This is a genomic window from Neobacillus drentensis, from assembly GCF_021560175.1.
Taxonomy (GTDB): Bacteria; Bacillota; Bacilli; order Bacillales; family Cytobacillaceae; genus Neobacillus; species Neobacillus drentensis_A.
Window position 1 is genome coordinate 2,858,127 of record NZ_CP091110.1, and the last position, 115,343, is coordinate 2,973,469.

Annotated in this window: 122 protein-coding genes and 4 pseudogenes (2 of these 126 cut by a window edge); 88 read left to right on the forward strand and 38 right to left on the reverse strand. The window is 36.6% G+C overall.

Annotation, left to right across the window (positions count from 1 at the left end; genetic code table 11):
* The 5 genes from L1999_RS13300 to L1999_RS29860 all read left to right on the forward strand — a co-directional run.
* Nucleotides 1-394, forward strand: the 3' portion of a protein-coding gene (locus tag L1999_RS13300) for a MaoC family dehydratase (RefSeq protein WP_235743980.1). The gene continues 32 nt to the left of window position 1, outside the view; the window shows 394 of its 426 coding nt (coding positions 33-426); its start codon lies beyond the left edge, outside the window; the stop codon is at nt 392-394.
* A 327-nt stretch (nt 395-721) separates the two neighbouring features.
* Entirely contained in the window at nt 722-1,207 is a 486-nt protein-coding gene (locus L1999_RS13305; protein ID WP_235743981.1) for a DinB family protein, read from the forward strand.
* A gap of 221 nt (nt 1,208-1,428) precedes the next feature.
* Entirely contained in the window at nt 1,429-1,641 is a 213-nt protein-coding gene (locus L1999_RS13310; RefSeq protein ID WP_235743982.1) for a DUF5316 family protein, read from the forward strand.
* A 311-nt stretch (nt 1,642-1,952) separates the two neighbouring features.
* Entirely contained in the window at nt 1,953-2,174 is a 222-nt protein-coding gene (locus L1999_RS13315; protein WP_235743983.1) for a hypothetical protein, read from the forward strand.
* Between the two features lie 588 nt (nt 2,175-2,762).
* Nucleotides 2,763-3,173 (forward strand): CBO0543 family protein, encoded by a 411-nt coding sequence (locus tag L1999_RS29860; RefSeq protein WP_430540020.1) that lies wholly within the window; start codon nt 2,763-2,765, stop codon nt 3,171-3,173.
* A gap of 305 nt (nt 3,174-3,478) precedes the next feature.
* Here L1999_RS29860 and L1999_RS13320 read toward each other — a convergent pair whose 3' ends face one another.
* Entirely contained in the window at nt 3,479-3,871 is a 393-nt protein-coding gene (locus L1999_RS13320) for a CotD family spore coat protein (RefSeq protein WP_235743984.1), read from the reverse strand.
* A 792-nt stretch (nt 3,872-4,663) separates the two neighbouring features.
* On the opposite strand from L1999_RS13320, the gene L1999_RS13325 reads away from it, so the two are divergent.
* Genes L1999_RS13325 through L1999_RS13335 form a run of 3 tightly spaced genes read left to right on the forward strand, consistent with a single transcriptional unit; the run spans nt 4,664 to nt 6,667 of the window.
* Nucleotides 4,664-5,146 (forward strand): DUF2975 domain-containing protein, encoded by a 483-nt coding sequence (locus tag L1999_RS13325; protein ID WP_235743985.1) that lies wholly within the window; start codon nt 4,664-4,666, stop codon nt 5,144-5,146.
* A gap of 11 nt (nt 5,147-5,157) precedes the next feature.
* The gene (locus tag L1999_RS13330) at nt 5,158-5,373 is read left to right on the forward strand and encodes a helix-turn-helix domain-containing protein (protein ID WP_057989683.1); all 216 of its coding nucleotides are present in this window, start codon (nt 5,158-5,160) and stop codon (nt 5,371-5,373) included.
* A gap of 46 nt (nt 5,374-5,419) precedes the next feature.
* Nucleotides 5,420-6,667 carry a DUF4153 domain-containing protein gene (locus tag L1999_RS13335; protein ID WP_235743986.1) on the forward strand — a complete coding sequence of 416 codons (1,248 nt, stop codon included), beginning with the start codon at nt 5,420-5,422 and terminating at the stop codon, nt 6,665-6,667.
* A 280-nt stretch (nt 6,668-6,947) separates the two neighbouring features.
* On the opposite strand, the gene L1999_RS13340 is transcribed toward L1999_RS13335, so the two are convergent.
* Nucleotides 6,948-7,925: a M20/M25/M40 family metallo-hydrolase gene (locus L1999_RS13340; protein ID WP_235743987.1), complete on the reverse strand. Its 978-nt coding sequence runs from the start codon at nt 7,923-7,925 to the stop codon at nt 6,948-6,950.
* A gap of 355 nt (nt 7,926-8,280) precedes the next feature.
* On the opposite strand from L1999_RS13340, the gene L1999_RS29610 reads away from it, so the two are divergent.
* From L1999_RS29610 to L1999_RS13385, 10 genes are all read left to right on the forward strand, one after another.
* Complete coding sequence (locus L1999_RS29610) at nt 8,281-8,409, forward strand: hypothetical protein (RefSeq protein ID WP_275677620.1); 129 nt, start codon at nt 8,281-8,283, stop codon at nt 8,407-8,409.
* Nucleotides 8,410-8,748: 339 nt separating this feature from the next.
* Nucleotides 8,749-10,440 carry a glycoside hydrolase family 13 protein gene (locus L1999_RS13345; RefSeq protein ID WP_235743988.1) on the forward strand — a complete coding sequence of 564 codons (1,692 nt, stop codon included), beginning with the start codon at nt 8,749-8,751 and terminating at the stop codon, nt 10,438-10,440.
* A 153-nt stretch (nt 10,441-10,593) separates the two neighbouring features.
* Nucleotides 10,594-11,445 carry an NAD(P)-dependent oxidoreductase gene (locus L1999_RS13350; RefSeq protein WP_235743989.1) on the forward strand — a complete coding sequence of 284 codons (852 nt, stop codon included), beginning with the start codon at nt 10,594-10,596 and terminating at the stop codon, nt 11,443-11,445.
* 153 nt (nt 11,446-11,598) lie between these two features.
* Nucleotides 11,599-11,772, forward strand: a complete 174-nt coding sequence (locus L1999_RS13355; protein ID WP_215042416.1) for a hypothetical protein — start codon at nt 11,599-11,601, stop codon at nt 11,770-11,772.
* Between the two features lie 191 nt (nt 11,773-11,963).
* Nucleotides 11,964-13,742: a DNA/RNA non-specific endonuclease gene (locus L1999_RS13360; protein ID WP_235743990.1), complete on the forward strand. Its 1,779-nt coding sequence runs from the start codon at nt 11,964-11,966 to the stop codon at nt 13,740-13,742.
* Between the two features lie 227 nt (nt 13,743-13,969).
* A complete protein-coding gene (locus L1999_RS13365) occupies nt 13,970-14,215 on the forward strand; it encodes a hypothetical protein (protein WP_235743991.1) in 246 nt (81 codons plus the stop codon).
* 1,061 nt (nt 14,216-15,276) lie between these two features.
* Entirely contained in the window at nt 15,277-15,759 is a 483-nt protein-coding gene (locus tag L1999_RS13370) for a GNAT family N-acetyltransferase (RefSeq protein WP_235744341.1), read from the forward strand.
* A gap of 62 nt (nt 15,760-15,821) precedes the next feature.
* A complete protein-coding gene (locus L1999_RS13375) occupies nt 15,822-16,130 on the forward strand; it encodes a lipid II flippase family protein (protein ID WP_345790896.1) in 309 nt (102 codons plus the stop codon).
* A gap of 11 nt (nt 16,131-16,141) precedes the next feature.
* Nucleotides 16,142-16,693, forward strand: coding sequence for a GNAT family N-acetyltransferase (locus L1999_RS13380; RefSeq protein ID WP_235743992.1), 552 nt, complete (start codon nt 16,142-16,144; stop codon nt 16,691-16,693).
* A 97-nt stretch (nt 16,694-16,790) separates the two neighbouring features.
* Nucleotides 16,791-17,447: a DUF3885 domain-containing protein gene (locus L1999_RS13385; RefSeq protein WP_235743993.1), complete on the forward strand. Its 657-nt coding sequence runs from the start codon at nt 16,791-16,793 to the stop codon at nt 17,445-17,447.
* 79 nt (nt 17,448-17,526) lie between these two features.
* On the opposite strand, the gene L1999_RS13390 is transcribed toward L1999_RS13385, so the two are convergent.
* The gene (locus L1999_RS13390; RefSeq protein WP_235743994.1) at nt 17,527-18,417 is read right to left on the reverse strand and encodes an AraC family transcriptional regulator; all 891 of its coding nucleotides are present in this window, start codon (nt 18,415-18,417) and stop codon (nt 17,527-17,529) included.
* A gap of 313 nt (nt 18,418-18,730) precedes the next feature.
* Between L1999_RS13390 and L1999_RS29615 the strand changes: the two genes are divergently transcribed.
* Genes L1999_RS29615 through L1999_RS13410 form a run of 3 tightly spaced genes read left to right on the forward strand, consistent with a single transcriptional unit; the run spans nt 18,731 to nt 21,483 of the window.
* Nucleotides 18,731-19,351, forward strand: coding sequence for a sugar O-acetyltransferase (locus L1999_RS29615; protein WP_275677623.1), 621 nt, complete (start codon nt 18,731-18,733; stop codon nt 19,349-19,351).
* Nucleotides 19,352-19,396: 45 nt separating this feature from the next.
* A complete protein-coding gene (locus L1999_RS13405) occupies nt 19,397-20,203 on the forward strand; it encodes an HAD family hydrolase (RefSeq protein ID WP_235743995.1) in 807 nt (268 codons plus the stop codon).
* A 59-nt stretch (nt 20,204-20,262) separates the two neighbouring features.
* Nucleotides 20,263-21,483: an MFS transporter gene (locus tag L1999_RS13410; protein ID WP_235743996.1), complete on the forward strand. Its 1,221-nt coding sequence runs from the start codon at nt 20,263-20,265 to the stop codon at nt 21,481-21,483.
* Between the two features lie 74 nt (nt 21,484-21,557).
* On the opposite strand, the gene L1999_RS29620 is transcribed toward L1999_RS13410, so the two are convergent.
* Entirely contained in the window at nt 21,558-21,686 is a 129-nt protein-coding gene (locus L1999_RS29620; RefSeq protein ID WP_275677624.1) for a hypothetical protein, read from the reverse strand.
* Between the two features lie 144 nt (nt 21,687-21,830).
* Between L1999_RS29620 and L1999_RS13415 the strand changes: the two genes are divergently transcribed.
* The 5 genes from L1999_RS13415 (at nt 21,831) to ppsA (ending at nt 27,702) form a co-directional block, all read left to right on the forward strand.
* On the forward strand, nt 21,831-22,001 hold the full coding sequence (locus L1999_RS13415) for a serine kinase (protein WP_235743997.1): 171 nt from the start codon (nt 21,831-21,833) through the stop codon (nt 21,999-22,001).
* Between the two features lie 442 nt (nt 22,002-22,443).
* Nucleotides 22,444-23,448, forward strand: a complete 1,005-nt coding sequence (locus L1999_RS13425) for a DUF3231 family protein (RefSeq protein ID WP_235743998.1) — start codon at nt 22,444-22,446, stop codon at nt 23,446-23,448.
* A gap of 233 nt (nt 23,449-23,681) precedes the next feature.
* Complete coding sequence (locus tag L1999_RS13430) at nt 23,682-23,942, forward strand: hypothetical protein (RefSeq protein ID WP_235743999.1); 261 nt, start codon at nt 23,682-23,684, stop codon at nt 23,940-23,942.
* A gap of 172 nt (nt 23,943-24,114) precedes the next feature.
* Nucleotides 24,115-24,966 carry a hypothetical protein gene (locus L1999_RS13435; RefSeq protein ID WP_235744000.1) on the forward strand — a complete coding sequence of 284 codons (852 nt, stop codon included), beginning with the start codon at nt 24,115-24,117 and terminating at the stop codon, nt 24,964-24,966.
* 135 nt (nt 24,967-25,101) lie between these two features.
* Nucleotides 25,102-27,702, forward strand: coding sequence for a phosphoenolpyruvate synthase (gene ppsA, locus L1999_RS13440; RefSeq protein WP_235744001.1), 2,601 nt, complete (start codon nt 25,102-25,104; stop codon nt 27,700-27,702).
* A gap of 177 nt (nt 27,703-27,879) precedes the next feature.
* Here ppsA and L1999_RS13445 read toward each other — a convergent pair.
* Nucleotides 27,880-28,008, reverse strand: a pseudogene (locus L1999_RS13445) (YitT family protein); the annotation flags it as partial.
* Between the two features lie 230 nt (nt 28,009-28,238).
* On the opposite strand from L1999_RS13445, the gene L1999_RS13450 reads away from it, so the two are divergent.
* A complete protein-coding gene (locus L1999_RS13450) occupies nt 28,239-28,724 on the forward strand; it encodes a DUF3291 domain-containing protein (protein WP_235744002.1) in 486 nt (161 codons plus the stop codon).
* A gap of 382 nt (nt 28,725-29,106) precedes the next feature.
* Here L1999_RS13450 and L1999_RS13455 read toward each other — a convergent pair whose 3' ends face one another.
* From L1999_RS13455 to L1999_RS13465, 3 genes are all read right to left on the reverse strand, one after another.
* Nucleotides 29,107-29,580, reverse strand: coding sequence for a hypothetical protein (locus L1999_RS13455; RefSeq protein ID WP_235744003.1), 474 nt, complete (start codon nt 29,578-29,580; stop codon nt 29,107-29,109).
* A 435-nt stretch (nt 29,581-30,015) separates the two neighbouring features.
* Complete coding sequence (locus L1999_RS13460) at nt 30,016-30,219, reverse strand: hypothetical protein (RefSeq protein WP_235744004.1); 204 nt, start codon at nt 30,217-30,219, stop codon at nt 30,016-30,018.
* Between the two features lie 281 nt (nt 30,220-30,500).
* Nucleotides 30,501-31,424, reverse strand: a complete 924-nt coding sequence (locus L1999_RS13465) for an AEC family transporter (protein WP_235744005.1) — start codon at nt 31,422-31,424, stop codon at nt 30,501-30,503.
* A 139-nt stretch (nt 31,425-31,563) separates the two neighbouring features.
* On the opposite strand from L1999_RS13465, the gene L1999_RS13470 reads away from it, so the two are divergent.
* Nucleotides 31,564-32,439: a LysR family transcriptional regulator gene (locus tag L1999_RS13470; protein ID WP_235744006.1), complete on the forward strand. Its 876-nt coding sequence runs from the start codon at nt 31,564-31,566 to the stop codon at nt 32,437-32,439.
* A gap of 124 nt (nt 32,440-32,563) precedes the next feature.
* Nucleotides 32,564-32,734, forward strand: a complete 171-nt coding sequence (locus L1999_RS13475) for a hypothetical protein (RefSeq protein ID WP_215042430.1) — start codon at nt 32,564-32,566, stop codon at nt 32,732-32,734.
* A 49-nt stretch (nt 32,735-32,783) separates the two neighbouring features.
* Here L1999_RS13475 and L1999_RS13480 read toward each other — a convergent pair whose 3' ends face one another.
* Complete coding sequence (locus L1999_RS13480; RefSeq protein ID WP_235744007.1) at nt 32,784-33,515, reverse strand: YoaK family protein; 732 nt, start codon at nt 33,513-33,515, stop codon at nt 32,784-32,786.
* Nucleotides 33,516-33,700: 185 nt separating this feature from the next.
* On the opposite strand from L1999_RS13480, the gene L1999_RS13485 reads away from it, so the two are divergent.
* From L1999_RS13485 to L1999_RS13520, 8 genes are all read left to right on the forward strand, one after another.
* Nucleotides 33,701-33,997, forward strand: coding sequence for a hypothetical protein (locus tag L1999_RS13485; RefSeq protein WP_235744008.1), 297 nt, complete (start codon nt 33,701-33,703; stop codon nt 33,995-33,997).
* Between the two features lie 134 nt (nt 33,998-34,131).
* A complete protein-coding gene (locus L1999_RS13490) occupies nt 34,132-35,148 on the forward strand; it encodes an SDR family oxidoreductase (protein WP_235744009.1) in 1,017 nt (338 codons plus the stop codon).
* 361 nt (nt 35,149-35,509) lie between these two features.
* Complete coding sequence (locus tag L1999_RS13495) at nt 35,510-35,749, forward strand: hypothetical protein (RefSeq protein ID WP_235744010.1); 240 nt, start codon at nt 35,510-35,512, stop codon at nt 35,747-35,749.
* A 430-nt stretch (nt 35,750-36,179) separates the two neighbouring features.
* A complete protein-coding gene (locus L1999_RS13500; RefSeq protein ID WP_235744011.1) occupies nt 36,180-37,010 on the forward strand; it encodes a basic amino acid ABC transporter substrate-binding protein in 831 nt (276 codons plus the stop codon).
* Nucleotides 37,011-37,074: 64 nt separating this feature from the next.
* A complete protein-coding gene (locus L1999_RS13505; protein WP_235744012.1) occupies nt 37,075-37,737 on the forward strand; it encodes an amino acid ABC transporter permease in 663 nt (220 codons plus the stop codon).
* Nucleotides 37,734-38,456, forward strand: coding sequence for an amino acid ABC transporter ATP-binding protein (locus L1999_RS13510; RefSeq protein ID WP_235744013.1), 723 nt, complete (start codon nt 37,734-37,736; stop codon nt 38,454-38,456). The genes L1999_RS13505 and L1999_RS13510 overlap by 4 nt, the downstream gene beginning before the upstream one ends.
* A 13-nt stretch (nt 38,457-38,469) precedes the next feature.
* The gene (locus L1999_RS13515) at nt 38,470-39,666 is read left to right on the forward strand and encodes a M20 metallopeptidase family protein (RefSeq protein WP_235744014.1); all 1,197 of its coding nucleotides are present in this window, start codon (nt 38,470-38,472) and stop codon (nt 39,664-39,666) included.
* Nucleotides 39,667-39,799: 133 nt separating this feature from the next.
* Complete coding sequence (locus tag L1999_RS13520) at nt 39,800-41,077, forward strand: Zn-dependent hydrolase (RefSeq protein ID WP_235744015.1); 1,278 nt, start codon at nt 39,800-39,802, stop codon at nt 41,075-41,077.
* 66 nt (nt 41,078-41,143) lie between these two features.
* Here the strand turns inward: L1999_RS13520 and L1999_RS13525 are convergent, their stop codons facing one another.
* Nucleotides 41,144-41,407 carry a hypothetical protein gene (locus L1999_RS13525; RefSeq protein WP_235744510.1) on the reverse strand — a complete coding sequence of 88 codons (264 nt, stop codon included), beginning with the start codon at nt 41,405-41,407 and terminating at the stop codon, nt 41,144-41,146.
* A 453-nt stretch (nt 41,408-41,860) separates the two neighbouring features.
* On the opposite strand from L1999_RS13525, the gene L1999_RS13530 reads away from it, so the two are divergent.
* The 5 genes from L1999_RS13530 to L1999_RS29625 all read left to right on the forward strand — a co-directional run bounded on the left by L1999_RS13530 (nt 41,861) and on the right by L1999_RS29625 (nt 45,154).
* Nucleotides 41,861-42,322: a hypothetical protein gene (locus L1999_RS13530; RefSeq protein ID WP_235744016.1), complete on the forward strand. Its 462-nt coding sequence runs from the start codon at nt 41,861-41,863 to the stop codon at nt 42,320-42,322.
* Nucleotides 42,323-42,569: 247 nt separating this feature from the next.
* Nucleotides 42,570-43,274: a class I SAM-dependent methyltransferase gene (locus tag L1999_RS13535; protein ID WP_235744017.1), complete on the forward strand. Its 705-nt coding sequence runs from the start codon at nt 42,570-42,572 to the stop codon at nt 43,272-43,274.
* A 160-nt stretch (nt 43,275-43,434) separates the two neighbouring features.
* Complete coding sequence (locus tag L1999_RS13540) at nt 43,435-43,866, forward strand: DUF4275 family protein (RefSeq protein WP_235744018.1); 432 nt, start codon at nt 43,435-43,437, stop codon at nt 43,864-43,866.
* A gap of 170 nt (nt 43,867-44,036) precedes the next feature.
* Nucleotides 44,037-44,624 (forward strand): hypothetical protein, encoded by a 588-nt coding sequence (locus L1999_RS13545; RefSeq protein WP_235744019.1) that lies wholly within the window; start codon nt 44,037-44,039, stop codon nt 44,622-44,624.
* A gap of 407 nt (nt 44,625-45,031) precedes the next feature.
* Nucleotides 45,032-45,154, forward strand: a complete 123-nt coding sequence (locus tag L1999_RS29625) for a hypothetical protein (protein WP_275677630.1) — start codon at nt 45,032-45,034, stop codon at nt 45,152-45,154.
* A 19-nt stretch (nt 45,155-45,173) separates the two neighbouring features.
* On the opposite strand, the gene L1999_RS13550 is transcribed toward L1999_RS29625, so the two are convergent.
* Entirely contained in the window at nt 45,174-45,665 is a 492-nt protein-coding gene (locus tag L1999_RS13550) for an RrF2 family transcriptional regulator (RefSeq protein WP_235744020.1), read from the reverse strand.
* A 205-nt stretch (nt 45,666-45,870) separates the two neighbouring features.
* Between L1999_RS13550 and L1999_RS13555 the strand changes: the two genes are divergently transcribed.
* Together L1999_RS13555 and L1999_RS13560 are read left to right on the forward strand one after the other, a co-directional pair.
* Nucleotides 45,871-46,524, forward strand: a complete 654-nt coding sequence (locus tag L1999_RS13555; RefSeq protein ID WP_235744021.1) for an FMN-dependent NADH-azoreductase — start codon at nt 45,871-45,873, stop codon at nt 46,522-46,524.
* A 38-nt stretch (nt 46,525-46,562) separates the two neighbouring features.
* Nucleotides 46,563-47,009 (forward strand): carboxymuconolactone decarboxylase family protein, encoded by a 447-nt coding sequence (locus L1999_RS13560; protein ID WP_235744022.1) that lies wholly within the window; start codon nt 46,563-46,565, stop codon nt 47,007-47,009.
* A gap of 344 nt (nt 47,010-47,353) precedes the next feature.
* Here the strand turns inward: L1999_RS13560 and L1999_RS13565 are convergent, their stop codons facing one another.
* Complete coding sequence (locus L1999_RS13565) at nt 47,354-47,917, reverse strand: uridine kinase family protein (RefSeq protein WP_235744342.1); 564 nt, start codon at nt 47,915-47,917, stop codon at nt 47,354-47,356.
* A gap of 780 nt (nt 47,918-48,697) precedes the next feature.
* Between L1999_RS13565 and L1999_RS13570 the strand changes: the two genes are divergently transcribed.
* The 8 genes from L1999_RS13570 to L1999_RS13605 all read left to right on the forward strand — a co-directional run bounded on the left by L1999_RS13570 (nt 48,698) and on the right by L1999_RS13605 (nt 53,566).
* Nucleotides 48,698-49,246, forward strand: a complete 549-nt coding sequence (locus L1999_RS13570; protein WP_235744023.1) for a DUF4367 domain-containing protein — start codon at nt 48,698-48,700, stop codon at nt 49,244-49,246.
* A 316-nt stretch (nt 49,247-49,562) separates the two neighbouring features.
* Nucleotides 49,563-49,940, forward strand: coding sequence for a hypothetical protein (locus L1999_RS13575; protein ID WP_235744024.1), 378 nt, complete (start codon nt 49,563-49,565; stop codon nt 49,938-49,940).
* A 181-nt stretch (nt 49,941-50,121) separates the two neighbouring features.
* A complete protein-coding gene (locus tag L1999_RS13580; protein ID WP_235744025.1) occupies nt 50,122-50,607 on the forward strand; it encodes a tetratricopeptide repeat protein in 486 nt (161 codons plus the stop codon).
* A gap of 27 nt (nt 50,608-50,634) precedes the next feature.
* Nucleotides 50,635-51,642, forward strand: a complete 1,008-nt coding sequence (locus L1999_RS13585) for a hypothetical protein (RefSeq protein ID WP_235744026.1) — start codon at nt 50,635-50,637, stop codon at nt 51,640-51,642.
* 94 nt (nt 51,643-51,736) lie between these two features.
* Nucleotides 51,737-51,964, forward strand: a complete 228-nt coding sequence (locus tag L1999_RS13590) for a hypothetical protein (RefSeq protein WP_235744027.1) — start codon at nt 51,737-51,739, stop codon at nt 51,962-51,964.
* A gap of 90 nt (nt 51,965-52,054) precedes the next feature.
* Complete coding sequence (locus tag L1999_RS13595) at nt 52,055-52,204, forward strand: DUF4083 family protein (protein WP_235744028.1); 150 nt, start codon at nt 52,055-52,057, stop codon at nt 52,202-52,204.
* Between the two features lie 84 nt (nt 52,205-52,288).
* The gene (locus L1999_RS13600; RefSeq protein ID WP_235744029.1) at nt 52,289-52,825 is read left to right on the forward strand and encodes a CBO0543 family protein; all 537 of its coding nucleotides are present in this window, start codon (nt 52,289-52,291) and stop codon (nt 52,823-52,825) included.
* 243 nt (nt 52,826-53,068) lie between these two features.
* Entirely contained in the window at nt 53,069-53,566 is a 498-nt protein-coding gene (locus L1999_RS13605) for a P-loop nucleotide/nucleoside kinase family protein (protein ID WP_235744030.1), read from the forward strand.
* Between the two features lie 232 nt (nt 53,567-53,798).
* On the opposite strand, the gene L1999_RS13610 is transcribed toward L1999_RS13605, so the two are convergent.
* Nucleotides 53,799-55,037: an IS110 family RNA-guided transposase gene (locus L1999_RS13610; protein WP_235742807.1), complete on the reverse strand. Its 1,239-nt coding sequence runs from the start codon at nt 55,035-55,037 to the stop codon at nt 53,799-53,801.
* Nucleotides 55,038-55,460: 423 nt separating this feature from the next.
* On the opposite strand from L1999_RS13610, the gene L1999_RS13615 reads away from it, so the two are divergent.
* A complete protein-coding gene (locus tag L1999_RS13615) occupies nt 55,461-55,769 on the forward strand; it encodes a hypothetical protein (RefSeq protein WP_235744031.1) in 309 nt (102 codons plus the stop codon).
* A 367-nt stretch (nt 55,770-56,136) separates the two neighbouring features.
* Nucleotides 56,137-56,328, forward strand: a complete 192-nt coding sequence (locus tag L1999_RS13620; RefSeq protein ID WP_235744032.1) for an amino acid transporter — start codon at nt 56,137-56,139, stop codon at nt 56,326-56,328.
* Between the two features lie 710 nt (nt 56,329-57,038).
* On the opposite strand, the gene L1999_RS13625 is transcribed toward L1999_RS13620, so the two are convergent.
* The 3 genes from L1999_RS13625 to L1999_RS13635 form a co-directional block, all read right to left on the reverse strand.
* Nucleotides 57,039-57,890 (reverse strand): alpha/beta hydrolase, encoded by an 852-nt coding sequence (locus L1999_RS13625; protein ID WP_235744033.1) that lies wholly within the window; start codon nt 57,888-57,890, stop codon nt 57,039-57,041.
* 133 nt (nt 57,891-58,023) lie between these two features.
* Nucleotides 58,024-59,097 (reverse strand): endo-1,4-beta-xylanase, encoded by a 1,074-nt coding sequence (locus L1999_RS13630; RefSeq protein WP_235744034.1) that lies wholly within the window; start codon nt 59,095-59,097, stop codon nt 58,024-58,026.
* Between the two features lie 39 nt (nt 59,098-59,136).
* Nucleotides 59,137-59,301, reverse strand: coding sequence for an Ig-like domain-containing protein (locus L1999_RS13635; RefSeq protein WP_235744035.1), 165 nt, complete (start codon nt 59,299-59,301; stop codon nt 59,137-59,139).
* 360 nt (nt 59,302-59,661) lie between these two features.
* Between L1999_RS13635 and L1999_RS13640 the strand changes: the two genes are divergently transcribed.
* The 3 genes from L1999_RS13640 (at nt 59,662) to L1999_RS13650 (ending at nt 63,659) form a co-directional block, all read left to right on the forward strand.
* The gene (locus tag L1999_RS13640) at nt 59,662-60,675 is read left to right on the forward strand and encodes an aldo/keto reductase (RefSeq protein WP_235744036.1); all 1,014 of its coding nucleotides are present in this window, start codon (nt 59,662-59,664) and stop codon (nt 60,673-60,675) included.
* Between the two features lie 76 nt (nt 60,676-60,751).
* Entirely contained in the window at nt 60,752-61,726 is a 975-nt protein-coding gene (locus L1999_RS13645) for an aldo/keto reductase family protein (protein ID WP_235744037.1), read from the forward strand.
* A 361-nt stretch (nt 61,727-62,087) separates the two neighbouring features.
* The gene (locus L1999_RS13650) at nt 62,088-63,659 is read left to right on the forward strand and encodes a flavin monoamine oxidase family protein (RefSeq protein ID WP_235744038.1); all 1,572 of its coding nucleotides are present in this window, start codon (nt 62,088-62,090) and stop codon (nt 63,657-63,659) included.
* A 158-nt stretch (nt 63,660-63,817) separates the two neighbouring features.
* Here the strand turns inward: L1999_RS13650 and L1999_RS13655 are convergent, their stop codons facing one another.
* Nucleotides 63,818-65,317: an MFS transporter gene (locus L1999_RS13655; RefSeq protein ID WP_235744039.1), complete on the reverse strand. Its 1,500-nt coding sequence runs from the start codon at nt 65,315-65,317 to the stop codon at nt 63,818-63,820.
* Between the two features lie 610 nt (nt 65,318-65,927).
* On the opposite strand from L1999_RS13655, the gene L1999_RS13660 reads away from it, so the two are divergent.
* Nucleotides 65,928-67,097 carry an ROK family protein gene (locus L1999_RS13660; RefSeq protein WP_235744040.1) on the forward strand — a complete coding sequence of 390 codons (1,170 nt, stop codon included), beginning with the start codon at nt 65,928-65,930 and terminating at the stop codon, nt 67,095-67,097.
* A 171-nt stretch (nt 67,098-67,268) separates the two neighbouring features.
* Here L1999_RS13660 and L1999_RS13665 read toward each other — a convergent pair whose 3' ends face one another.
* Together L1999_RS13665 and L1999_RS13670 are read right to left on the reverse strand one after the other, a co-directional pair.
* Nucleotides 67,269-68,258 (reverse strand): glycoside hydrolase family 43 protein, encoded by a 990-nt coding sequence (locus L1999_RS13665; protein WP_235744041.1) that lies wholly within the window; start codon nt 68,256-68,258, stop codon nt 67,269-67,271.
* A gap of 42 nt (nt 68,259-68,300) precedes the next feature.
* A complete protein-coding gene (locus L1999_RS13670) occupies nt 68,301-69,569 on the reverse strand; it encodes an FAD-binding protein (protein WP_235744042.1) in 1,269 nt (422 codons plus the stop codon).
* Between the two features lie 402 nt (nt 69,570-69,971).
* Between L1999_RS13670 and L1999_RS13675 the strand changes: the two genes are divergently transcribed.
* From L1999_RS13675 to L1999_RS13715, 9 genes are all read left to right on the forward strand, one after another.
* Nucleotides 69,972-70,274, forward strand: a complete 303-nt coding sequence (locus L1999_RS13675; RefSeq protein ID WP_235744043.1) for an urease subunit gamma — start codon at nt 69,972-69,974, stop codon at nt 70,272-70,274.
* Between the two features lie 21 nt (nt 70,275-70,295).
* A complete protein-coding gene (gene ureB / locus L1999_RS13680) occupies nt 70,296-70,622 on the forward strand; it encodes an urease subunit beta (protein WP_235744044.1) in 327 nt (108 codons plus the stop codon).
* Nucleotides 70,622-72,334 carry an urease subunit alpha gene (ureC, locus tag L1999_RS13685; protein WP_235744045.1) on the forward strand — a complete coding sequence of 571 codons (1,713 nt, stop codon included), beginning with the start codon at nt 70,622-70,624 and terminating at the stop codon, nt 72,332-72,334. Before ureB ends, ureC begins: the two co-directional genes overlap by 1 nt.
* A gap of 11 nt (nt 72,335-72,345) precedes the next feature.
* Complete coding sequence (gene ureE / locus L1999_RS13690; RefSeq protein ID WP_235744046.1) at nt 72,346-72,801, forward strand: urease accessory protein UreE; 456 nt, start codon at nt 72,346-72,348, stop codon at nt 72,799-72,801.
* The gene (locus L1999_RS13695) at nt 72,794-73,480 is read left to right on the forward strand and encodes an urease accessory protein UreF (protein ID WP_235744343.1); all 687 of its coding nucleotides are present in this window, start codon (nt 72,794-72,796) and stop codon (nt 73,478-73,480) included. Before ureE ends, L1999_RS13695 begins: the two co-directional genes overlap by 8 nt.
* Before the next feature lie 22 nt (nt 73,481-73,502).
* Entirely contained in the window at nt 73,503-74,114 is a 612-nt protein-coding gene (gene ureG, locus L1999_RS13700) for an urease accessory protein UreG (RefSeq protein ID WP_235744047.1), read from the forward strand.
* 1 nt (nt 74,115) lies between these two features.
* Nucleotides 74,116-74,940, forward strand: coding sequence for an urease accessory protein UreD (locus tag L1999_RS13705; protein ID WP_235744048.1), 825 nt, complete (start codon nt 74,116-74,118; stop codon nt 74,938-74,940).
* A 75-nt stretch (nt 74,941-75,015) separates the two neighbouring features.
* Entirely contained in the window at nt 75,016-75,696 is a 681-nt protein-coding gene (locus L1999_RS13710; protein ID WP_235744049.1) for an urease accessory protein UreH domain-containing protein, read from the forward strand.
* 60 nt (nt 75,697-75,756) lie between these two features.
* Nucleotides 75,757-75,975, forward strand: a complete 219-nt coding sequence (locus L1999_RS13715) for a hypothetical protein (protein WP_235744050.1) — start codon at nt 75,757-75,759, stop codon at nt 75,973-75,975.
* Between the two features lie 34 nt (nt 75,976-76,009).
* On the opposite strand, the gene L1999_RS13720 is transcribed toward L1999_RS13715, so the two are convergent.
* A complete protein-coding gene (locus L1999_RS13720; protein ID WP_235744051.1) occupies nt 76,010-76,933 on the reverse strand; it encodes an urea transporter in 924 nt (307 codons plus the stop codon).
* A gap of 309 nt (nt 76,934-77,242) precedes the next feature.
* On the opposite strand from L1999_RS13720, the gene L1999_RS13725 reads away from it, so the two are divergent.
* From L1999_RS13725 to L1999_RS13735, 3 genes and pseudogenes are all read left to right on the forward strand, one after another.
* Entirely contained in the window at nt 77,243-79,231 is a 1,989-nt protein-coding gene (locus L1999_RS13725; RefSeq protein ID WP_235744052.1) for a galactosyltransferase-related protein, read from the forward strand.
* Nucleotides 79,232-79,565: 334 nt separating this feature from the next.
* A pseudogene (locus tag L1999_RS13730) lies at nt 79,566-79,976 on the forward strand (thiamine pyrophosphate-dependent enzyme); the annotation flags it as partial.
* Nucleotides 79,977-80,237: 261 nt separating this feature from the next.
* Nucleotides 80,238-80,669, forward strand: a complete 432-nt coding sequence (locus L1999_RS13735; RefSeq protein WP_235744053.1) for a hypothetical protein — start codon at nt 80,238-80,240, stop codon at nt 80,667-80,669.
* Between the two features lie 435 nt (nt 80,670-81,104).
* Here L1999_RS13735 and L1999_RS13740 read toward each other — a convergent pair whose 3' ends face one another.
* The 3 genes from L1999_RS13740 to frlD form a co-directional block, all read right to left on the reverse strand.
* Complete coding sequence (locus tag L1999_RS13740; RefSeq protein ID WP_235744054.1) at nt 81,105-81,842, reverse strand: HAD family hydrolase; 738 nt, start codon at nt 81,840-81,842, stop codon at nt 81,105-81,107.
* Between the two features lie 185 nt (nt 81,843-82,027).
* Nucleotides 82,028-82,483: a DinB family protein gene (locus L1999_RS13745; protein WP_235744055.1), complete on the reverse strand. Its 456-nt coding sequence runs from the start codon at nt 82,481-82,483 to the stop codon at nt 82,028-82,030.
* A 426-nt stretch (nt 82,484-82,909) separates the two neighbouring features.
* Nucleotides 82,910-83,695: a fructoselysine 6-kinase gene (frlD, locus tag L1999_RS13750; protein ID WP_235744056.1), complete on the reverse strand. Its 786-nt coding sequence runs from the start codon at nt 83,693-83,695 to the stop codon at nt 82,910-82,912.
* Nucleotides 83,696-84,181: 486 nt separating this feature from the next.
* Here frlD and L1999_RS13755 point away from each other — a divergent pair, with 486 nt between their 5' ends.
* The 8 genes from L1999_RS13755 to L1999_RS13790 all read left to right on the forward strand — a co-directional run bounded on the left by L1999_RS13755 (nt 84,182) and on the right by L1999_RS13790 (nt 91,907).
* Entirely contained in the window at nt 84,182-84,907 is a 726-nt protein-coding gene (locus L1999_RS13755) for a GntR family transcriptional regulator (RefSeq protein WP_235744057.1), read from the forward strand.
* 591 nt (nt 84,908-85,498) lie between these two features.
* Nucleotides 85,499-86,329, forward strand: a complete 831-nt coding sequence (locus L1999_RS13760) for a sugar phosphate isomerase/epimerase family protein (protein ID WP_235744058.1) — start codon at nt 85,499-85,501, stop codon at nt 86,327-86,329.
* 45 nt (nt 86,330-86,374) lie between these two features.
* Entirely contained in the window at nt 86,375-87,352 is a 978-nt protein-coding gene (locus L1999_RS13765; RefSeq protein WP_235744059.1) for an SIS domain-containing protein, read from the forward strand.
* A 144-nt stretch (nt 87,353-87,496) separates the two neighbouring features.
* A complete protein-coding gene (locus tag L1999_RS13770) occupies nt 87,497-88,741 on the forward strand; it encodes an ABC transporter substrate-binding protein (RefSeq protein WP_235744060.1) in 1,245 nt (414 codons plus the stop codon).
* A gap of 103 nt (nt 88,742-88,844) precedes the next feature.
* The gene (locus L1999_RS13775; protein WP_235744061.1) at nt 88,845-89,738 is read left to right on the forward strand and encodes a carbohydrate ABC transporter permease; all 894 of its coding nucleotides are present in this window, start codon (nt 88,845-88,847) and stop codon (nt 89,736-89,738) included.
* A complete protein-coding gene (locus L1999_RS13780) occupies nt 89,739-90,596 on the forward strand; it encodes a carbohydrate ABC transporter permease (RefSeq protein WP_235744062.1) in 858 nt (285 codons plus the stop codon).
* 26 nt (nt 90,597-90,622) lie between these two features.
* On the forward strand, nt 90,623-91,474 hold the full coding sequence (locus tag L1999_RS13785) for an amidohydrolase family protein (RefSeq protein WP_235744063.1): 852 nt from the start codon (nt 90,623-90,625) through the stop codon (nt 91,472-91,474).
* Nucleotides 91,475-91,478: 4 nt separating this feature from the next.
* A complete protein-coding gene (locus tag L1999_RS13790) occupies nt 91,479-91,907 on the forward strand; it encodes a secondary thiamine-phosphate synthase enzyme YjbQ (protein WP_235744064.1) in 429 nt (142 codons plus the stop codon).
* Nucleotides 91,908-91,990: 83 nt separating this feature from the next.
* Here L1999_RS13790 and L1999_RS13795 read toward each other — a convergent pair whose 3' ends face one another.
* A complete protein-coding gene (locus L1999_RS13795; RefSeq protein ID WP_235744065.1) occupies nt 91,991-92,470 on the reverse strand; it encodes a hypothetical protein in 480 nt (159 codons plus the stop codon).
* Between the two features lie 250 nt (nt 92,471-92,720).
* A pseudogene (gene hxlB, locus L1999_RS13800) lies at nt 92,721-93,206 on the reverse strand (6-phospho-3-hexuloisomerase); the annotation flags it as partial.
* Between the two features lie 24 nt (nt 93,207-93,230).
* On the opposite strand from hxlB, the gene L1999_RS13805 reads away from it, so the two are divergent.
* Nucleotides 93,231-94,307, forward strand: coding sequence for an iron-containing alcohol dehydrogenase (locus tag L1999_RS13805; protein WP_235744066.1), 1,077 nt, complete (start codon nt 93,231-93,233; stop codon nt 94,305-94,307).
* A 578-nt stretch (nt 94,308-94,885) separates the two neighbouring features.
* On the opposite strand, the gene L1999_RS13810 is transcribed toward L1999_RS13805, so the two are convergent.
* Together L1999_RS13810 and L1999_RS13815 are read right to left on the reverse strand one after the other, a co-directional pair.
* Nucleotides 94,886-95,356, reverse strand: coding sequence for a DinB family protein (locus tag L1999_RS13810; protein ID WP_215042309.1), 471 nt, complete (start codon nt 95,354-95,356; stop codon nt 94,886-94,888).
* Nucleotides 95,357-95,461: 105 nt separating this feature from the next.
* Nucleotides 95,462-96,355: a LysR family transcriptional regulator gene (locus L1999_RS13815; RefSeq protein WP_235744067.1), complete on the reverse strand. Its 894-nt coding sequence runs from the start codon at nt 96,353-96,355 to the stop codon at nt 95,462-95,464.
* A 135-nt stretch (nt 96,356-96,490) separates the two neighbouring features.
* Between L1999_RS13815 and L1999_RS13820 the strand changes: the two genes are divergently transcribed.
* Entirely contained in the window at nt 96,491-97,549 is a 1,059-nt protein-coding gene (locus L1999_RS13820) for a YeiH family protein (RefSeq protein ID WP_235744068.1), read from the forward strand.
* A gap of 125 nt (nt 97,550-97,674) precedes the next feature.
* On the opposite strand, the gene L1999_RS13825 is transcribed toward L1999_RS13820, so the two are convergent.
* Both L1999_RS13825 and L1999_RS13830 read right to left on the reverse strand, forming a co-directional pair.
* On the reverse strand, nt 97,675-97,758 hold the full coding sequence (locus tag L1999_RS13825; protein WP_235744344.1) for a YjcZ family sporulation protein: 84 nt from the start codon (nt 97,756-97,758) through the stop codon (nt 97,675-97,677).
* Nucleotides 97,759-98,319: 561 nt separating this feature from the next.
* Nucleotides 98,320-98,487, reverse strand: a complete 168-nt coding sequence (locus L1999_RS13830; protein ID WP_235744069.1) for an aspartyl-phosphate phosphatase Spo0E family protein — start codon at nt 98,485-98,487, stop codon at nt 98,320-98,322.
* A 338-nt stretch (nt 98,488-98,825) separates the two neighbouring features.
* Between L1999_RS13830 and L1999_RS13835 the strand changes: the two genes are divergently transcribed.
* Nucleotides 98,826-99,197, forward strand: a complete 372-nt coding sequence (locus L1999_RS13835) for a DMT family transporter (protein WP_235744070.1) — start codon at nt 98,826-98,828, stop codon at nt 99,195-99,197.
* Between the two features lie 218 nt (nt 99,198-99,415).
* Here the strand turns inward: L1999_RS13835 and L1999_RS13840 are convergent, their stop codons facing one another.
* The 5 genes from L1999_RS13840 to L1999_RS13860 form a co-directional block, all read right to left on the reverse strand.
* Entirely contained in the window at nt 99,416-100,528 is a 1,113-nt protein-coding gene (locus tag L1999_RS13840) for a Ger(x)C family spore germination protein (protein WP_235744071.1), read from the reverse strand.
* A complete protein-coding gene (locus L1999_RS13845) occupies nt 100,525-101,625 on the reverse strand; it encodes a GerAB/ArcD/ProY family transporter (RefSeq protein WP_235744072.1) in 1,101 nt (366 codons plus the stop codon). Before L1999_RS13845 ends, L1999_RS13840 begins: the two co-directional genes overlap by 4 nt.
* On the reverse strand, nt 101,606-103,150 hold the full coding sequence (locus tag L1999_RS13850; RefSeq protein ID WP_235744073.1) for a spore germination protein: 1,545 nt from the start codon (nt 103,148-103,150) through the stop codon (nt 101,606-101,608). Before L1999_RS13850 ends, L1999_RS13845 begins: the two co-directional genes overlap by 20 nt.
* A gap of 528 nt (nt 103,151-103,678) precedes the next feature.
* Entirely contained in the window at nt 103,679-103,996 is a 318-nt protein-coding gene (locus tag L1999_RS13855) for a monooxygenase (RefSeq protein ID WP_235744074.1), read from the reverse strand.
* A 15-nt stretch (nt 103,997-104,011) separates the two neighbouring features.
* Complete coding sequence (locus L1999_RS13860) at nt 104,012-104,923, reverse strand: DsbA family protein (RefSeq protein ID WP_235744345.1); 912 nt, start codon at nt 104,921-104,923, stop codon at nt 104,012-104,014.
* A 210-nt stretch (nt 104,924-105,133) separates the two neighbouring features.
* Between L1999_RS13860 and L1999_RS13865 the strand changes: the two genes are divergently transcribed.
* Nucleotides 105,134-105,703 carry a TetR/AcrR family transcriptional regulator gene (locus tag L1999_RS13865; RefSeq protein WP_235744075.1) on the forward strand — a complete coding sequence of 190 codons (570 nt, stop codon included), beginning with the start codon at nt 105,134-105,136 and terminating at the stop codon, nt 105,701-105,703.
* Between the two features lie 160 nt (nt 105,704-105,863).
* On the opposite strand, the gene L1999_RS13870 is transcribed toward L1999_RS13865, so the two are convergent.
* Nucleotides 105,864-106,568, reverse strand: a complete 705-nt coding sequence (locus L1999_RS13870; RefSeq protein ID WP_235744346.1) for a YczE/YyaS/YitT family protein — start codon at nt 106,566-106,568, stop codon at nt 105,864-105,866.
* Between the two features lie 136 nt (nt 106,569-106,704).
* Here L1999_RS13870 and L1999_RS13875 point away from each other — a divergent pair, with 136 nt between their 5' ends.
* From L1999_RS13875 to nagZ, 4 genes are all read left to right on the forward strand, one after another.
* Nucleotides 106,705-107,577 (forward strand): LysR family transcriptional regulator, encoded by an 873-nt coding sequence (locus L1999_RS13875; protein ID WP_235744076.1) that lies wholly within the window; start codon nt 106,705-106,707, stop codon nt 107,575-107,577.
* Nucleotides 107,578-107,988: 411 nt separating this feature from the next.
* On the forward strand, nt 107,989-108,375 hold the full coding sequence (locus L1999_RS13880) for a BlaI/MecI/CopY family transcriptional regulator (protein ID WP_235744077.1): 387 nt from the start codon (nt 107,989-107,991) through the stop codon (nt 108,373-108,375).
* 17 nt (nt 108,376-108,392) lie between these two features.
* Nucleotides 108,393-110,138, forward strand: coding sequence for a M56 family metallopeptidase (locus L1999_RS13885; RefSeq protein WP_235744078.1), 1,746 nt, complete (start codon nt 108,393-108,395; stop codon nt 110,136-110,138).
* 56 nt (nt 110,139-110,194) lie between these two features.
* A complete protein-coding gene (nagZ, locus tag L1999_RS13890; protein ID WP_235744079.1) occupies nt 110,195-111,982 on the forward strand; it encodes a beta-N-acetylhexosaminidase in 1,788 nt (595 codons plus the stop codon).
* A gap of 223 nt (nt 111,983-112,205) precedes the next feature.
* Here nagZ and L1999_RS13895 read toward each other — a convergent pair whose 3' ends face one another.
* Both L1999_RS13895 and L1999_RS13900 read right to left on the reverse strand, forming a co-directional pair.
* Entirely contained in the window at nt 112,206-112,598 is a 393-nt protein-coding gene (locus L1999_RS13895) for a hypothetical protein (RefSeq protein ID WP_235744080.1), read from the reverse strand.
* A gap of 231 nt (nt 112,599-112,829) precedes the next feature.
* A complete protein-coding gene (locus L1999_RS13900) occupies nt 112,830-112,979 on the reverse strand; it encodes a hypothetical protein (RefSeq protein WP_235744081.1) in 150 nt (49 codons plus the stop codon).
* 710 nt (nt 112,980-113,689) lie between these two features.
* Here L1999_RS13900 and L1999_RS13905 point away from each other — a divergent pair.
* Nucleotides 113,690-114,376 carry a Na-translocating system protein MpsC family protein gene (locus L1999_RS13905; protein ID WP_235744082.1) on the forward strand — a complete coding sequence of 229 codons (687 nt, stop codon included), beginning with the start codon at nt 113,690-113,692 and terminating at the stop codon, nt 114,374-114,376.
* 792 nt (nt 114,377-115,168) lie between these two features.
* Nucleotides 115,169-115,261: pseudogene (locus tag L1999_RS29865) on the forward strand (NAD(P)H:quinone oxidoreductase, type IV); the annotation flags it as partial.
* A gap of 46 nt (nt 115,262-115,307) precedes the next feature.
* Here the strand turns inward: L1999_RS29865 and L1999_RS13910 are convergent.
* Nucleotides 115,308-115,343, reverse strand: partial view of a pyridoxamine 5'-phosphate oxidase family protein gene (locus L1999_RS13910; protein ID WP_235744083.1) — the 3' end only. It continues 444 nt past the right edge of the window; only the last 36 of its 480 coding nucleotides appear in the window; its start codon lies beyond the right edge, outside the window; the stop codon is at nt 115,308-115,310.

Sequence of the window (115,343 nt, forward strand, 5' to 3'; positions counted from 1 at the left end):
GTTTCAAACTAAATCATTAAAATTAACAAAAGAAGATATTATGAAGTTTGCAGGAGAATTTGACCCTCAGTATATGCATTTGGATGAGGAGAAAGCAAATCAGGGCAGGTTTGATGGAATTATTGCTTCTGGTATACATACGTTAGCCATTTCTTTTAAGCTTTGGGTTGAAGAAGGTTTCTACGGTGAGGATGTTATTGCTGGAACACGGATGAATAATATTAAATTTATTAAGCCTGTGTATCCTGGAGATGAACTGCTTGTCCATGTTGAAGTTATTGATAAGAAAGCAACATTAGATGAAACAGGCATCCTTACAGTATCTTTATCTACTTTTAATAATAAAGATGAAAAAGTTTTTGAAGGCGACTTGTCCGTATTGATAAAGCGATGAAGGATGATTGAAAATCTTAATAGTTAAAGTCCTGCTGCCAAATGGTGGCTTTTTCTTTTTAACTAGGCTAACAAAGCCTTTACTAAAAAGGAAAATGGAAGGATTTTACTGATTGTATGGAGAATAACTCCTTTATCGAGTAAAAAACGGAAGGGAAGAAAGTGGATTTTGTTTATTGTTAATAAGAAGAAGTGGGGGTTATTTTATGATTTCCTTGGTTTTTAGTTTTGGGAATGTTTGTTGAAATGGTCATATTAAATAAGGTTTTTTAATATTCCTAGAATATATTTTAACCGAGTATTTATTTCTTATTGCGGAGGGGTTGTATTGCAAACACTATTTAGATATAACTGGATGGTAAGAGAAGATTGGTATCGTTGGTGTGAAGAGTTAAGTGAAGAAGAGCTTTTGCAAAACCGAACGGGTGGTATGGGAAGTATATTACATACGCTTTTCCATATTGTTGATGTTGAGTGGAGCTGGATAAGTCTCTTACAGGGTAAGACTGACTTTCAGGAAAGTTTCGATCATTATAAAAGCTTGAACAAGGTTCGAAAATTGGACGCAGAATTTCATTTAGATGTGGAGAACTTTGTGAACAACTGGGAATCTAGTATGGAAAATCAATTATTTTACGATACCATGCCAGATGGAAGAATTGTAACGGATACTTGGGGTGAAGTTATGAGACATACCATTGCTCACGAAATTCACCATATTGGACAACTATCAGTTTGGGCAAGAGAATTGGGAAGAAAGCCTGTTTCAGCAAACCTTATCGGACGCGGTCTTTCCTCTTATTCTAAAAAATAATTTTTTCAAGTTCTGCTTCTTATCGGAGGCGATGCTTTATAGAGGCATCGCCTTTTCTTTGTCTACTGACGGGACTGTTTGTGGAGCAATGCACTTAAACTAAAGGGTGCTTGAGTTTAACAAAGAGTCGTGTAGAACAGTTGAAGAAGTAAAACTAATATGAAACAAAGAGACCCTTATTGCGTATGTATTGGTAAGGTGGTAATCAAGGGGGAATTTTTTTGTTTCAGTTTTTTCTAATTGTAGGAATAGTAGGTATTATGATTTCAGGTGTGTTTATCGGGGCTTGGGTTGATGGAGACCGTCAAAGAGGAAATTTTTATTCAGAAACCCCAGAAGACAGAAATTCCAGAACAAAAATAGCGTTAATATCTGGTTTCGTAGGCATACTTTCTTTATTAATTTCCGGATTAATTTATTTCATATTTCAATAACAGATTCTAAAGTGCTTACCATTAACAACTAAATGGCAGGTTTTTTCAATAATTATCCTCAATAATTGGTATTTATTGTATAATTGTAAATAAATACCTTTGGAGAGATGTATATGATATTAAATACAATAACACCTATAGCAATATTAGCAGGTCTTGTTATTTTTGGATACCTAATGGTTAAGTTAGTTAAGGTGTTAAAAAAATAAGGGAGTACAAGTTAGATTATACAAATACGATAAAATTTTCTTCTTTTAATCCCCTTTATGTCAAAACATGGATAAGCGGGACAATGGAAAGAGGTGAAGATTTTGAAAAAAACAGTATGTGTAGGTTTAATATCATTTATCTTTGTAAGCAGTTTACTAATATCAATAGGATTTTGGTTGGATATTAAATTTTTAATGTTTAATTTTTACCAAGAAACCTCAAAAGGATTCGAAGCTGGAGGTTCTTTAATTCCTTTTATTATAGGGTTAATTTGCAGCTATTTTATCGGTAATTACTATCAAAAAAGACAACAGAGTTATTAAGCTAACAGGAGTATCCCTGTATAAGTTTGTGAAGTATTATGGTTACCTTTCCAAATAAAATGTAGGGGGGCAAGAGGTGTAATAAAGCTAGGCACCAAAGGTAGACAGGTAGTGTTCGAGGGAACACCTAAACACATCATCCATGAAGAGCGGTCAATCACGGGAAGATACTTAAGGGAGCATTTATAAAATAATCAAATAGATATTAATTTTTTCAGTTTTTGCTCCTTGTCGGAGGCGATGCTCTATAGAGGCATCGCCTTTTCCATTTGTTCTGGGTAGTGGGTGCCTATTTTCCTGCAGAGGTTGGAAAATTGGAGAAAATTTGAAAAATATTACTCCCTCTTGCTTATCAAATTATCCAGTTTCTTTTAGAAATTCCATATATAAATGGCAGTATAGTTAGAAAAAACTGGTGCAATATATAGAGAGTTAATATCATTCAATAATGAGGGATCAATTTATGTACAGCAAAACAGACAAAACGGGTAGCAAGTATCATTCACTTCAAACGGATATATGGCTTCATCATGATTTATTTAGTTTTGGCTGGTTAGTATCGTCATTATAAATATATTATTTCTTATCATGTTCATTTTCTTAATCGACCGCTATAGAACGTTATTAATTTCTTTTGCTTTTATAGTTAGTTTTGTAATTGTTGGTATAGGAGATGAAATAGGCTCTTATTTTGATTTTTGGAGTTATCCACATCAGTTCCTTGTTTTTACGCATCGATTTAATGCAGTAGATTTTTCTGTGATGCCCGTAATGATGGCTTTAACTTATCAATACTTTTCAAAGTGGAAGCCTTATCTTGTTGCCACTGTTATTATGTCGGTAATAATTTGTTTTATCGGGATACCGATTTTTGTTTTTTGGGGATTGTATAAATTAGAAGATTGGAACTACTTCTATTCTTTTTTGGTCACGTTGTTAATGTTTATTATGATGAAAATGATGGTTGATTTTGTAAACAATAGATCAAAAAAGAGATAATATTCTAATTTGAAGTTAACTCTTTAGATGAGGCGATGCTTTAAGAAGACATCGTTTATGTTCACTTTTCTAAAGCTGTCAGAGTGGCAGCTTTTTATTTTGCATACAGAGCAGGCGTGGCAGGATAGTATAAGATTTTTAGACGGATTTGGCCACAAATAGTGATGTAGGAACAGCTAATTTTTTAAAATAAAAAAAGGTACCGTTTGGGTACAAGGAGATTTTGTATCTAGGAATGATTTTAGTTTATGCAAATGACCAGAAAATGATAAAAAATAAACCCCATAAATGGGGTTAAAAAGAAGCTAAAATCCAAAAGGTCCCATTGGACAACAAGGATTGACTGGAACACCGCACATAGTATGTGTTTCACAGCATTCATTTACACAGGACTCTGTGTGTGGAAAATAGTGTTGATGATTAACATGCAGCTTGTTAACGGTTGTTGTATGTGATGGATGTAAATGTGTAACTACTTTATTAAATAAATTTGTTTTTACATATTGTTGCGCAGGGTCAACTAGTCCCGGATCATACTGTGTAGGAAACACTTGTGGTGGACAGTATTGAGGTGGACATGGTGGTGGCGGGCAGAATTGGGATGGCATTTGTTGCATAGGAGCAATCTGATTAGGCAAGGCGTTTGGCATGGCATTCGGAAACATATTTGGTGGGACATTTCTATTTCTTTTCATCATTCGATGACCTCCATATGAATTTGTCTTGGTATATCATTAGTCTATTCAAATTTAAATTTTGTGGACTAGTTGAATACCTATTTTAATAGTAGAATGATGCTCCTTGGGCGCCTTTTCTTGTCCACTCTCGGGCAGGCTAGCGATAGATGAATCCATTCCAAATAAAAAAAGACGGTTATCCGTCTTTCTCTTTAATTTAAAGGTGAGCTTGACTCTTTCTTTGTTTAATAAAATGAAAAATACAAGATCCTAGGTAATAAAGAAAGAAATAGCCAAAAAGAATGAGAGTCGGTATTGCGTTAGGAAGTATTTGTATAAGGATAATACCTATAACAAGAAAAATAAATGAAACAATAAAATTAAATTTATATTTCGTTATTCTTTTCATTAAATCACCTCTAACCTTATTTTACCATTATTTCGGGGGTGTTTGTGAACCGATGTACTTAAACTATGAGGTGCTGTTGTAAAGGATGAAGAATTCGAGCTTTTCTCCCTGAATTTCTTTGATGCTTTTCCCTACTAAAAAGCGTGACCCACCCTTAGTTTTGCAACGGTCTTAAATCCGTATTTTTGATAACTTATTTCTTATTGTGGTAACGGGGCTGGTTAGCTGTACGAGTTATAAATTTTATGGTTTAAAGTTTTAGAGCATTTCTTTGATCGGGAATGCTTTTATTTATGTGTAAAAAAGAAAACAATAAATAAATTATTAAATATAATAAATATTTATTGAAAAACGATAAAATATATATTAAAATCAAAAACAGAAATATAAGTGAGGTGCTTTATATGGAAAAAGTAACAACGTTGTTTTTAAAGATAGCGGTTATTCTTTTAGGAATCCCAGTTCTTGCTCTGTGCATCTTTTTGGTGCCTGAGATGGCGGATCTTGCAGCAAAATTGCTTCCAGAGTTCGCTTTTATAAAATATCTCGTTTTCATCATTTTTGATGCATCGGCGATCCCTTTTTACATTGCTTTGTATCTGGCTTTCAAACTCTTACGCTATATCGACAAAAATAAAGCTTTCTCCGATTTATCTGTGCAAGCTTTAAATAAAATCAAATACTGTGCAATCACCATCAGTATTTTGCATGTGCTAGTTTGGCCGCTCTTCTATATCTTTGCGGAAGTAGACGACGCACCAGGGGTTATCTTTGTAGGCTTGGTTGTTCCTTTTGCTTCGATAATTATCGCTGTCTTTGCAGCTGTTCTTCAAAAACTTTTACAAGAAGCAATTGATATCAAATCGGAAAATGATCTAACGGTCTGAGGTGAATAACAATGGCAATTATAATCAATATTGATGTGATGTTAGCAAAAAGGAAAATGAGCGTAACAGAGCTTACGGAGAAGGTTGGAATAACAATGGCGAACCTTTCTATATTAAAAAATGGAAAGGCTAAAGCGATTCGATTCTCCACTTTAGAGGCAATTTGTAAGGCTTTAGAATGTCAGCCTGGAGATATTTTAGAATACAAAAGTGACGAAGACAGTTAAACATGGTGGAAGAATTTAATATAGCCATTATCAGAGGAGGTATAACATGGACATTCACAATTTGATTATTGAAAATTTAGCTAATCCGTATGAGCTGGAGAGAATGTATAGAAAAGATTCGAAAGCTTTTAAAAAGTCATTTTCACACGCTTGGGAACAAAATCCTGATTCTCAGATTCTTAGCGTATGGTATGAACGATTGTATTTCAAGGAGACGGCAAATACAGGGAGAATTTTCTTGCTTCAAAAAGGATTCATAATTATGGGTATTTTAGCCATTCTGTCCGGAATAAGCACCAGGACCATTTTTCATTTTGTCGAACAGGAAGCAATTGCTCCAATTAATCTGGCTTTTGGTATCATTCCCTTTATTGCTGCCTATTTTATTTACAATAATACACCGAAAAAAAGTGTTATTTATTCCCTTGCAGCGTTGTTCCTTATTTCTGGGTTTTATCTTAATATGCTGCCATTAAATGATAACGACACTAAGATCCTTGTTTATTTACACCTTCCCATATTCTTATGGGTATTAGCAGGGGTTGCATTTACAGGAAATGAATATTCAAAAGGCAATACAAGATTAGCTTATATTAAATTTAATTTGGAATTTTGTATTCTCTACGCCAGCATGGCAGTTAGCGGAATGGTGCTAGCAGCATTAACCATGCAGTTATTTCGATTTGTTGGCTTGAATATAGAAGACTTCTATTTTAGTAATGTCGTTTTATTTGGTGCTGCCGCTCTTGCGGTTGTAGCTGCGTACCTGGTATCAATGAATCTTAAACTTGCTAAGAATATTACACCCTATATAGCTAAAATTTTTAGTCCGCTTGTCCTGGTTACATTGTTGGTCTATCTTATAACGGTTATATGCGTCGGAAAAAATCCATTCTTAGACCGCAATTTCCTCATCGCCTTCAATGGAATACTTCTTGGTGTATTGGCCGTTACCATATTTTCCATTACTGAAAGCGACCCAGACGAGAAAAAGAGCATTTCAGATATTATTAATTTTGCCTTAATTGTTCTTGCGCTTATCATTGACAGTGTGGCTTTGTCAGCCATCTTGTTTAGACTTTCTTCTTATGGGATTACGCCTAACAGACTTGCTGTTTTAGGAGTAAACATACTTATCTGGGCAAATCTAATTTTAATCATGCTTTCCTATATCCTTTTTCTACAAAACAAATCCGGACCTTCAACTATCCAAGATACCGTTACTAAGTATTTGCCGGTCTACGGACTTTGGGCAGCTTTCGTTACATTTACTTTTCCTCTAATTTTTAATTAGAAAGGCTCTGTTAATGTAATAAAAAGCAAATCTTCAATAACTTATAAGGTCCTTAGAGCCGATATTATGCAGCTTTTTATACAGAGTTGCATACTATCGGCTTATTTTCAATAGTATCTTTAGCTTAAAAATGTTTTATATGGTGCGTTAGTTTAACAAGGTGTCGCAATAAGGGATTCTAAAAAACTTAGAAATACTTTTTTATGTCTATACATGATTGTTAAAATTAAGAAAGGCTGTCTCACATTAGAGTGAGGCAGCCATCCGTTTTAAGCTGGAACTATTTAGAAGTGCTTGTCTTGTCCATAAATTTTAATAGATCTGTTAATAAAACACTAAAGGTAGACAAATGTTCCTGAATTCTTCCTGGATACGCATTTTCGATAAAATCAATCGAATCGTTTGGTGTATGCCAAACTTCACCATGTTCCACTGTTTGAGTATAGCCATCTAAATCGCCGATTTCCCAGTTAGTGGATTCTAGATATCCGTAAGGGATACCCTTTGCTTTGAATGGTGCATGGTCACTCCAATCTCCAGTCGTGCCAGCTGGGTAATCAGGGTTCAGCCCAGGGTTTGTTCCCACGTTTAATTTTTTCTTGTTTACAATAGCTAATGCTTGTTCACGAATGAAGCCCGCTTCGCCTTCATCTCCATAAACAAACATGTGATCCCCAACAGCAAGACTGTCCATATTGATCATCCCAACCGTATTGTCAATTTCATCGGATGTCATATGATTCGCATAATAGCTAGAACCTTTTAATCCTGGTTCTTCAGCTCCAAACGCGATAAATACAATGGAGTAAGGTGTATTTATATTCTTCAAAACTTCTGCTACTTCTAATAGCACTCCCACGCCTGAAGCATTATCATCAGCCCCTCGCCCCACGGAAACGGAGTCATAATGAGCGCCTACGATGATTTGTTTAGCAGACTTTCCCGGTTTATAGGCAATCACGTTGGAAGATGAAATTTGTTTCCCTCTACTTGTATAAGTAAACGGTTGTACTTTCGTCTTAAGCCCAATTCGGTCAAATTGACCTTTAATATATTGTTCTGCTAGTCTTTCATTTGGACTTCCTGCTACCCTTTGACCGATTTCATACGTAAGGTATTTCATGTGTTCGTAGGCCATTGCACCATCTTTGTGTGCTAGGGATGGTTTATATGTAATGGTTTGGGCAGAAGCAGCTCCTACAATGGTCAATAATCCAAACAGTAATGCCACAAAAGAAAACATAAATTTGCTTTTCACATGATCACTCCTAATTTGTTTATATTTTTATATAGTAATATATTCCAATTAGATAAACAATAGATATGTGAGAATTTTCATTCTACTTAATAAAATTAACATCAAGAACCAATTAACTGATAATGTAAAAAAAGAAACCTTAAAAGGAGGGTTCTATAAGAATTTTTGGGTTTTTAAGAAGCATTGTTCATTTCCGGTGGAAAAGCTTGTGAAACCGCGGCACTGGCTCTTTTTTCTTGTTTGGCTTAGATCAGGAAGGATTTTAAATAGCCTTGGAGAATTTTTAGATTATCTACATTAAAAGAGAAACAAAGACGGCTAGTAAAAGGACTTAATTTAAAGAGGTGATAGGTAATTGGAGACAATGAAAATAAGAAGAATTGCAGTCGATTCCATTCTTTATACTGACGTGGACGATTGTGAAACAGACGATAATATAGAAGATTGGGATATTCAATTTGAAGGAGGGCTTATCAGTACTTGAAGGTAGATTAAATACCACAAAATTGGTGCGTAGCAAACTTCAAAACTGCATCATTCCTTAAATTTTACTTATATATAATTGTTCAAAAAGTCTCGAAAATTATTTACGAGACTTTTTTTATTTATCCATTCGCGGATAGCATATGAACTCGTAAAGAATTCTTAATAAAACATCTTGATTGATGATGTTAACCACCCATCTATTCAAATGTTTTTGCCATAAAGATATTGGGTAGTAAAAAATACAGTATCCATAATGTTGACAAGCTGAAGTTTTTCGAAGGATGTATGGAGTTAGTAATGTTTTAACCTTAGATTTGGCAAGGGGGAATCTCAAACGATGGAAAAGAAATGGTGGAAGGAAAGTGTAGTGTATCAAATCTATCCGTTGAGTTTTAAGGATTCAAACGGCGACGGTATTGGGGATCTACAGGGAATTATTTCAAAACTTGATTATTTAAAGGACTTAGGTATCGATGTCATTTGGATTTGCCCTATTTATCAGTCACCCAATCACGATAACGGCTACGACATCAGTGATTACCGGGCCATTATGAAGCAGCTCGGGACGATGGAGGATTTTGATGAACTGCTAGCACAAGCTCATGAACGGGGGCTTAAAATTATAATGGACTTGGTTATAAACCATACATCGGACGAGCATCCATGGTTTATTGAGTCTCGTTCTTCTCTCGATAATCCTAAACGGGATTATTATATCTGGAGAAAAGGGAAGAATGGCGGGCCGCCAAATAATTGGGAATCCTATTTTAGCGGATCGGTTTGGGAATATGATGAAACGACGGATGAGTACTATCTGCACCTGTATACGAAAAATCAGCCAGACCTAAATTGGGAAAATGAAAATGTCATCAGAGATGTGGAGGAGATGGTTCGCTGGTGGCTGGATAAGGGTGTTGACGGATTCCGTATGGATGCCATTGCACACATAGTCAAAGCTGAAAATCTTCCAGATGCTCCTAATCCAAACAACCTTCCCTATGTGAGGGCCTACTCATTATTTTCCAACCTAGAAAAGGTACATACGCTGCTTCGAGATTTAAATGATAAAGTATTGTATCAGTATGACATCATGACTGTGGGTGAAACCTCCGGGCTCGGTCCTGAGCAGGCGTTAAACTATATTGGTAACGAACGGCATGAATTGAATATGGTGTTCCAATTCGAGCATATGCTGCTGGATTCTGCTACAGGAGGAACCGGTAAATGGGAGCTGACGCCCTGGAATTTGCTCGATTTAAAAAACATTATGAGTAAATGGCAGACAGTCCTTCACGAAAAAGGCTGGAACGCCAATTATCTTTGTAATCATGATCAGCCTCGCTCCGTTTCCCGCTTCGGAAACGATGGTAAATATCGAAAAGAATCCGCCAAAATGTTAGCGACCTTCCTATTAACCCTAGAAGGAACCCCATATATCTATCAAGGGGAGGAAATTGGGATGACAAATCCTCAATTCCAATCGATTCAGGACTATCGGGACATTGAGACGCTTAACTATTACCAACAGGCTGTCGAGTCCGGGACTCCAATTGATACAATGATGGAGGCGATTTGGAAAAAAAGCCGGGATAATTCGCGTACTCCCATGCAGTGGGATGATTCCCATGCCGCAGGATTTACGACGGGGACGCCCTGGATTATGGTAAATTCTAATTATCAGGAAGTCAATGTTCAAGAAGCGCTAAAGGATGAAAATTCAATCTATCATTATTACCGAAAGCTCATTGCTTTGAGGAAAAATCATGAGGGGTTAGTGTATGGAGAGTATAAACTGTTGTTGCCTCTTGACCCGAATCTCTACGTTTATACTCGTAATTTTGAAGAAGAAGAGTTTTTGATTATCTTGAATTTCTTTGATCGAACGCCTGAATTTACATTGCCCGAAGAATTGAGCAGTCTTTCAGCGGAGCTGTTACTTTCAAATTACAAGGTGGAGAAAGAGGATTTGCACGAAATAACCTTCAGACCTTATGAAGCACGAATTTATAAATTAAAGAGCAGGGAATAAAATCTCACGAGATAGGATTGATGATAAAACGGAAGCCAAATTTGGCTTCTGGTTATTTTTAGTGAAAGAAATTCAACTATCCTAAAGGATATTAGGGTGTGTCAGGTGAATGTTAAAGTGGACTTATTTTTTTACTAAAGGAGTGTTAGATTAATGAAAATTGGTTTTATCGGTTTAGGAACGATGGGGCTTCCAATGGCAAAGAATTTGCTGAAAAATGGGTATGAACTAACGGTTTTTAATCGTACCAAAGAGAAAATGGATCTTCTCAAGGCAGAGGGGGCCATCCTTGCTGGTTCTCCTAAGGAAGTTGCCTTAAAAAGTGATATGGTTTTTACGATGCTTACGGCCGATGCGGCTGTAGAGGAAGTAGTGCTTGGTGAAAATGGGATTGTTTACGGTGCCCATCCAGGTTTAATCGTGATTGATTCTAGTACGATCTCACCATCTACAAGCAAAAAGTTGGCAAAGGAACTTTCACATCGTGAAGTGGATATGCTTGATGCTCCGGTTACAGGCAGTGAACCGCAAGCCATTGAGGGAATTCTTACCTTTATGGTAGGGGGTAAAAAAGAAATTTTTGAAAAATGTATGCCTTTGTTTTTAGCGACAGGACAAGGTGCTTATTATATGGGGGAAAATGGGAAGGGCTCCTATACGAAGTTAGCTAATAATACTATGTCTGCCATTAATCTACTTTCGTTCACTGAAGCGGTCACAATGGCAACAAAAGCTGGCATTGACCCGGAAATCTTTGTTAAGGTCGTCAATGGCGGAGGAGCTAGAAGCGGCCAAGTCGATAATAAGGCACCCAAGATTTTAAATCGCGATTTTACACCACACTTTATGACAAATTTAATACATAAAGATCTTGGTTTAGCAACGGATGTAGCAAAAGAATTAGAAGTTTCAGCGCCTGTTCTCGCCATAGTAAAAGAAATCTTTCAAATGGCTAAAGCAAAAGGATATGGTTCAGAAGATATGAGCGCCGTCATTAAATGCTAAGAAGAGTGGGCTGGGGTTACAGTTGAAAAAGTAAAATAAATTGCCAATCCCAGAAGATCACCTATAATTTTTACGTCATCCTAACCGGTGACGTTTTTTTATTAACCATATTCAAGTATAAGGAATATGATAAAAAAAGTGAGGTGAATAGGTATGTCCGATTTTACTCCAGGCTCTTATGTAACTGCTCATTTTATTGACGGGACAGCGGTAGAATTTAAACTTATTTCTTTACATGTTACTTATTTTGTAGGAATAAATAGCTTTGGGCATACGGTTTTAATTCCTTTTGATAATGTTAAGTATTTAGAAAGCAAAGCGCTCTAAGGAAGAGAAGCGTTTTTCTTTTTTTTATTTATCCAGAACGTTTGTTCGTGTATAATAAGGGTAATAAAGAAATGGGGGATGACCGCGATTGCTATCGCGTTCGAGACAGTATGAAGTGACAGATCCCCTTTATAATGCCGGAGTAAATAAAGATGTAGAGGGATTTTTATTAATATTTTAGGAGGGAGAATATGTCTATTATACGGTTTAAAGATTTTCAAAAATTTAATCAGGACCTTGTAACTAGTCAGCAACAACAAGCACTAAAGCGTTATATTGAACGTTCAAATGAGCGAGAACGAACGGATGATAACCAAAATCGTAAGTATCCATTGGAAATGGATACACCAGAGAGAATTTCTGCTCGAAAGAAAATGATAAACCCTCGGGATGGACTAGCTTTGGAACGGATATTTGGGGAGAATGATTTGTTTCCTATTTCTTATTTTGAAGCAGGGCTTAAAGCAGCGAAGCCTGTCTGTAGAATTGAGGTACGTGATAGAATAGGCCGAATTCTTGGATACGGCACTGGTTTTCTTGTTTCTTCCAATCTATTACTAACAAATAATCATGTAATAGAAAACGAGGAATCTGCTCTTTTTAGCGCTGCACAATTTAACTATGAAATGGATTTTGATCAAAAGGAACGTCCGATTAAAAGCTTCCGATTAAAACCTACTATGCTTTTTATTACAGACCAGAAGTTAGATTTTACTTTAGTAGCCATTGAAGAGACCTCAGCAGATGGATCGAAATCCAGTGATTTTGGATTCTTACCATTACTTCCTCAAAAAGGGAAGGTTTTACTTGGTGAATATGTATCCATTATTCAGCATCCATCTGGTGCCCCAAAAGCTGTAGCCTTTAGAGAAAATAAAATTACGGATGTCTTTGATGATTATATTCATTACTCAACTGATACGCAGCCGGGATCTTCCGGTTCTCCCGTTTTTAACGATCAATGGATAGTAGTGGGTCTGCACCATGCAGGTGTTCCAGATCCCAATGATACTACTAATTACATATCCAATGAGGCTATCAGAATTAGTAGTATTTTAAAATTTGTTATGGAACAGAGTGTCAATTTAAGTGATGGAAAGAAAGCGTTAATTGATGGGATTGTAGCTAATAGGGAAGGCATTGATACAAAAACGGAAGAATGGCATGATGAATTTTCGACTGGTTATGATACTAAATTTCTTGGCGACAACTATGAAGTTCCTCATCCAAGATTTCCTTCTGACCTTAAAGGGGACATCGTAACACAGAGGAACGGTGACACTGTGTTAAATTATACACATTTTTCAATCGTGATGAGTAAGTCCAGGCGTCTAGCCTACTATACTGTAGTGAACATTGATGGAAAAAGATTAGTGAACATTGGTCGTGAAAATAACTGGACGTTTGACCCACGTATTGAAGAAGAATATCAGTGCGGGCCAGAACTTTACGATAATAATGATTTTGATAGAGGACATCTCGTCCGCCGAAGAGATCCTGTATGGGGAGATAATGCTGATCAGGCAAATAAGGATACATTTCACTATACGAATTCTTCTCCACAACATAAAGATTTAAATCAGAAAACATGGTTGGATTTAGAAGATTATATCTTAGAAAATGCTGATAAATTGAATTTGAAAGTTACCGTGTTTACAGGTCCAGTATTTCGGGATGACGATATAATCTATCGAAATGTTAAAATACCTGCAGAATTTTGGAAAGTTGCTGTTATGGTTAAGGAAAATGGGGAACTATCTGCGACTGCCTATTTGCAAACTCAAAAAAATTTACTCGATCATTTGGAATTTGCCTATGGAGAATTTAAAACTTATCAAGTAAAAGTTTCAACTATTGAAAACTTAACTGGCCTCGACTTTGGAAACCTAAGGAATCATGATCCATTGGAACGAATTGAAATCACCGCAGCAGGTCGCATTATTAATAATTCTAAAGATATACTTATGTAAGTAACTATAAGACCAGTAACTATAAAGCCTTAATGGATGCGATACTTCGTAATGAAGGTCGCTTGTTTTCTTTTTCATAAATATGATTGTGAAATGTTGCACTTAAACTATAGGGCATGTTAGTGGAACAAGGATAAGGATTTTTGTGGCAAGCTAGTATAATAAGATTAGTGTATGAATGTTGTTCTTGAGAATTCATTTTGTATTTCGGAAGGGAAGGGAGTCCATTGAGAGTAATCATGGAATTCATTCGTATTATCGTAATCCTTCTTATTCTTGGTGGTTTAAAGGGAGCTTTCTTAAAATTTATATATACGAGCTTTGGAATAAATGTAGATAATGCCAATGGTCCTTGGCTAGTTGGATTATCAATCCTGATTTTACTATTTGTATTGTATAGAAACAAACTCCAATTTTCTGGATTTTACAAAGGATCTGGTAAGGTAAAACTCTCGAAAAAAGTTAGTATGTAGCTAATTTCTTGTTCAGTAATAATGATAATTTTAGCCCCTTACTTCAATTAACTTGCAGGTTAGCTAAAGTAGGACCTTTCATTATAACAATCGAATAAAGATAAAATAAAACTGTCTTTCTGGAGAGGCGGGGTTGATTTTGTTAACCAAAATTTTAAAGATGTTGTCAATTTTGAGTGGATTAACATTGTTATCTTATGTTGTATATAGTTGGAAGGATTATTCGGATAAAAGTTTTTTAACTATGCAAATGCTTATGGTGAGTATGTTTATTTTTGGAGGAATAGATAATTTATTCAGTGAGCAAAAGTCAATGAAGATGATGGGGATTTTATACTTTGTAGTAGCTATCTTTATCACATTTGTTTCGATTAATAAATATGCATGAGCGGTACTTTGGAGTGATTTGAACTTTTTTGTTAATTCGCTATTATGCTAATGGGGCAGGTTACTTCAGGAAAGAATTCCAGTAACGAATACTAGCCCCTACCGTACAACCAAAGCAAGGGCCTTTTTAGCAACAGGTTTAAGTTGAAGCGGAGGAAAAGGCTATTATTATCATGATTGTTAACACAAAATAACCAAATCCAATCTCTTTATTTTTGTCCCCCAATATTTTACATAGCCGGCTTTCAATCAGCTGGTTAAGAATTAGTAAAGCAATTAATAAAGGAATAAGTATTAATGGGTTATTTCTCACGAGATTATAATCAAAAAACTGGATAGCCGTAAAAACAAAAAAATAAGATATTAATCCACTAATATTTCTGGAACCTCGTTTAAAAAGCCATCTAACTAACTGTTTTATTTGATTCAAAAAATAATCCCCATTTCTGCTATTGTGTATTTATTAATATATGTATTTATAATATGAAAATGGATAGGACATCCAGGACACTGCTTGTTCCCATACCTTATTTCTTATTAAGCTAAAGGAGCAGCATTAGTTCAACAAAATATCAATTAATAGAGGATTTTTAGCTTTCATAAAGAAAGAATAAGTAATTAAGTAGTGAGGGGATGAAGGAAATTTGTCAACAAGTAACAATATCATTCAGATAATGCCTTGGGAGGATAATGACCTTGATTTACTTTTTCGTTTAAACACTCCAGAAATGATGCAGCATCTTGGAGGTTCAGAGAGTAAAGAGCAGATTTTGAAACGACATAAACGCTATCTTGAGCTTGGTAATAGAGGACGTATGTTCAGCATTATATTGTCGCCAAAATTAGAAACAGTAGGTTCTGTGGGTTATTGGCAAACTACTTGGAATAATAAAAGTGTTTATGAAACTGGATGGAGCGTTCTACCCTCTTTTCAAGGGAAAGGAATAGCTACAAAAGCAGTAAAGTTAGCAATAGAAGAAGCAGCTAATGAGAACAAATATAAATACATTCACGCATTCCCATCGATTGATAATCCTGCTTCTAATGCAATCTGTCGGAAGCTTGACTTTCAGTTTATTTCTGAATGCAAATTTGAATATCCTCCAGGAAGCTTTATGCGGTGCAATAATTGGCGTTATAAATTAATTGGACAATAGCTGATTTTTCAGTTCTTAATTTTCAAAAAAATTTGTGAAATGTACTTAATCTTACAGGTGCTTTGGTTCAGGATGATGTGATCGCTGCGTGGTCATTTTTCCCACTAATGTCATCTGGAATTATTAATGGTATAGCTACTATTTTATTAATCTTGTTTATTGACCCTAAAGCTTCAGTGTTAGCTGATAGAGTGATGAAAAATCCAAGTCAGCATATTTATTTAAAAAGTTATTCATTGACTATGATTAGTTCAAGTTTGTTGGGGACAATTGGTGCTCAGATCTTGTTTATTCCTGCTGCATATTATGTAGCTTGGTTTGCAAAGTGGATTTTAATCTTACTTAATTTATGTCTATTCTTTTTTAAATGAGGGTGAATTTAATGATTATCAATCAAAAACTATTTTATATTAAAGATTTAAACTATACGATTAGACCTGCTAATAAAAGCGATGCAACAAAATTATCTGAATTAAGGCTAAAGATTGATGGTGAATCCGAAAATATGGACAGAGAAAAGGGAGAGGACTATATTGACCCGGCACGATTTGCAGAAATGATTGAAACCGATACCAACCACGCGAAAAACTTGTTTTTAGTTGCGGAACTAGATGGCAGATTGATTGGTTATTCTAGATGTGTAGGTAATGATTTAAAAAGATTTGTACATAAAGCGGAATTTGGATTAGGTGTGCTGAAGGACTACTGGGGTTATGGGATTGGAAAAAATTTAATGAAAGAAACCATTTCCTGGGCTGATAGGATCGGTATTAAAAAAATAGTATTATATGGAGTCCTTGAAACAAACGAAAGAGGCATTGAACTATATAAAAAACTCGGATTTGAAATAGAGGGTTTAATGAAAAAAGATAGAATCCTCTCAGACGGAAAATACTATAATACCTATATAATGGCCAGATTTAATGAATGTTAAGAACCTTCAGCTTCTTAAATTCGTTACTGTTCGAATCCCGACAGGATACTATAAATTTCTGACTTAGATGTCTGTTTAGACCAAAGTAGGAGGAAAAATGATTAGAAATCTTAATTCATTTTTAAATGAGAATTTTGAGGGGTTAATTTTAGAGCCCCCCTTATTTTATAATTGGAACAATAGCATTAGGTTCGAAATCTCAAATCCAGTACTACCATCCTGTGCAAAAGAAAATTTGCAACAAACTTTTCACCGTTCCATTTCTTTGTTTAAAAGGGTGTTTGAAGCGAAAGATGAAATTCTACTGGTTACCGATGTCCTTACAACAAGAAATAATCACTTTCTCCAGATGAAACCTTTAAATGTTTATAAAAAATACTTAAAAGATAAAGATTTATTATACAAATTACAGCATCAACTCTTAGTTAGATCCCTCGAAGATGAAGGGGATCAGATGGTTGTTCATCGATTTGTCCTTCAGTGCAAAAAAGACACGATTCGGTATGCCCCACTACTGAAAGCCATTTGTTATGAAGACTTTGCTCATTCATCTACTATCTTGAGAAATCATCAAGAAAGTGGATATGAAATTTATTTTGTTAATCTATCTAAAAAAATTATTTTTCACTTATATGATGATCGTGGATGCGATATTTTAGCCGCCAATAAAGAGGATATTCGTTATCTTTATGAGGAATTTAACGATTGGATTTTAAATTTTGATCGTAAAAGAATGGATCTCTTGTTTAGGTAGAACATAACGAGCATCTTCAAGCTGTCGTTACGGCAGTTTTTTCTTGCTGAACCAATGGGGCAGAATACTTCAATAATACTTAATGCATAGATAAGGTAACTTTCTTTCGATAATCCTGTGGTGTTAAGCCCGTTTCCTTACGAAAAACATAGGTAAAATAGCTCGCACTTTGAAAACCACACACCATCGCTATCTCACTGACCGTTCTATTCGTTTCCTGCAGCATCTCACAGCTCTTTTGAATACGATAACGAACCAAATAAGTATTGGGTGTTTGACCAATATACTTACTGAACAACTCGCAACATCTGCTCCTACATATAGAACCTGCCGCTGCAATGTCATCAAGTGTTAGCTTATTATCATAATACTGATGGATGAATCCAGTGATTTTCCAAACAGCCATCCATGATTGATCATCATTTAGTTGCCCAGGAACGTTTTGGATATGATCTCCGATATTGGCGCAAAGCGACGTCGCCTGTGAAAGAAGACGAAGTGGATTGCAAGTCTTACTGTTCATTTCATTGTAAATCTGTTTCAGTGAAAGTAAAATTTCATTTTTCCAGGGGCTTTGGTGTGTAAGCAAGATATAGTCTTCAGTGTCTGGCCCAAATTTTTCATCCAGGTACACTTTACCTACGTGTGTACTCTCACCAAGCAGTGAAGGATGGATAGCAATCACAATGAAAGAACAGTCGACCTTATCGGTCGAAAAACCATAATGCATGCGTTTGCTGTTTACGAAAATTCCCTTCCCCTTCTCAATAAGCACTGTTTCTCCATTCACAAAATACTCCATTTCTCCGTCTAGCATTAAAATAAACTCCAAATCAGGATGCCAATGACACGCTGCAGCATATCGATCAAATAGATGTAGAGCACCTTTACGGACATAAAGTGGAAAATCAGGTAGATTATAGTTTATCTTTTCCGATAAATCTGAAAACACTACCAACTGTGAACTCATAACAACATCTCCTGAAATATACGATTTTGATAGAATTATATTCGATAATGGTGGAATCAACAAGAGGAAACATATACAATTTTGATAAAATAAGAAAAGTATACAACGTGTCCTAAGTATAGCCAATATGTTTTCATTTAGGATATCTATTAGTTTAGATGAAATAATTAAGCTGCCGATCGCTGCGATTCGTTACCGACCATACAGATGGTTAAACAATAGTACAAGAGATTTTACATGAGTAAGGTGAATCGATGATCACCTTTTGATCAATATAAGAGAACTAATAGAATGATAAAAGGAGAAAAGTACAATGACAATGAGGGAAAGAATTTCTTCTGGAAAATTATTTACAGATTACTGCGAAGGTCTGCCTGAGGATAGGATGCAAGCGAAAAGACGAATGATGGCATTTAATGCGACAGGACCGGATACGTTGGAGGAACGCGTTCGACTTATGACAGAAATATTTGGTAAAGAAACAAAGGCATGGATTGAGCCGCCGTTTTACTTTTGCTATGGAACAAACATTGAAATTGGTGAAGATACTTATATTAACTTTAACTGTAATTTTGTGGATGATACGAAAATTATCATCGGAAAAAATGTTTTGTTTGGTCCGGCAGTAACCATCGCTACTGTGGGTCATCCAATCAATCCTAAATACAGAGGATATATGTATGCGGATCCGGTGAAAATTGAGGATAATTGTTGGATTGGTGCAGGCAGCATCATTTGTCCTGGTGTGACTGTTGGCGAAAACAGTGTCATCGGTGCCGGAAGTGTAGTGACGAGAGATATCCCAGCTAACTCCGTTGCTGTTGGCAATCCTTGCAAAGTGTTGCGCACCATCAATGAACACGATATGAAACATTATTACAGGGACAGAGAAATCACTCAAGAAGATCTGGATGAGGAAGCTCGTTTGAGATAATTTAACTTGTATCTTAAAAAAACAGGAATTTTAGGAGGAAATTAGATGATTAAATTAGTGTTAACTGATATGGATGGAACTTTCTTAAATAATAACGGTGACTTTAACAAGGATCTGTACACAGATGTAAAAAAAATAATGAAGGAAAAAGGGGTAGTTCTCGCTCCTATTACCGGTAAGCAGTGTGAACGTGTAGAAGAGCTATTTGGTGATGACGCGAAAGATTTATGGATTTTAGGCGATAGTGCAACTCGAATCAAGCATAACGGAGAGTTTGTTTATGAATCTCTGCTAAGTAATAAATTGGGACTGGAAATGATTGAGTTGCTCGAAGAGATCAGTCTAGATCATACCATTATTGCATGTACTAGAAGTGGTGCAGTCATAAAAGAAACCTTATCCCCTGAAGAAGCAGCTATTGTCAGAAGATCCTATGCACAAGTAAGGCAAGTAGGTGATTTCAGAGAAATAACAGAGGATTTTGTTAAGATTACCATTCACGATCCAGCCCTTAGGTGTTTCGAAACTAGGGAAAAATTATCCCGCTTTTTTGAATCTGCTTATATTGTCGCATCGGATGCAGCCTGGATTGACATAGCAAATGCGAATGTTCATAAAGGCACGACAGTTGAACACTTACAGCGATTATTGAATGTAACACCGGAGGAAACGATGGCATTCGGAGACGGTTATAATGACTTAGAGCTTATAGTCCGCGCAACATATAGCTTTGCTGTCCGAAATGCTGTTCAAGAATTAAAAGATGCTGCGAATTACATTACACGTTCTAATGAAGAAGATGCGGTCATGAAAACAATCATTCAACTGTTAACCTTACAAGGCAATAAATGAGTGTTAAGAAACTTCAGCATTTTATGCAAGTGAAATAAGAACTTCGGGGAGAATGAACGATGACAACAATCCTTTTAATAATCATTTATTTGGCTTTTATCAGCTTGGGTTTACCTGACTCATTGTTAGGCGCAGCTTGGCCGGTCATGCAAACGGACTTAGGTGCTCAGCTTGAGACGGCTGGATACCTTTTTATGACCGTTGCAGGTAGCACGATTATCTCCAGTTTATTGAGTGGAAAGGTACTTAAACGGTTCGGAACGGGTAAAGTCACCTTTGTTAGTGTCTTAATGACTGCAGCTGCTCTTCTAGGATTTTATTTTGCTCCTTCGGTTGCTTGGTTAGTGGTATGTGCGATCCCTCTTGGATTAGGAGCAGGAGCAGTTGATTCAGGATTAAACGATTATGTGGCGATCAACTATAAAGCACATCATATGAGTTGGTTACACTGCTTTTGGGGAGTTGGAGCGACTCTCGGCCCGGTCATTATGGCTCAGTTTATGATGGGAGAAAATTCTTGGAGAAGTGGATATTTTGTTATTTCTGGTCTCCAGTTTGTATTAGTCTTGGTCCTTCTCTTTACTTTGCCTTTATGGAACCGAGTGAAAAATAAGAGCAATATGGCTGTAAAGGAAGAGAGCGAAGATTTGATAGAGGTCTTGAATGAGGATTTAAAACCTTTACAAATGAAGGGAGTAAACCTAGCTCTGGCATCTTTCTTGTTTTATTGTAGTGCCGAAGCTGCCGTGGGTCTTTGGGGAAGCAGTTTCTTGGTGGAAATCAAAGGGTTAAATGCGGCAACTGCTGCAAAATGGGTTTCATTCTATTACGCAGGAATTACCATCGGTCGGTTCATAACAGGCTTTATTACTTTTAAAATGTCTAACAGAAGTCTAATTCGGTCCGGACAAATGGTCGCGTTAGCGGGGGCCGTTATTGTATTCTTACCATTACCGTCTATTTTCTCTCTTATTGGTTTTATCGTTGTTGGGCTAGGATTAGCACCGATTTTTCCTTGTATGTTGCATGAAACACCAGCACGTTTTGGAAAAAAACATTCTCAAACGATTATGGGCTATCAGATGGCGCTTGCTTATACGGGCACAACATTCATGCCGCCTCTTCTCGGTTTCATTGCGTCACATTCAACAATAGGAATCTTCCCAATTTGTATCCTTATTTTTATTGCCGTAATGTTCCTAAGTTCAGAACGATTAAATAGCTTACTAGATAAGAAAGTTTTATTAAAGCATATTGATCCAAGCTCGACTGAAATGTAGTTAGTGGCAGTCATAAAGAGTGATAAAAAATATTTTCACTAGTGTCAGGCACCAAGGTGCCTGACACTACCTGCCTATTTCTTGTGGTTTGCGTTTCCCGATTTGCCTTCGGGGATGACACGATCGATGTCCAGGTACGGTTTGCCGACAACGGCATCGTTGGATACGATATTAACGGTGTTTTTCTTGTTTTCCTGCATCATGTATAGCCTCCAATTCAGCATAAATGAACTAAATCGTACATAAGGTATTTTACGCAAAATCCTCAAAATCTTTCAATGTACTTAGGATTGTTATATGAGAACGTCGAATTGATTTTGTTGTTGGGTTAGGAGGATGGGATGTAATTGAAATTAGGTTTTCCTATTTTACTTATTTTGCTAGGGAGTTTTTTAATTGGATTTACAGTAGATCGCTTTGGTAAAACAGGTAACGTTATTATGCATCTAATAGGGATTGGATTATATTTAGGGGCTATTTTTATGGTAAGAAGCAAGCCGGAAAGCCAAAAGTCTTGATGAAGAAAGTTATATGTTATGCTACGTGCGTGGTCCAGAGGGAATTATTATAGAGTTGGCGGAGAAGATCAGTTAAATATTGAATGGGACTTTAAATGATTTAGATCCCCAACTTTAAAGATTTCTCTCAATCTATCAGGTGTAGGAATCGAAGAAAAGCAATGTATTTTTTCAGCATTGCTTTTTTGTGTTCATTTATAAAAATACTTCCTATAAAGCTCCTGCCTTAAACTTCAACTGAACTGTGCATAAATCCTCGTAATTTCACTTTTCTCATAACCTAATAAACTCGGACTGGCTTCATGAGGGGCACCAATATTTAACATGTGAGTAGCATAGATGTGCTCTTTTTGATCTGATGTATTGTTGTTTGGTTGTTTATTCATATTTTTATCCCATTAGGGAGATATTATTCTTTGATGGATTGAATGGAGGTTGTTATATGGAAAAAAGTAATATTAAACTGACTACTGCCGAAATCGCAGCTCTTTGGAGACATTATAATGACAACACTGCCGTAAGATGTTTTTACAAACATTTTCTTCAACATCTTCAAGATGATGAAATAAAATCAATTGTCGAAGAAGCTTTGGTTTTGATTGAATCACATATTAATAAGATAGAAGCAATTTTTTCGGATGAAAATTTCCCAATTCCACAGGGATTTTCAGATATAGATATTGATTTATCAGCTCCTGCTTTATATATAGACTCATTTGCATTAAGTTTTCTTTATCGTGGAACGCAAGTAATTGTGCCTTTTCTTGCGAATGCCCTTACAAAAGTGACTAGGCTCGATATTTATACTTTTTACGAAAAGTGTCTAATAAGTAAGACGGACTTACATAAGAAAGCATTAAGTCTTATGCTTTCTAAAGGATTAAATGATAGACCTCCAACAATGGAATATCCAAAAAGTGTAGAGTTTATCGAACATCATCCATCATTCATCAATACTTTATTTGGTGAGAAAAGGCCTCTTAACACCTTAGAAATTGCAGAGATATTTCAAGATCTCGAAAGAAATGCAATAGGTTTAGTCCTTCTGCTAGGATTAATACAGGTAACAAAAGATAAGGAAATAAAAGAATATTTATTGAAGGGAAAAAAACTAGCTGAAAGGCAAATAGATACATTTGATAAATTATTGAAAGAAAATGACCATTTTGTCGGGTTCCCAGTTCCTCTGGCAATGACGAACTCAACAATTCCTCCATTTTCTGAAAGATTAATCCTGTTTGTTATAGGTTCTGCAAACTCAATTGCTGTTTCTACGCTTGGGGATGCGTTATCTGTCTCAATGAGAAAGGATATAGTGGCCCATTATTCCCTTTTTATAGCAGAGGTAATGCAGTACGGCGACGAAGGGCAGAAACTTTTAATTGAACGAGGCTGGATGGAGAAGCCTCCGCAGCCCATTGATAGAAAGAATTTCTATAAAACATAAATTTGAATTTACTAAAGAATCGGTCGCTTTCTTGAATAAGAAAGCGTATTTTTGCATTGGACTTAATTCTGGAACAACAATTAAGGGATTGGAGTTATATTTAGGTGTAGATGAATAAAAAGGGAAAAGAATGAATTTAAAAAATATTTGAACAAGTTTGGGTTAATCTCCATTTCACATAAGGGACAACTTCCATATAGTAAAGTATGTTCATTTAGAAAGGAGAAGTTAGAATGCAATTAAATTATCATCAGGCAAAGAATTTAGAGGGGAAAATGATTCATTATAAAAATGATCAAGGCGAATGGTCCATTGGAAAAGTGGTAAAGGTAAGAAAAGAAGGCCTTGAGATTGAAGAATTAAGTTTTTCTAGTTCTAGTACTGGATATGGATTTGGGTTTTTTGGTCCGGGACCGTTTGTCAGACGGCCATTTTTTAGACCGCCTGTTATCGTTCCATTTGTTGGATTTGGCTTTTTTCCATTCTTCTTTTAATAAAGCCAACACCTAAAAATACTTCTAAGAAGAAAATATGAGCTAGATGGGAAATGCTTGTTTACGTAACAGATCCTGTGAGTAGTAAATAAAAGCTGCCAAATAGGCAGCTTTTCCTGTTTATATTTCACCCATCGATTTTTCACCCATAAACTAAGAGTGGGTGATCAATATGCAAAAACGGAACCAGATGGACGTCACTTCCTATCATCAAAAATATTTTCGTCCATCTTGCTTAAAAGCTTTAAATTTAAGATTTACCAGTTCGGAGTTCTATTCACTTTTTGCTGAAAAAACTCATGAGCAAATCAAATTGCCTTCCGAATTGACAAGAACTCCTGAAGATACTCTTCTTAACTACTTTAGCGTCCTGCGTGAAGCTGAAAATATGGGAGGGAGAAGCTGCGGGACGGTTGGTCAGGCCCGTACCCCATTTCCAATTGCCTATAACTTTCTAGCTAAAGAGTATCAAAATAAACTAAGCTATGAAGTCTATTTTCATTCGTTTGCTGGAATAGGGCATACCAGTTTAATAAAGCTTAGTCGAGTACCAGATATGAAAGGAGGAATAAAGTTTTTTTATGAGATTGAAACGATTGAAGGGTTTAAAGGTAAGCGAGCGGAGTATTTTGGTTATTCATATGGATGGATTGAGCTGGTCTATGAAAAAGATGGTTTTCGGATTTCAGATTTGACCAAGATAGAAGAAGACTTTTTATGCGCACCGTATCATGGTTGGGACCATAACGGGGAAGATATCGTAGGGGTAAAGTATGGAAGTTGGTGTAAATTGATTCAACAGATGTACCCAACAGTGCAGAATGGATACATTAAGAATATTTACTTTCGTGGTAACGATGGAGCTGATTATTGTTTTATTTTTGTAACATTGACGAATGGAACTGACGTAGAAATGGCTCAGTTTCGGAAAGGAAGCAATGAAAAATGGAAACAGGTGAACATGAAGCCTGAAGAAGAATGTTTAACGGAACAAAGAATGTTTATCGACCCTAATGGTAAATGAGTTACCTTTAAATGTTACTACATGTAACTCTTCCTACTTTCATTATAACATGAAAAAAATGGATAATATAGACTGTTTATTCTCAAAAACTACTGCTACAATCAATAGAACCTTAATGGTTAGGAGAGATGTAGGATGAATTCTTTGGTTCTCGGTTTTCAGGAAATGGAAAAATCACAGCTTTTGCTCGTTGGCGGAAAAGGGTTAAATTTAGGTGAATTATCAAAAATTCACGGAATACACGTGCCAGAAGGATTTTGTATTACGACAAAAGCCTATCAAAAAGCCCTCGAACAAAACGACGCGTTCCACGCACTGTTGAAACAACTAGCACAGTTAAAAGTAGAAGATCGAAATCAGATTGGTGAAATCAGCAGGAAGATTCGTCAACTCCTTACAGAAATAGAAGTTTCCTCTGATGTTGTCACGGCAGTCGTTGATTATCTCTCCAAGTTTGGCGGTGAACATGCATATGCAGTGCGTTCTAGTTCGACTGCTGAAGACTTACCACATGCTTCTTTTGCTGGACAACAAGATACCTATTTAAATATTATCGGAAAAGAAGCCATCTTGCAGCATATCAGAAAATGTTGGGCTTCTCTTTTTACCGATCGCGCAGTCATCTACCGTTTACAAAATGGATTTGACCATTGTCAAGTATATATATCCGTGATCGTGCAAAAGATGGTTTTCCCACAGGCTTCCGGGATTTTATTTACCGCTGATCCGATTACCAATAACCGAAAGCTGCTTTCCATCGATGCCAGTTATGGACTTGGAGAAGCGATGGTTTCAGGCATAGTCTCTGCCGATAGCTATAAAGTGAAAGAGAATACCATCGTTGATAAGAGGATAGCAGCAAAAAAATTGGCTATCTATGCACGAAAAGAAGGCGGGACCGTGACACAAGAAATCGCTCCTGACCAGCAAAAGGCGAAAACACTTACTGACCAACAAATTTTACAACTATCACGGATCGGAAGACAGATTGAAGCTTATTTTGGCTGTCCGCAGGATATCGAATGGTGTTTGGTTGATGATACCTTTTATATGGTCCAGAGCCGTCCAATCACGACTCTTTTTCCCATCCCTGAAGTGAATGATCAAGAAAACCATGTTTTTATATCTGTCGGCCATCAGCAAATGATGACAGATCCCATCAAACCATTGGGATTGTCTTTTTTCCTGTTAACGACACGTGCCCCTATGCGTAAAGCGGGCGGCAGGCTGTTTGTCGATATCACACCTCAACTGGCCTCACCTGTCAGTAGAAACGGTTTATTACATGTGATGGGACAACATGATCCACTCATGAAAGATGCCATTATGAACATCATCGAACGTGGAGATTTTATAAAATCGTTACCAAATGATAATGAACCACCGAGGCCCGCGAGAAGCAATACCGATAGTATGGCACAAATCGAAAACAATCCATCCATTGTTTCTGATCTAATTAAGCGCAGCCAACTATCCATTGAAGAGTTAAAACAAAACATTCTAACCAAATCAGGCCCAGACTTAGTTGATTTTATTCTTGAGGATATTCAAGAATTAAGGAAGATTTTATTTGACCCACAAAGTACAGCTGTATTTATGGCGGCTATCAATGCTTCAACCTGGATTAATGAAAAAATGAACGAGTGGTTAGGTGAAAAAAACGCAGCAGATACGCTTTCACAATCTGTCCCAAACAATATAACTTCGGAAATGGGTCTGGCCCTTTTGGACGTTGCCGATGTGATTCGTCCTTATCCAGAAGTTATCGATTATTTACAACAAGTAAAAGATGAAAACTATTTGGATGGACTAGTTAAGGTTGATGGTGGGCAGGAAGCAAGAGACGCAATACTAGCTTTTCTTAACAAATATGGAATGCGATGTGCCGGTGAAATTGATATGACGAGAACACGTTGGAGCGAAAAACCGATGATCCTTGTCCCTATGCTCATTGGTAACATCAAAAACTTTGAGCCCAATGCTGGCAAGCGAAAATTCGAGCAAGGGCTGCGTGTGGCTTTGGAAAAGGAAAAAGAGTTAGTAGAAGGTTTGAAGCAATTACCGGATGGTGAACAAAAATCCAAAGAAACAAAACGAATGATTGATCTGATCCGGAATTTCATCGGGTACCGTGAATATCCGAAATATGGCATGATTCATCGCTACTTCGTTTATAAGCAGGCTTTATTGAAAGAAGCCGAACAACTCGTGCAAGCGGGGGTTATTCATGAAAAAGAAGATATCTACTATCTCACATTGGAAGAACTCCACGAAGCCTTACGCACCAATAAGCTGGATTACCAGATTATTAATAAGCGAAAAGACGAGTATACATTATATGAAAAACTGACTACTCCGCGTGTAATTACATCGGATGGTGAAATCATTACAGGTAAGTACAACCGAGAAAATCTCCCAGGCGAAGCGATTGCAGGTTTGCCTGTTTCTTCCGGAGTGATCGAGGGACGAGCGCGTGTCATCTTAAATTTGGAAGAGGCTGATTTGGAAGAAGGAGATATATTAGTCACGCGCTTTACTGACCCTAGCTGGACAACATTGTTTGTATCCATAAAAGGCCTAGTCACAGAAGTGGGTGGACTGATGACCCATGGTGCAGTCATTGCACGTGAATATGGCATACCGGCAGTTGTCGGAGTAGAAAATGCTACTCAACTGATCAAAGATGGGCAACGAATTCGCGTCCATGGAACAGAAGGCTTTATTGAAATATTGTAATGGTTGAATAGATGAAAATTTAACTTATTTCCCACTTTCGATATAGATTTTGTTTTGTAAACCGATTTGACCTATACTTTAATCCGGATTTCTTCATCAATATCACCTAAAAAAATTCGTCGTTACCAAAATAGACAAAAGCCTTGGAAAAACTGCTTAAACAGTTATCTCCCAGGCTTTTGTTCTTCCGTGACAACAAATCAATAGTAAAGCCATTCTGATTACCCAACTTCCCACTGTAAGCCCGACACTTTTGGACAGTCCTACTAAGAGTTCATCCAAGGGTGAAGTTTCAAGATCCGATTTACCTTATGGGTTAATCTAATATTCATATAATGGGGCTCCTTTTGTAGTTACTACTATTTTACTATAAAAGGTATTTTATTGTTTTATTCAACTATCGGGTGCAAGATGTAAAGAATAGCTATCATTTTCGGCAGGATTGTACCTAAACGATAGGGTGTTAGTTAAAGTGGGAATTTTCTCATTTTAACTGGAATATATCTTAGGTAAAGATTATAGATGGAGGGCTAATTATGTCATTAGTTTCAATCTATACGGTTGGTAGGCTAAATCACCCCTATAACCACCCAGTCTCTCGTGAATTTTTTCAAGTGGGAGATGAAGTATATCGTCAAGCAACGAAATCAGGACTTATAGAGTTGTACTCACCTGAAGGAGTCCGTTTTCCTGAAGAAACCGTAAAAGGAAAGGGTTCAGCGATCCTTACACTTTCAGTATGGAGAAGCCTTCAATCCTTATATCGCTTTACTTATTCAGGAAAGCATAGGCAAGCATTACAAGCTAGAAGCAGATGGATAGAACCTTACCCAGAGAAACACCTATCTTATGTAGTTTGGTGGACAGAAATGGTGAGCGATGTCTCATGGGAGGAGGCATTCAGGAGATATAATCATTATATTCAGCATGGTCCCACTCCTTTTGCATTTGATTTTAAACGTGCATTTGATGAAAAAGGGGAGACGTTCTTGATTAATATAAATGGTGACGTTAAAGAATAATACACCTTCCTGTTATTTTTATTTATTTTGGTGGAATTTGTGAAATATTACACTTAAACGATTGGGTGCAAGAGTTTAACGAGGGGGTGCTACAGCAGCTTCTTCTTATTAAGCAAAAGGTTCAGTTAGTGAGTACTTATACAATTAAATTTAGAATGAATTTTAAAACAGCTCTACTCTTTTATGCTTGTTCGGTAGTATGTATTTTCCTATCCATTAGGAAAACACTACATTATTGACCGCTGCAGCAATTTTTTCTCTTTGTGTTGCTAACGGTGCGGTTTTGTATAATAAGATTAGAACCCATTTTGTATTTGAGACAATAAAAGAACCCTGGTCTAGGCAACAACTAATCTAGGGTCCTTTAGTATCTAAGGCATTCTCATTCACATTTATTATGATTCCTTCTTAAAGGTTCAACAAATAATGATTGATACAAGTAGTTAAGGATTGCTACTGCAATACTTATAAAGAAAAGTTGTTTTCGGCTCATTCTTACCATTTTATATATTCCAATTTTCTCTGCTATCGTAGTTAATGGATAAGCAAATAAATAGTCAGCTAAAATGTTGGTAGTTAGATATATCCAAAATCTTTTGTAGGTTACTTTGAAGATCCAAAAGTTTAGGATTGTAAATGGACCAAAAACAAATGATATATCTGTAGCTAATTTTGGAATAATAGGATTTTTTACTTTCCACCATTTTAACTCTCGAGATAACTCACTAATTAATGCAATTACTAAGTCACTAAAAATAATAGTAGGAAAGAATCGAAAAAAAGAAAATTTACCAATCTTTGCTACAGAAAACCAAGGTAATATTAGCAACAAATACATTTTCCACTTTTCCTTCATTTGAATACCCCCTGTTTGGAAATATATCTGAATGCAAACTAATCAAATGTGTCCTTTGTTATTTTTACCTATTAAATTTATTAATATCCTAATTGAAGTCCTTAAAAATGATCTTGATTCCCATAGGAGGATGACAGAGAAGAAGAGGGATTTACATGCCAATTCATTCGTAAAACGTTTATTAATAGGAAGCATTATTATACTTAAACGATTGGGTGCATTGTAGGACCAGGAGGGGAAAATTTAATGTGCGACCATAGCTGGTTGCACATCCAATTAATTAAGTTATGACTAAACCAATCTAACAGAGAAATTTTATATTCGATTTCAATTTTTGGGGAGGCAACTGATTTATGTCAGTGGCTTTTTTGTATGTATGATGGAAGGCTTCTTACGATTAATTATTTATTTAACCACAGTGGAAGTATAGTTACTTTATTCCATTAATATTTCCTGGCTAAGGTGTTGTTCAAAATCTTTTGGCTTACCCAATAGTATCCCTCTTCTTGACGCAGTTGCAATTATTAGTCCTAATTCATAGTACATATTTTTAGAAACTAATCCTTTTGATATCATATTCTTCAATTCATAATAAAATTGAATCAAAAAATCACTTGGTAATTTTTCATATAAAGACACTTTTAAAAACACCCACTATTCCTACTACATTAATAGGAATAATAGCATTTAAAATTCATATTGAAAAGAGTTTTTCGCCAGTTTCATAAAATTTTCATTTAATTGATACTTTCATTCCTAAAAATTAAGATATCCTGAAAAATGGTTTGGAAAATTTTCCAAACCATTTTTTTCGATTTGTGCTCTAATAATTTCAATATCTTTACCATAAATCAGTTGAGCTTTCATATTGAAGTTAGATCATAATTATGAAACAAATTTACTTTTAGCACCCATACTATCTATTTCACCACGACAATCAGGAAGGGCAAAACGAAAAAAGAAATCAGGGTGGTCCAGAGAATGCATTTCGAGACCATTTTAGGCGAAGCGTTAAATTTCTCTGCCAAAATCACGGCATTCACGGCAACAGGCATGCAAGCCAATACAAAAAGAACAGATTGTAAGATTCCTCTGATATGTAAAAGGTAAATGCAAAATAGACCAACGATCGGCGATACGAACAATCGGACAGCCATTCCCGTCCAAAAGGCGGTTTCAAATTTCTCTTTATTTCTGGCTATTTTCACATTGACCATCTGTACACCTAAAATCGCCAGAACAACCGGAGAGTATGCATCTGCCACCATCGAAACCCCTTTTGCAATGTCGACTGGTAAGGAAAGATGGAATGTTCGAAGCACGAACGCAAGAATGGCGGCGTAGATGGCAGGAAGTGAAAACACTGATTTAATCGCATTCTTAATGGAAAATTGGGATCTGGCCGCAAAGTATACCCCTAAGGTGTTCACAATGACCATTTGACCAATCACATAAACGGATGCCTTATCAAGCCCCAGTTTCCCAAATGCGAGTAAGACAAGAGGCAGTCCGTAATTGACACTGTTCGTTAAGGATGAAATCAGTGTCAGCCCAGCCGTTTCAGACGCGGAAAGTTTAAAAGCTTTTCCTAAAATATTGGCAATGGTCCAAAGCAGGACAAGATTAAGCAGGGAAAAGGCAACCGTTTGAAAAATATCATGATGGGATACGTGAGCGGTCAGTAAGGTATCCAAAATAATCGCAGGACTTAAATAATATAAGTACAGAGTCAACAACGGCTTCGTATCAAGCTGCTTGAAACGTCCCAGAAGGGCACCGACGGTTACGGGAATAGATAGTGGAACAATCACTTGAAAAAGGGTAGTAAAAACAGTTTGAATCACCGAACAGGACTCCTCTCCAAATCTATTGGAATAATGTGTATCGAATTCCATAAATCGATTATAATGGAAAAGTGAAATAATTTATATTAACAAATAATAAGGAGATTAATAACCAATTGTTATTAGGGTAGGGGATTCGATGGATATTAAATGGTTAAAGACTTTTATCATTGCGTCAAAGTATGAGAATTTTCGTCAAACGTCAGAGGAACTTTTTCTGACTCAGCCTGCTGTAACAAAGCATATTAAAAGGTTGGAAGAAACTCTAAACATTCAATTGTTTGAAAGACTCGGTAAAAAAGTGATTCTTACACCAGCAGGTCATAAGTATCTATCCTATGCAAGGGAGATCCTATCAAAATATGAGCAAGGTGTGGAAGACTTTGAATCTTGGAAACAAGGGTATAATCGGAAGTTAATCATCGCTGCTGCCCCGCAAATTGCATCCTCCATCCTGCCTTCTATATTAAGGGGATTTATGGATGAAAATCCTTATTTAGAAGTTTTAATTAAAGTCCTCAAGTCTTATGAAATAGGGGAGGAAGTCAGTGCTGGAAATGCAGATATAGGGCTTACGAGAATTTTACCCATGCAAACCAATATAAAAAGTCATATTGTGCATAAGGAATCGGTCCTTCTAGTTGCACCAAATGAATGCAAAGAAACTTCTACCCTTGATGAACAAACCATTTTACATAAATATAGGCTAATTACTCATAACCATCCAGACTATTGGGATAATTTGCTCGATCATATCAAGAGGCATTATCCGACCGTAAAGAACATGAGAGTTGACCAAGTAGAGGTTACCAAGCGTTTTATCGAAGAAGGGCTTGGAGTTTCCTATCTACCAGCTACTGTGGTTAAGGATGAAATGGATCGGAATAAATTGATCGAAATTAAACCATGTAACATCATTCCACCTACCTCTTTTACGTATGTCTTAACAAAAGTAGAAACGGATGAAGTCGTAACGTTCATTACCTTCTTAAAAGAAGCATTAAACAAATGGTGAAAGTGGCTGCAGCTAAAATGATAGCGCTTTAGCAGGATTTTTTAGGTTATGTGGAGAATACTTATTTTATTAGTTAATTTTCTGAAAATTTTTAAAATAATGTTAAAACAAGGAGTGTGTTCACATGACGTATGTCTACAAAACTGGCATTTATCAAAATTCAGAAAAGAAGCGTTGGGAATACTGGTATATTGGGCCAAATGAAGTGAAAATTCTAGTCTCATGGTTAAGCTGGACTGCATCAAAGGAATATGAAAAATGGGAAAAAACCTGTCTTGTAGAAAAAGCAGGCTAGACCTCACAAAAAGAGCCTGTCCAAAGTAGTGGACAGGCCTAAAAGCTTTTTATCCTTGAGCAAGTTTCATTTGATCTTTCAGACACGCTTCCTGTTTTCGGATAAATCCTCGGTCTCTATGATAAAGGATAAGCGCAACAACCAGAATACCTGAGGCAATCCAGATCGCTCTATTCCCTATATACGTAGTGGAAAATGTCCCTGATAAAGCACCAAATATAAAGGATGAAATGATGAAAAAGAATTCTTGAAATTGCTTTTTAGCTTCTTGGTTATGTTCTTTAATCGCTAAATAAGCTGCTTGAGTAGCCGTCCTTAAATTTCCCGTCGTCATCGTGGAGTTATACGCCCACCGGTCTAATTTATTAAAAGTAGAAATTTGCAGGGAAGACACAAATGCAATGGACACTGTCACGACCATGTTCGGGACACTGCTCGGTAACAACCCAACAAAAATCAACACGAGACATTCTAATAGGAGGATGGATCGTCTATAGCTGTACACTAAATGTCTAACACGGGGTGTTTTGAAAATTTCAGAAATCAAAACGCCTAATATAAACGCAATAATGGGAGGAATATAGAGTAACATCCCCATCCAATCGCGGTTGGCTGCTTTTACGGCCAATAATACCATGTTTCCTGTTTGAGCATTCGCAAATACTCCATCCCGGCTAATGAAAGTGTAAGCATCTAGAAATCCTCCAACCAAAGCCAATAACACACCTAAACGCACGGAATTTGACGATAGCGATAGAGGTTTCTTCTGTTTATCTTCCATAAAAAAAGCTCCTTATTCAGTAAAAATTTTAAAAATCTAAGACAGTAAAATACTAAGAGATTATTAGAGTCAGGTCAATGGAAATTACATGAACGTAGTAAGAAAATCGGGATTTATGAAAACTTTATGTCGGATTCGATGCTTAGAATAAGAAATTCCTAAAATATATTTAGGGGAAATGTTCAATGAAATTTATTATCTATCCAATTAGTGCTTTGATTATTGGAATATCCATAATCGTGGGTGCCTCGATCTTAAAGGGGACTTTTTTTACAAATCAAAATGATTCTATCGTTAAAAATTCTTCAACGTCGATTTCAACTGTGAATAGTCAAGATATTATGACGAAAAAACAACTTGCTGAATATCTTCAAGTTAACGAAGAAACAATTGATAGCATTTTGAATTTTGGGATGTTAGAGGATGGAAGTTATTTTAGAAGTTTTTATAGTTCTGAAAAGTCAAATGCTAATTACTTATGAATTAACGACGGATCGAAGCAGTTGATTGGAAGCTTTATAGATTGGAAAAAAGGAATTTTGGATTCAATATAGAATATTTACTTGCTAACGTACTAAATAGAATGGATCGCTTTAAACCTAGCGGAGGTGGAGAAATGAAGGCGTTATTTATCGGTGGGACGGGAACCATTAGTTCTGCCATTACAAAACAATTAGTCACAAATGGAGCTGAACTTTACCTTCTAAATAGAGGGAATCAAAAGAATCGCTTGCCAGAAGGCGTAAACTTACTAAAAGCTGATATCAATGATGAAGACCAAGTTTCCAGATTGATTGGGGGGTTAGAGTTTGATGTTGTGGCTGATTTCATTGCCTTTGAACCTGCCCAACTGGAAAGGGATTATCGCTTATTTAAAGGGAAAACGAAACAATTTATCTTTATAAGTTCTGCTTCTGCCTATCAAACTCCTTTGTCTGATTATCGAATTACAGAAGGAACGCCATTATTCAATCCGTATTGGCAATATTCGAGAAATAAGATTGCCTGTGAAGAGTATTTGCTGAAACTTTATCGTGAAGAAGGCTTTCCAATTACGATTGTCAGACCAAGTCACACCTATGATGAACGTTCGATTCCACTTGGCGTCCATGGGAGCAAAGGGTCCTGGCAGGTAGCAAAGCGAATGCTTGAGAATAAACCCGTGATTATTCATGGTGATGGAACATCGTTATGGACGATGACCCACAATCGTGATTTTGCGAGAGGCTTTATTGGCTTAATGGGCAATATCCATGCAATTGGGGAGTCTGTTCATATTACTTCAGATGAAAGTCTTACCTGGAATCAAATTTACGAAGCGATTGCGGACGCACTCGGAGTAAAACTCCATGCCATTCATGTATCATCGGATTTTTTAGATGCGTGTAGTAAAGAGGATTATCGAGGTGGATTGTTGGGAGATAAGGCCAATTCCGTCGTTTTCGATAATACGAAATTGAAAAGACTAGTACCAGATTTTGTAGCGACGACCCGATTTTACCAGGGGATTAAACAAACGGTTGAGTACATTGTCGCTCATCCAGAACTGCAAACACCGGATGAGGAATTTGACCATTGGTGTGATAGAGTAGTGGATGCATTAAATACGGCATTAAAAATCATTAGTGAATAGACTCGTTAAAGGAATGCTCTTTTTGCATGAATATACCATTGGAACAGGTGACAGCAAAAGGGCAGTTGTTTTGTTCGGTCTTTTTTAGTGGTTAATACCTATAAGAAGCAAAAGCCGACTGCTGTCATGCTATCGAATGACAACAGTCGGCTTTTTTTATATGGTTCGTTATTAACCCCAAAATCGGTTTAATCATTCCTGACTCCAGAAAGTTCTCGAACCAACTTCGGACAAGGCAAAGCTAAAAGAGCAAAGTTTTGTCCGAAGTCGAACCAACTTTGGACAAGGCAAAGCCAAAAGAGCGAGGTTGTGTCCGAAGTCGAACCAACTTTGGACAAGGCAAAGCCAAAAGAGTGAGGTTGTGTCCGAAGTCGAACCAACTTTGGACAAGGCAAAGCCAAAAGAGCGAAGTGGTGTCCGAAGTCGAACCAACTTTGGACAAGGCAAAGCCAAAAGAGCGAAGTGGTGTCCGAAGTCGAGCCAACTTCGGGCAAGAGGAAACCAAAAAAATGTGATGATGTCCGAAGAAATACCAAATAAGCACAAATACTTGTTTAAAGTTGCCCTGTATCATACCGAATTAATAGAAAATGAGATTTAATGTTTTCTTAAAGGAGGAAAAATCCTAGAAAAGGAGATGGATTGCTTGAACAATGAAAAAAGTGAAAGTAATGAAAAAGGAAAAGCTCATAAATCATTTAAAAATGATTATGTAAACAAACTTCGATTTTCAATCAAGAATAATGTATATTAAAATAAGAATCTATTGAGGGAAAATAGCTCATTGATTATTAAACGTAACACTCACAAACATTGTTTTCTCCATGTTTGTGAGTGTTTTTTTATTTGGATTAGAGGTTAATAATCCTTTTTAATTAATATCATAATAATTGAAATAATTTTATTAATCAAACATTTATTAAAGGTATTGTATTTTTTTATGTATAAAATTACAATAGGTTACATAAATAAAACATTTTACTGTGATAAATCGGTAAAGGGATAAAGTGGAATAGGGGAGGAATAACAACATGAAGAAAGTCATCCAGTTCTTAATCATTGCAGCAGTGGCTCTAATGGCAACTGCATGCGGTACTCAGCCTAAATTACCTGCACAATCAAAAAGCGAGCAGAGCCAAAAAGGAACTGAAGGTAATACCTATGATAATATCAAAAAGCAAGGCGTTATTAAAATTGCGGTAGATGATACATTTCCACCAATGGAATACCGTGATGATCAAAACAAGTTAGTAGGTTTTGACATTGACCTTGCAACTGCAATATCAAAAGAGCTTGGTGTGAAGGTAGAATTTGTACCAACTGCTTGGGATGGAATTCTACCAGGATTAGACGCTAAACGATATGACATTATTATGTCATCCATGAATATTACAGATGAAAGAAAGCAAAAGGTTGATTTTGTAGAGTACATGAAATTAGGTCAAGTGGTTGCAGTAAAAACAGGCAATCCACTGAAGATTCAAACCAAAGAAGATCTATCTGGAAAAACAGTCGGTGTTCAATTAGGTACAACTAGTGAAAGTGCAGCGAAAGAGATTAAGGGAATTAAAGAATTAAAGACATACAACGGATATACAGATGTATTTAATGACTTAGGTCTTGGCCGTTTACAGGGAGTTATTGTTGCAGAAGCGGTTGGTCGTTACTACAAAACGTCCAAACCTGATGCGTTTGATGTGGTAGGCAGTTCATTCCAAAGTCTTCCAGTAGGGATTGCTGTACGTAAAGGTGATAACGACCTTGAAGCAGCATTACAAAAAGCAATTGCAGCTGCAAAGGATAACGGAACCTACACAGAAGTTAGTAAGAAATGGTTCGGAACAGATAAATCTAAGGAATAAAAAGGATACGGATAAATCGGAATGCTGATTTATCCGTCTTGTTTTTTCAGAAGGAGAGAGGGAAATGAAGGACTTTCTATCATTTGCATTAACATATCTTCCCTACTTATTACAAGGGGCATTGGTAACAGTTGAAATTGCCGTTATTGGGGTAATAGCAGGAAGTATTATCGGATTACTCTTCGGTCTCGGCCGTGTTTCTAGCAATAAAGTATTTTCACAAATTAGCAGATTTTATATTTGGGTGATTCGGGGAACTCCGCTTTTAGTGCAATTATTAATCATCCATTTCGCAATTCCATCTGTTTTTCCCGTATTAACGATGCCTCCTTTTGTTTCCGCCTGCATCGCACTGTCACTTAATGCTGCTGCCTATATAGCGGAAATTGCCAGGGGCGCCATTCAGTCGATTGATAAGGGACAAATGGAAGCAGCAAGGTCGCTTGGATTAAGTTATGGACAAGCGATGAGACGGGTTATTATACCACAAGCGTTTCGCCGTATGCTTCCTCCGCTGGGAAATGAATTTATTGCCTTAATTAAAGAATCCTCCCTTGTATCAACGATTGCTTTATACGATTTACTCAGAACGGGTCAGCAAATCATTAGTAGTACGTACCGATATATGGAGATCTTTGTATTAGTTGGTTTAATCTATTTAGTGCTTACTACGATCATGACATTTATCGTTGGAAAAGTGGAGAAAAAGGTAGGTGCTTATGAATGATAACATGCAAAAATGTGAGTAAATCCTTTGGTGAGTTAGAGGTTTTAAAGGGTGTTAATTTACATGTTTCGCAAGGTGAAGTGGTGGTCATCATTGGACCTAGTGGTTCAGGGAAAAGTACCTTCCTTCGGTGTATGAATCAATTAGAGTCAATTGATGGTGGGAGTATTACGATTAATGGGAAAATGGTAGAAAACAAAGAGGCTGCGTTGAATAAACTTCGTCAAGAGATCGGAATGGTTTTTCAGCAGTTTAATCTTTTTCCACATATGACCGTATTGCAAAACATTATCGAAGCACCAGTCTTATTAAAAAAGATGACTAAAGCAGATGCAAAGAAAAAAGGAATCGAGCTTCTAAAAAAAGTGGGGCTTGAAGCAAAAGCGGATGAATATCCAAACCGTTTATCGGGAGGGCAAAAGCAGCGTGTCGCCATTGCACGGGCATTAGCCATGGAACCTACGGTCATGCTTTTCGATGAACCTACATCTGCCCTTGATCCGGAACTTGTCGGGGAAGTACTTTCGGTCATGAAGCAGTTGGCAAAGGAAGGGATGACCATGGTCGTTGTTACTCATGAAATGGCTTTTGCTAAAGAGGTAGCGGATCGGGTAATCTTTATGGATGGTGGAAATATTATGGAACAAGGAATTCCAGAAGACATTTTTGTCCATCCAAAGCATGATCGGACGAAGGAATTTTTAGGGCATATTAGATAGAGGAGGAGCCCATATGGTGAAAGATTCAAAGACAGAAATAACTTCAATTATTCATGATAAAGTAGAACAATGGTTTCCTAAATTAGTGGAAATAAGAAGGAACCTTCATATGTATCCTGAAATTAGTAATCAAGAATTTAAAACAACAGAAAAAATAAACGGATGGTTACAGGAATTTGGGATTCAACAAATACCACTTAGCTTGGCGACGGGCACAGCTGCAGAAGTAACGGGTGTGGAACAGGGATCAACGGTTGCGATACGAGCGGATATTGACGCTCTACCGATTCAAGAAGAAGCAGATGTTCCATTTCGTTCCAAAATAGATGGTGTAAGTCATATGTGCGGCCATGATGTTCATACAACGATTGCACTTGGGGCGGCGGTTATTTTAGAGGAGATGAAGGATCTGGTCCCTGGGAATGTTCGGATCTTGTTCCAGCCAGCTGAAGAATTTGAAGGCGGCGCGGAATCTATGATCCGGGAAGGATTATTGGAGGGAGTAAGTTCCATTATTGGTCTTCATAATGTTCCCGAACTTCCTGTTGGTCAAATCGGTGTGAAGGAAGGATTTTTAATGGGAAGTGTAGATGATTTTACCCTAACCATTAAAGGGAAAGGCGGACATGCTGCGCTTCCGGAGAAAACCATTGATCCGATTGTTATTGGCAGTGCCGTTGTCAGTCAGCTGCAAACATTAGTCAGCCGTACGATTTCATCTAAGGAATCGGCAGTTGTCACCATCGGTTCCTTCCAAGCAGGGATGACGAATAATGTCATTCCGGATAAGGCGATTCTTAAAGGAACGGTTAGAACGTCTAACGAACAAGTGAGAAAGAAAGTCTATGAGGTATTCACTCAACTTGTAACAAATACCGTGGCTGCCCATGGTGGGGAAGTAGAAATTAAGTACGAGTTTCTACTTCCTGCTGTCTATAATGATGCCCAGGTGGCCGAAATTGTTCAGTCAGCAGCTGAGACTATCGTTGGGAAAGAAAATACGGTACGGGCTGAACCAACCATGGGTGGGGAGGACTTTTCTTTTTACCAAAAAGAAGTTCCTGGCTGCTATGTGTGGCTTGGTTCAGGAAATGAAGAAAAAGGGATTAAATATGGTTGGCATCACCCAAAATTTATGGTAGATGAAGAGGCCATTAAAATTGGAGTAAAATTAATGGTTCAATCCGTACTTAAATTATTGGAGAGATAAACCGTTAACTTTGGCAGTTGTCACCAAAACAGAAACATAAGGAATCCTGCTTTTTTCGGAAGGAAACAGCAGGATTTTCTCTATACTAGACATTCAAACGAAGGGAGAATTTATTCCTATGGAAGCAAATTTCATGGAAAGTTTAAATTTAACGATAGATGGAAAACGTCTTTGGAATCAAATAATGGCATTTGGAAAGATCGGGGAAGGAGACAATGGCGGGGTCACTCGAACATCTTTTGACCAAAAGGATATCGAAGCACGAAAAATGTTCTTGAAACTACTAGAACAAGCAGATTTATCCCCTTATATGGACGCAGCGGGGAATATTTTTGGGCAAATACTCGGTAAAAATCCCGAATTACCTGCCATTCTGATTGGTTCTCACCTGGATACCGTAAATTCTGGCGGGCGTTTCGATGGCGCCATGGGTGTTCTGATGGGTGTTGAGGTGCTTTGTACGTTGAAAGATAAAGGAATCCAACCTGAAAGAACGATAAAGGTTGTATCTTTAACCGATGAGGAAGGGGCTCGTTTTGATTATGCTTTTGTAGGCAGCACCGCATTGGTCGGGACAGAAGGCGCGGAAAAATTAAAGGAAAATTTAGCTTCAGCAACAGATAAAGATGGAATCACCTACCTAGACGCCATGAGGCAAGCCAGTCTAGAAGGGGAATATTTTAATCAGATTAATCCTGACCTTTTAGAACTAGCTCAGTTAAGTAAAAATGACGTAAAAGCGTATCTTGAAGTACATATTGAGCAGGGAAAAGTGTTAGAAAATAAAGATTTAGCTGTTGGAGTCGTGACGGGGATCTCGGGGGGAGAATGGGCCGAAGTAACCATTACAGGTGAAGCGGGGCATGCAGGAACGACCTGGATGAACGAGAGAAAAGATGCTTTAGCAGATGCAGCAGAATGTATACTAGCGATTGAGAAAATCGCACAGGACAGTAGCGGAAGTGTCGCGACAGTAGGAAAATTGGAAGTAAAGCCTGGAAGCAGTAATGTCATTCCCGGGAGAGTGGATTTTACACTGGATGTTCGGGATATAACGAATGAACGTCGGATAAATACCGTTACTAAAATCTATGATTCGATCCGATCCATAGCTGCAAACCGTGGGTTAAAATGTGAAATTAGGCAGGTTCAATCCATAGCATCTGTGATGAGCTCACCAAGCGTGATGAAAGCAGTAAAAGATTCACTGCAAGAATTACAGTATCCTATTTATGAATTACCAAGCGGAGCCGCGCATGATGCGATGGTGTTAGGGGAGCTCACTGATATTGGAATGATTTTTGTCAGCAGTAAGAATGGCATCAGTCATCATCCGGAGGAATGGAGTTCTTTTGAAGATGTTGCCCTTGGGTGCGAGGTGCTATTCAGGACAACGTTAAAACTTTTATAAATATACAAAAAAGGAAACAGCCATTAAGCTGATTCCTTTTTTAGATGTGATTATGGTTAGATATCATTAGGGCGTTCCTGTATTAGCTCTTGCTGTGGTTACGTAATCCGGGATTGCTGTTGGGCCGGACGAAGATTCTAATAACTTTGGCTGGTCAGAATTCTCTTTTAAGGTTTGGTTGGTCAGTGATCGGAATTGGTTCTTTATCTTTTCGATGTTTTCTGGAGAGGCAATGCTTTTCAGTTGATTTATGACTTTAGAGCGAGATTCCTTATTCCTCAACAGATAAGCGGCTCCACCGATGGCTAATGTGCTAACAATCTTATTCATAATATCATCCTCCTTGTCAATATGTTTATACCCTTTATTTTTATTGTTAAACAGTATCATTTTGGTCTAATTTCTATTTTGGGTGATAAAAGGTTGGCGTTTATACTATTATATTGAATTGACTCACTTCTCTGGCGGATAGCCCCCGGTTACTGGCGGTTTACTCCTTTCTCTGGCGCTTGGCACCCAGTTACTGGCGGTTCACTCATATCTCTGGCGCATAGCACTCGGTTACTGGCGATTCACTCCTTTCTCTAGCGTTTGGCACCCAGTTACTGGCGGTTCACTCCTTTCTCTGGCGGATAGCCCCCGGTTACTGGCGATTCTCTCATTTCTCTAGCGCTTGGTACCCGGTTACAGACGATTTTATTCGACTTGCTTTTAACTAAAAAACGCTTTGTTAAACAAGGCTAGTATCACTATAAGCTTTTGAATAGGTGTAAGGAGATATATATGAGCTTAGAACATAGGTTTTATCTAATTCCTATCACAACCGATTTAAAAGGTTTTTGGAGCAATAAGGACAAAGATAACTGCATCATTGACAAAGTTGTGATTCATGATAATATCATCCAATACATATCGGACACTTTAGAATGGGTTCCTAGTAAAAATCCAGCTAAACTAGGAAATCCCATTGGTCAAGGAATTAACTATTACGGTGTAACGTTATTTGATAATGAATCTTCCATTAGGTTAAAGGGTATTTTTACTTCTTGGAGGGATTTATTCGGTAATGCACCTGACCCCCTTTTCCTTACAGGGAATTATGTGGATGGGAACAACGAGCAGGATGGAGTTTATGACAAGATTGTCATCAACCGAGATGAAGTAATTAAGCAATTTAATCAAATTATTGCATTTTCAGAGTGTTTATCTAAAGGTCATTATTATTTATATCACCTTGGGATATAAATAATTGAAATTCTCCAGGTGTTTATCCTGTATCTTATTTTATATAAGAAGGACATATTTTAAATTAAGTTCAATCGAGGTATGAAGGCTGTCTAAAGGCAGCTTTTTTATTACCACTATGAATAAGTTCATTTTTCAATTCGCAGCACTACGGAAACTGAATAATACAAAAACATTCAAAAAAAGGTTAAGTTTCCCAGCCCACTATGATAATATGAATTTAATTCTTTTATAGAGGTGAGTTTAGATGAGTAGAGCTGAGCAGAGCACTAAGTTAGATTTAGAGAGAATTATTTTCATTGGAAGAACGTTTGAAGAATATTTGGACATGTTTTCTCTTTCGGTAGCAGAACTGAAGGGGAAAAGGATACTTGACTGTCCAGCTGGGGCATGTTCTTTTACTGCTGTTGGAAATGCATTAGGGTTAAATATAACAGCTGCCGATATCGCATATTATCATTCTAATGAAGATCTTTATGTTAAAGGAATACAGGATGTTGAACATGCGATGGAACAGATGGAAATAGCAAAAACTAATTTTATTTGGGATTATTTTAATGATATAGAGGGGCTTAGGAAACATCGCCTACGTGCTTTAAATCATTGTGCAAAGGATATGAGACAATCAAGTGAAAGGTACGTTCCGGTCACTTTACCCTCATTACCCTTTAAGGATGGAGAATTTGATGTTCTTCTTTCTGCCCATTTTCTTTTTATGTACGCTGACCGATTAGATTATGAATTTCATATAAACACTTTAGACGAGCTATTAAGAGTTACCAAGGAAGAAATTCGTATTTTTCCTTTGGTGGATTTGGAAGGAAAGCGATATGAACATTTAGATAAAATAATAAGTTATCTAACTGAAACTGGTTGTTCCGTGGAAGAAGTTAAAGTTCCATATGAATTTCAGGTAAATGCTAACTCGATGTTAAAAATTAATAAAGGGTAATACTTTTGCTTGAAAAAGTAAGCAGTGGAATTCACTCCATTGCCTTTTTTGTTGCTGTGATTTGTGTATTTAAGCTTATTATAAGGGGAAATTACCTACAATTATTGGGGTGCTTTAGTAATTTAGTAAAATATCCGGGAGAAAGCTTGAGGAGTACAAAATGGAACAGATTGATTTGTTAAAAGCCAAGGGAATCATTGTTACCGAATTAAAAAACAAGAGAAACGAACTTCGGAAACAATGGGAAGAAACATTCGCTAAGCACCTTAGCAAATCCCAAAAAAGAAAAATATATTTACATCAGCATTTATGGCATATATTTAGCTATAATAAACTTTCTTGTTTAGAAGAACAAAAAGCAAGGGATGCCTTTAATAAGACAAAGAAAGATGCTTGTTATATTTTTTATCAAGACAATGAATATGTATTATTACTTGTAAACATTACAAGATTAAAGTCCGAAGACATTATCAATAAATTTGATGATTATATAAATGATGTTTATGTGGTTGATAAAAACTTTTTATGGACATATGTCCATACTCATGAATACTTTTGTGGACCCTATTTCTATCAACAAAACGGGGAATAGCAATTTTAGATTATACAAGTATCCAAGACCCAGCTGCCTTTCTGGTGGCTTTTTATTTGTTCTACTTTGGCTAGTTAGAAGAGAAGGTCTGTCACAAAATACCATTGATATTCTAGTCATTATATCTATAAAATGAAGCCAAAAAGCGATTCTATGAAAGTGTGGAATATTTGAAACAAAATCAACTTTTATTCTTGGCATTAGCAAGTAGTATATTGGTTATTTTACTTGGATTTTTTCAATGGTATTTGGTCGATAAAATAACTGAATTTTTGATGCTGCCTGTTTGGTTAGTGATCTTTGGTTTTTTTATTTTCATTACTGTAAAGGTCACCATACATTTATTTAAAAATAAGGATTGGAAGCCGTTAACCATTCAACTAATAACAATTTTATTGTGGTTGTACTTTCCATTTACTCAAGTTATTTTAGATTTTGACTTCAAATCGAATAGAACGGAAAGAGAAGAAGTAGTGCAAATGGTGAAAAACGGTACTTTGAAACCCAACATTTCTTACGACCCATCAATTATCCAATTACCTAAACAATATCACCGATTATCTAAAGGTGGCGGAGAGATAGTTATCGAAAAAAACAATGACTTGATTTTGTTCTTCACATATCGTGGGATATTAGATAACTTCTCTGGCTTCGTATACTCACCATATAGTAAAAAGCCAAGCCATAACGATTTTGATGGGGATTTTAAACAAATAGAAAAGTTAGATGAACATTGGTATTTTGTTGGCTCTAATTAAGCTAAAGGGTACTTCATGTTTGAATATAGGTCGCTGATGCGATCTTTTTTTATTTGGTAAAGCGGCCGGTTAGTTCATTAAGAGTTTATAATTCAAAATTCACTTAAACAGAATTTCTATGTAATTGTTTTTACAGAATAAGTTTATTAATCAAGGGTTTAATGGGAATATTATACAAAACAATGAAGCATGGAGTGATATTAATGCTATATGAGTTTGTTTTATCTTTTATTTTTACATTATTAGTAGTTACTACAATCAACTTTATAGTAAATAAAATCCTACCTAGCAGATCAACAAAAGAGAGAAATGTTTATTTTCTAATGGGACAAAGTCTTTTTATCGCTACACTACTTACCTGGTTTATCTAGCTGTTGTTTAACCTACTTTTTTGAGGTGAACTAATAATGAGCATACAAGTAAAACTAAGAGATATTATTGAGGAAATGGATTTGCAGATTGATAGAAAATTAAACGAGCTTTTTCCTTGTACTAAGCAAAAAAACCTCTCCAAATTCCTGTTAATTTAGGAATTTTACGAGAGGTTTTTTATATGCTGCTCTTCGAAAAATACTTTTGAGTACCTTCACGTATTTGTTTGGGTAAGACACGATCAAGTTCTTCATTTAACCATGACAGTGTTTTACTACGCAAGTAATCACGCATTTTTTCTTCAGCAGAGAGCATAACTAAATTGATAGTGCAAGAGGAGGGAGCTGAACAGCAGTTTTCTCTATACAAATAGCCATTGTCTTTTATATTTTTGCATTGAAAAATAGGTTTAGGACCTTCAACAGCTTCAACTACATCCCAAAAGGAAATATCCTCTGGTGACTTGGATAACCTATATCCTCCCTTTACACCAGGTACAGAACTTACAATGCCAGCCTTAGATAATTTACCAAAAACTTTTGAAAGAAATGTCTCAGAAAGTCCTTGGAATTCTGCCAAATCCTTTATCCCAACACTTTCATTGGAAGGAACATCGATTAAATAAACCAGACAATGTAAAGCATATTCAACTCCGACACTATACTGCATATAAACTCACCTACTTTTAATTTTAAGGGTTATTAAATTGTATCTTAGAAATATTTAGAGTGTTAGTCAAATAAAAGAAATTTCTTTTGGATAAATCGTATTCATTTGACAAAAATAATTATAGCCTATATTATAGACAATGTTAATCGACGATAGGATTGATCTTTAATTGGATCTTAAAATTCACCTTAAAGGGGAAATAAAAATGAACAAAACACTTATTATTAACGCACATCCAAAAATAGATGATACTTCTTCAGTTAGCTTGCAGGTTTTTAACCACTTTTTGAAAACTTATAAAGGATTAATTCATGATAGCGAAGTAATTGAACAGATTAACTTGTATAGTGATGTAGTGCCGATGATAGATAAAACGGTTTTAAGTGCATGGGAAAAACAAAGAAAAGAACAGGAGCTAACTCCCCAAGAACAAAAAGTAACGGAGCGTATGTCCGAGATCTTACAACAATTTAAGAGTGCAAATACGTATGTCATCGTTTTACCTTTGCATAATTTTAATATTCCATCAAAGTTAAAAGATTATATGGACAATATCATGATTGCTCGTGAAACTTTTAAATATACTGAAAATGGCTCAGTGGGTCTACTTAAAGACGGACGAAGAATTCTTGTCATCCAAGCAAGTGGAGGAATCTATACAAATAATGATTGGTATACAGAAGTTGAATACTCTCACAAATACCTGAAATCAATGTTTAATTTCCTTGGGATTGAAGATTTTCAAATCATTCGTGCACAAGGAACTAATTTATTAGAGCCGAAAGAGGTATTAGAAAAAGCATATAAAGAAGTTGAGGAAGCTGTTTCAAGATTAGCATCTAAATTAATAATGTCATAACTGAAAAGAAGGAAAAGAAGTATAAGGAGGTCATTGAAATGGAACAACGAGTTGATTATTACAATGTAGCACCAGAAGCACTTAAAATAATGATGGAAATGGAGAAGTATACGAAAACAACAGGTATAGACCGTAAAGTTCGTGAACTTATAAAAATTCGGGCTTCTCAAATAAATGGGTGTGCATTTTGTCTTAACATGCATACAGCTGATGCTAGAAAAATGGGAGAAACGGAGCAACGTCTATATTGTATTAGTGCTTGGAAAGAGTGTGAGTTCTATACAGAAGCAGAAAAAGTAGCTTTAGAGTTAACTGAGCATGTGACATTGATACCGACTATGCGTGTACCTGATGTATTGTATAATCGTGTGCGTAGACACTACACAGAAAAAGAATATGTGGACCTTATTATTCTAATAAACCAAATAAATAGTTGGAACAGGATTTCAATTTCTATGGGAAATATTGCAACTTTAGCGAAATGATATTAATGTTTTTTTTTTTTTAAATACCTATCTTTGAAGATAAGCCATTCTCTTTTGGAGTACCCGCAGGTATAAAAACACATATAAAAGCAGATAAAATAGCAGAGTCATTCGCATAAGAATTCGCTCTGCTATTTTGTTGATTTGATGAGTTTACGACAATTCTTTTCCCAAAATTAACATTATAAATAGCGGGTAAATTAGCATGAGCATAATAAAAATTATGCTTTTGCTATTTGTAGTGTTAATATACCTGCTAATTGGATAACTAAAAAAAACGACAGTTCACCTGTCGTCATTAAAATTTATTATGAACATAAGCTTCCGTTAGCTTAATAAGATATTTATTTAGTCCCATTAACAATAAGGTCTGCTCTTTCAAAAGGTTTATGTTCTTGAATATATAGGTCTTCTGAAATCATCCAATTATTTTCCCACATTTCACGAGCCCCTTCCCCGTCTCTCTCAAGTCCCCGTGAAAGCCTTAGTTCTCGAGGACAATGAACCCATATAGTAAAATCGTATTTTTTAGCTAATTCCCTACGAATAGAATAAACACCCTCTATTATGACAATTCCCCCGATGGGAACAGTATGCCATTCTGTTAAACCATCCGTCTCCCAATCATATCTCTGATAATGTCCTTCTTTGTTTTGATTAATAGGTTCAAGAACTTGATTTAATAAACGTTTCCAATCAAAATCTGCACCAATTGGTTTTTTCTCCGGATGTATCTTTATTATTTGTGAGGATGGTAAATAAAAATCATCCATATGTACAACAGTTACATCGTAACATTTATCCTTCAATTTTTTTGCAATTGTACTTTTTCCTGAACCCCCACAACCATCTATTCCAATTAACAAGGTTGATTGTTTTTTAGGAATTGAATCAATTGACCCAATCAACTGTTCTAAATTATTAAATTCACCTTTTTTTGTTTTGAAATTCACTCTATCACCACTTTTAAATTTTTTATAGTTTTTATTACGATTCAGTTACACCCGTTTATTGAAGTAACCCGCCTGTTAGTTCAATAAGTTTCTTTACTAATTTTACCATACAAATCCTCTTAATAATGCAAAAAGAATTGCGATTTTGGGTGTGAAATCCACTGCTTTTATACTTGTTTTTATATATGCTTTTTCCTATGTGGGTACTCCAAAAGAGAACAACTTACTTTGAAGATGGGGTATTTTTTTGTACTAATGTGGATTATGTTAACTTAGATTGATTATTGTTATGAAGGAAAAGAAGCTTCTGGTTTTGGCTGGCAGCAACGGAGGATTGTTAATATTGTTTATAACAACAATCATTCTTATGATATTTCCTTAAAAATTCAAGTTCCCGATAGTAACAATAAACCATTTGAATATAAAGAAGACCTGGCTAAAGTCAGAGTTTCTCCATCTTGTAATAGTCCAAAATTGGATGGTAGTCACGGCTTTTAGGTAGAAGTATTGGATTACCAACATAAGTAACGAGAATAGGTGTTACCTTTAATTGGTAGCACTTTATTTGAATGACCTGTTCAACTAACTGGGTTCTTTTGTTTAGGATGATGATCGCTGCGGTAATCATTTTTTTGTTTAACTAACTGTGCAGGTTAGTTACATATGTCACGATAAATAATCTTTCATAAATAGGGAAGAATACTTTTTAAAAGGATAAAGAGGGTGGATGGAGCATTGAATAAAAGAATTAACTTTATTTGTTTAATACTCTGTATAGCTTATTTTGTACCAACTAATGATATAGCCTTTGCCCATCCAAACGATACTCCTCCTTCATTTGAGGAAATGTTCACTCAAGGTGGATATAAATCTGCTGATGTAGCAGTTAAGGAATTTGAAAATCACTTTGAACAAAATGTAAATTTGCCAAAAATCAAGCCTTCAATTCCTTTCACCCATCAATTCGGAAGATTTTATGAAGATAAGAATTATGACTCAAATGATTTTCTATCAATCCATTTTGTGAATGAAAAGTCACGAGATAATAATTATAAAGTTGATATTCGACCCTTAAAAAATAAAATAAATTTTAAGGATAGAGGCAATCAAAAGGTCTATACACTTGAAAATGGTCAAAAAGCCATTTATATGGATGATGCTCCAATTATGAATTTTCTTGTTTTTGAAAAAGATAATTGGCAATATATGCTCGGCATTGACAAAAAGGTATCAAACAAAGTTACACCCGAAATATTAGTAAAGATCGCTAACTCAATTGATTAAATTAAAAAAGACAACCAAGGGACAAGGTGGTCTTTTTTTGCTAGTTAATAATCATTTTGTTTATAGTTCTACCGCTTTATTTTAGAAGCAGGAATAACAAGACTCCACTAAAGAATGAATTTCGTAAAACTACGCCATGACAAGATTGAGACAGATTGTACTTAAACTACAGGGTACTTGAGTTGAAAAACGTAATGAGTTGTTGCGGCAGCTCTTTTTTCAATTGCTTCTCAACTAACTGGCAACATTAGTGAGCAAGAAAAAAAGGAAGAAAAACCCATTCCTTTAACATATAATTAAAAAGGGAGGGGTCAATATGATAAAAAAGGCTTTAATGTTATTTCTTTTTTTTACTTTTTTATTAACTGCTTGTTCAGATTCTAAATTGATGAATTTCGTTGGTGAAAGTAAAAATTGGCAAGTTAAATATACAGTAAATGTGTTTGCCGAAAAAAGTGAATCATCAAAAGTTACAATAAGATATATCGGAGAAAAGCCAGTTCCTAAAAAGATAAAATATACTGTTGAAACTGCTACTGGAAATACAGGCGGTGAAACTCCTTTAAAGAATGGAGTATTGGTAACAGGTGAAGATTCCTGTAGTGGTTGTTCAGTTACCCAAAAAAATGAAAAAATAACTGCAACCATAACTTGGAATGATGAATCAGAAACTATAATTTTAAAAAATAATTAGCAATTACTCCAATAAGTGAAAAGGGTGAGGGTTTAGTTTTCATTTCCTCACATTTTTCAACGGATTAGCTTTACCTTTCACAACAAATGGACTTTTTCAGAAGTCCTTTTTTATAGTAATTGAAAAGATTTAAAAGAAAATTGAAAACATCTAGTTCACCTACCAGGTGTTAAATGGAACAATGGTAATGCTTTCTCCTACTAGTAACTTGGCTGAGTCATGCAATAAGATACAGGAACCATTAGGAAGAGGAGATTTTATGGGGATTATTTCATTATTAAAACTAAAAAAATATGACGATTACGTATATAGGGCAGTTATTTATGATGAATTATTCCAAACAAAAAAGGCTATTCAAGTAATGGAATCAGCGGTTAGAAATGAGAAGTTCAATAAAAAGGAAATAGCCAGTGGCTATATATTTTTGGGGATACTTTATTCGAAAATAAAAGATTACGGTAAAGCTTCAGATTGTTACAACCAAGGGCTTGAATTAGTGATAGATGAGAAAATTTTTTATAGCAGCAATTTTAAAAAGGCAATTGAAACGTTTGTCAAAAATGGGGACATAGAAAAAGCAAAATTCTGGTTGGATCATCTCCTTGAACGACAAAGCTATGATAGAAAATTTAAACGACTAGTCAAATTAAAAACTAAATTAGACTGAGGACTTAAACTGCGGGTGCTTTAGTTGATGATGGAATTATTACTCAGGGCGGCCTGCCTTTTTTTTGTGAATAAAGAATGTGTAAGGAGCTCGGTATGTATGCTTCAAATGCACCTAATTAAAAAACTTAAAACATCTTTTCAAATAAAATTTTCAAATAATCAACGCTTTTTATGCCATACAATGGGTAGTAAAACAGTGGTTTTTGATTCAACTTCTTGGGAAAAAATTGCGGAGCTTAGTAAACCTAAAGATCCAGGCTATATTCAGTTCTCACAGAACGATGATTATTTATATATTAAAAGGACAATTGGAACAATTTGCGTTTATGAAACAGAAGGGTTTCAATTAATCAAAACCATAAAATCTAATAAAAAATTCAAACTAGTTGAAGCGGACTTTGCAATAACTAATACTCCCTTCCTTATCCTTGATACACTGAATACCAAAGACGGGTACCAGCTGGCTCTAATCAATATTGAACAGGGGGAACATACGGTACTTACTGATTTTAAAGATTCAACTCTTATTGAGCTTAATCAGTTTATCGAAGCTGAAAATTCCTATTTATTTACTATGACTTATGAAAATACCCGGGGGTACATAGATCATCAAATCGTAAAAGTAACAGAGCCAATTGAAAAAGGGTCAATAGAAGTGATCCATAACTCAGAAATTTGGTATTGGGAATCGATCATCTATAGTTCTATTCATAGCATTTATATTGTGGTTCAGAATTATGACCTAGTTATACTTGATGGAAAGTTTAAAAAAGTTTTAAGGAAGTTTAGCATAACAAATGATAAATACCCTGAATGCCTTGGTTATTTTCAACACATTCACCTATCAAATAGTGGTCAATTTATTATCATTACTTATAGTAAGACAGTTTTAATACTGGGATATGATGACTTAGAACCCATTGTAGTTGAAAAAATCCAATATGCTTGTTTTGGGGAATTCAGCCATGATGACCGGTTTTTACTAATAGGAACTTATGAGAATGGATATATACTAGAAAACACTTTACTTTAAGCGCCAAAGTTAAGGATCAAAGCTGTCTTAGAGGATAAGAACATTAGCTACTCAGCTTTTATTTAACAATTTGAAAAATTGGAGAAAACAGGTTATGACATTATTATTTGTTGGTATTGGCTGCATTATTGTTGGATTTGGTTTAAGTTCACTTAGTTTTTATGAAGTTAAAGATGGTTTAAAATTTCTATTTGAAGAGAGAAATAAGATAAACAAGATAGCCTTTTTCTTTACCATATTTGAATATGTGACAGGAATATTTATGGTTGGAATACTACTCATATTGTTAGGAATAGTTATTATTGTCTTTACACTTTTCTGAAATTTACTTTTAGGTAAACAGATTTTTTAAAAATAATTTTGCTACTTTAAAAAGAATGGTATGATATGGTAAAAAAAGGGGTGGATAACTGTGGTGAATTTCGGGGACATTACCTTTCAGTTAATTGCAATCCTTATTCCAATTGCTTTTATTAGTGCGATAGTCGTATTTGTCCGTTCTACGAAGAAACGCAACGAACAACTAAAACGAATCGAAGAAAAATTGGATAAAGTATCTTAGCTATAGTCCAAGAAGATATGAATATATCGAGAATTGATGGATAAATTAAGAAAGTATAAATTGTGAAATATGGAGTGTATACTTTTGAAACATCCAACTTTTGAAGATGTCAAAAAGGTAAGAGAAACTCTGAGGGATGTTTCAATTAATCACTGGTTCCATGATGACCTATTTACGTGGAAGTGGTGGTTACTGCTGATCTCAGCTACAATACCATGGCTTATATGGATAAGGTTTCGCGATAAAGAAAGAACTTTTGAAATCCTCAGTTATGGCTTAATTTGGGCAACTTTCGCTTCGATAACCGATGTAATTGGGGGAGACATGATTTTATGGGGTTATCCAGATAAGTTGTTACCGACAGTACCTCCTTTATTGCCTGCTGATATTACAGTAATTCCAATTTCTTATATGTTTATGTACCAGTACACAAAAACTTTTAAAACCTACTTGGTTTTCTCCTTTTTACTATCTGGATGTTTTTCATATATAATAGAGCCTCTATTTATAAAAGGGCAGATGTTTGCTTTACATAACTGGACACATACTTACTCATTTATTGGTTTTTTTGTACTCTCTCAAATAGTATATTTTATAATAAAAAAACTTACTCCAATATAGAAAAATCTTTTTCGAACTGGGTGGTTTAGTAAAAGAACAATCGGACTGCTGTTTTCGGCAGTCCTTTTTCATGATCGTTTTTCAAGTAAAGGGGCAAGTTTATTAAAGAAGGAATATAAATGAAATTGGTAGAATAAGAAATTGGATATAAATCCTAACGTCTAATATTCAAAAGAGGAGAATGTCTATGGGAATAAACGAAGTAAAAGGTTTAAACTAAAATAAGCTCGGGGGTTAAAAAATATGAAACAATCAGGGACGCTATACTTTTTCTGTGGAAAAATGGGAGCTGGAAAATCAACTAAATCAAAACAATTGGCGATAGATAAACATGCGGTACTGTTGTCTGAAGATGAATGGCTTTCATCTCTATATCCCAATCAGATTGCATCATTTGAGGACTATCTAAAATTCTCAGCACAGCTCAAGCCGTTGGTGAAAAAGCATGTCCAAAACATATTAAGTGTCGGTACAGATGTAGTGATGGATTTTCCAGCTAATACTCAAAAACTGAGAAAGTGGTTTTTGGATATGGCGTCAGAGGTCAATGCAAGCCATCAACTAATTTTCCTTAATCTAAATAACGAGCAATGCTTACGTCAAATTGCTCAAAGGCGGAACGAACAACCCGAAAGAGCAGCTTTTGACACGGAAGCGGTGATTATTCATGTTACAAAATTTTTTGAAGCACCAGAGGCATCCGAGGGGTTAAATATTTTAGAGTTTAGCGGAAAAGAATAACAAGGAGTTCAATGATTTACTCACATTTCCTTTTATATCATATGGAGCACCTCCCAGAACAAAAGGTAACTCTTTGTGAAGTGGTACACTTAAACCAAACCAGCTAATAGTTTGTCAACATTTTTCAATAAAAAGTTTAATAACCACATGATATACTAAAAATGTTCATGCCAAATAACCTTCCGTTGTTTAGTAATTGGAAGGTTTTGTTGTATTTAGTTAGATATAGTTCCTAAACTATATCTTGGAAAGTGGTTCTGCTTTTTAGTAAGGCATAAATCCAATGTAAGAGTTTGTTTACACAAGCAATAATGGCTACTCTAAAGGGTTTTCCTTCTTCTCGTTTCTTGTCATAAAACTCTCGTAGTCTTTTATTACGTGGAATAATCTCATCAGTTGTTTTCTTTTTTCGACTATCCCGAATACCACTTTGAACAGCCAAATATAAGGCGTGTCGAAGTCTACAAGATCCACGTTTAGTTATTCGGTTTACTGATGCAGTAAACTTCCCAGAAGAGTATACACTAGGATCTATTCCAGCGAACGCAACTAACTTCTTGGCATCATTAAATCGATCTATCTCTCCAATTTCAGAAATAATCGTGGCAGCGATTTTTTCTCCGATTCCAGGGATAGATTGAAGGATTTCATATTCTTCAATTTCACTAGCGAGGGCATCTATTTCATCCGCAATATTGGATAGATGCTCTTGGTATTGAAGAACAATCTTAACCAAGATTTCAAGGTTAAAAATATGACTATCGTAGAGATTGTTTTGAAAAGGATCACAAAGGGCTGCTTCTCTTAACTTCTGTGCCTTTTCCTTTGCCCAAGACTCCGAACGACTCGTACATAATGAAGCTATTTTATCCGTTAACTCTTTTTCACTCACACTTAATACAGCCTTAGAAGTAGGGAATTCTAGTAAAGTAAGCAGTGATACTTTCGAATATAGGCTTCCAAATACACCCCGATACTCGGGAAAAACCTGATCAATTAAAGAATGTAACTGTATCTTTGTTTTAGCCGATATTTCAGCAATACTCTCCTGTTGTCTTGTCAGATTACGTAGGTTTAATAGTTGAACTCCACGCTTTTTGTAAGGCTCTAGCTCCTCTTTATAAAACAGTTCACAAAGGTGATAAGCATCAATTGCATCAGTTTTTACCTTTCGGAGGCTTGAGCTCTTAGCTCTATGAGAGATAAGGGGATTGACGATAATATAAACATAATTTTGTTCCTCTAGAAACTGAATAACGGGAATATGATAATGACCAGTTGATTCTAAAACAACCGAAGGTTGATGACCACCAGCAGCCTTTTCAACATCTTTAAGGAACTCTAATAAACATCCTAATCCCTTAAGATCGTGAGTAATACTAAAACTTTTACGATAGGGTTTACCTTTATCTAAAAACGCTTGAACCTGACTTTCTCCTTTTGATACATCCAGACCAATCACTGGATTCATTAATTTTCTCCTCCTCCTAGAAATACAAATTAGTCGGTAACCCCTAATGCTCCTTGTAATGTCATAGGTTCGCTTGTTAAACGGGATCGTGGTCCCAACCAGCCTGAAACATGTTTATACAAGTAGGGGGTGAACAGTTTAGTTGACGGGAACGAGTCCCACGGGTGCGACGTTCTACCCCGACTACCGATATAATAAGACCATATAGAAAAAGGTCAACCAGAAATATCTGGCTAACCTTATATTACGAACGGGTGCAAGAGTTGAAGAAACAGGGCTGTCGTTACGGCAGCTCTTTTTATTGTGCTAACGAGGCAGATCGTTTAATAAAAAGCATTTCCAATTAAGGAGATATTTGTTATAATTAGTGTAAAATTACACTATTACGGATGTGTTGTCTATCTTTTTTAAGGGGGAGTGGGATTGAAAAAGGTGCATTTTTTTATATGGATGTTAATGATCGTTGCAACCGTATTAGGCGTATACGGACAATCTTTAGCCTATTATGTGGATGAAAATATAGCTAATACAAATCATCCAATCTATTACGTAACCGTCTTTACGGTTAGTAGCGTCATCCTATACTTCGTTACCTTTTTATTAGCATATTTGTTGAAAAGGGGAAAAAAAATTGATAATAAAGTAACTTCAATATACATATATGGTTTTGGAATGATAGGTATAGGCGTATCCCTATGGTCAGTATTTGTTTGTGTGATGTGGTGGGGCTAAATTATTTTGATACAGACCTGTTCTTCACGAACTAGTGTGACTCTTCAAGAAGGAAACGTTTTTTTAAAATGGAAAAATCCAATTTATGGAATATAATGATAATAAAAGTTGGGGGGATAACATGTTTAAACTCATACTAAGTGTGGGAATATTTTTTATTGCTATATTACTTAGTTGTTACTATTTTGTAGGTGTTAGTTTTATTAAGTCTTTACAGATGACATTTATTATTACAATGTTACACATTTTATTCCTATATATCGATAATAAATTACAGAAAAATAAATCTATATATATTTGATAAGGTATTAAAAAAATAATGGAGTTCAGGTTAGATTATTCAAAATTTAGTAAAGGGGGGTGTTTTATGAAGGACGAAAACAAACCATTTAATGATGTAATAGACCACTTTAACAGGATAGAAGGAAATGCTTCTAATGTTGTTAGCAGGAATGCGGTAAAAAAGTTGCCTAAACCATTAAAATATTTTGGGTATTTTATGGCTGGCTTCATATCAATATCCATCTTGTTAATGATAATTTTAAATTTATTACACTAACTTATACTTGATATTTAGTCTGACTGATAACGAAATTCCAAAAAGATTAGACTTGTTTAACTTAATGGTGCGATTCCTTAAAGATGAAGGATGGATTTTTTCTGAACCTCAAGGAAAGAATGTGAAATATTTCTCTTAACAGAACCGGGTGCTTAAGTTTTAGATCTGTTCTGTCATCGTGGCAGCTCTTTCTTGTTGAAGGGCCAGTTCAGTCGAACCTGGATAAATTATGGGGATGTTTGAAGAAAGAAATATAAAGTAATCCTAAATGGGTGCGAAACCAGAGTTTAGTCCCAAAGTTCATTTAAGAGTTTGTGAATACTTGTACATGATACTGTATTGATTTTTGCTTGTTGAACTTAAGCGGCAGAATAATAGAAAGAAAAACGGATATGAAACAAAGATAAAGAGGGGACGATGCAATTCATAAGTTGTAAATAGTATAAACCTATAAAATAACCGAAAAAGCATAAAATTAGTTAGAATTACTTAATATATTTGAGCGTTTATTTACTAATAGTACAATGGTTTTGGAGTTTTACCTATGAGATTCCAATAATTATGTTTATTATTATGTTTCTACAAAAAAATTCCCTTAAGCATCAGTCTAAGGGAAAGGTAAAATCATCTTTAGTTATTTATTTATTTATTTTTCAAAAGGAGCCATCTATTTTCTGTCTATAAATTGAAAGCAGACGGCATGTGAATTTTTATAAACGTTCCATGATAAACCCAAAAATCAGATCTAATAATTCCTGACTCCAGAAAGTACCCTCATGCGGTCCATGATCAACCTCAATCATTTGGGCATCTGTCCCACAGTCACACAATTTATGAAACATAGTAAGACTCTGCTCATATGGCACAGGCTCATCGTTGTTTCCTTGTACCAGTAAAAATGGCGGATATGTCATTCCTTCCTTTACTTTGTAAATGGGACTCATATCCCTAAAAACATCCAAATTTTCTTTTGGATTTCCACCTGCCAGAGCGATATCGACTGGTGTTGGATTTTCAAGCCGAGCTTCCCGCTTTAGTAAATCTGCCGGACCAAAGCAATCCACGACCAGCTTAACTCCATCCGAATAATCGGCATATTCCTCTGTTCGATAGGTAGGATCATCAGCTGTAAGTCCAGCAAGCAAAGCCATATTTCCTCCGGAGGAAGTACCCCAGATCCCAATTCGATCAGCATCAATATGATATTCGGCACTCTTTGCTCTCATGAATCGGATTGCCGTTTTGACGTCCTCAAAGCATGCTGGCCACGGATTTTCTTCCAAACTGTTCCGGTGAGTAATGGTGGCAATCACATAGCCTTTTGCAGCAAGTTGGGAGAGTTGTGGAATTTGATAGTACATATTGGGATAAGTCCAGCCACTGCCTTGCACGAAGACAATACATGGGTACTTTTCCTGTGAGTCTTCGGGAATCTGTGGGGATATAATCGTCATCTTCGTACCTTTCGGTTGGGAGAGCGAATAGATAATATCTGGTAATATGTGTGCCAAGCCTTTCAAAGACGGATTGTAATCGATTTTCTTAATTTCTGGATATGTCATGCCAAGTTCACCTCTATTAATATTTCGCTGCATATTGTATTTCTTTACAATTCCTTGATTGCCATTTCCAAATGGATTGTTCCGCCAAACACATTTCCAATGCTTAAGAAACCCGCAGAAAGGGGAGGGAAGCCTACACTAGTACATCTGTCTGGAGTAGATTAACGAGCTGTACATTTTCAGCATCTTTATCTAATTGGAAGCTTACTATTTTATCTCCACAAACCAGCTCAAATTCTCCAAGGAATCCTTCAAAGGAAATTATTCCATTTTCATCTGTCTTGCAGCACACATTTGTCGACCAGTCTTCTTTGATTAGTTTCTTCAGGACTTTATAAGATGGTTTTAAACTATTATCTTTTCTGATAAAGCCGGAAGGAGCACCAATCCAGGCCCCATCATCACTGAACTGCCACGATGAAATGGCTTCAACTAGTGGATGTTTAAACAGAATCGAATACATTTCTTCTACTTCTTTAGCCTGGCGTTCTTCGTCTTCTGGGGTAGAGGGCCATTCTGGAATCTGGTAATCATTCAGGTCGCCAATTTCAGGCGGCATAAGATGTCCAGATAACAAAGAGTTTTCCGTAAAGTGAATCGGAAGTCCAAAGTGGGAGAAACGGTTTAGTACTTCTTCCAATTTCTCATGTCCCCAATAACCCTGATGCTGGTGAGATTGAATCCCAATGGCATCAATTGGAACCCCTGCTTGTAAGCATCCATCAATTAAGATTTCATAGTTAATGGATGTATTAAAATCATTTAATAATAGAGTCGCGCCAGGATTGCATTCACGTGTTTTGGCAAACATCTCTTTAATCATGCCAACACGGCCAAGCTCTTTGCAAATCCGGGTAATGCCGTTGTCATATTTATCATAGATGGGCATGATCACTACTTCATTGATGACATCCCACATATCAATTAACCCTTTGAAGCCGGTTACTTCACGTTCAATTCGGGCCAGTTGTGCTTTCAAAATTTCTTCATTGCTCATATCCAAAAGCCATGGAGCTGTTGCTGTGTGCCAGACTAGGGGATGTCCTTTCACGGTTACGTTTCTTTCTTTTAACCATTGTGCAGCAGCCTTTAATTCTTTTGTCCGAGGTTTGCCTTTTTCAGGCTCAAATCCGTCCCAGTAGTCAGGAAAAACTCCCCAATAGAAGGGCAGGGTGGCAAAGTTAAAAACATCTAAGAACTTATCCATTTTATCTTCCAAAAAGGCAAGTCTGTCTGCTGGTACACTTTAATTTGCTACTTCAATCGTATCAAATATACCGCAGCCGAATAAAAACTGGTGATTTACTAGTCTTAGTGAGACTTCCTTTCCTTTAACAGGATTTCCTGATTCATCAACAAGTTTAATGGTTTTGCGCGCCATTCTGTGTGCAAATTCATTTGTCTGGCCCATTCTATCCCTCCATTTTCATCCATGTTACGCATAGTCCACTATAGAAAACGCTTTCGCATTTCTATTAAATTTTACCAAACTTGATTTATCCAGTAAACTAACTTTAAAGAATAATTTTTAAAATTCACGATTAAATATATTATAATATTTTTAAAAAAATATTTATAATAGTTTTATAAGCGACTAGTTAGTTTAGCCGACAAACTATTATAAGGGAAGGATCTGATGAAAAAGCTAATAAACTATTAAACTGTAAGCCGGATTTTCCAGGTAGTGAATAGGTACTGATTCCAGCCGCTGTATATCCATTTAATCAGTAAAAAACATGGTTCCTACATAAAAATTTAAGGAGTGAAATCAATGGAATTTCGTTATTTAGGGAAGTCTGGTTTAAGGGTAAGTGAGCTTTGCTTGGGTGCGATGACGCTTGGCCGTGAAACAAGTGAACAGGACAGCTTTAACATTTTAGATCGTTTCGTTACAGAAGGCGGAAATTTTATTGACACAGCCGATGTTTATACAGGAGGCGTTTCGGAGCAAATCGTTGGCAAGTGGCTGCAAGGCCGAAAACGGGATGATATTGTCCTTGCCACAAAAGTCCGCTTTGCCATGGGAGAGGGTCCAAATGATATCGGCCTAAGCCGAAAACATATCATTTCTGGTGTTAAGGAAAGCTTGCGCCGCCTTGGCACCGATTATATTGATCTCTATCAGGTTCACGCTTGGGATCCTCGTACTCCTTTGGAGGAATCCTTAAGCACCTTAAATGATTTGGTACGCGAGGGACTAGTCCGCTATATTGGTGCCAGTAACTTTAAAGGCTGGCAATTGCAAAAAGCGATTGATTTAAGCCGCCGAAATGGTTGGGAAGCATTTGTCAGCCTGCAGCCGCAATATAATCTGCTCTGCAGGGCAACAGAATGGGAACTGTTAGACGTTTGTATCAATGAAGGATTGGGTGTCATGCCTTGGAGCCCGCTGCGCGGCGGATGGCTGAGCGGTAAATATACCAGGGATATGGTGAAACCTCCTGAGAATACTCGTGTAGCTTTAGCGGAAAAAGAAGGCTGGGGAGAATCTTGGAACAATTATAACAATGACTTCACATGGCAGGTGTTAGAGACTTTATATGCTGTGGCAAAAGAAGCTGAAAAAACACCGGCCCAAGCAGCCATTAACTGGCTATTAAATCAACCAGCTGTAACCGCTCCAATTATTGGTGCCAGAACAATGGAACAACTGGAAGCAAACCTTGGTGCAGCAGGCTGGTCTTTAACGAAAGAGCAAATCGACCGATTAAACAGAGCTAGTGATCTATATGTGACCTATCCATATAATGAGGACGCGAACAACCAACGAAATAGAGGGAGATAATAAGTCCATTGTATCTGGATGAAAAGTATTAAAAAAATAGTATTTCATCTAATTCAAATAACAGGAGGCGGATGGTATGGAATATCGTAGACTAGGAAACTCAGGTTTAAAGGTTAGTGAAATTGGGTTAGGCAGCTGGCTGACATATGGAACTGCCGTAGAAAAAGAGAAGTCTGTTGCTTGTATTCATAAAGCATATGAGTTAGGGATTAACTTCTTTGATACAGCCAATGCCTACAACCAGGGAGCAGCAGAGGTAGTTTTAGGGGAAGCGTTAAAGGAATACACCCGCTCCAGTTATGTGTTAGCAACAAAAGTTTATTTCCCAATGGGAGACGGCCCAAATGACAAGGGGCTTTCGAGAAAACACATAATCGAACAATGCGAGGCAAGTTTGAAACGTCTTGGGGTCGAATATATTGACTTATATCAATGTCACCGCTATGATTCCGAAACACCGTTAGAAGAGACGCTCAGAGCATTAGATGATTTAACTTCACAAGGAAAAATCCTGTATGCAGGTGTGAGTGAATGGACGGCGGAACAAATCACAGACGCGGCCCATGTGGCAAAAGAAAAGAATTTTAGGCCGATTGTATCCAATCAGCCCATTTATAATATGCTGGTCCGTTATATTGAAAAAGAGGTACTGCCAGTCAGTGAGAAACACGGAATGGGGCAAGTCGTATTTTCACCGTTGGCGCAAGGGATTTTGACTGGAAAATATAAACCTGGGCAAGACATCCCATCATCGAGCCGTGCGGCCAATCAGGAAACAAACAGGTGGATTACAAGTTACTTAAATGATGCTGTCTTAACAAGCGTCCAAAAACTTGAAAATATTGCACAGGGTCTAGGAATCAAATTGTCCCAATTAGCACTAGCGTGGGTATTAAGGCAGCCTGGAGTAAGTTCTGCCATTATTGGAGCGAGCCGTCCGGAGCAGGTGGAGGAAAATGCAATAGCATCTGGCTTCAGAATTCCAGAAACCATTCTAGAAGAAATCGAATCTGTTTTGGCGGAAATAAAAGGGTTCGTACCAATCTGGTAATAAAGTTAATTAGTATCTAATACCTTGTTACATTTGAATGAAATTATAAATGGTTAGATGAATTCTGGAACAAATTTTTTTATAAAGAAGCACTCGAAAATGTTGTGAAGTCAACGTTTTGAGTGTTTTTTTTTTTTCGAGAATATTGATTTTCTCAGCTGTTCTTCAATACTTCTGAATAAGAGCAACATTCGTTCGGTAAAACAAAAAATTATAAATGTTAAAAAAGGACAAACCGGCTTCCTTCCTATAGCAAATAAAAGAAACGATGCATAGTTTATTGAAAGATCATTTACTATCACACGATAGCAATTCAATAAAAAAGCATGTTTTTATTTTTTTGCATAAAGGAGTTGGTTGTTTGGCACGGACGTCATTAGCAAGGATCCTGCAAAAATCATTTCAATTGGCAGAAAAAGAATGGAAAGGACAAAAATGCAATGGACAAGCTGCTGACCAGGATGGTATTTTTCCAAAAAGAGAACTTGTCTCGATTGAAAAGGAAAAGAAGCTGTTTTCTAAATTTCATGAGGAGGAAGAAATGGCTCCAAGGATTGTTATTGTCGGAGCAGGTTTGGCAGGTCTCACTTGTGCCTACCGGCTGAAGCAGGGTGGGATTGAATCGACTATTTATGAAGCAGCGGAACGGGTTGGGGGACGTTGTTGGACAAGAAGAGACTATTTTAAAGAAGGACAGATCGTCGAACGCGGTGGTGAATTCATTGATACTTGTCATATAGAGATTCAGAAGCTGGCAAAAGAGCTAGGATTAGAATTAGATCATTTAACCAAGGCAGAAGCTAGAGGTACCAAACCATTTTATTTTATTGATGGGGGCGATTATTCCTTTAAAGATGTGACAGAGGATTTTAAAAAAATCTTCTCGAAACTTCAAACTGATTTAATAAAAGCAAGTGAAACGACACTTTACGATTGCTACACAGAGCGGGGATTTGAGTTGGATCATATGTCCATTGTTGACTATATCAATGAAATCGTCCCAGGAGGCATGCAATCGAGATTTGGTAAATTATTAGCATTGGCGTATACGATTGAAAATGGCGCTGATGCCCGAAAGCAAAGTGCATTAAATCTACTTTATTTATTAGGGTTTGCTCAAAGGGAAAAATTTCAAATGTACGGGGATTCAGATGAATGCCTTCATGTGAGGGGTGGAAATGATCAGATCCCGGACATTTTAGCAAAGAATCTTAATGGACAAATTAGATTTAATTCCCGGCTTAAAAAGATTGAACATGATGGCCAAAATGAAATACGGCTTGTTTTTCAAAATGATATAAAGGAATGGGATGTTTTTGCGGACAAGGTCATTCTAGCAATCCCTATTAGTATTTTAAGAACGATAGATTATGAGAGTGCAAGCTTCCGTTCATTAAAAAAACAGGCGATTAAAGAGATGGGTATGGGTGTTAATACCAAACTTCATGTCCAATTCGACGGAAGAGTTTGGAATGAGTTTGGAAATAATGGAGAGACGTTTGCAGATGCAGGCTATCAGCAGACATTCGAGTCCTCACGAGCCCAACAAGGTAAATCAGGAATTCTTGCTAACTTCACAGGAGGAGAAACGGCTGCCAAACTGTTTGCGTTAACAAATGATAAAATAGAAGAAAGGACTAACAAATTCTTGGACAAGTTAAACCTTGTGTTACCAGGAATTAAGAGGAATTGGAATGGACTAGCCACTGTTGATCACTGGCTTAGCAACCAATGGACTAAAGGCTCCTATTCCTATTTGAAGGTTGGCCAACATACAAAATTTGGTGGTATTTTGGGACAACGGGAAGGGAATATATTCTTTGCGGGTGAGCACACATCCATTAAGTATCCGGGGTATTTAAATGGAGCAGTTGAGTCTGGGGAAAGAGCTGCAGAAGAGATTCTTGAGGATATGTTAAAAATAGATAAATGAGCTGCCAAAAATGAAACTGGATTGAAATAGCTATAAATTCATTTTAAATAAAAGTACCCAATAGAGAAGACCTTTTTACCGTGTCTACTCTATCGGGTAAAGTCTAGGGCATAATGTTTGCCCCTTTTTCATTTTAACTCTTACTAGAAGCTCTATTTTTAAGCTTTTTTGATCTTAGCACGAGCCGCATCAAGTTGCTTATTGATATCAACGACGTCTTTATCAGTAAGTGGGTAAAGAGCCATAACAATCATCGATACAATCGCGAGCGCCGCTGGAATCCAGATTGCTGTGATATTGATACCGGAAAGAGCACTAGCTGTTTGTTTCGCCGCATTGCCATCGAAGCCGAAAGCTGCAAGGAACCAAAGCGGAATGGCACCACCAAGAGTAAAACCAATCTTGAAGAAGAGACCCATGATCGCGTTGATGATCGCAGCGTTACGTTTACCAGACTTCATTTCACCATAAGAGACAACCTCAGGAACAAGTGCCCACATGAAACCAGTTGCAGAAGTAAGACCCCATTGCTTAATGAAAGTTGAAAAATAAGCAAGGAAGAGTGAATCATGCATGCCATCTAACGACCATACCCAAGTAAGGATTTCCCCAACAACAAACATACCAAGGAAGAAATGGAAGAATCCTTTTTTACCAAAGATTTTTCTCAATTTTGGCCAGAAGACTGGGAAAGCAATACCAGGAATGGAAGCGATTAGACCTACTGCACCCATCCAGTCTGAGTGGTTGACCGTGTACTGATTAAAGAATCCATTCACTGTGTTCATGAAGAACATGAAGGTGAACGCAAGCATAAAGAAGAAACCAAGAATAATGAGCGGTTTGTTGTTCTTCAATTCAACGAACAGGTCCAAAGTTTTTACTTCTGCGGATTGTTCAGCAGTGGCCACAACACGTTCTTTTGTGAGACGGTAGCAGAAGAACAAAGCCAAAGCCCCGAGTATCATGTAAACCATGTAAACCTCAAACCAAGCGTGGCTTGCAGATGCATCGGTATAAGTACCCATATTAATCTTAAGACCAAAGAAACCAGTGTCTTTCATTGAGCGGTCTTTTGGAGCTGCCATTTGAACAAACATCGGAAACAGTGTGTAAACCAATAGGTTAGCAATGTTAGCCAGCATCATACGAGTGGTTGTGATTTTATCTACGGATTCAGGGTCACGTGTAAGGGATGCATTTAATGAACCGTAAGGAATGTTAACGACAGAATAAACCAAGTCAAGCAAAAAGTATGTGATAAAGGCGATTGGCACTGAACCACGAATGGCTGGAATTGGAACAAAGAGCATCGCTGCTAAGATAACAAGTGGAACACCTGCAATCAGAAGCCAAGGACGATATTTACCGTTTTTGAATGTATGTTTATCGACGAAAGTACCAACCATTGGATCCCAGAAAACGTTGACAATTCGGACAAACAAGAAGATGAACCCTGCTGCTGCTGTACCAATGGCATTGACGGTAGTCAGATAGAGAGCCAGAAATCCTCCGACAGTACCAAATACGAGGTTTTGGGCAAAGTCCCCAAGGCCGTAACCGATTCGTTCAGAAAGGCTGAGCTTATGGTACTCATTTTGTTGAATGTTTTGTGTGTTTTTGTTCATTTGTTTAACGGTTGATTCCATTAAAGCCATGTGATAAATCTCCTTTACGGTTAAATTTTCAATCAGTTTATCCGCTTACATAATAGACATTTAAAAAAAATCTAGTTGAAAAGATGAGCCAATCGATCTTTTATAGACTCAAAAGTAGGGTTAACCGCTTTCACCGATGGTAAAAAATTAGCAGCAACTACTCTAAGAGTTGAATACTTTATGAAGTGAACGATACATTCACTAACAAACTAGAAATCTTTCAATAGAAGGAATGAAAAAATTCATTTACCCCTTTAGTTTGTTTGTTTAAATAAACAAAGAAGATACTTTATCTAATCACCCTAAACAATACTTAAAATCCTCTAAAAAGTAAATATGTTGTATTAACTTTCCTGTAAAGCCTTATTTCACCTCTTTAACTAGAAATATAACTCTGAAACCGTCACTACTTTAGTACAAAAACAACAAAATTACTTTTAACTTAGTTTGTCCATCAGATAAAGTAAGTTGTGTGTTTATACTAACACATCTTTTTTAATTGAACAATATACAAACTTATAAATTTTTACGATATAATAAAAAAATAATCAAATTCAGGAATCGGCCGTTAGATTGAAAAGATAATCAGCAAAAGAGATGAGGAGAAAAGGTGAAACTAGCAGAACAAAACGATAGCAAAATGCATAGTCTAAACATTATTTTGAGTACAATTATGAAACACTACCCAATCTCTAGGGCAAACCTCTCGGAAATAACCAATCTGAACAAAGCAACCGTTTCTTTGCAAACGAATACATTGATCGAAAAACAGCTTGTCTCCGAAATTGGGGTAGGAGTGTCGAACGGGGGCCGAAAACCTATATTGCTAGTTTTTAATAAAAATGCCGGCTATGCGATCGGAGTTGAACTTGCTGCCAATTATATTCAAACGATTTTAAGTGATTTAGAGGGGAATTTGCTTTTCTCTGACTTATTTGAATTTGCAAACGAGTCATTGGAAGCGCTTAAATCAATTTTAATTGATCGAATTAGGCTGGTGACGAGGCATGCACCGGAATCTCCATATGGCATTATTGGGATCGGTGTAGGGGTACATGGATTTGTGAATGAGAATCAAACGGTCTTATATACTCCCCATTCAAATTGGGACAAAGTGGACATAAAAAATTTGCTCGAAGTCCATTTTAACTTTCCTGTTTTCATTGATAATGAAGCAAATGCCGGAGCTATTGCAGAGAAATTGTATGGTGCCATTAAGAATTCCGATAACAGCATTTATATCAGTGTAGGAACTGGTATTGGTCTGGCGATCATGGTAAACAACCAGCTTTACCGCGGATCAGGTGGAGTTTCTGGAGAAATGGGGCATATGACCATTGAATTCAATGGAAAAAAATGCGGCTGCGGAAACCAAGGATGTTGGGAGCTGTATGCATCTGAACGTGCATTTTTTAAGAATCTTTCCAAAATAAAAAATGGAAGGGAACTGACACTTGAAAAGGCCACTAAGATGATTCAGGAAAACGATGGCGATCTATTGATGGAAATAGAAAAATATGGGTATTATTTTGGGGTTGGTTTAACGAACTTGATTCATACGTTTAACCCTGACTCGATTGTCTTGAGAAGTAACTTGATTGAGGCGAATCCCATCATTTTAAAATCGATTAAGAAGACGGTTTCAAGTAGGATATCAAGGCATATACCGCTTAAAAGTGAGATTTTCATCTCCCAGCTCAACAAAAATGCCCCTGTCCTCGGAGCGGCTTCGTTTGTGATCAAAAAATTCCTTGAAGATGCCAAGATGGTTAAGGAATAGGATGACCTGTTGCAAAACAGTTAAATAACATATTCGGAATGAAAAACATAGTTTGAGAGCGAAATAATGGGGAAGGATTAATGAAAAAGGATACCCATTTCCAGGCATCAATCTTAGTAAAAAAGACCTTGGAAGCTAATAAAGCTTTTCAAGGTCTTTTTATGCATTTATTTACTTTGAGTAAGGATCGATGGTTTGAATGGTTCCGTCTTCATTGTATGTTAGTTCGGTATATTTTACACAGCGTTTGTGGTCAACCCCATCAGACAGAGAACAGTCATGATAAAATAAATACCATTTATCCTCAAACTGAACAATTGAATGATGAGTGGTCCAGCCGATGACAGGGGTCAGGATTTTCCCTTTGAAAACGAATGGACCTAGAGGATTTTCGCTGATTCCATAAACAATGGTATGGGTCGTACCAGTAGAGTAAGAAAGATAATATTTCCCATTGTATTTATGGACCCACGGGCCCTCAAAAAATCTTCTTTCCTCATCTCCGGCAAGAATGGGCTTGCCATCTTCGTCTACAATCGATAGTTCTTGCGGATTTTCCTTAAAACGAAGCATGTCCTCCGTTAATTCTGCTGCCATTGGTCCTAACGCCGGTTGTGAGGGATCAGGACCCTCGGCATCAGAAATAAATGCACCTGTCTGCCATTTCTCTAATTGTCCACCCCAAAGACCGCCAAAATACACATAGGCTCGGTTGTCGTCATCCACTAGAACGGCGGGATCAATACTGAAGCTTCCTGGAATATAATTTTCTTCCGCTTTGAAAGGGCCGGCAGGATTAGAGCCTGTCGCAACACCGAGTCGAAAGATCCCATCCTTATCTCTTGCTGGGAAAAATAAATAATACTGGTTATTTTTAAAAGCAGCATCGGGTGCCCACATCTGTTTACTAGCCCAAGGAACATCTCGAATATGGAGTGCTTCGCCGTGGTCTACACAGGGGGAATGGAAATTATCGATCGACAAAACATGGTAATCTTCCATCGCATATTGATCACCACTACCATCATCAATCGTTTTTCCAGTATGTTCAATATCATGGGAAGGATAAATATAAAGTTTGCCTTCAAATACATGTGCAGAAGGATCTGCCGTATAAATATGGTCAACCAAAGGTTCATTTGCTTTGACAATTTTTTTCATGATCTATTCTCCTCTGAATACATTTTTTAATGGGCTGTGCTCTCACTCTGCCTCATTAAAGATATATTTATTCAAAAAAGCATTGCGAAACTTGCCATTTGGATCATACTTCATAAGCAGTTGTAAATAGTCAGGCATTTTTTCATAAAGTGACTGTATGTTTGCAGGGGAGGTAGTAAACAGTTTTCCCCAATGTGGCTTAGCTTGAAAAGGTTCAAGCTGGGCTTCGATAAGTGGCAGCACCTTCCGAACATCCGCCCATTTATCCTGCCAAGTAAAGTGTATAGCAACAGAATCCTGCTTATACGATGGGCTTAACCACAGCTCGTCCTCCGCAATGGTCCGCACCTCGCATATTAATAGAAGTGGTGCGATTTGTTCCCGGATTTCACTAACTGCACAAAGAGCGTCATAGGCATGCTTACGTGCCATAATATATTCACTTTGCAGCTCTTGACCTTTACTAGGAGTAAAATCCATTCGGAAGTGGGGCATCCGGTCAAGCCAGTCCCCTGGGACCCCTAGCTGCGCTGTGCAATTCTCTGCTCCAACCCCTGGTACGGGATGGAGATTTTCTTTGGCCGCTTTTGCTCCAAAAAAGTCCTCCTCAAACGAAACAGTCTGATCATCCGTCAGATTGCTCTTCAGCCACACCTGGTTAAACCTTTCATCCTGCCAATCGGTAAACAAACTAACACTATAGGCACTAGAAAAAATAGTGTCAAAATGTTGATCTAATTGTGCTAACGGAAGGTTCTCGTAAACATCCTGCCTCATTTGATGTGTTGGATGGACATCTAGTGTAAGCTTTGTCACTACACCTAATCCACCAAGTCCAACCACAGCGCCATGTAATTCTTCTTCCGATTGTTCTTTTGAAAAAGTGACAATACTTCCATCAGCCGTGACAACTTCCATCCCACGGACCGCTGCAGCCAAATTCTGATTGACATTACCTGAACCATGTGTGGCTGTAGCAATTGCCCCGGCAACCGAAATGTGCGGAAGGGAAGCAAGGTTATGTAAGGCAAAGCCATGTTGGTGAAGTACAGGACAAAGTTCCCCATACCTGATTCCCCCTTCAACAGTTACGGTTCGCTTTTCACGATCAATGGATAATACCTGGTTGAGCTTCTTTAATGAAACCATATTCTCATTAGAATCTGCGATACTATTAAAAGAGTGACGCGATCCGACCACACGCAGCTTTTTTAAACTTGAAACCAATTGTTGAACCTCTTCAACCGTTTCCGGTTCATGCCAGTTATTCGTACTATATTGATAATTACCTGCCCAATTTCTTTTAGCCATGAGAATCACTCCATTTTTACTTTTATCACTATTTGCTTATCTCTTACTATACTTAAAATGAAAGAGTTTTCAACTATTATAGCTATCAACATAGCAGAATGAGTCATAGAAAGATGTAGACGTTTGCTTGCCTTCTTTTATCCGTGAGTAAACGAACGATCTTACAATATAGTATTTTTTTATTAATTTTTTTGCTCTCCAACTAAATAAATTTTGCCGCATCCTAATCGTTTAGGTGAATGAATGTACAATTTGAATGATTTCAAAAATTAGGATGTTTTTGCCTAGTTAGTTGGCACTATTCGGGCACAATTATTTATTTGCATGTGCGTTTAAATAGTCACCTAATGGAGAAATATGGTAGGTGTGCTGGAACTTATCGAAAGCAAAGGAGGATGGATAATGTTACTTGTACCTCGTGAGATTGACAAGCTAATGATTGTGGTGGCAGCTGATCTGGCAAAAAGAAGAAGAGATAGAGGCTTGAAACTAAATTATCCCGAAGCAGTAGCCCTTATTACTTATGAAGTGCTCGAAGGGGCAAGAGATGGGAGAACGGTTGCGGAATTAATGGAATATGGCGCAACTATTTTAACACGGGAGGATGTAATGGAAGGAATTGGGGATATCATTGATGATGTTCAGGTCGAAGCCACCTTCCCGGATGGAACAAAACTAGTAACGGTGCATGATCCAATTCGGTAACAACAATGGGAGGGATTTCAGGTGGAATGGGAACCAGGGCAATTGTTTTTAAAAGAAGAACCCATTATTTGCAATGTGGGAAGAGACGTTTTAAGGATTAAGGTTACGAATACGGGCGATCGGCCGGTTCAAGTGGGTTCACATTTTCATTTCTATGAAGTGAATGAATCGTTGAAATTCACTAGGGAAGAAGCGTATGGTAGAAGGCTAAATATTCCATCTGGCGCGTCTGTCCGCTTTGAACCGGGGGATGAAAAAGCAGTCGATTTGGTCCCATATGCAGGAGAACGAAAAGTATACGGCTTTAACAACAAAACGGACGGCTCGATCGAAGGAGGGCATCGCTAATGAGTTTTGAAATGCCAAGAAAACAGTATGCCCAGATGTTTGGTCCTACGACAGGAGATTCCATTCGCCTGGCGGATACGGGTTTAATCATTCAAATCGAAAAAGACCATACCACCTATGGTGAGGAAGTCGTTTTTGGGGGCGGGAAGGTGATCCGCGACGGAATGGGTCAAAACCCACTCGTTACACGCGGTGATGGAATACCGGATGTAGTCATTACAAATGCCGTCGTTTTGGATTATACAGGCATTTACAAAGCAGATATCGGAATTCGCGACGGGAAAATATCCGCTATCGGAAAAGCCGGAAATCCATTGGTCATGGATGGTGTCGATATTATCATCGGTGCCTCCACGGAAATCATTGCCGGCGAAGGGATGATTGTGACACCTGGTGGAATTGATACACATGTGCATTTTATTAATCCTGCACAAGTGGAAGTGGCCTTAACGTCAGGGTTGACCACCTTAATTGGCGGTGGTACAGGTCCTACTGCGGGTTCGAGAGCGACGACGGTTACCCCGGGGGAATGGAATATTCACCGAATGCTTGAGGCAGTAGAGGGGCTTCCCATCAATGTGGGATTAACAGGTAAAGGCCAGGCGGCGGCTGAAGAGCCATTAGCGGAACAGGTTAGAGCAGGGGTAATCGGCTTGAAAGTGCATGAAGACTGGGGTGCAACCCCTTCGGCCATTGATCATGCATTAAGGGTTGCCGATCAATATGACGTGCAGGTGGCTCTTCATGCCGACACCTTAAATGAAGCAGGTTTTGTTGAAAACACGATGGCAGCCATTAAGGATCGGGTTATCCATATGTATCATACAGAAGGGGCAGGGGGAGGCCATGCGCCTGACTTAATCAAATCAGCCAGCTTTATGAATGTACTGCCATCCTCCACCAATCCAACACTGCCATATACGATTAATACAGTCGATGAACATTTAGATATGCTGATGGTTTGTCACCATTTAAATCCATCCGTACCGGAAGATATTGCGTTTGCCGATTCACGGATTCGAAAGGAAACCATTGCGGCAGAAGATGTGCTCCAGGATATGGGGATTTTCAGCATGACCAGTTCGGATGCCCAGGCGATGGGCCGGGTCGGCGAGGTTATTCTTAGAACATGGCAAGTAGCCGATAAAATGAAAAAAGAAAGAGGCTCTCTAAAAGGCGATAGCAAGCTTTCCGATAATAATCGGGCCAAACGGTACATTGCCAAATATACGATTAATCCTGCGATTACTCATGGAATCTCTGACTATGTCGGTTCCATTGAGGTCGGAAAAGTTGCGGATCTAGTCATTTGGAATCCGGCATTTTTTGGTGTAAAACCAGAATTAGTCTTAAAAAGTGGATTGATTGTCCATGGAATGATGGGAGACGCCAATGCCTCGATTCCAACACCGCAGCCAGTGGTTAGTCGTCCCATGTATGCGGCGTTTGGCAAAGCCTTGTCAAAAACCTCCATTACGTTCATATCACAGGCAGCATATGAAGGAAAAGTGCATGAGAAACTTGGCTTAGAGAAAATGATCCTGCCTGTACATGGGATCAGGAAATTAACGAAAAAAGACATGAAACTAAACTCGGAAACACCTGAGTTAACCGTTGACCCGCAAACCTATGAGGTCAGGGTAAATGGGGAGCTTATCACAAGTGCTCCAGCAAAAGAATTGCCGATGGCACAGCGTTATTTTCTATTTTGAGGTGAAAGAGCATGTTAATTGAGAGAATTGAAACGAATATTGAAGAGATGGAAAAGGAAGAAATTATCAAAAGGCATATCGAAAAGGTTTACCTGGAGAGTGATCTTTTAGTAAAACGGATTCAACGGGTTACCACGGACCACGGCAGGGAAATCGGCATTCGGTTAAAGGACCCGCGCGATCTTGTTGCTGGAGATGTCCTTTATATGGACGAAAAAAACATGATTGTCATAGATGTAATTGCGGATGATTTATTGGTGATCACCCCTCGCACGATCAAAGAAATGGGGACAATTGCTCACCAGTTAGGAAACCGGCATCTTCCGGCTCAATTTGAGGAGGATATGATGATGGTTCAATATGATTATCTTGTGGAAGAACTGTTACAAGAGCTGGAGATTCCCTATAAACGAGATAATCGTAAAGTAAAGCAGGCGTTTCGTCATATTGGACATAGCCATGGATGAAAAAATGCTGGCCCTGTTTCAACTCTGTGATTCCAATTTTCCTACTGGTGCTTTTAGTCATTCCTATGGCCTTGAAAGTTATATTCAAGAGAACACCGTACATAACCAGGAAACCTTTTCGCAATGGCTTCGGGTATATATTGCTGAGCAGCTGATCTATTCTGACGGATTGGCATGCCAAATAGTATACCAAGCCTTAGTAGAAAAAGATTTTCAAAAGGTTTGGAAGATGGATCGATTGTTGATGGTACAAAACCTGCCTCGTGAAACGCGTGAAGGCGCGACGAGGATGGGGGAACGGATGCTTGAGCTTGTCCAATCCTTATATGAGATCCCGATTCTTTCTTTATATAGGGAACGCATTCAATCGAAACAGTCTTTTGGTCACCCGTCCATTGTTTTCACAATGGTCGCCCATCACCTTGGTGTTCCAAAGTCTACAGGGATCTTATTTTACCTTTATTCCGTGGTATCGAGTATTGTTCAAAATGCCGTAAGAGGCATCCCTTTGGGGCAAACAGCAGGTCAGAAAATCATTCGTGAAGTCCAAAGTACCCTAATGGAGGCTGCCGGGGAGATTGACAAGTTGGATGAAGAAGATTTTGGTATTGTCTCGCCCGGCATTGAGCTGGCACAAATGAGACATGAACGTGTTAATATTCGAATTTTTATGTCGTAAAAGAAGAAAGGAAGTGTTTTTTATGGAACCGATTAAAATTGGAGTAGGTGGACCTGTCGGTGCAGGGAAGACGATGTTGGTTGAAAAATTGACGCGCCGTTTAAATGGTGAAGTGAGTATGGCCGTGGTGACGAACGATATTTATACAAAAGAAGATGCAAAATTTTTAATGAACAATGGGATTCTTCCTGCTGACCGGATTGTTGGCGTGGAAACAGGGGGTTGCCCGCATACAGCCATTCGCGAAGATGCATCGATGAACTTTGCAGCCATTAATGAATTAAAGGAAAAACATCCTGACGTCGAATTGATTTTTGTGGAAAGCGGCGGAGATAACCTCGCAGCTACCTTCAGTCCGGAGTTGGTTGATTTTTCAATCTATATTATTGATGTTGCACAAGGAGAAAAGATTCCACGGAAAGGCGGTCAGGGAATGATTAAATCCGATTTGTTTGTGATCAATAAAACGGATTTAGCACCGCATGTAGGGGCCAGCCTTGATGTGATGGAATCTGACACAAAAGTATTTCGCGGGGATAAGCCGTTTACCTTCACCAATTTAAAAGAGGAAGAGGGACTCGATAACGTCATCGATTGGTTGAAGCAAAATGCGTTATTAAAAGGACTGGACTAATATGGGAGAGTGGACAGGTGTTTTACATTTAGACGCAGAAAATAGAAAAGGAAAGACTGTGGCGAAGAACGTTTATTTTCAGGGTGCATTGAAAGTGATGCGCCCTATTTACCATGATGATTCGGGGAGGGCCTGCTATTATTTATTAAATCCAGGCGGCGGCTATTTGGACGGGGACCGCTATCAAATGAAGTTCACATTGGCGGAGAATGCAAAACTGACCTTGACAACTCAGGGGGCGACAAAGGTCTATAAGACACCAAAATCCTTTGCCTACCAAGAAGCGGAGATTATTTTGAAGGCCGGAAGTTATCTTGAGTATTTCCCCGACCCGCTCATCGCTTACCAACATGCTCATTATAAACAAAAAAATGTCATCCGGATGGATCGTACGGCTACTTTGATTTGTTCGGACATCATTACTCCAGGCTGGTCACCGAAAGGAGAGCGGTTTTCCTATAAAACCGTCCAATTGCTGAATGAGATCTACATGGATGATGAATTGGTGGTATACGATCACTTGAAATTAAATCCTGCGTCTCAAAATCTTGGCGGGCTAGGGTTTTTGGAAGGATTTACTCATTTGGGATCAATGATGGTGGTGGATTCCCAGGTGGATAATTCCTTGCTTGACAGGTTATATGCGATTCTTGAAAAGAATACATTGGATAGTAAAGTCGGATTGTCCTTACTTCCAGTACCAGGTTTTACGATTCGTGTATTATCAAATTCAACACAGGTCATCGAGAAAATCTTTTCGGAAATTAACCTCATGATCAGTCAAGAATGGTATCAATCCCAACCATTTTTCTTAAGGAAATATTAGTTTTAAAGCCCGGCAAATTCATTGAATCTGCCGGGAATAGATAAAAATAAAGAGCTGTTTGGGGGAGGACGAAAGATGGAGATCACATTGTTTTCAGTTTTAGCACTGGGGTTTATTTTGGGGATCAGGCATGCCATGGAACCCGACCATATGATTGCGGTCTCAACAATAGCAAGCCAGAGTAAAAAATTATGGCAAGCATCTCTGGCGGGTGTTTTTTGGGGCATCGGGCATACAGCCACCCTTTTTGTCATTGGGACTATCCTCATTTTGATGAAGGACGAAATACCAGCGCAATGGTCGCTAACGTTAGAATTTTTGGTAGGGATTATGCTGGTTTACCTTGGAATCACAGCGATGTTATCCATTCGAAAAAAACAGAGACACCCTTCAAGTCATCATCATCACGAAAACGAACAGAATACGTATAAGTCGAATAAAGGTACATATTATAAATCTCTTTTTATCGGGTTTGTTCATGGGATTGCCGGAAGCGGCGCTATGGTTCTACTGACAATGAGCACTGTTCAATCTGTATGGCAGGGAGCACTGTATATTTTCATCTTTGGAGCGGGAACGGTTGTGGGAATGTTGTTTTTTACTACCATTATCGGGATTCCTTTTATTTTAAGCATGAAACGAATGGTTACAGGCAAGGCTTTAATTTTAACGACAGGTGCTGTTAGCACATTATTTGGAGTTTACTATATGTATAATCTGGGCGTAAACGATGGTTTATTTAGACTTTGGCTTTAGTCCTGTATATTCACTTATCCTAAAGGAGAAACTCCTTTTATCAGGAAAGGAGGGGATTAAATGTTTGAAAACTTTGAAATAATCCCTCAATTCGAGGGGACAGCTAGAGAACATCCGCATTTTTCTTTGAGCGTTAATGGCAGTGAGTATAAAGGTATGATTCAAGATGATAAGGTGCACTGGTACCAGCCCCATCCGAAAGAGACGCTAGAAGAGGAACAGCTTGAGAAAATAGAATCAAAGGTAATCGGCATGATGAGTGATTATAAGGAGCAATAACTAGATGGCTGTCTCAATCCCTTTGAGGCAGCCATTAAATTTGGGACATCACGTTTCGAGCCGCTAAGAATATCCACGTACAAACCACAAACGGCATGGTAAGTGCAGGAAGGCCATAGGGCAAAAGCCAAGTATCAATGCTTGCTGTAATAGGAATGGTTAAACATGCGGCAAAAATACCGGTCACCACGCTATATCGATGGTTTTCCTTGAATACTTCAGATACCGCCAGCATGGTTAAAACTGCATTGTAACCATAAAGTCCGTGGGAGATCAAGGTGTGTTCACCTCTAAGAAAATAGGAAGTTAACAATGCGGCAACGGTTCCAACCATCGCATAAAGCCCCCATCTCCACCCCGCCCAAAATACGGCAATGAAAAGCAAGATTCCGGACAATGCATGATCAAGGAAGAAAATTTGCCCCATACTGTCCAAAGCTCCAGTAAGCCAATTCATTTGTCCTCTAATATCCAGTGTCCAATGAGATAAGGATTGGGGAATAAGGGCAGAACTGATGTTAAAGCTGACCAATCGGTAAGTAGAAAGCAGTAAAAACCAGGTTATCACAATAAATGGAAAAGTAAGAATGGGAATATTCGTTTGCCTCATAAAATGCATCATGGCTGCCGTTACAATGGCAGCAATGGCTGCACCGACTACCGCAATCAACCATCGGTCATTTCCTGTTAAAAACAAGGAAAGGGCCATTCCCGTTAAAACCGAATTATATCCAAATAAGCCTTGATTAATATTCTCATTGTCCGCACCGCCGATTTTAGCTACTAAGGTTCCCACCATGCTCGAAATCAGAGCTATGATGCCTAAGGGATAGGAAGCAAGAGTGATCGCTATCAACATAATAAAGCCGGAAACAGCATTATCAATGAAAATGACTTGGGAGATTCCTTTAAAGGATGTGACAAAAAGCCACCCCCATTTATTGTTACTAATCGTCAATTCCTCCCTGCTTTGTGATCAAATAAGGTCTAATGAATTACGTTATAGCTTATAGTTCCTAAAAACTTAACTAGGTATTCCAAAACTGAATAGAGCGAAAAACTTGAAGATCGAATGGCTGCTAGTACAACGCTATATCATTTTCCTTTCCAATAAATTTCTATTAAACCGATAGTACAAGTTGTTTCCTTTTCAAAACAATTCGCATAGTAATAATAATAATACCAGAGGAGGTGAAGAGAGGTGTGGTAAGTAAGATGAGCAAAAAAATGGCAAGTCCATTGTTTCTTAGAAGAGGAGTGAGTTAATTTGTTAGAAAATGTTTCGATCATTATTCCTTTCCAGACAGACCACGGGCCAAGAGCGGAGGCATTTGAATTGGTTAAAAAGTTTTACGCTCAATTTATGCCTGAGACGGAAATATGTTTAGGACTCATAAATGGCGAGGAAATTAATAAAGCAAAAGCAGTTAACCTCGCTGCCAAAAAAGCAACAGGAAAAGTTTTAGTAATAGCTGACGCAGATGTGATTTATGACCCCAATCTCATTGTTAAATCCTTAGAGTTACTAAATAAAGGAGCATCATGGGTAGTTCCATTTACTGATATTTACGATGTGGGGAAAGAAGGGACAAAAAGATTAATCAAAACAAGCCCAGTTTCTATTACCATAAAGCCTAATGAATGTACGAAATCCGACTGGTTATATGAAGGATTTGCCGGAAAGTTATTTGTGATTCCTAGAGAAAATTTCGAAGCAGTGGGCGGTTTTGATGAAAGGTTCATTGGGTGGGGTGGAGAAGATGATGCTTTTTCACATGCAGTCCGTACGCTTTGTGGAGAAATTGTAAATGTAGAAGGGCGAATATTTCATTTATGGCATCCGAGCTCAAACTACGAAACAAATCCCAATGGTAAAGCAAATGGTGATCTTCTAAATCGTTATAAACGAGCAAGCGGGAATAAGACGGCCATGTTGAAACTGATTAAGGAGAGAAATTCTAATCTAAAAAATGATCGGGATAATACGATCAACTTATTAAATAGTAAGGAAAATAAAATATTCGAAACGCCTAAAAGCAAAATATGTTTTGCCATTCTGGTTCACGAAGATAAAGAGTTAGTCAAGCAACTAATTGATAATGTTCGATACTATTGTCCCAACAGCGCAATCGTTTTATACAATGGCGGAGATGATCCCCTGCTCTGTAAGGATTTAGGTGTTCCAGTCTGTCCTTCTAGTCGTAAGTTAGAGCGGGGATGGACAACCATCTATTTTCTAGAAGTAATGGAATGGTTAGAAGAATTGGGACTTGAGTATGAATATTTTATTAATATTGATTCGGATGCCTTGTTCATAAAAAAAGGATATGAAGAATTCATCCAAACGGAAATGAAAGATACGGATTACATGGCTGTTTTGCTTAGAATCCCCGAGGAAGATTGGTATATTGGTAACGAACTTAAGAAAGACATGGATAGATGGAAGAAATTTTTTAATGTTAAGCCCTTTTATGGAGTTTTCAATGTTGGACAAGTAATATCGAGGCCCATAGTAAAATCATTGATTGAGCCAGAAATAAGCCAAAGGTTAAAGAAGGCTTTAATAAAAACTTCTTCCTTCGGTATGGATGAGGTAGTTTTTGTAAACATGGCAAAGGAATTAGGGTTTAGGTTAAAGAAGTATCCCAAAGCTATGGACTCAATAATGATCCGCTATCGGCCTTTTGCCTCGGTGGAAGAAGTAATTTCCTGGCTTAATAATAAGGAAAGCGGCGGCTTAGTTCATCCTGTAATACGAGAGAGAGAGGAACCTGTTAGGAATCTAATTCTTAATATGAATGGTGAACTAAATAAAAAACAGTACTATAGTAAGGAGTTCCCATGGTATAAAAAAAATCCAGATGAATATTCGATTTCATTGCCAATCAAAAGTACATTTGGTAATTTAGAGCTGATTGTCCGGTCAGATTCTACTTTGACTCACTATTGGCAGCATCCTAAAGGCAAGTGGTACAAAGGTGAAACTTTTGCTAAAGGTGTGACGGGAAATCCAATATTTTTTCAAAGTAAAACAGGACAATTCGGAGTAGTCTGTAAAATGGAAAATGGTAAAATGGGTTTTTGGCTGAGAGACAACAAAGAAAAAGGCTTCCCTTGGTATGGGCCATCTATTCAAGATCTTGGGAATGCAGAACCAATAATGGTAAGTAACTTTGATGATGACAAGCATATTATGGTGTTTAAGGAGGATAATCACTACTTTTATGGGGTGATCAATAATAAGGAAATGGAATAAGTCTTTCCATCCGTAACCTACATCTATTTTTCGTCCACTGAAATCTATTAAAGCGGTCAAAGACAAACTGCCCCAATGCCCCTATACTTTGCTTCATTCGTAAAAACTCTTCATAAATGAGATAGAACAAAAGTCCAATAATAAAGGAAAATAAGGCGCCTCTCATACCCCCTAATGTTTCATCCTATACTCTTTCGTATTGAGCTTCCTAAGAACTATAAGTTGATCGCCGTTTTTGCTGCTGTTCTCCAGAGACTTTTACAAGAAGAGTGACAATTGAGTCCAATCCTTTGATTCTGAATATAATCCCATAAAACGGAAAATGTATAAAAATACCTTGCTGATGGGCGATCTTCTCACACTAAGGCAACATAAATTGCCTGTAAAAGTAGTCGTATTTAACAACGGTGCGCTGAGTTTTGTCGAGCTTGAAATGAAGGCACAGGGATTCCTGGAAGCAGGAACTGCTCTTGATAACCCTAACTTTGCAGATGTTGCAAAAGCGGTGGGGATTGAAGGGATTCGCGTGGGGGACCCTGGAGAACTGGAGGGAGCAATTCAGCGAGCCCTTCAGCATGACGGTCCAGTGTTGCTGGATGTGGTTGTTAATCGCCAGGAATTGACGTTTCCTCCGAAAATCACATTTGAACAGGCACATGGATTTAGCCTTTGGATGATGAAAGCCGTTTTGAACGGGCATGGCAACGAGCTTATGGATCTTGCTAAAACGAATTTTATCCGCTAATAAACCAGGGATAATCTTTATAAGAATATCGGTGATGAAGAGCCTGAGTTGAGTGCTTAAATTCAAGAAAGTAAGGCTGTTGCGGCAGCCTTTTTCCTTTTCAACTAACTTACAGAATAGTTTAATAAGAAGTGGGTACTATAAGTTCATTAGGTAGACTGGTGCCTTATTTCATATATAAAAGTGTCGTGCTTTATTACGTATAAAATTTTATATATTTTAAATACTAAATTTGCCACATTACGATTAAGGAATGATGATATGATCCAAGATAGGATGTTAAGAATAGGTATATTAGGTGTACTTTCAACAATACCAGGAGAGATTGCTTCGAGGATATTTGTACATTTTGGCTTCGGAAAGTTTGGTATTTATGAATTATCAAGTCTTATTATTACATTTAACAGAGTTGTATTTACCATAGGATTAATCGTGGATTTTTTAGTTAGTAGTGTTTTGGCAATCTTACTTTTCTTTATATTTGAAAAGTTTGGTTCAAGCCATTTGGTTATAAAAACAACCGTGGGAAGTTTATTTGCCTGGTTAGTATGTGAACTATTATTTACAACATTAATAGAAGGTAAGTATATCGATATTAGACCCATCAATGATTATTATTCTCATATTTTCAGCACCATCATTTTTGGTATTACATTAGGATTGTTGCTAAAAAATTTTATATTCAAGAGTTAACCCTATATTAGGAGTTATATTAAGTGAAAAAAGAGATTGTGAACAATAGCACTTAAACGATCGGGAGCATTACTGGAACGACGGTAATGCTTTTTCTTATTGTGGTAAATTTATATTGACGAAGAGTGAAATTAAAATGATTGAATCAGACGATGAGGAAGGTCTTACCGAAAGTAGAATATCATTAGAAGAACTTGGCATCAAATGGGAGATTTAGCACTGCTCTTATTGAACTAACGGGTCCGATTGTTCAATAAGAGTAGTCACTTTTCTTGTTTCGCTAACGTCGCTTTTTAGTTTAAGTATATTTTCTCACAAATTTATATGAAAAAGCCGATTTTCCAACTACGGAACTCGACGGGTTAAGAAGTTTTTCCACCTTCAAGGAAGGTAGGGTATACTAAACCTTGCTCTTAAAATAAGGTTATTCCTCACTTACATTAATGGATCTTGGATACTTTTATAAATTACATTAGGAACTTCTTGAAGTGAATCCACTGTTATAAAAAGGCTACTATGCTCAACGTTAACTTCAACCAGGTTATATTTCCATTCAGTTTCTGCTGGAATGTATATTGCATGGATACCCGTTTCCAGTGCTGGAACAATATCCGTTCTTAATGAATTTCCAACCATCCATGTTACATTAGGGTCAGCCTTAATGGTTTTTAAAATATCGGAAAGAGCAGTTGTATCTTTATGTTCCGAAATAAAAATGCGATGTTCAAAATATGTAGTCAATTCTAACTGGGTAATTTTTCTGTGTTGATTAGGCTCATCTCCTCCTGTATGCAAATATAATTCATGTCCCTCTTCTTTTAAACGTTGCAGAGTTTCATTCATATACGGAATAGGTTCAACAGGAATCTCGAATACCTTAAAACCCAACTCTCTTAAATATTGGATTTCATCTTTTTTCTTTTCCCTCCCAGTTAAGTCACAATAGTATTTATAAGTACCAACAAATGACTCAGGAAACCGATCTGACTTTAGTCCGTGCACACTAATAGCTGCAACATCAAGTTGAAGCTGCTTCTGTTTTATATCTTCCTCGGTAATCGATTTAAACCACGTCATCATTTGGTCAGCGAACTCGTCTATTACTAGGTTAAAATATCTATTACAGTATGATAATGTATCATCAAGGTTAAATAAGATGTTTTGTTTTTGCATTTTTAACTCCTTTTCAAGTTTATAGCTTTGACTATTGTTCCACTTTGACTAAGTTAATATTACTAAGATAAGTAAGCAGAATGTCAGAGTTATTCAACTAATGGGGCAGTTCAAGAACAGAACTTGGATATTGTCTAACATTCATATCCTAAAAACTTTCTATTAAAATTGCACTAATGTAATGGCTAATCCCAGATACGAATTCTTGGAACGCCTGCTGTTCTTAAATAATCCAATAACTGACCAGTATGAACTGATTCATGATAGGCAACACGTAAAAGCATGTCACCCAATTCTCTTATGTACCCTGAATCGGAGCGGTCAATCTTTATATTTACCAAGTCTTCTTCAGTAAAGGACTTGATTGTATCTAAGAATTCATTTCGAAATGGTTCTGCAAATTCCAATTCTGCTTTTACAGAAGTGAATGCTCTATTTTCGAAAGGGGAGTCGAAAACAGATAAACTCCCTCTATTTTTAATTGCCAGGTGGTAATAATGTTCGCTTTCCAATACGTGTCTAATCATTTCTATGCAATTCATTGCTTCATCATCTGCCTTCCATTGGAGTTTTTCTTTAGGAATAGATGTCCAGACCTGTATGCTTCTTCTTCTAACTTCAGTTATACTAAAAATGTGCATACCAAATAACCCTCCTTTAGTCCAATTTTGGAAGGTTTTGAGTAGGAGGACAACTTTTTTTATATCGTGACAATATACTGATAGCATTTGTCGACATAAATAAAGATGCATCTAAACCAGAGAATGTTATGCAAAGGGAAAATTTATACCAAAGTCTCACATGGGTGGACGTACCACCTACGACAGGTACTCATACTTATCAATTAAGAGTAAGAGTGGCATCTGGTAATATTGAAATATTAGATTCATTAACCCAATCACTAAATGCAATTGTCTTTAGACAAGCCCTGTAGTAAGAAAAAGACTTTGCTATTGGACTGAAACAAAAAAGTTGATACCAGGTCCGGCTCTCATTATTTGGTGAGAGCCAGACCTGGTATCCTGAGTAGAGATTGTTTATTAATAGGTTGTTTCGGCCAAAAATGATTAGTAGGGGTTAAATAATTGAACAATTTCTGATGATAGATCTGCACCGCTCTTTAGGCATGCAGGGATATCCCAACCGTGCATAATTCCATATATAAAACCGGCGATAAAGGAATCCCCTGCACCAACAGTATTGATAACAGGTACAGAATTAATACCATATTCAAAAAAATGATGACCGTCATAACACATGCTGCCTTCCTCACCAAAAGTGGCAGTTACTAATTCAGGCCCATAAGATTTTGCATGGATCAGAAAATCTTTGATAGAATCATCCTTTTTTTCACATGAAAAGAAAGCATAATGAATATTTGGCAAAATTTTTTTAAAATCATCTTCGTTTTTTCTAATCGAAAAATCAAATACAATTTTGCATCCCGCATTTTTGATTTCTGGTAATAAGTGCAATACTTTCCCAGTTAAATCTGTATGTACAAATTCATGCTGCTTTACAAATTCAATGTCTTCCGGTGTTGGAGTATAATTCTTCATTACACCTTCAATGTTTTCCAAATGTACCCTATCTGTACCGTTTTTTAGAGCCATACGGTAAATCGAAGTAGAACCATCCCGAACCTGTATATGCGAGGTATCAATATTATAATTGTTCAATGTTTCTAACATTTCTTTCCCGTACAGATCCGTACCCACGACAGTTACAGCCGAAGATTTAATCCCTTTTTTTGACAGGTTAATTATACAATCAATTCCATTACCTGTTACATAATGTCTATTAATATTTTCATAAAAATCAACACAACAAAAACCTAAAGCTGCTATCCTCATTAATTGAATACACCTCCATTAGTAATATATTCATATAACAATATATAACATCTCATGTTGATATATAAAATATAGCATATTTACAAATTTCTGTGAAGAGTTATTTTTTTATGGAAGACCCTAAAGACGTTACTAACAAACATGATCTTGAAAAAAGAGATTGTTGGTAGGGGTATAAATTTGCAAGATATCTGTACGAATATAACTTTCTAAAGTAAAGAAAGCCGGTATAGGTGCAATTGAGGGCATTAATTACAGCCATCCTTTGGAGTTTTAGTCATTAAACAGGTGTTGACAAATTATATCATTATAATACAATATAAATATATATATATTCTATTGTTAAAAAGATCTCTATATAACAGAATGTTTTCGGAAGTGATTGCAATTAATATGTTTATCATCCGACCTATCCAGGTTTATAGGATTTTGCCTTAGATTTACCGGAGTAAGGTAAATGGAAAATAATTTTAGGGAGGGAGTAGGTTGCATATACTAAACAAGGAAAGTAGTATTCCCCTTTATCAACAATTGGCATCAGTAATAAAACAACAGATAAATACAGGAATATTAAAGGAAAATGATAAAATATTAACGGCAACAGAGTTAAGTGAAAAGTATGAAGTTAGCCTTATAACAGTAAAAAAGGCAATTGATTTATTAGCTGAAGAGGGAACACTGGTAAAACAACAGGGAAAAGGCACCTTTGTAGCAACTCGAAAACTCCTAAGAACGTCGGAGAGTTTTATGGGATTTACCCAACTTTGTGAAATGCAAGGATATAAGGCTTCTTCAGAAGTGATTAAAGTGGATTTCATTATTGCCCCAATAAGTGATGTTGAAAAACTAAATTTACAAGAAGAAGAACGAATTATTCGTATTATTAGAGTTAGAAAGTGTGATGGAGTTCCTGTGATCATAGAGGAAAGTCATTTCCCAATGCGATATTCTTTTTTGCTTTCGGAAGATTTATCAGGTTCAATCAATAAAAGTCTTAACAAACATGGGGTAATGATTAACCAAGGAATAAAAACTATTAATATTTGCTATGCTACAGAAGATGAAGCGAAGATACTAGATATACATCCAAATCAGGCACTAATATTACAAAAAGAATTGAATAAAGATGAAAACGGCATTCCGGTGCATACATGCAAGCAGGTAATAAATGCCGACCGATATGAGATGGTAATTCCTTTTAATATAAAATGATTTAAAAATACGATGTTATTAGTAAACAAATATTTAAAGTTAAACCTTAAATAGTCCCCGCCTTCTCCGAGGCTGGGACTTTCTTTATTATTTAGATAACTTGTTAAATGCAGGTGATGTAATCTACCGATTGTTTTAGAGTAACAGATAGTTTTAATTTAAAAAAAATTTTGAAAATTCAAATATAAGTATTGACTGTATAATACCATATGATACAATATGTTTATCGATATATTGTATTATATGGTATTATATGAAAAGGGGTGTTAATAAACCAAAAAGAATGAAATGAATCCATTTACCTCATGAATCTCACAGGAATCCATTAGTACCTCTTAATTATCTCACAGGAATCCATTAGTACCTCTTAAGTATCTCACATGAAAAATGGAATGAAATCCATTAGCACCTCCCAAATATCTCGAAATCAATCCATTTACTTTTTCCAATATGATTTTGGAATTAACGTTATTGTTTGAATCTATTTTTCACTAAAAGCATCGTTCCACCTATCTTTGGGTTTTGATTATTGGCTCAGATTCAAGAAAGTTGTTTACTCGACAAAATATATTGTTCTTTGGAGGAAAATGTATGAATATGTCAAGTATTGTTTGCGGCAACTTTTCCTATTTGTTGTTCGATTTCGATTATTTCTTAGGCTCTATGGATAGGCTCGGGGTTGAGAATATTGAACTATGGGGGGCAGGTCCTCACTTATATCAAGACGAATGCACACCAGGTAAGGTAGATGAACTCTATAAAAAAATTAAAGAACATAATAAAAAAGTAGTTTGTTATACTCCGGAGCAATGTATGTATCCTATTAATATTGCATCGAGAGAGAAAATAGTAAGGGATCGAAGTATTGCCTATATGAAAAGAGCCTTAGAAATTGCAAACCAAGTAGAAGCACCGAAGACGTTAGTTACTGTAGGACAGGGATATAGAAATGAGTTGGTAGATGAGGCTTGGAAACGTTGTACAGATTCATTACATATATTGGCTGACTACGCAGGAAAAATGGGGACAACAATAATGCTTGAACATCTAACAGCCGCGACTACCAATCTATGTATTACCGCAAAAGACTTAAAGCGGATGATGGATGAAGTAGGCGGTCCTAATCTAAAAGCAATGGTGGATGTGGACATGGCTGCACGTGTAGGTGAAGGGGTAAAAGAATATTTAGATGTAATGGGAAAAGATATTTGTCACGTACATTTTGTGGATGGTATGCCGGGGGGCCATCTGGCGCTTGGTGATGGAATATTGCCCTTGGATAAGTATTTAAAAGATTTACAGGATTTTGGATATGAAGGATATTTATCACTGGAAATTTTAAGCGACAGATATCATGAAAACCCTGAGCCTGCTTATGCAAAAAGTTTAGGATGGTTCAGAGCAAGAGGACTATCGAATTAATGGAGCACCTACCAAAAACAGGTGAAAAACAGAAAGGTAGGATCGATGATGAATATCAAAGAAATCATCTGCTCAATTAAAGAACAAGTGCCAGGGAAAACAATCGATACCGTCTACTTTGTAGCATGTGGTGGATCTTACGGGGGTTTTTATCCTGCGTTCTATTTGCTCGAACATGAGTCGACGACTTTAAGGACTGCTATGTTTACTAGTAATGAGTTTGTCCATGCATTGCCAAAAAATTGCGGCCATAACACAATAGTCATTTGTTGCTCCATGAGAGGAACACCAGAAACGATCGAAGCAGCGAGGATCGCAAGGGAAGCAGGAGCAGTTACCATTGCGCTATATGTGCTGGATTCAAAATTGACGGAAAATTCGGATTATAGATATAAATATCAAAGTATTGCTGAAGAGGCATCTAGACAAGAAGAAGTTAACTCAAGTGTTGCTTTAAGAATAGCATTTGAAATTCTGGAGCAGTTTGAAGGATATGAGCATTATGAAGATGCGATGAAAGCGTTTAATATTTTGGACGACATTTATAAGGATGCGGTTAAGTTCTGTAAACCTCGTGCTAAAGCTTTTTCAGAGGCTTTCAAAAATGAAGAATGTATTTATGTATTAGGCGCCGGACCTTCCATGGGTGCTGCCTATATATTCTCCATTTGTAACTTGATGGAAATGCAATGGATCCATTCACCAACAGTCAACCATGGTGAATTGCTGCATGGACCATTTGAGGCAATTGATAAAAATACTCCTTTATTTATTTTAATGAGTGAAGGAAGAACAAGAGCAGTAGATGTAAGGGCATTAAAATTTTTACAGGCTTATGGCGAGAAGCTAGTTGTTTTGGATGCAAAAGATTTAGGCATTAACAGAATAAGTGATAGTGTGTCGGAATATTTTAATCATTTAATATTTGCTCCGGTGTTAAACAATGTATTTTTAAGAGAACTGGCCAAAGTGAAAAAGCATCCATATACGAATCGTAGATATATGTGGAAAGTGAAATATTAGATCAATAGATGATTTCAATCTACTTAAAACAGAATGTTTGAAGGGGGGTGAATATAACAAGTTCTTACCTTGTTCTGCTAAATCAAATTCAAAATGAGTACTTGAAGCTTTGTATTCTCGAATGATTAAAAGGGGGGAATTTATATGAAAAAAATCAGTACTTTTTTACTTATTATCGTAATAATGATGTTTACTATTCTAACTGGGTGCTCCAAACCAGAAAGTACGCAGAAAGCTGCTAGTGGTGGAAAGCAGGAAATAAAAATATGGCACTATTTTGGTACAGAAAGTATTCAAACGAAATTTCAGGAATATGTGGACAAATATAACGCTCAAAGCAAAACATCTCATGTTACGGTTACAGTACTGCCTTTTAGTGATTTTAAGAAACAGCTTACCATTAGCGCAGCGTCAGATTCGTTACCTGATATTGTACTTATAGACAATTGCGATAATGTTGCTTATTCAGCAATGGGAATGTTTGAGGATATTACAGATGTAGTGAAAGATTGGAAGACGACCAAATCCTATTTTCCTCAAATATTAGAAACTGGTAAGTATAAGGGCAGGATTTATGCTTTACCAGTTGAATCAAATAACCTTCAGATTATTTATCATAAAGATATGTTGGACGCAGCTGGAGTTAAACCTCCGACAAATTTTGAAGAGTTAAAGGCAGCAGCGAAGGCCTTAACGAAAGACGGAGTATATGGATTTGCCATGTCAGCAGTTGCTAGTGAAGAAGCAACGTATCAATTCCTTCCTTTCTTCTGGTCTGCGGGTGGAGAAACGATGAAGATTGATAGTGCAGCTGGTAAAAAAGTATTAACTATGTTTTCAGATATGGTTAGAGATGGGGTTATGCCGAAAGAGTCTATAAGTTGGAGCCAAGGAGAATTGTCCACCCAATTTGCCAATAGAAAAGTAGCTATGGAAGTGATGGGACCATGGAGATTTACAGATTATAAAACGAAAGGAATTGATTTTGGAGTATCAAAAATACCTTCAGATGTTACTTCTGCATCCGTCTATGGGGGTGAAAATTTAGCCATCGTGAAAGGGAAGAATGTGAATGAAGCGGCTAAATTTATGAATTGGTTCTTAGATTATGATCGAAATAGTGAATGGAACTTATACACAGATGAATTTGTTGCCTCACAATCAACCTTACAGGATCCAAAATATACACAGGATGAGCACTGGAAGCCATTTATTGATATGATCCCACATACAAGAGCCAGAGATGTTACCCCAGCTTATCCAGAAGTATCAGTTGCCTATCAACAAGCCATTCAAGGCGCCTTATCATTACAACAGACACCAGAGCAAGCCCTTAAAGAAGCTCAAGGAATGATAGATGAAGCACTGGCGAAATATAAGGATAAGTAAGATAAGTTACTAGGTAAATAGTTGAAGGGGTACTTGTGATTTTTATCTTCAAGTATCTCTTCTCTTAAAGGGAATGTACGGACTTTGTCCAGTGGGGTGAGATATGATGAAAACCATTTCCAAAGGTGACAGAATTGGATACTTATTTATTCTTCCAGCATTAGTATTTATGAGTGCCTTAATGTTTTATCCAATCATCTATAATTTTGTCATAAGTATGCAAAAAGTAGATGTGATGACCTTACTGAATCCTCACAAACAGTTTATATGGTTTGATAACTATATTAATATTTTTAAATCTAAGGTATTAATAAATGCGATAGTCAAATCATTTACCTTTACGATTGGGTGTATTATTTTTCAATTTTCATTTGGTTTTCTACTTGCTGTTCTGTTTAATAGAGAAAATAAAGTATTTAAATTTATGAGAGCCGTTATGTTGGTGCCCTATATTTTACCAGCAACAGTTAGCGCAATAGTGTTTAAATTCATCTTTAGTGTGAATGGCGGTATTGCAAATGAATTTTTACAAACTATTGGGCTGATTGACAAACCTGTTGAATGGCTGTTACACCCGGAAACAGCAATGTTATCTGTCATTATTGCGAATATCTGGTGTGGTGTTCCATTTAATATGATTCTATTATCAGCTGGATTAGCCAATATTCCTAAAGATCTTTATGAAAGTGCAGAGATTGATGGAGCAAATGCCTTCCAAAAATTTTTCGCTATTACAGTTCCATCATTAAAAAGTTCTATTGAAGCGGTATTAGTATTGGGATTTGTTTATACTTTTAGAGTCTTTGAAATCGTATATGTAATGACAAACGGTGGACCAGTCAATGGAACAGAAATCATGGCTATTCTATCCTATAAAACATCTTTTATTAATTTTAATTTTGCTGAAGGCGCAGCCATTTCCAATATTTTATTCTTGATATTATTTATTGTCGGTATTTTTTACTCGAAAATGATTAAGAAAGATGAGGTGATGTAGATGAACTATTTCAAAAGTTATAAGGTGAAAAATAAAGTAGGGAACTATATAAGTATATTTATTGCTGTAATATGCTTTATGATTATGATATTTCCATTATATTGGATGTTTACTAGTTCTTTAAAGGATGAAACAACAGTTTTTGCAAGTCCCCCAGAACTTTTTCCTTTAAACCCCAGTTTATCTGCATACACAACACAACTTTCTATGACGACCTTTGACATACCGAGAGCCTTATTAAACAGTTTTTTGATTTCTGGATCAACCATGATCATTTCGGCTATATTGTCCATTATGGCTGCTTATGGCTTGGCAAGATTTAAAATTAGAGGATTTAAGATTCTGATTTTCTTATTTCTAGTATCACAGATGCTTCCGCAGATATTTACATTAATACCCAACTTTATCATCTTTAAAAAAATAGGTATTTATAATACCTATTGGGCACCCATTCTATCAAACTGCACATTAGCCATTCCGTTTTGTGTGTTGATGATGCGAACATACTTTTTAAGTATACCAAAAGAAATTGATGAAGCTGCACGCATGGACGGATGTAATTCTCTTCAATCATTTTTAAGGGTTATGCTTCCAATGTGTTCAGGCGGTGTTATTGTCTGCTTTGTTTTCTCCTTTTTATTTGGATATGGGGATATGGTTTACAGCCTCACCTATGTTTCAGATTCAACCAAATGGCCGGTAACGACAGGTATTTATAATGTGGTGGGAAGATATGGAATTGAATGGAGCCGGTCCATGGCATTTGGCAGTATGGTTGTCTTACCAGTAGTGCTCATTTTTATTTTTATGCAGAAATACATTGTAGCGGGGCTGACAAATGGTTCTGTGAAAGGTTAGAAATATACGGAAGGGTGGAAATGAAAATGATCATTGATATGCATGTACATCCTGGCTTTTATGAAGAAATTAGCGGGAATACAGAAGAACTTGAATTCAGGAAAAAAGCGATGGGTTGGGATTTAATGTCTAAGTTTCCCGTAGAACTAACCAGAACACAAATGAAATTTTCTGGAGTTGATAAATTAGTCCTTTTACCATTAGATTTAACAACGCAAATGGGAGGTTATGTTGTATCAAATGAAGAAATTAGAAACATGATGGATATAGCACCGGATTTGTTTTATGGGTTTGCTAGCGTTGATCCCTATAGAGAAGATGCAATTGAAGTATTGGAGTATGCGTTTAAGGATTTAAGATTAATGGGTTTGAAACTCAATCCTTCGAAGCAAGGCTTCTATCCAGCAGATCCTATGATGGATAAATTATATGAAAAATGTATTCAATATAATAAGCCCATTATGTTCCATGCCGGTATGTCATGGGAGCCTAATTGTCTGATGAAATATTCACAGCCTCTCAATTTTGAAGAAGTGGCATTAAAATACCCAGAATTACGCTTTTGTTTAGCTCATTTTGGATGGCCTTGGATTTACGATACAACAGCTCTTATTTTAAAATATCCTAATATTTATACAGACACATCCATGCTTTACATGGACTCTCCTGAGCTTTTTCTCAATGAGATAATGAAAAAACAGCTGGGACCATTGTGGATTGAGAATAATTTGAAAGATAAAGTGATGTTTGGATCAAATAATCCTAGATTTAGAACAGCAAGAATTAAAAGAGGTTTGGATTCGATCGATTGGCGTCCTGCTACAAAGGCCAAGATTCTTGGAGGAAATGCAGTTAAATTCTTAGGATTGGAGGTTTAGTGCCATGATTCAAATGATTGAAAAGAAATACATTTCAGAGAAAGAATTTCAGTTAATCCCTGTAACACAAGATGTGCGCGATTTCGTAGAAGCATCAGGAATTCAAAATGGAGTGGTGTTTGTTATAACTTCGCATACTACATCAGGAATTATTGTCAATGAGAATTTAGATTGCTTATACACTGATATTGAAGAGACGTTGGAAAGATTAATACCTACAAACTTTCCTTATGTACATTCACATTTTTTACCAAGCTATGGTGCCACCGGTGGGAATGCACCTGGACATTTAAAGTCTATCTTATCAGGTAATCATTGTGTAATGCCTATAAAAGATGGTAAAATTCAATGCGGATTTGCACAGGATATTTATTTTGCTGAATTTGATGGACCCCAAGTTAGAAGAATTTTTATTCAAGTCATGGGAGATTAGGATAAAAATAGTTAAAGAGGACATTATCCAGCAGAATAATGTCCTCTTTAAAAAGATTAGAGTTTATAAAAATCAAGCAACCTTCACTGTTTTCTAATAAACTTTATATGCATGGGTAATAAAAACCCAAAAGCGATCAGAAAAACAATGGTAGAAATATACCAATTCCATCCTTTGTATTTCATATACCCTACATAAACCATCCAAAATTCAATTAAAAGCGCAATGAAAGTGAAACAAATTGTTAATTTCCATCTATTACGATGAGTAAAGTAATTTAAATAAAGTATGGCAAGTGAGCTGGGTATGAACGTATAACTCATAAGATCCCCAATTCCAGCCTTTTTCGGGTCTCCAATATCAAAAAGGTCGAGTTGCCTGGCAATGAGACCATCACTAAACCAAGTAATAAATCCTACAACCCCAAATGTAATATAGATTTCTCTCCAAGAAATAATTTTTTTTGGGATGATTAAGACTGCTAATGCAAATAAAATACTTGCTGTAACAGGAAACCATAATCCATTTGCACCTAAGTCCAAGTTCGATAAAAATTGCTGCATTTGATTGCCCCTTTAATTTTGTATGGTTATTTTTGACTATTCGTAATGGATTTATTCTGCGTGGAGGGTTAACAAAGTAGGTATTCTTAACATTCATTTGATTTAGAATAAAACTTAATTAAATGGAAAAAAATCAAAAAATACCAAGGGCTTTTTATGAAGAGAACCATTGCGGATAAAATAAAGGGAGATTATAAAGAAAAGACCACAATTAAAAAATGTGGTCTTTTCTTTATATTTTAGCTGTTTTCTATTCTAGATTGGCATGTTTACCATACATTTTAGTAGAATCTAAGCTTTTTTTCTCCATAAAGCGTAAGATGACGGCATCATAAAATAACAACATCGTTTGCTTAAATAGAGATCCCATTGGTTGAATAGTCTTGTAATCACCGGCAGATTGATCTTTCGTTACTCCCGGTAATTTAAAAATTATATCAGCTAATTTTCCAATGGTAGATTCGGGAGACATGGTGATAGCGGCGACTGTACCTCCTAAGCTTTTCGCTTTTTCGGCAAAGGCAACCAACGTTTTAGTTTCTCCTGAACCTGAGCCAATAATTAATAGATCGCCCTTTTCTAAGTTGGCTGTTACGGTTTCACCTACAACATAGGTATCAATCCCCATGTGCATCATACGCATAACAAAGGCTTTCCCCATAAATCCGGATCTGCCCGCACCGGCCACAAAGATTTTATTGGACTCTAAAATCTGGTTTACCAATTTCTCTGCTTGTTCAAAGGAAGCAAGGCAGCGCTAGTGATTGGTGGAGGATCTATTAAGAAAAATGGTCAGTTAGATAAAATCCAACAGTTACTTTCAGAAGCCAATATCGAAACATATATTGTAGAAGGAATTGTGTCCGAGCCAACTGTAGCCATGGTACAAGAAGGTACAGCTCAATTAAATCAATTTAGACCCGATTGGGTTATTGGTATTGGTGGGGGATCACCTATGGATGCTGCAAAAGCAATGTGGCTATTTTATGAGCACCCAGAATTAACTTTTGAAGAGGCAGCTCGTCCTTTCACATTGCCAAAACTACGTACAAAAGCAAAATTCATTGGAATTCCAACAACAAGTGGAACGGCTGCTGAAATTTCTAATTTGTCAGTCATAACAGATGAAAAGACAGGTATCAAATATCCTTTGGCAGATTTCGAGTTAACTCCTGATCTTGCTATTATTGATCCTATTTTGATTGAAAATATGCCTAAACATATGATCGCTTATAGTGGTATGGATGCAGTAACTCATGCGATTGAAGCATATGTAGCCAAGCCACGCACAATTTTCACGGATTCATTGGCGATTGAAGCAGCTGAGGCACTGAAAGACAATCTTCTGTCTTCTTACCAGGGTGATTTAAAAGGTCGTGAACAAGTACACTATGCACAAGCGATGGCTGGTATGTCATTTGCAAATGCTGTACTAGGAAATGTGCACTGCCTCGCACACAAAAGTGGCCCGACATTTAATATCCCACATGGCTGTGCCAATGCGATTTATTTACCATATGTAATTCAATTTAATCGTACGGTAGTCGAAGATCGATTTGCAACGATTGCGAAACGACTCGGTCTAGCAGGAGCGACGAATAAGCAATTGGTGGATTCATTAATTTCTTGGATTCGTGACTTGAACCGTGAAATGGACATTCCAAATACACTTCAAGAATACGGAGTATCTGAAGAGATGTTTACTAAACATGTAGACGAAATGGCGGCAAATGCTGTACAAGATCCATGTACAAGCACTAATCCACGTGAAACTTCTGTAGAAGATATGAAGAAGTTATATGTAGCCGCATTTTATGGCCAGGATGTTAAATTCTAAATAAAAGATCATATACTCTATCCGGGAATTATACTTTTCACCTCCCTTTTTGCAGCCGTTCTAACATAAGAACGGCTGTTGTTTTTTTATGTCTTACTGGCTCTAGTGCTTTACGAATGCAACATTATTACAGAATAAAATTTAAATATTATGGATAAAAACGTACTCTGTATCATTACTGGTGGGAATATGAAGTAAGGATTGGGTACAAGCAGGAACACATATTGTTTGCATTGGGGCGGATATGAAGGTATACAAGAAATAATAACAATACATGATTCAACCCGGTTTTCTATTCAAGATATTTCCGTTGCAAAAGAAGTCTTAAAAAACAGCTGAAGAACTAAATTTAGAATTCATTTTTCCTTTCATATAGAAATTCAACAATCAGGCGCTTTTCTTTAGTAGGAAGGCGTCTTTTTGATATGTCCCTGCACATTAAGGGATTATATTTGTTAAGGTAAAAAATGATTGTGTTAAAGTTCAAGAACAGAACTTGGATATTGTCTAACATTCATATCCTAAAAACTTTCTAATAAAAAGGGTGCATCACTATTGTGATTGCACCAATGTAATGGCTAATCCCAGATACGAATTCGTGGAACGCCTGCTGTTCTTAAATAATCCAATAACTGACCAGTATGAACGGATTCATGATAAGCAACACGTAAAAGCATGTCACCCAAATCTCTTATGTACCCTGAATCGGAGCGGTCAATCTTTATATTTACCAAGTCTTCTTCAGTAAAGGACTTGATTGTATCTAAGAATTCATTTCGAAATGGTTCTGCAAATTCCAATTCTGCTTTTACAGAAGTGAATGCTCTATTTTCGAACGGGGAGTTGAAAACAGATAAACTCCCTCTATTTTTAATTGCCAGGTGGTAATAATGTTCGCTTTCCAATACGTGTCTAATCATTTCTATGCAATTCATTGCTTCATCATCTGGCTTCCATTGGAGTTTTTCTTTAGGAATAGATGTCCAAACCTGTATGCTTCTTCTTCTAACTTCATTAAAGTTTAAAATAATTAAATCAATTGAGTTCAAAATAATTCCTCCTTCGATAGGCATATCATAATTATACACGAATGAATGTTCGTTCCAATATAAAGGAGGAAAATTTTACATATATTTTTGAAACAATGTATTTTGTTAAATTATATCGTATCCTTTTGGATCTCTTAAAAGATTAATAAAGATTTCTGATGCTCTTGTTTGAAATTTTGTGGATGGAGTAACTAGCAGGAACTTACGAATAATCGGAAATCCCTTAATCTTTAAGGTATACAGCTTTTGAAGTTTCAATTCCTTGTGAATAACCCAGTGTGAGAGAAGGGATACACCTAGTCCCGCCTCGACTGATTCTTTGATAATCTGTGTACTCCCGAACTCCATCATCTCCTTGGGATTAAATTGAAAATTCTCAAACATTCCCTCGGTTGCTTCCCTTGTACCTGACCCCTGTTCCCGTACAATCCATGTCTCTTCCTGTAAATCTGTTAGTGCCAAATTCTTCTGCTTAGTTAAAGGATGTTTTGCAGAGACAATGATATACATGAAATCCTCCGCAATTGCCTCAATATGATGCTTTTTACTTTTTAGTTCCCCTTCCACAATTCCTAAATCGATTTGATTGTTATTCACCAGTTCTTCAATCTCATGTGTATTTCCAATTGTTATGGTTGGTTTGATTAAAGGAAAGTGTTCGCGTAGCCTTGCAATGATGTGTGGAAGAACATACTCGCCAAAAGTATAACTCGCCCCAATAGATAGACCTCCGGTTGCTGTATTTGTTAGATCATCTATTAAATTTTGCATTTTCGTGTAAAGCCCAAGAATCTCTCTTGCATGATGATAAACAATTTCCCCAGCTTTATTTAAGCGAACATACTTATTGCTCCGATTTAAGAGCTTTGTCCCAACAGTACGTTCAAGCGTTTGTATATATTGGCTTACGGCTGGCTGAGTCATGTGTAAAGCTTCTGCTGCTCTGGAAAAATTTTGCTTCTCTACAACGGTGACAAAAACAAGTAGGTGCTGGTCCATTTTTTCACTTCCTTTTTTTATCGCAACTGCGTTCGGAATTATATCAACTTACTTATGGTAATAATCATTATAATTTATTTTCCTTATGATAAAAACAATCGTATGATGAACTTGAAAAAAAAGGAGTGAAGCAAAATGCAAAATGGAAAAGTAAAACAAACCGAAAGTAAATTAGAAACTCGTCCAATACAACTTAAACACTCATTTTTATCTCGTGCTTCATTATGGTTTGCTGGTATTTCCTTTACCTTTATCATCGCGGCACTAGGATTTGGTTTAGCAAAAGTACCGGGATTTAATCACTTAGGTCCATTAGCAAGTGCTATCGTAATTGCTGTAACATATGTTCAAATATTTGGGTATCCGAAAAAAATTCGTTCGGGTATCCAATTTGCAACAAAAAAACTATTAAGATACGCAATAATCTTATTCGGTTTAAAATTAAATATTGATGTCGTCTTCCACCAAGGAATGGGATTACTTGTTCGTGATATTGGAACCATTGTATTTTCCATCTTTCTAACGATGTGGTTAGCCAAAAAACTGAAAGCAGATTTTTCTTTGTCCCTACTACTGGGCATCGGTACAGGAGTATGTGGTGCAGCAGCTATTGCAGCAGTTTCACCAATATTGAATGCTAAAGAAGAGGATACCGCAATAGGAGCAGGAATTATTGCCCTCGTTGGTACAATATTCTCAATCGGATATATTCTTTTTAAACCATATTTACATTTAACGGATAACCAATATGGTATTTGGACTGGAATAAGCTTGCATGAAATTGCTCACGTTGCTTTAGCCGTGGCACCAGCAGGACAGGATGCTTTGGCAATAGCGATATTGGCGAAGTTAGGAAGAGTGTTTCTTTTAGTTCCCTTAAGTTTTATACTTATGTATTGGATGAAACGAACAGGTAGGGTCTACTTGAATACGAAAATTGATTTTCCTTGGTTTTTAATTGGCTTTTTGATTATGAGCCTGATTGGAAGCTATGTTCTGGGAAAATTAATAAATGTCCCACCAACTATCTTGAATGAAACATCCAATCTAACAACTTTATTATTAACAATGGCTATGGTCGGGCTAGGGTTAAATGTAAACCTGCAAGAATTACGTACAAAAGCACTACGTCCATTTATCGCTATGTTAATAGCATCTACATTATTGTCATTCATTACATTTTTCACATTATAAAGACGAGCTTTTAATAAACTATTAATACTATTTAAAGATAGGGTAATCCTTTTTGGTCTAGTAATAAAGAGGGTTCTGAATAAGTTTCAGAACCCTCTAAATAAATTAACCACCTTGTAACTAAATTAGTATCCTCCACCCATGAAGGATGCTCCAACGATGATTAAAAGAATGAATAGAACAACAATTAAAGCAAAACTTGTGCCCATTCCGCCGCCTTGGTAGCTCATGTAAGCTCACCTCCTTTTTAAGAGGTAATACATTTTATGCTAAAGGGGACAACTTGAAAGGGACAAGCATGTAATTATTGTTAAAAAGTTTTTCCTTTTTCGTACTTTGAACAAAGGCAGGCTTTTGGCAGATCCGCGTTGAGGTGAAGCCTGGGGAGTTTGAGCGAGTGGCTGTCGAGGATGTTACCGAGGTTACAATCCATGAATAGCTGTTAGTACAGATTCAAGTTTATTATAATGTTCGATATTTTGAGTCTTGAGATAGGTTATTTCATATTCATTATTTTTAAAGCACACAGACAAGATTGGTGTATGATCTTCTTTTTTGAAAGTTAAATAAATTTCAGTATCATAAAAATAGCTGATGGTCTCTAACAACATTTTAGTATAGGATAAAGACAAATTCTTACAGCCTCCTTTACTTTAAAGGGAAGAGACAAAGAAAAGTCGAAAGTTCCCGGTAATTTTATCTATTTTAACCTTAACATGGAAATTATTGTATTTCTATAGGAAATCTGAAGCGTTTATTCCGTAATTTTCTTATTTGAGTAAAAATTTTAGATGTAGGTTGAGTAAATCATCAAGTCTTTGACTGCATGATAAAGTTTCTTGGCTATTCAAACCTGTGTTTAAATCTATTTCAATCAATTTCTTTTTCATTTCATCTATAGTTTTTAACAGTAATAATTTAGACCATGTATTATTCATGATAATAAATTCTCCTAGTTCATTAGTTTATTAAACATACAAAGTAATTATAGAATATTTTTCTGCTTAAGGAATAGATTCGACAATAGTTTTAAAAAAACGACAGAATCATACAACGCCATCCAATGAATTAGGTTGTTAAATTGGAAAATGATTATAGAAAGTAAATATACTCAAAAAGCAGAAGGAATAACATAGGGAAGAGGAGTAGGATTGACTGGATATTGAACCCCATTAATAGATAGTAATCTTGACCATTTCCTTAAAGTGGTCTTATGGATCGAACTTCAAGAACGTGTATGACTGGATCTTATACCTATGTAAATGGAGGAGTTTAGGTGGGATATATCTATCTAATGGTTTCGATTATTTCTGAACTCATTGGTACCTCGATGGTCAAAGCTTCTGAAGGATTTACAAAAGTATTTCCTGTCATTGGTGTATTTGTAAGTTTTTCCATTGCGTTTTTCTTTTTATCTTTATCACTAAAGACGATCCCATTGAATGCAGCATATGCTATTTGGTCAGGCCTAGGTACAATCGCTACAGTTATAATATCAGTATTAATTTGGAAAGAAAAAATAACGATCGGAAGTATGATCGGGATTTTGTTGATCGTAACTGGAGTAGTGGTCTTAAATATTTGGGGTCCTGCACATAATACTTCATCTAATTCAGTAAGTACCTTATCCAATGTAGTGGAAAAATAAAAATTAAACAAAGTAAAAAGTGGTTTGAAACAAGCTCAGTTTGGCGTAAGCTTCCACTTAACTGAGCATAGATTCTTATAGTCTCCATTTTCTCATCAGTGAGTAAACTCTATATGAGTTCCGATGGAGCATAGTGATAGCCTTACTGTTTAACACAGTAAGGCTAGTTTACAGCTTACGAAATTCCCTTTCATCGTGCACTGTATTATTTCTAAACATTACAAGACAATACCTTGTTTGATAATTTCTACTTTTACATTCGTGCTAAACGTAACATTTTTAAAATATTCCTTCTTATCTAGCTTTTCCCAAGTTTTGGGGTGAAATGCGATCAACTTCCTCCCAATTCCAAATGCATCACAATTCGACTGCTGTAATTTTGATATAACCCTTTTCACATCTCCTGTAAGCTCCTTTGTTAATACCTTATTTAGTCGTTCGATATCCTTTGGAACATCCCCCTTGGGGTATTCATCCACATTTACCTTTAAATGTAACTTAAAATGAACAGAAACCTCTCCATTAGTTACATGAACGTATAATTTTCTTTTCATATTGCTGACATTAAACGAAACATAATTTTTTAATTTCGGCTTTTCTTTATTACTGATTTGTTTTGTAAATCGCGCGTATTTTCCTTTTTTGTTATTCAATAAAAGAAGCAGGCAAGAATCTTCTGGGGATAATTTTATTCCTGAATATTTCATTTCATTCATCAGAGCTAGGCCGACAACTACTGCGGTTTTCTTATTATTCATTTTAAGATAAGGGAGGACGATATCTTCTCCTGGATCAAGCATTTCTGAGGCTAGTGTCTGGATGGTTTGATCTGGAATGATCGAGTTTTCTTCTGCGCTAGTAAGTGCGTCTTGTATATATTCACTCACATTTGGCTCATGCTTTGGACGAATTTCAAGCAGATCCACCGCTTTGCCATCCACTACACCCAGTGTTGCACCCAGTGAATTTCGCGGATCTCTCCATACGACATCTAATGGTGGATAAATACCTTCAGCCGCCATCCGCTCGCCGAACATAATCAGTTTATTTTTAGATGAATCTAATATTCCTGATACTTCTCGATCGATTTTAAGTCGACAATCCCTTGGTGTATGACCTTTTGCAGAAAGTGTTTCACTTTTTACCCTTGCTTGTGGTCCTCCAGAGGACTCCTCGATTATGGGAATGGAAACTCCTAATAACATTTTGTCATTATCTTCTAAATCATAACTTAATATCTGTACCAATACGGCATTTTTCATTAGGTGCTGATCCCAGCATCCAGTAAGTAATAAACATAGAAGTAAAACGATAGGCTTTTTGCTTTTCATGGCTTACTCACCACTTCTTTTTTCGACAAAATCAAAGATAGAATAAGGAGAAGTATAGGTATGATGCCGATAAAAATATAGTGCGTCGGCCCAAGAAAGTGATTAAAATTTTCAAAGTCTCTTCCTTGGTCAGGTAGAAGAGCCAAAATCAAATAAACACCTGCAACGATAGGCAGATAGCGGGCATAGTGTTTTTTTCTAAAAAGGCTGGCAAACCCCATTGCAGATAAAAATAGCCAGTTTGCAATCGAAGTGGCAACGACGACAAGCCAGAGCGATAAGAAAAATAAATCCGTCCTTTCGATTACCTGAAAGGAATAGGCTTTAATCATATATAATAATGGTTCTGGAGTCAGTCCAATATCTATATTGGGTTCGAAATAGACAAGGGCTGCAAACACCAAAAAGGTATAAAAGAAGGTGACAAATATATTCGCAGTTGTGATGGCAATCAGTTTCTCTTTTCCAGATGATTGCACATGGGGATGAATAAAAAGAAACAATTCAAAGCCCAACATAGAGAAAGCAGCTTCTTTTGACCCTTTCAATATGGTTGGAATACTATGATCCCCGACTGGAAAGATATACAGGAAGTTCGCATCCTTCATTGCATACGCAATCAACACGAATAATACAAACAGTATGGGGGATACCAGTACATAAAATCTCGCGATACTGGTTAACCCTGCATTAACAATGTAAATGCAAGTGAGGAGGATTAAAACCATAGTAATCCAATTAGGGGTACGCGGCAGAATCCATTTATCAAGAATATCACTATATCTTGCTAAAACTAAGCTCCCTGTTACCATAAAATAGAGTGCATAACAAAGAATAAGCAGCTTTCCGGCAAACTTACCCAGTAATTCCGGCAGTATTTGGTACAAGGAAAGCGAGGGGAATCTTCTGCATAGTCCCCAATAGGAAAAGATAATTACTTGTGAGATGACTCCTGCTAGTAGTGTGGACATCCAGCCATCCTGTTTGGCTATTAATGCCACATCATGGGGCAACGATAATATTCCTACACCAATTTGGGCCTGAATGATCATAAAGACAAGCTGCTTTTTCGTAATTTTATTCTTGCTTTTTTTCATTACTCTCCCAGCCCCTTGCCAAAGATTGCTTTTTCAGGATTTTCGGTTTTGAATCATTCGGACGTGTATTAAATTTCCAAAGAGGTAAACGGATAAACGTATCTTTAATATCTTTTAATCGAAATGGTGCCCAAGGTGAAAAGTAGGCTGTGCCAAATGATTCTAACCTGCATAAATGAGCTAAAGTAAACATAAACCCAAAGATAATTCCTACAAAGCCGAAGGTTGATGCCAAAATCATATGGGGAAACCGCAAAAATCGTACGGCATCACTCATTTCTGTGGCAGGGATGCTGTAGGCTGCAATGGCCGTTATTGCCACAACCACAATCATGGTATTCGAAATGAGTCCGGCACGGACAACGGCATCACCAATAACCAAACCTCCGACAATACCAATGGTTTGACCAATTCTTGACGGAAGGCGAACCCCCGCTTCACGAATCAGTTCTATGGTCAACTCCATGACAAGGGCTTCAATTAACGGAGGAAAAGGGATATTTTTGATTGAACTTACAATAGGGAGAACTAAATCATCCGGTAATACTTCAAAATGAAAACCAATCACCGCAATATAAATAGCAGGTAAATTTACCGCAATGATAATGCTGACGAGCCTCATGGAACGGATAAAGGTACCAATCATCCAGCGTGAATTATAATCATCAGGTGAATGGAAAAAGGCAAAAAAGGTGACGGGAATAATTAAACAAGCAGGATATCCTTCCATCAAGACCGCCACTCTTCCTTCATTGAGATGACCTATAACACGATCTACTCTCTCTGTATTTAAAATCTGAGGAAAGGGTGACCAAGTGGAATCTTCGATCAACTCCTGAAGAGCTCCAGTACCGGGGAGATGGTCCATTGAAATATGATTGACCCTCCGTCTGAATTCGCTGATCATTTCAGGATTGGCAAGATCCTTCATATAAACCATGGATAATTTGGATTGAACATGTTCACCCAAGGTTATATGTTCCATGGTAAGGTTTGCGGTTCTACATGATTTCCTAATTAAATGAAGATTGGTTGAAAGGTTTTCGATAAAACCTTCATGAGATCCCTGAATAACTTGTTCATTACTAGGTTCTATAATGCTCCTGTCTTTGGAGAGGCCAATTTCGACCATGTACAGTTCATTTACACCATTCAAGAACATGATGCAGGAGCCGTTTAAAAGTGCTTCTTGAGCTTTGATTAAGTTGTTGGATTTGAGAAAGATAGAATGAAGTACATTTTCGAACTGGCCATCCGCTGCTTCCATTAAAGGCTTTATAATATCTCTTTGAATTTTATCCTTATCTGCCATCGTATCTAAAAAGACCAAGATTCCGCGATTATTTTCCTCATTGAATTCCTTCGTCTTTAAATCAGCTGAATCAGAAAAGATATGTTTTAAATAAGAAATATTCTCATCGATTGTATGAAATACCTCTTTAAATGATATAGAGTCCTCATTTGAAGCAACCGGCTGGATATCCCTTTGCATGAACTTTTTTAAAGAAGGGAAAATGGATTTCATTTTTTTTACTCCATTATCAAAATGTTTCCATTATCATCCCCACGATAGGGGATAACTATGTATTGGGTTGGTATGGTTGAAATAAAAAAAGGGAAGATCTTGTAGACTTGTTCTTATTATTCATTGTTGTTTTTGTGTAAGTATGAGATTTCATAAGCGGAGAATTTCCGGCTAATGTATTCAGAGACAGCTTGAGAAGCCGATATAAGCGGAGAATTTCCGATTAACTGCTCTAAATAAGGCAAAATCCGAAGATTTGGATAAAATTAACGGAAAAACTTCCTTTATTTTTAATGAAATAGGGATATTTCTTAATTTAAACGGAATTTCGCCGCTTATTTTTCAAACAGAGTGTATCAACAATCAGTAATAACAGTGCCCTGTAAAAAAAGAGCGCTTGTCCACCATTTTGGGACAGGGGCAACTTTTCAAGTGTTCATATCTTATTTTATTATGAATTTATAAATTCAACCAATTCAGAAACAATCTCTTAAAATCTATATCTAAAAAATTAGATCATCTTATAAATTAATAACTAGGTGTTTTTACTGGACCTTTAGTGATCGCAGTAAGTTTAGAGTTAATGGCAAAGATCTTTGAGTTTACATCTGTTATTCCAAAGCTGGATAATCTTTTAGAATGCATATCCATATATTTTTTAGCTGTTTCTTTTGATTCAAAAATATAAATTCCACCAGCTTCGTTGGTTTCCCGACTTTCTGTCCAGATTTTCCACATAAAGCCATCTTCTTCATTAATACTTTTCGCTAAATCTGAAAACGCATCCGCCATTTCATCTCCGAATGGTCCATTCATTTTAAAATCTACTTGTAATACGTAGGCCATTTTCATTCTCCCTGTTTATTTTGTTGTTGTAAAATATAATTCACCTAAAATTTCCTTCGCTTTATAACTGTTTGGTGATAGTTCTTTTTCAATAAAAGCGTCAAGTTCCGATTTCTCAACATCGTACATCACTTCAATTTCTTTTGAAAACAGAAGTTTCTCTTTTTTAAGTAAGTAGGAAAGAGGAGGTTGTTGTTTTGGTTGTAGTTCTTCTAGATTTAAGACTTGCTTTAACCCCATAACATAGTTTTCTAGAGGGCGGCCGCCAACGATTTTTATCCCTTTATTTTCTTCATTCAACAGGATAATTGTAGGGAATCCTCTAGCACCAAGTTTTCTAGTTAGAAAGAAGTCTTCATTTAATAAATCGTGACCAGTTGGTTCGTCAGCTTCTTTTACCGTTTCTTCACCATCTAGTCCCATTGCATTACAAATTCCTACTAGAACAGATTTCTCACCAATGTTTTTATTGAAAGCAAACAGAGCTTCTCTAGAACGACGCAGGAATTCAAAAGCTTTTTCCTCACTATGATGTTTCTGAATAATTTTAAAAACACGAGATGGTGGGAAAGATGACTGAACTGGATTGTCAATCATGAGTGAACCATCAATAGGCATGCGGGAATGATTGCCTACTTCTCTCCAGTGACCTGCAACGTCAGCAGGTTTATAGATACCATTTGCGGGATCAATGGGTCCATCATGCCATTTTTCCAGCAACCCACCCATTACAGTATGGAAGTTAAAATAATGACTATACTGCTCGACAAAACGGCGAAGAACGGGTTCGAGTGCCCAACAATGAGAGCATATAGGATCTGTCACATAATATAAATCTACCGATTTCTTGGGTTGATTCAAATCAATAATCTCCATATCTTCATCGCCAACTACACCACATACACCTGTTTCTAAATCACAAATCATGTTATTATTTTTATTCAAGTAAGAATCCCCCTTTGTGTTTGTTACCATAAAGGGCAGGCCCAAAGAGCTGCCCATTTAGTTTTGATTTATCAGTTGTTGTACAATTGCATTGTAGTACATAATGAAAAACACGAATACCGATAGTTAATTGGATCTATCGTATATACAACACTTTTGAAAAATTGTTGAAAAAGTTGGAGGGACTTTTGAATGACTCAAGAAAAAACGGACCCCCGAATTCTTCGGACACGTAAATTAATCATGGATTCTTTTATTGAACTTTCAGGAAAAAAAGAATTCAAGGATATTACCATTAAAGATATTACAACAGAGGCTATGGTCAACCGTGCGACGTTTTATTATCATTTCGAGGATAAATATGACTTATTAGAAAAAGTATTATCAGAAGTCTTGTTGATCAATTTGGATTCCAATCAGGTAGAGCAAAATGAATTAAATGAAGAAGTGATGGTTAGTATCTTTTTAGCCATTACGAATTTTCAAAATTCCTTATCCAATCGCTGCCATAGAGGTTACGAAGACACCATTGCCCGCATCATAAGGGAACAATTGGAAATTGTTTTTTACAAAATGTTGTTAAAAAGACGTTCAATAGAAGAAAGTCAAGCACATAAGAGAATAGCTGTTATGTTAAGTTGGGGAATCTACGGAGCAACAGTTGAATGGAGAAGAATGAAAGAGGTACAACCTGAAGAATTTATCAAATCACTAATCCCTTTTATTATGCATGGGATTGATTGTGACATTATAAGCCAATAGGTACGACAAAAAAAGATTGTGAAAAATTGTCACTAAAGTCACGGGTGCTTAAGCTAAACAAGGGATTGCGGCATTATTTTTTTCTTATAAGAATCAATGGATGAATGAGCAAGTTAATGGAAGAACAAGAAAAGGCATCCCTTTGGAATGCGTCATCAAGTTAAGATGGAAGAGTTACGGTTTCTTTTTCTGGTGTCGTATTTTCTTCCAATTCTTTATATCCCTTTTCTTTACCTTTATTAATCCATTGCACTAAATATTTTTGATAATGTTTCATTAACCAGCCAACGATTTTACCGATGAAGTACGCAGCGAATAGGGTGCCAATGCCAATGGATCCTAATGACTGAATGAAAATAATACATACTAAACCCGCCACACTAACATTGAGTAAATCACTGGAAATTTTAGCATTACTAAATTTCATACGAAATTTTTCACTTATGACATATGTTAACTCATCATATGGCATTAAAGGGAATTTAGCATTAAAATATCCTAGTAAACCAATTGCAACAATGAATAAACTGATAATTAAAAATACCCATCTCATTACTAACGTTTCAGGTGTAGGCAGTAATTGCACCAGGAATAATGTTACATCCATATAAAATCCAAATAAAAATGTAATCGTTAATTGTACAATAGATTCCCTCAAATTGAATTGTTTACTTAAAATCACTTGTAGGATAATAAATAATATGTTTGCGACTACTGTCATGATCCCGACTGACAAACCGGAAGATAGTGAAAATGCATAAGCTAAGGATGAAACTGGTGATACGCCCAAATCTGCTTGTATTGAAAAGCTGACACCAAGTGAAAGAAAAAACAACCCGACAATGTATAAACAAAGTCTCCTCATGGTCACATTAAAATTTTTCAAAAAATCCCTCTCTCTATTAGCAATCTAACTACCATATTAACACGGGAATTGATATATTAATAATATATATATTTAATGTTTATTATATATAAAAACGTATAATGGAGTTAAGAATATGGATCTTCGTCAGTTACAGTATTATCAAGAAATTGTTAAACAGGGGAATATTTCGAAGGCTGCTGAAAAATTAAACATAGCACAGCCCCCATTAAGTCAACTACTACAAAAATTAGAAAATGAGTTAGGTACAACTTTAATACACCGTTATCGTCAAAAATGGGAAGTGACTGAATCTGGTCAGCTGTTATATCAATATGCAAAACAATTAGTAAGTCAAATGGAAGAAGTGAAAAGACGGATTCACGAAATTGAAGAAGGCAGCGCTGGGACAGTACATATAGGTGTCTCCTCTGCATGTTCTAATATGTTGATTGATTACATTGCAAAGTTTAGAGAACAGTTTGCTAAAATCAAATTCAGCATATTTTCTAGGGAATCGGAAGGTTTATTAAAAAAGTTAAAACAAAAGGAAATTGATATTGCTTTACTTATAAGACCAAGTAATACCGAGCAATTTGAGACGAAAACTTTGAAAAAAGAGCCTAACATCCTCATTGTTCCTAAGAGATGGACAACATCCCTTTCAGCTCAACCTACGTTAAAGGAAATTGCTCACCTTCCTTTTATTATGCTAGGTGCTATGGAAGGTTTCTCCTTTCATGGAGATCTATTAAAAGCCTTTGAAGACCATGGGGTTAAACCCAATATTATTATTGAATGCAAGGATATCCCAATGCTTGTCGCACTTGTCAATCGGGGATTAGGCATCTCCATTATTCCAAATATGCACCATAAATCACTATTTGTTGAACATTTAAAGATATACGAATTCAGGCAGTTCGATTCTAGTGTAGAACCTGTGATGATGAAATTAAAAGATGTATCAATTTCAAAAGCAGCAACACAATTCTGGGAAATGGTGAAATAATATTTAGTTAGTCCATTATAGGGCGCTTTTCTTGAGTAAAGAAAGCGTCTTTTTTCTTGTATAGCACGTATGTTCTCATGGTTCGGTAAATTGCTACTATTTTCGATTGCTGAGTACCTACGTATGAATTTAAGAGGAAGTGTAACAAGTGAAGGATGAATTTTTGCCAGATATATTAGGATTCTGTTTACTCCTCATGTTTGTCATTATTGAAAAACGTTCGAAGAATCCATTAATTCCATCTAGTTTATTCACATACCCACTTTAGTCAGCGCTACTATCTGTGCGGCATTGTTTGCTAAGTTGGAAGGTACGATTAATTTTTAGGATGAGTAAAAAAAGGACGTTGACAACTCCGTCCTACAAGTGTAGTCTTTATTGTAGATTACACTTGTAGGACGGAGGAGAAAGATGAAGAAAGCAGATTGCAATATATCTGATGCAGAGTGGATTGTCATGAAGGTGCTATGGGAAGAAGCTCCATCTCCATTAACTTCTGCGAAGATAGTAGAGGCAGTAAGTTCTTATAAGAATTGGAGTCCGAAAACAATTCATTCATTAATAAGTAGACTGGTAAAGAAAGGTGCTTTAGGTGTAAATAAGGAGATGCCTCTTTATGAGTATTATCCTTTGGTAGATAAAAGAGACTGTGTACTGGAAGAAACAAGGTCATTTATTCAAAAGGTATACGATGGTTCTATCCACCTTATGCTCGCCAATTTTATAAAAGAAGAGAAGATTTCTGAGAAGGAAATAGAAGAACTGGAAAGATTGCTTAGAAAAAAAAATAACGATTAAAAGGCAGGTAATGGTGTATGGTTTTATCTGCAGTATTTAAAGAAGTCTTATTACTGTCATTTATGGGTAGTATTCTAGCATTGGGGATACTTGCCGTAAAGGCGATTTTTAGACAAAGGCTTAGTGCAAAGCTTCATTATTATATTTGGATTTTGCTTGTACTTAGGCTAATAGTGCCAATAGACATTCAAAGTCATATAAGCTTTATGAACTTTATTCCAATTGAACAAAAGGAACTTGATCCTCATTTTATAGCAGAACAATATGTTCCTAACATAATACCAAACAGCACTATCACAACCGGAAATACACCGTCTAAAGAAGAAAGTAACGCATTAGCTGATCCAGGAATTATAGGTGCTATTGTTAGTTATGATACTGCAGCGGTGCTGTGGATAATAGGTGTTTCATCGATTTTACTTTATATTTTATGCGTAAATATCTTGATGAGGGCTAAATTGAAAAAGTGTTCAGTCTGTGAAAGAGAAGACTTAATTGAAATTTTAGAAGCAGAAAAAACAAAGCTTAAAGTTAATTCTAAGATAAAAATAATCTATAATAATTACTCGAAATCGCCTGCAGTTTACGGGATAATCCATCCTAAAATTATTATTCCAGAGGGGCTTATAGACAAATTAACCCCGGAAGAGTTTGGCTTTGTGTTAAGCCATGAATTAACTCATATTAAGAACAAGGATTTAGTGGTAAACACCTTACTTATGATTGTTAAAGCAATCTATTGGTTCAACCCCTTAATCTGGTATTCACTTAATCAGGTAAAACAAGACTGTGAAGTGGCTTGTGATGCGTCTGTCATCAGCACTTTAAAGACAGAAGAAGTCGAAAAATACGGTCAGACAATAATCAATATGCTTAGACTATTCTCAGAAAAAAGGAGTACTACTGGGACATTAGGATATGCAAGTACATACAATAAACGGAGAATTGTGATGATTACACAATTTAAAAAAAGTTCGGCAATATGTGCAGTATTGGCTCTATCTCTTACAATTATGGTAGGCTGTTCAAGCTCCCTTAAACCTGGCAGTTCAGATGTTAGCCCAAATGAAACCAGTGATACCAATAGATCTACTCTGTCAGTGGAAAAAACATCTCCAAATCAAGCATCCCAAAGCAATACAACGCAAGGCAATATAAATCAAACATCCCAAAGCAATACGACACAAGGCAATATAAGTCAAGCAACCCAAAGCAATACAACGCAAGACAAAACAAACAATGCGTCAGTATCGAGTAACAATACCACATCTTCCTCATCTAATGGGGATACTCAGAGAGAACTTCTTTCAAGTATCATGCAATTGGCAAAGCAGGGTAAAATCATCAACTCAGAGTTTCCTGTTAAAACTACTGTAATAGAAGACGTAGAGAGAAAGCTAGGAAATCCGGATAAGGTTGATTGGGTACCTAATGCTAAAGGAAATTATGCTATATTTTCAAGATACAATTTGGTAGTTGGTTTCAACAAAGGGTCACAGATTTTTGAGGCGAGATCCTTTGATAAGAAATTAAATGAATTATCACTTTCTATGGTAAAGAAAGTATTTGGAACTCCGGCATATGATGCGGAAAGTAACAGTGAGGAGATTATTGGGTATGTTGCAAATTCGGAATACAAAATTTTGTTAGTATTTCCTAAGCCTTCAAATACCACTCCTGACCCGGTAATGGACCACTACTCCGTGTTTTACCCTAGGGGGACCGTTAATAATATGTCAAACGATCCGGGAAGACAATGGTAATAAAGCAAAAATGTCATAAAAGCTAAAAACGAAAAGTTAGAAAGGGGAATTGGAGTATGAAAAGACATAGGAAATCGCGAAATAAACTACTTATTTTTACGATTCTAATTTTAATTTTAGCCTTAATCATTGGCGTTTATTATTATGCAATCAAAGAAAATAGTAGCGAACAGACGAAGAAAGGTAAAGAAAGTCAAATTATAACCCAACCCTCCGAAACTCAATCTTCCGGAAAAGTGGATTCGAAGAATGATCAGAATTCAAATCATGGGAAATTAGTAGAGGAAACGTTTTCCTTATCTAAGATAGGCAAGGTTCCGAACATTTCCTTTGTTTCTGGTAAAACAGAATGGAAGGAAGTAAATCAAGTATGGGGAAAATCAGACCATATTTCGGAAACTACTAAAGGCAGATATGAGGAATACGAAAGTCATCATGCTACAATCGGCTATGCCGATCAGACTGTAAATGATATACGATCGTATGATTCGGAACTACAAAATATCTCGTTAAATGAAATTGAGAAAACTGGTGGACAACCCGATGCCATTCGATACTATAAAAATTCAACTGTTGACCAAATGATACTAGTCTATCATGCAACGGCTACTACTGATTTATTATGGGTTTTACCGGTAAAAACAGAGCAAGAGCCAAATCCTAAAGTTGACCATATCTCACTCTTTACACAGATTGAAAAGGAACCAAATCAACAAATACAAGTCGAAAAACCAAATCAACCAGGAAATCAATCCATTTCAGAGGTGATTTCTAAACTGAGCTTAGAAGATAAAATTGGCCAGATGATTTTTGCTGGGGTTTCCGGGACTACAATGGATGCGAACGCAAAACAATTAATAGGCCAATTCCATGTCGGGGGAATTATTTTTTACAAATATAATTTTGAAACCCCTGCACAAGTGATTCAACTTGTGAATCAACTGAAAGCTGGAAATAGTTCGAGTTTACCGCTTTTACTGGGTGTTGACCAAGAGGGTGGACGTGTGACAAGATTGCCAGGCGGACTTGTTAATTTTCCACCAAATAAACAGATTGGACAGGTAAATAATCCCGATTTTTCTTATAAAGTCGGAACACTTTTAGGTCGTGAATTAAAAGAATATGGTTTAAATCTCGATTTTGCACCTGTTATTGATATTAACAGCAATCCGAATAACCCAGTAATCGGGGATCGATCATTTGGGAACAATGCGGAAATAGTAAGTAAACTTGGGGTTCAAACGATGAAAGGGATACAGTCTCAGAACGTTATCACGACAATTAAGCATTTTCCTGGACACGGAGATACATCAGTTGATTCCCATCTGGACCTTCCAATTGTAAATAAAAGCCTTAAGGAACTTAAAGAACTAGAGTTAATACCGTTTGAACGTGCGATTAATCAAGGTGCAGATGTTGTGATGGTCGCTCATATCTTATTGCCTCAATTAGATAAAACGAATCCAGGGACCATGTCAAAAGCTGTCATGACGGATCTTCTTAGAAAACAACTTGGTTTTACAGGAGTCATCATAACGGACGATATGACAATGGGAGCTATAACAGAACATTTTGATATTGGTAAAGCATCGGTAGCATCAGTAAAGGCAGGAAGCGATATTATTTTAGTAGGGCATGACTATAATAATGTTGTAAAGATTATCTCCTCTTTAAAAACTGCTGTTCAAAATGGGGAAATCTCCGAACAAAGATTAAATGAAAGTATAGAAAGAATTATTAAACTAAAAAGGAACTATCGCATTAACGATACGAAAGTAGAAAATCCTAACATAAATGAAATAAATCAGTCAATCAATAGTCTTCTGAATAATTATTTACAGTAACTATTAAATAGATTCGTGAGTTAAAAGATTACTTATTCCGTATTGGTGTGTACTGGAGAAAGGGATGTTGAAAGAATACTATAGAAGCCTTGAGGCAAAATAAAAGATAAATGTGCACTAGTTGAATAAGCTAACATTCGAAGATAAATAGAAAAAATAGGCTCGATTCCAATAAATAGGAACCGAGCCTATATATATTTAAATCCACCAACACTTTTTCTCCTCAAAGACTAGCTAATCGTTTTTCAAAATCCGCCTTAAACAACAAAATAGCATCAATATTTACAGCAAAATCGTGGTCACTGATATTAAAATTAGTTATAAACTCATCAGACCTCTCACGAACCATAATGGACGGACGGACATTGGCTTCAATAGCGTCCTGGGTGACACCACTTCCATAAATATACCAGTTTGTTTCGGTAGGCTTATTTGTTGCATTTTTCGAGTAGTCTTTTTTTATGATTTCGCATAAATCATCCATAAAATCTCCATTAAGATTAATGGTTTTTCCATATTCACCATCAACAGTTAGATCAGCATCTCCATACCAAATATTCCTGCTAGTTCGCTTTCCGTCATTTGAAGTATAAGTTTCATCAAATAAAATCTTCATTTTCAATCCCACCCCGTTAAAATACAATTTCTTCCCACTATTATACACCAATTAAACTGGTTTCCAATAACTGGTTGCCTTTCTTGTTCAACGAAAGGGCCAGGTTACTGGCTTGTTGCACTAACTGGCAGTTTAGTTGAAAAAGAAAAAAATTGAAAGATGACCAAAAAAAAATAAACCGAGTATCTTTCGGCTTATTTCAAGAAATGTTCTATAAGGTTGTATAACCATCTAATTCTCTTCTTCTCCCAAGACTTCACACGCTTCAATTAATAATTTTATATCACTTTGAATCGTTTCTTTGACTTGCGGAATACCGCATTTTGAATAATCATTTTTTAATCGTTCAAGTTCACGGAGAAAGATAGGAATTAGGTTCATTACAAATAATCATCCTCGGTAAAAAATTAGCCACGAGCTTCAATCCCCTGACCAACTTTAATTGTAACACGCAAACTCCCCCCATTGTAAAAATTACTAATTATATATGGAAAAGAAATAGGAACTAATCATTTAAGTATAGATTCAACTAACCAAGAGCTGAAGATTTGTGATGACTGTAGGATCCCCTTTTTTATTGACTTCAGGGTAGAATAATTGAATATCGAAACAGGAAAAGGAGAAGGAAAATGGCATCCAGTGGAAGGGAAATGATGGATAATGCTTTGAAAAAAGTTGTAATCCCTTTTTTATGAGAACACGGATTTAAGGGCTCATTGCCTCACTTTAGAAGAAAAAATGAAATATTGTACTAGATGGACAGAATAGTTTAAGAAAATGGCTATTGGAATTAAATTATTATCCAGTGGACCGTAAACGAAAATAAGGGAAAATAGGATTAGTATTGACCAGGGACAAAGAATTAAATCCAATGAATGTGTTGAAACCAATAAAATTAAGTCCAAACGAATTAGATGAAACCCAACCCTTTACATCCTCTGAAATGGGAAAACTTTGGGCTACAAGTTCCAGAGTTGTAATAGGAATACAATTGAAAAAAATCTTAAGAAATTGGTAGAATTGTTTTATTCTTTGGGTATGTATTATTAACAGGATTTATATATGCTTTTTCTAGGCGGTGATTCTCATACATGGCTGCTCCAACCCAAAAAATAATGGAAATAAGCAGTTTTGTTAGTAAATTATTAAGACAAAACTTTGGTAAGGGTCCACTTTCCTGCTATCCTTTCTCAAGAAGTCATTTTCTTATTTTCTACATACGAGGATTTCTATCACCAATTGAAAATGTTCTAATTGAGAACCAAGACATAGACAATGCTAAGATTTCACGAAATGTTGTTATGAAAACAATCCTTACAGAGTTGAAGGGAATTCTCGAATTAGAATTTCAACAGGATGTCCAAAGCCTCTATCATGACTGGAACTATCTTAATAATACTGGCATGATCACTGCTGTTTTTGAAAAAGAAATCCCTTCCTTTAAATCGGTTGAACAATTTCCAGAGTATAAGGATTTTATTGCTGAGGTTGAACGTATAAGTATTTTAGTACAAAAAAAACCAGATAAAATCGAAGCTTTTCAAATAACTCCGAAGCTGTATCTGGTAAAACGTTATGGAATATTAGTTCCGATTGAAAAAGCACTGATTGAAAACGGTTATGAACAAGCGCTTCTAGTAACAAAGGATAAGTTGGAAAAAAAATATTTCTACCAACATGGACATTTTGATGAAATTTTTAAAAAGCCAGTTACAGATATTTTTGTGGATTGGAATTTAAAAGACGATAGAAGTCTAACTTATTTTTTTCTTCACTAACTGGATGTATTGTTCTATAAGAGCAGTGGCTTTTCTTGTTCCGCTAACGTGGCAGGATAGTTTAAGAAGGTATTTATTTTTTTAGGTCGTATTTAACACAAATTGTGTAACAACGGGGTCGTTCAATATGTATCACCACGATTTTGAATTACTGGACGAAAAAGAAAAAGTTTTAATTTGTATGGTTTGCTGAGAAGAACAAAACAGATGTTGAGTCGTAACACGAACAAAGGCAGGCTTCTAGATCCGCGTTGAGGTGAGAAGGGGGATTTTGGCGAGTGGCTTTCGAGGCTGTTAGCCAGGTTACAATCCATAAATAACTGTTAGTACAGATTCAAGGTGATGATGATGTTGAATATTTTTAGTCTTGAGATAGGTTATTTCATATTCATTATTTTTAAAGCACACAGACAAGATTGGTGTTTGATCTTCTTTTTTGAAGGTTAAATAAATCTCAGTATTATGGTATTGTCTCAAGGTCTCTAACAAAATTTTCGTATGGGCTAAAGTCAAATTCTTACATCCTCTTTTCCTTAATAGGGAGGGGACTAAGAAAAGTCGAAAAGTTCCCAATAATTTTATTGTAATTTAACCATAACATGGAAAATGTTGTATTTATATAGGGAATTAGAAGCGTTTATTTCGAATATAAAAATGTGTAGTAAATGAGCAAAAACTGTGTCATTTTACTAGAAGGTCACAAGGGTCTAATAGTTGTAGGTCGAGGCTGTCATTTAGGCAGCCTTTTTGACTTATTGAGCTAGTTCTAGAGGTAATGTTAGAAGATCTTGAAGTGTTATTGTAGGTCAGGATGTAATTGAAGACGTTCAAGCAGCTGTAAAACATCAAGCAATGCGTACTGTTACAGGTACGGAATGGGTAAAAAGCAAAAAAGTGGATTGTCCGATAAACAGACAATCCATTTTTTCTGTTATTGATTCAATTCAACCGTTTCATTAACATCTGT

What these genes read in the sequence shown, in the direction of transcription:
- L1999_RS13860 (WP_235744345.1), bottom strand. Translation starts at nt 104,923, where the DNA reads ATGATTTGTGATTTAGAAACAGGTGTATGTGGTGTAGTTGGCGATGAA.
- L1999_RS13880 (WP_235744077.1), top strand. Translation starts at nt 107,989, where the DNA reads ATGAAGAAAGCAGATTGCAATATATCTGATGCAGAGTGGATTGTCATG.
- ureC (WP_235744045.1), top strand. Translation starts at nt 70,622, where the DNA reads ATGAGTTTTGAAATGCCAAGAAAACAGTATGCCCAGATGTTTGGTCCT.
- ppsA (WP_235744001.1), top strand. Translation starts at nt 25,102, where the DNA reads ATGAATTCTTTGGTTCTCGGTTTTCAGGAAATGGAAAAATCACAGCTT.
- L1999_RS13780 (WP_235744062.1), top strand. Translation starts at nt 89,739, where the DNA reads ATGAACTATTTCAAAAGTTATAAGGTGAAAAATAAAGTAGGGAACTAT.
- L1999_RS13855 (WP_235744074.1), bottom strand. Translation starts at nt 103,996, where the DNA reads ATGGCCTACGTATTACAAGTAGATTTTAAAATGAATGGACCATTCGGA.
- L1999_RS13555 (WP_235744021.1), top strand. Translation starts at nt 45,871, where the DNA reads ATGAACAAAACACTTATTATTAACGCACATCCAAAAATAGATGATACT.
- L1999_RS13360 (WP_235743990.1), top strand. Translation starts at nt 11,964, where the DNA reads ATGTCTATTATACGGTTTAAAGATTTTCAAAAATTTAATCAGGACCTT.
- L1999_RS13480 (WP_235744007.1), bottom strand. Translation starts at nt 33,515, where the DNA reads ATGGAAGATAAACAGAAGAAACCTCTATCGCTATCGTCAAATTCCGTG.
- L1999_RS13430 (WP_235743999.1), top strand. Translation starts at nt 23,682, where the DNA reads ATGCAATTAAATTATCATCAGGCAAAGAATTTAGAGGGGAAAATGATT.
- ureE (WP_235744046.1), top strand. Translation starts at nt 72,346, where the DNA reads ATGTTAATTGAGAGAATTGAAACGAATATTGAAGAGATGGAAAAGGAA.
- L1999_RS13620 (WP_235744032.1), top strand. Translation starts at nt 56,137, where the DNA reads ATGAAGGACGAAAACAAACCATTTAATGATGTAATAGACCACTTTAAC.
- ureG (WP_235744047.1), top strand. Translation starts at nt 73,503, where the DNA reads ATGGAACCGATTAAAATTGGAGTAGGTGGACCTGTCGGTGCAGGGAAG.
- L1999_RS13815 (WP_235744067.1), bottom strand. Translation starts at nt 96,355, where the DNA reads ATGGACCAGCACCTACTTGTTTTTGTCACCGTTGTAGAGAAGCAAAAT.
- L1999_RS13610 (WP_235742807.1), bottom strand. Translation starts at nt 55,037, where the DNA reads ATGAATCCAGTGATTGGTCTGGATGTATCAAAAGGAGAAAGTCAGGTT.
- L1999_RS13485 (WP_235744008.1), top strand. Translation starts at nt 33,701, where the DNA reads ATGAAATTTATTATCTATCCAATTAGTGCTTTGATTATTGGAATATCC.
- L1999_RS13900 (WP_235744081.1), bottom strand. Translation starts at nt 112,979, where the DNA reads ATGAACCTAATTCCTATCTTTCTCCGTGAACTTGAACGATTAAAAAAT.
- L1999_RS13785 (WP_235744063.1), top strand. Translation starts at nt 90,623, where the DNA reads ATGATCATTGATATGCATGTACATCCTGGCTTTTATGAAGAAATTAGC.
- L1999_RS13475 (WP_215042430.1), top strand. Translation starts at nt 32,564, where the DNA reads ATGACGTATGTCTACAAAACTGGCATTTATCAAAATTCAGAAAAGAAG.
- L1999_RS13765 (WP_235744059.1), top strand. Translation starts at nt 86,375, where the DNA reads ATGATGAATATCAAAGAAATCATCTGCTCAATTAAAGAACAAGTGCCA.
- L1999_RS13640 (WP_235744036.1), top strand. Translation starts at nt 59,662, where the DNA reads ATGGAATTTCGTTATTTAGGGAAGTCTGGTTTAAGGGTAAGTGAGCTT.
- L1999_RS13865 (WP_235744075.1), top strand. Translation starts at nt 105,134, where the DNA reads ATGACTCAAGAAAAAACGGACCCCCGAATTCTTCGGACACGTAAATTA.
- L1999_RS13530 (WP_235744016.1), top strand. Translation starts at nt 41,861, where the DNA reads ATGAGCTTAGAACATAGGTTTTATCTAATTCCTATCACAACCGATTTA.
- L1999_RS13575 (WP_235744024.1), top strand. Translation starts at nt 49,563, where the DNA reads ATGATAAAAAAGGCTTTAATGTTATTTCTTTTTTTTACTTTTTTATTA.
- L1999_RS13470 (WP_235744006.1), top strand. Translation starts at nt 31,564, where the DNA reads ATGGATATTAAATGGTTAAAGACTTTTATCATTGCGTCAAAGTATGAG.
- L1999_RS13635 (WP_235744035.1), bottom strand. Translation starts at nt 59,301, where the DNA reads ATGGGCCAGACAAATGAATTTGCACACAGAATGGCGCGCAAAACCATT.
- L1999_RS13740 (WP_235744054.1), bottom strand. Translation starts at nt 81,842, where the DNA reads ATGCAAAAACAAAACATCTTATTTAACCTTGATGATACATTATCATAC.
- L1999_RS29625 (WP_275677630.1), top strand. Translation starts at nt 45,032, where the DNA reads ATGAGCATACAAGTAAAACTAAGAGATATTATTGAGGAAATGGATTTG.
- L1999_RS13845 (WP_235744072.1), bottom strand. Translation starts at nt 101,625, where the DNA reads ATGAAAAAAAGCAAGAATAAAATTACGAAAAAGCAGCTTGTCTTTATG.
- L1999_RS13370 (WP_235744341.1), top strand. Translation starts at nt 15,277, where the DNA reads ATGCCTTGGGAGGATAATGACCTTGATTTACTTTTTCGTTTAAACACT.
- L1999_RS13590 (WP_235744027.1), top strand. Translation starts at nt 51,737, where the DNA reads ATGACATTATTATTTGTTGGTATTGGCTGCATTATTGTTGGATTTGGT.
- L1999_RS13560 (WP_235744022.1), top strand. Translation starts at nt 46,563, where the DNA reads ATGGAACAACGAGTTGATTATTACAATGTAGCACCAGAAGCACTTAAA.
- L1999_RS13410 (WP_235743996.1), top strand. Translation starts at nt 20,263, where the DNA reads ATGACAACAATCCTTTTAATAATCATTTATTTGGCTTTTATCAGCTTG.
- frlD (WP_235744056.1), bottom strand. Translation starts at nt 83,695, where the DNA reads ATGAGGATAGCAGCTTTAGGTTTTTGTTGTGTTGATTTTTATGAAAAT.
- L1999_RS13320 (WP_235743984.1), bottom strand. Translation starts at nt 3,871, where the DNA reads ATGATGAAAAGAAATAGAAATGTCCCACCAAATATGTTTCCGAATGCC.
- L1999_RS13325 (WP_235743985.1), top strand. Translation starts at nt 4,664, where the DNA reads ATGGAAAAAGTAACAACGTTGTTTTTAAAGATAGCGGTTATTCTTTTA.
- L1999_RS13540 (WP_235744018.1), top strand. Translation starts at nt 43,435, where the DNA reads ATGGAACAGATTGATTTGTTAAAAGCCAAGGGAATCATTGTTACCGAA.
- L1999_RS13735 (WP_235744053.1), top strand. Translation starts at nt 80,238, where the DNA reads ATGATCCAAGATAGGATGTTAAGAATAGGTATATTAGGTGTACTTTCA.
- L1999_RS13500 (WP_235744011.1), top strand. Translation starts at nt 36,180, where the DNA reads ATGAAGAAAGTCATCCAGTTCTTAATCATTGCAGCAGTGGCTCTAATG.
- L1999_RS13840 (WP_235744071.1), bottom strand. Translation starts at nt 100,528, where the DNA reads ATGAAAAGCAAAAAGCCTATCGTTTTACTTCTATGTTTATTACTTACT.
- L1999_RS13715 (WP_235744050.1), top strand. Translation starts at nt 75,757, where the DNA reads ATGTTTGAAAACTTTGAAATAATCCCTCAATTCGAGGGGACAGCTAGA.
- L1999_RS13585 (WP_235744026.1), top strand. Translation starts at nt 50,635, where the DNA reads ATGATGGAATTATTACTCAGGGCGGCCTGCCTTTTTTTTGTGAATAAA.
- L1999_RS13905 (WP_235744082.1), top strand. Translation starts at nt 113,690, where the DNA reads ATGGCTGCTCCAACCCAAAAAATAATGGAAATAAGCAGTTTTGTTAGT.
- L1999_RS29860 (WP_430540020.1), top strand. Translation starts at nt 2,763, where the DNA reads ATGTTCATTTTCTTAATCGACCGCTATAGAACGTTATTAATTTCTTTT.
- L1999_RS13550 (WP_235744020.1), bottom strand. Translation starts at nt 45,665, where the DNA reads ATGCAGTATAGTGTCGGAGTTGAATATGCTTTACATTGTCTGGTTTAT.
- L1999_RS29620 (WP_275677624.1), bottom strand. Translation starts at nt 21,686, where the DNA reads ATGATGCAGGAAAACAAGAAAAACACCGTTAATATCGTATCCAACGAT.
- L1999_RS13490 (WP_235744009.1), top strand. Translation starts at nt 34,132, where the DNA reads ATGAAGGCGTTATTTATCGGTGGGACGGGAACCATTAGTTCTGCCATT.
- L1999_RS13830 (WP_235744069.1), bottom strand. Translation starts at nt 98,487, where the DNA reads ATGAATAATACATGGTCTAAATTATTACTGTTAAAAACTATAGATGAA.
- L1999_RS13345 (WP_235743988.1), top strand. Translation starts at nt 8,749, where the DNA reads ATGGAAAAGAAATGGTGGAAGGAAAGTGTAGTGTATCAAATCTATCCG.
- L1999_RS13630 (WP_235744034.1), bottom strand. Translation starts at nt 59,097, where the DNA reads ATGGATAAGTTCTTAGATGTTTTTAACTTTGCCACCCTGCCCTTCTAT.
- L1999_RS13510 (WP_235744013.1), top strand. Translation starts at nt 37,734, where the DNA reads ATGATAACATGCAAAAATGTGAGTAAATCCTTTGGTGAGTTAGAGGTT.
- L1999_RS13520 (WP_235744015.1), top strand. Translation starts at nt 39,800, where the DNA reads ATGGAAAGTTTAAATTTAACGATAGATGGAAAACGTCTTTGGAATCAA.
- L1999_RS13535 (WP_235744017.1), top strand. Translation starts at nt 42,570, where the DNA reads ATGAGTAGAGCTGAGCAGAGCACTAAGTTAGATTTAGAGAGAATTATT.
- L1999_RS13385 (WP_235743993.1), top strand. Translation starts at nt 16,791, where the DNA reads ATGATTAGAAATCTTAATTCATTTTTAAATGAGAATTTTGAGGGGTTA.
- L1999_RS29615 (WP_275677623.1), top strand. Translation starts at nt 18,731, where the DNA reads ATGACAATGAGGGAAAGAATTTCTTCTGGAAAATTATTTACAGATTAC.
- nagZ (WP_235744079.1), top strand. Translation starts at nt 110,195, where the DNA reads ATGAAAAGACATAGGAAATCGCGAAATAAACTACTTATTTTTACGATT.
- L1999_RS13380 (WP_235743992.1), top strand. Translation starts at nt 16,142, where the DNA reads ATGATTATCAATCAAAAACTATTTTATATTAAAGATTTAAACTATACG.
- L1999_RS13825 (WP_235744344.1), bottom strand. Translation starts at nt 97,758, where the DNA reads ATGGGCACAAGTTTTGCTTTAATTGTTGTTCTATTCATTCTTTTAATC.
- L1999_RS13580 (WP_235744025.1), top strand. Translation starts at nt 50,122, where the DNA reads ATGGTAATGCTTTCTCCTACTAGTAACTTGGCTGAGTCATGCAATAAG.
- L1999_RS13605 (WP_235744030.1), top strand. Translation starts at nt 53,069, where the DNA reads ATGAAACAATCAGGGACGCTATACTTTTTCTGTGGAAAAATGGGAGCT.
- L1999_RS13705 (WP_235744048.1), top strand. Translation starts at nt 74,116, where the DNA reads ATGGGAGAGTGGACAGGTGTTTTACATTTAGACGCAGAAAATAGAAAA.
- L1999_RS13870 (WP_235744346.1), bottom strand. Translation starts at nt 106,568, where the DNA reads ATGAGGAGACTTTGTTTATACATTGTCGGGTTGTTTTTTCTTTCACTT.
- L1999_RS13645 (WP_235744037.1), top strand. Translation starts at nt 60,752, where the DNA reads ATGGAATATCGTAGACTAGGAAACTCAGGTTTAAAGGTTAGTGAAATT.
- L1999_RS13795 (WP_235744065.1), bottom strand. Translation starts at nt 92,470, where the DNA reads ATGCAGCAATTTTTATCGAACTTGGACTTAGGTGCAAATGGATTATGG.
- L1999_RS13515 (WP_235744014.1), top strand. Translation starts at nt 38,470, where the DNA reads ATGGTGAAAGATTCAAAGACAGAAATAACTTCAATTATTCATGATAAA.
- L1999_RS13775 (WP_235744061.1), top strand. Translation starts at nt 88,845, where the DNA reads ATGATGAAAACCATTTCCAAAGGTGACAGAATTGGATACTTATTTATT.
- L1999_RS13435 (WP_235744000.1), top strand. Translation starts at nt 24,115, where the DNA reads ATGCAAAAACGGAACCAGATGGACGTCACTTCCTATCATCAAAAATAT.
- L1999_RS13330 (WP_057989683.1), top strand. Translation starts at nt 5,158, where the DNA reads ATGGCAATTATAATCAATATTGATGTGATGTTAGCAAAAAGGAAAATG.
- L1999_RS13350 (WP_235743989.1), top strand. Translation starts at nt 10,594, where the DNA reads ATGAAAATTGGTTTTATCGGTTTAGGAACGATGGGGCTTCCAATGGCA.
- L1999_RS13525 (WP_235744510.1), bottom strand. Translation starts at nt 41,407, where the DNA reads ATGAATAAGATTGTTAGCACATTAGCCATCGGTGGAGCCGCTTATCTG.
- L1999_RS13760 (WP_235744058.1), top strand. Translation starts at nt 85,499, where the DNA reads ATGAATATGTCAAGTATTGTTTGCGGCAACTTTTCCTATTTGTTGTTC.
- L1999_RS13390 (WP_235743994.1), bottom strand. Translation starts at nt 18,417, where the DNA reads ATGAGTTCACAGTTGGTAGTGTTTTCAGATTTATCGGAAAAGATAAAC.
- L1999_RS13450 (WP_235744002.1), top strand. Translation starts at nt 28,239, where the DNA reads ATGTCATTAGTTTCAATCTATACGGTTGGTAGGCTAAATCACCCCTAT.
- L1999_RS13895 (WP_235744080.1), bottom strand. Translation starts at nt 112,598, where the DNA reads ATGAAGATTTTATTTGATGAAACTTATACTTCAAATGACGGAAAGCGA.
- L1999_RS13875 (WP_235744076.1), top strand. Translation starts at nt 106,705, where the DNA reads ATGGATCTTCGTCAGTTACAGTATTATCAAGAAATTGTTAAACAGGGG.
- L1999_RS13625 (WP_235744033.1), bottom strand. Translation starts at nt 57,890, where the DNA reads ATGACATATCCAGAAATTAAGAAAATCGATTACAATCCGTCTTTGAAA.
- L1999_RS13885 (WP_235744078.1), top strand. Translation starts at nt 108,393, where the DNA reads ATGGTTTTATCTGCAGTATTTAAAGAAGTCTTATTACTGTCATTTATG.
- L1999_RS13790 (WP_235744064.1), top strand. Translation starts at nt 91,479, where the DNA reads ATGATTCAAATGATTGAAAAGAAATACATTTCAGAGAAAGAATTTCAG.
- L1999_RS13355 (WP_215042416.1), top strand. Translation starts at nt 11,599, where the DNA reads ATGTCCGATTTTACTCCAGGCTCTTATGTAACTGCTCATTTTATTGAC.
- L1999_RS13335 (WP_235743986.1), top strand. Translation starts at nt 5,420, where the DNA reads ATGGACATTCACAATTTGATTATTGAAAATTTAGCTAATCCGTATGAG.
- L1999_RS13425 (WP_235743998.1), top strand. Translation starts at nt 22,444, where the DNA reads ATGGAAAAAAGTAATATTAAACTGACTACTGCCGAAATCGCAGCTCTT.
- L1999_RS13405 (WP_235743995.1), top strand. Translation starts at nt 19,397, where the DNA reads ATGATTAAATTAGTGTTAACTGATATGGATGGAACTTTCTTAAATAAT.
- L1999_RS13710 (WP_235744049.1), top strand. Translation starts at nt 75,016, where the DNA reads ATGGAGATCACATTGTTTTCAGTTTTAGCACTGGGGTTTATTTTGGGG.
- L1999_RS13665 (WP_235744041.1), bottom strand. Translation starts at nt 68,258, where the DNA reads ATGAAAAAAATTGTCAAAGCAAATGAACCTTTGGTTGACCATATTTAT.
- L1999_RS13455 (WP_235744003.1), bottom strand. Translation starts at nt 29,580, where the DNA reads ATGAAGGAAAAGTGGAAAATGTATTTGTTGCTAATATTACCTTGGTTT.
- L1999_RS13695 (WP_235744343.1), top strand. Translation starts at nt 72,794, where the DNA reads ATGGATGAAAAAATGCTGGCCCTGTTTCAACTCTGTGATTCCAATTTT.
- L1999_RS13675 (WP_235744043.1), top strand. Translation starts at nt 69,972, where the DNA reads ATGTTACTTGTACCTCGTGAGATTGACAAGCTAATGATTGTGGTGGCA.
- L1999_RS13505 (WP_235744012.1), top strand. Translation starts at nt 37,075, where the DNA reads ATGAAGGACTTTCTATCATTTGCATTAACATATCTTCCCTACTTATTA.
- L1999_RS13770 (WP_235744060.1), top strand. Translation starts at nt 87,497, where the DNA reads ATGAAAAAAATCAGTACTTTTTTACTTATTATCGTAATAATGATGTTT.
- L1999_RS13850 (WP_235744073.1), bottom strand. Translation starts at nt 103,150, where the DNA reads ATGAAATCCATTTTCCCTTCTTTAAAAAAGTTCATGCAAAGGGATATC.
- L1999_RS13820 (WP_235744068.1), top strand. Translation starts at nt 96,491, where the DNA reads ATGCAAAATGGAAAAGTAAAACAAACCGAAAGTAAATTAGAAACTCGT.
- L1999_RS13745 (WP_235744055.1), bottom strand. Translation starts at nt 82,483, where the DNA reads ATGCACATTTTTAGTATAACTGAAGTTAGAAGAAGAAGCATACAGGTC.
- L1999_RS13670 (WP_235744042.1), bottom strand. Translation starts at nt 69,569, where the DNA reads ATGGCTAAAAGAAATTGGGCAGGTAATTATCAATATAGTACGAATAAC.
- L1999_RS13655 (WP_235744039.1), bottom strand. Translation starts at nt 65,317, where the DNA reads ATGGCTTTAATGGAATCAACCGTTAAACAAATGAACAAAAACACACAA.